Source organism: Brevibacterium casei CIP 102111 (genome assembly GCF_900169275.1).
Taxonomy (GTDB): Bacteria; Actinomycetota; Actinomycetes; order Actinomycetales; family Brevibacteriaceae; genus Brevibacterium; species Brevibacterium casei.
This window is the reverse complement of the sequence record NZ_FXZC01000002.1, coordinates 1-115,343: the sequence shown is the minus strand read 5'-3', so window position 1 is coordinate 115,343 and position 115,343 is coordinate 1. Positions and strand designations below refer to the sequence as shown.

100 protein-coding genes and 1 tRNA gene (1 of these 101 running past the window's edge) are annotated in these 115,343 nt (G+C 68.5%); 29 read left to right on the top strand and 72 right to left on the bottom strand.

Annotated elements, in window-relative coordinates:
- Positions 1-810 carry the 5' portion of a DUF4192 family protein gene (locus tag BC102111_RS04180; RefSeq protein WP_180960573.1) on the bottom strand. It extends 474 nt beyond the left edge of the window, so the window shows 810 of its 1,284 coding nt (coding positions 1-810); the start codon lies at positions 808-810; its stop codon lies off the left edge, out of view.
- Between the two features lie 164 nt (positions 811-974).
- Between BC102111_RS04180 and BC102111_RS04175 the strand changes: the two genes are divergently transcribed.
- Together BC102111_RS04175 and BC102111_RS04170 are read left to right on the top strand one after the other, a co-directional pair.
- Entirely contained in the window at positions 975-1,766 is a 792-nt protein-coding gene (locus BC102111_RS04175) for a spermidine synthase (protein WP_101623690.1), read from the top strand.
- 95 nt (positions 1,767-1,861) lie between these two features.
- A complete protein-coding gene (locus tag BC102111_RS04170) occupies positions 1,862-4,072 on the top strand; it encodes a HelD family protein (RefSeq protein ID WP_101623689.1) in 2,211 nt (736 codons plus the stop codon).
- 228 nt (positions 4,073-4,300) lie between these two features.
- Here the strand turns inward: BC102111_RS04170 and nrdR are convergent, their stop codons facing one another.
- From nrdR to mraZ, 22 genes are all read right to left on the bottom strand, one after another.
- A complete protein-coding gene (gene nrdR, locus BC102111_RS04165; protein ID WP_063250176.1) occupies positions 4,301-4,798 on the bottom strand; it encodes a transcriptional regulator NrdR in 498 nt (165 codons plus the stop codon).
- A gap of 1 nt (position 4,799) precedes the next feature.
- Positions 4,800-6,104 carry a histidinol dehydrogenase gene (hisD, locus tag BC102111_RS04160; protein ID WP_100227506.1) on the bottom strand — a complete coding sequence of 435 codons (1,305 nt, stop codon included), beginning with the start codon at positions 6,102-6,104 and terminating at the stop codon, positions 4,800-4,802.
- A gap of 39 nt (positions 6,105-6,143) precedes the next feature.
- Positions 6,144-9,653, bottom strand: coding sequence for a DNA polymerase III subunit alpha (gene dnaE, locus BC102111_RS04155; protein ID WP_232252811.1), 3,510 nt, complete (start codon positions 9,651-9,653; stop codon positions 6,144-6,146).
- A 169-nt stretch (positions 9,654-9,822) separates the two neighbouring features.
- Positions 9,823-10,746 (bottom strand): RluA family pseudouridine synthase, encoded by a 924-nt coding sequence (locus tag BC102111_RS04150; RefSeq protein WP_063250178.1) that lies wholly within the window; start codon positions 10,744-10,746, stop codon positions 9,823-9,825.
- Entirely contained in the window at positions 10,739-11,275 is a 537-nt protein-coding gene (locus BC102111_RS04145; protein WP_009379916.1) for a signal peptidase II, read from the bottom strand. The genes BC102111_RS04150 and BC102111_RS04145 overlap by 8 nt, the downstream gene beginning before the upstream one ends.
- 165 nt (positions 11,276-11,440) lie before the next feature.
- Positions 11,441-12,262 carry a DivIVA domain-containing protein gene (locus BC102111_RS04140; protein WP_101623687.1) on the bottom strand — a complete coding sequence of 274 codons (822 nt, stop codon included), beginning with the start codon at positions 12,260-12,262 and terminating at the stop codon, positions 11,441-11,443.
- A gap of 158 nt (positions 12,263-12,420) precedes the next feature.
- Entirely contained in the window at positions 12,421-12,720 is a 300-nt protein-coding gene (locus BC102111_RS04135; RefSeq protein ID WP_009379920.1) for a YggT family protein, read from the bottom strand.
- 82 nt (positions 12,721-12,802) lie between these two features.
- The gene (locus BC102111_RS04130) at positions 12,803-13,303 is read right to left on the bottom strand and encodes a cell division protein SepF (protein WP_063250181.1); all 501 of its coding nucleotides are present in this window, start codon (positions 13,301-13,303) and stop codon (positions 12,803-12,805) included.
- 128 nt (positions 13,304-13,431) lie between these two features.
- Positions 13,432-14,163, bottom strand: a complete 732-nt coding sequence (gene pgeF / locus BC102111_RS04125) for a peptidoglycan editing factor PgeF (RefSeq protein ID WP_095376565.1) — start codon at positions 14,161-14,163, stop codon at positions 13,432-13,434.
- Between the two features lie 11 nt (positions 14,164-14,174).
- Positions 14,175-15,362 carry a cell division protein FtsZ gene (gene ftsZ / locus BC102111_RS04120; RefSeq protein ID WP_101623686.1) on the bottom strand — a complete coding sequence of 396 codons (1,188 nt, stop codon included), beginning with the start codon at positions 15,360-15,362 and terminating at the stop codon, positions 14,175-14,177.
- Between the two features lie 181 nt (positions 15,363-15,543).
- Positions 15,544-16,290, bottom strand: a complete 747-nt coding sequence (locus BC102111_RS04115; protein ID WP_101623685.1) for a cell division protein FtsQ/DivIB — start codon at positions 16,288-16,290, stop codon at positions 15,544-15,546.
- Positions 16,291-16,295: 5 nt separating this feature from the next.
- Entirely contained in the window at positions 16,296-17,696 is a 1,401-nt protein-coding gene (gene murC / locus BC102111_RS04110; protein ID WP_101623684.1) for a UDP-N-acetylmuramate--L-alanine ligase, read from the bottom strand.
- 2 nt (positions 17,697-17,698) lie between these two features.
- Complete coding sequence (locus tag BC102111_RS04105; protein ID WP_101623683.1) at positions 17,699-18,799, bottom strand: UDP-N-acetylglucosamine--N-acetylmuramyl-(pentapeptide) pyrophosphoryl-undecaprenol N-acetylglucosamine transferase; 1,101 nt, start codon at positions 18,797-18,799, stop codon at positions 17,699-17,701.
- A gap of 1 nt (position 18,800) precedes the next feature.
- Positions 18,801-20,255 carry a putative lipid II flippase FtsW gene (gene ftsW / locus BC102111_RS04100; RefSeq protein ID WP_101623682.1) on the bottom strand — a complete coding sequence of 485 codons (1,455 nt, stop codon included), beginning with the start codon at positions 20,253-20,255 and terminating at the stop codon, positions 18,801-18,803.
- Between the two features lies 1 nt (position 20,256).
- Positions 20,257-21,804 carry a UDP-N-acetylmuramoyl-L-alanine--D-glutamate ligase gene (gene murD / locus BC102111_RS04095; protein ID WP_101623681.1) on the bottom strand — a complete coding sequence of 516 codons (1,548 nt, stop codon included), beginning with the start codon at positions 21,802-21,804 and terminating at the stop codon, positions 20,257-20,259.
- A complete protein-coding gene (gene mraY / locus BC102111_RS04090; protein WP_009379937.1) occupies positions 21,794-22,885 on the bottom strand; it encodes a phospho-N-acetylmuramoyl-pentapeptide-transferase in 1,092 nt (363 codons plus the stop codon). The genes murD and mraY overlap by 11 nt, the downstream gene beginning before the upstream one ends.
- Positions 22,882-24,348, bottom strand: coding sequence for a UDP-N-acetylmuramoyl-tripeptide--D-alanyl-D-alanine ligase (locus BC102111_RS04085; RefSeq protein ID WP_063250875.1), 1,467 nt, complete (start codon positions 24,346-24,348; stop codon positions 22,882-22,884). The genes mraY and BC102111_RS04085 overlap by 4 nt, the downstream gene beginning before the upstream one ends.
- A 1-nt stretch (position 24,349) precedes the next feature.
- Positions 24,350-25,891 carry a UDP-N-acetylmuramoyl-L-alanyl-D-glutamate--2,6-diaminopimelate ligase gene (locus BC102111_RS04080; protein ID WP_063250876.1) on the bottom strand — a complete coding sequence of 514 codons (1,542 nt, stop codon included), beginning with the start codon at positions 25,889-25,891 and terminating at the stop codon, positions 24,350-24,352.
- Positions 25,888-27,651 carry a peptidoglycan D,D-transpeptidase FtsI family protein gene (locus tag BC102111_RS04075; protein ID WP_101623680.1) on the bottom strand — a complete coding sequence of 588 codons (1,764 nt, stop codon included), beginning with the start codon at positions 27,649-27,651 and terminating at the stop codon, positions 25,888-25,890. The genes BC102111_RS04080 and BC102111_RS04075 overlap by 4 nt, the downstream gene beginning before the upstream one ends.
- Positions 27,652-27,733: 82 nt before the next feature.
- The gene (gene ftsL, locus BC102111_RS04070) at positions 27,734-28,279 is read right to left on the bottom strand and encodes a cell division protein FtsL (RefSeq protein ID WP_101623679.1); all 546 of its coding nucleotides are present in this window, start codon (positions 28,277-28,279) and stop codon (positions 27,734-27,736) included.
- Complete coding sequence (gene rsmH / locus BC102111_RS04065) at positions 28,276-29,238, bottom strand: 16S rRNA (cytosine(1402)-N(4))-methyltransferase RsmH (RefSeq protein WP_063250878.1); 963 nt, start codon at positions 29,236-29,238, stop codon at positions 28,276-28,278. Before rsmH ends, ftsL begins: the two co-directional genes overlap by 4 nt.
- A 171-nt stretch (positions 29,239-29,409) precedes the next feature.
- Positions 29,410-29,841, bottom strand: coding sequence for a division/cell wall cluster transcriptional repressor MraZ (gene mraZ, locus BC102111_RS04060; protein ID WP_040342214.1), 432 nt, complete (start codon positions 29,839-29,841; stop codon positions 29,410-29,412).
- A gap of 455 nt (positions 29,842-30,296) precedes the next feature.
- Here mraZ and BC102111_RS04055 point away from each other — a divergent pair, with 455 nt between their 5' ends.
- From BC102111_RS04055 to BC102111_RS04045, 3 genes are read left to right on the top strand one after another with little or no spacing between them, the layout of a single operon-like run.
- Positions 30,297-31,286 carry an AAA family ATPase gene (locus tag BC102111_RS04055; RefSeq protein WP_063250842.1) on the top strand — a complete coding sequence of 330 codons (990 nt, stop codon included), beginning with the start codon at positions 30,297-30,299 and terminating at the stop codon, positions 31,284-31,286.
- Between the two features lie 4 nt (positions 31,287-31,290).
- Positions 31,291-32,439, top strand: coding sequence for a DUF58 domain-containing protein (locus BC102111_RS04050; protein WP_101623678.1), 1,149 nt, complete (start codon positions 31,291-31,293; stop codon positions 32,437-32,439).
- Positions 32,403-34,838, top strand: a complete 2,436-nt coding sequence (locus BC102111_RS04045; RefSeq protein ID WP_232252590.1) for a transglutaminase TgpA family protein — start codon at positions 32,403-32,405, stop codon at positions 34,836-34,838. Before BC102111_RS04050 ends, BC102111_RS04045 begins: the two co-directional genes overlap by 37 nt.
- On the opposite strand, the gene BC102111_RS04040 is transcribed toward BC102111_RS04045, so the two are convergent.
- The 3 genes from BC102111_RS04040 to dinB form a co-directional block, all read right to left on the bottom strand.
- Positions 34,822-35,445: a YdcF family protein gene (locus BC102111_RS04040; RefSeq protein WP_009379964.1), complete on the bottom strand. Its 624-nt coding sequence runs from the start codon at positions 35,443-35,445 to the stop codon at positions 34,822-34,824. The two genes, BC102111_RS04045 and BC102111_RS04040, sit on opposite strands and share 17 nt — an antisense overlap.
- Positions 35,446-35,541: 96 nt before the next feature.
- Positions 35,542-35,955: a DUF3040 domain-containing protein gene (locus tag BC102111_RS04035; protein ID WP_009379965.1), complete on the bottom strand. Its 414-nt coding sequence runs from the start codon at positions 35,953-35,955 to the stop codon at positions 35,542-35,544.
- A 232-nt stretch (positions 35,956-36,187) separates the two neighbouring features.
- On the bottom strand, positions 36,188-37,426 hold the full coding sequence (gene dinB, locus BC102111_RS04030; protein ID WP_009379966.1) for a DNA polymerase IV: 1,239 nt from the start codon (positions 37,424-37,426) through the stop codon (positions 36,188-36,190).
- A gap of 75 nt (positions 37,427-37,501) precedes the next feature.
- On the opposite strand from dinB, the gene BC102111_RS04025 reads away from it, so the two are divergent.
- Positions 37,502-38,011, top strand: a complete 510-nt coding sequence (locus BC102111_RS04025; protein ID WP_081591034.1) for a hypothetical protein — start codon at positions 37,502-37,504, stop codon at positions 38,009-38,011.
- Positions 38,008-39,144 carry a polyprenyl synthetase family protein gene (locus BC102111_RS04020; protein ID WP_009379968.1) on the top strand — a complete coding sequence of 379 codons (1,137 nt, stop codon included), beginning with the start codon at positions 38,008-38,010 and terminating at the stop codon, positions 39,142-39,144. The genes BC102111_RS04025 and BC102111_RS04020 overlap by 4 nt, the downstream gene beginning before the upstream one ends.
- A 37-nt stretch (positions 39,145-39,181) precedes the next feature.
- Here BC102111_RS04020 and BC102111_RS04015 read toward each other — a convergent pair whose 3' ends face one another.
- Positions 39,182-39,532 carry an Rv2175c family DNA-binding protein gene (locus BC102111_RS04015; RefSeq protein WP_009379969.1) on the bottom strand — a complete coding sequence of 117 codons (351 nt, stop codon included), beginning with the start codon at positions 39,530-39,532 and terminating at the stop codon, positions 39,182-39,184.
- Positions 39,533-39,689: 157 nt separating this feature from the next.
- On the opposite strand from BC102111_RS04015, the gene BC102111_RS04010 reads away from it, so the two are divergent.
- Positions 39,690-40,763 (top strand): LysM peptidoglycan-binding domain-containing protein, encoded by a 1,074-nt coding sequence (locus BC102111_RS04010; protein ID WP_009379970.1) that lies wholly within the window; start codon positions 39,690-39,692, stop codon positions 40,761-40,763.
- A complete protein-coding gene (locus tag BC102111_RS04005) occupies positions 40,760-42,982 on the top strand; it encodes a protein kinase domain-containing protein (RefSeq protein ID WP_095376578.1) in 2,223 nt (740 codons plus the stop codon). The genes BC102111_RS04010 and BC102111_RS04005 overlap by 4 nt, the downstream gene beginning before the upstream one ends.
- Positions 42,983-43,056: 74 nt before the next feature.
- Here the strand turns inward: BC102111_RS04005 and BC102111_RS04000 are convergent, their stop codons facing one another.
- Genes BC102111_RS04000 through gcvH form a run of 4 tightly spaced genes read right to left on the bottom strand, consistent with a single transcriptional unit; the run spans position 43,057 to position 46,330 of the window.
- Positions 43,057-44,451 (bottom strand): class II 3-deoxy-7-phosphoheptulonate synthase, encoded by a 1,395-nt coding sequence (locus BC102111_RS04000; RefSeq protein ID WP_101623676.1) that lies wholly within the window; start codon positions 44,449-44,451, stop codon positions 43,057-43,059.
- A 13-nt stretch (positions 44,452-44,464) separates the two neighbouring features.
- Complete coding sequence (locus tag BC102111_RS03995; RefSeq protein WP_095376580.1) at positions 44,465-44,947, bottom strand: bifunctional nuclease family protein; 483 nt, start codon at positions 44,945-44,947, stop codon at positions 44,465-44,467.
- Positions 44,948-44,957: 10 nt separating this feature from the next.
- Positions 44,958-45,926, bottom strand: coding sequence for an FHA domain-containing protein (locus BC102111_RS03990; protein WP_095376581.1), 969 nt, complete (start codon positions 45,924-45,926; stop codon positions 44,958-44,960).
- A complete protein-coding gene (gene gcvH / locus BC102111_RS03985; protein WP_009379975.1) occupies positions 45,926-46,330 on the bottom strand; it encodes a glycine cleavage system protein GcvH in 405 nt (134 codons plus the stop codon). The genes BC102111_RS03990 and gcvH overlap by 1 nt, the downstream gene beginning before the upstream one ends.
- A 233-nt stretch (positions 46,331-46,563) precedes the next feature.
- Between gcvH and BC102111_RS03980 the strand changes: the two genes are divergently transcribed.
- Positions 46,564-46,640, top strand: a tRNA-Pro gene (locus BC102111_RS03980).
- Between the two features lie 113 nt (positions 46,641-46,753).
- On the opposite strand, the gene BC102111_RS03975 is transcribed toward BC102111_RS03980, so the two are convergent.
- The 3 genes from BC102111_RS03975 to BC102111_RS03965 all read right to left on the bottom strand — a co-directional run bounded on the left by BC102111_RS03975 (position 46,754) and on the right by BC102111_RS03965 (position 48,785).
- Positions 46,754-47,977: a tyrosine-type recombinase/integrase gene (locus tag BC102111_RS03975; RefSeq protein WP_180960572.1), complete on the bottom strand. Its 1,224-nt coding sequence runs from the start codon at positions 47,975-47,977 to the stop codon at positions 46,754-46,756.
- Between the two features lie 113 nt (positions 47,978-48,090).
- Positions 48,091-48,372: a hypothetical protein gene (locus BC102111_RS03970; RefSeq protein WP_101623674.1), complete on the bottom strand. Its 282-nt coding sequence runs from the start codon at positions 48,370-48,372 to the stop codon at positions 48,091-48,093.
- Between the two features lie 77 nt (positions 48,373-48,449).
- Positions 48,450-48,785, bottom strand: coding sequence for a hypothetical protein (locus tag BC102111_RS03965; RefSeq protein ID WP_101623673.1), 336 nt, complete (start codon positions 48,783-48,785; stop codon positions 48,450-48,452).
- Between the two features lie 335 nt (positions 48,786-49,120).
- Between BC102111_RS03965 and BC102111_RS03960 the strand changes: the two genes are divergently transcribed.
- From BC102111_RS03960 to BC102111_RS03930, 7 genes are all read left to right on the top strand, one after another.
- A complete protein-coding gene (locus BC102111_RS03960; protein ID WP_101623672.1) occupies positions 49,121-49,315 on the top strand; it encodes an excisionase family DNA-binding protein in 195 nt (64 codons plus the stop codon).
- 525 nt (positions 49,316-49,840) lie between these two features.
- Entirely contained in the window at positions 49,841-52,075 is a 2,235-nt protein-coding gene (locus tag BC102111_RS03955; protein ID WP_101623671.1) for a bifunctional DNA primase/polymerase, read from the top strand.
- A 975-nt stretch (positions 52,076-53,050) separates the two neighbouring features.
- On the top strand, positions 53,051-53,431 hold the full coding sequence (locus BC102111_RS03950) for a hypothetical protein (RefSeq protein WP_140954938.1): 381 nt from the start codon (positions 53,051-53,053) through the stop codon (positions 53,429-53,431).
- A 43-nt stretch (positions 53,432-53,474) separates the two neighbouring features.
- Positions 53,475-53,711, top strand: coding sequence for a WhiB family transcriptional regulator (locus tag BC102111_RS03945; RefSeq protein WP_146001393.1), 237 nt, complete (start codon positions 53,475-53,477; stop codon positions 53,709-53,711).
- A 122-nt stretch (positions 53,712-53,833) separates the two neighbouring features.
- Positions 53,834-54,796: a hypothetical protein gene (locus BC102111_RS03940; protein WP_140954936.1), complete on the top strand. Its 963-nt coding sequence runs from the start codon at positions 53,834-53,836 to the stop codon at positions 54,794-54,796.
- Positions 54,797-54,933: 137 nt separating this feature from the next.
- Entirely contained in the window at positions 54,934-55,404 is a 471-nt protein-coding gene (locus BC102111_RS03935) for a hypothetical protein (protein ID WP_146001392.1), read from the top strand.
- Between the two features lie 170 nt (positions 55,405-55,574).
- Complete coding sequence (locus BC102111_RS03930) at positions 55,575-56,945, top strand: terminase large subunit domain-containing protein (RefSeq protein ID WP_180960571.1); 1,371 nt, start codon at positions 55,575-55,577, stop codon at positions 56,943-56,945.
- On the opposite strand, the gene BC102111_RS03925 is transcribed toward BC102111_RS03930, so the two are convergent.
- Both BC102111_RS03925 and BC102111_RS03920 read right to left on the bottom strand, forming a co-directional pair.
- Positions 56,918-57,610 carry a hypothetical protein gene (locus tag BC102111_RS03925; protein WP_101623665.1) on the bottom strand — a complete coding sequence of 231 codons (693 nt, stop codon included), beginning with the start codon at positions 57,608-57,610 and terminating at the stop codon, positions 56,918-56,920. The two genes, BC102111_RS03930 and BC102111_RS03925, sit on opposite strands and share 28 nt — an antisense overlap.
- A gap of 12 nt (positions 57,611-57,622) precedes the next feature.
- Positions 57,623-58,474, bottom strand: coding sequence for a PASTA domain-containing protein (locus BC102111_RS03920; protein ID WP_101623664.1), 852 nt, complete (start codon positions 58,472-58,474; stop codon positions 57,623-57,625).
- A gap of 99 nt (positions 58,475-58,573) precedes the next feature.
- On the opposite strand from BC102111_RS03920, the gene BC102111_RS03915 reads away from it, so the two are divergent.
- Positions 58,574-58,801 (top strand): helix-turn-helix domain-containing protein, encoded by a 228-nt coding sequence (locus BC102111_RS03915; RefSeq protein WP_101623663.1) that lies wholly within the window; start codon positions 58,574-58,576, stop codon positions 58,799-58,801.
- An 83-nt stretch (positions 58,802-58,884) separates the two neighbouring features.
- On the opposite strand, the gene BC102111_RS03910 is transcribed toward BC102111_RS03915, so the two are convergent.
- Both BC102111_RS03910 and BC102111_RS03905 read right to left on the bottom strand, forming a co-directional pair.
- A complete protein-coding gene (locus BC102111_RS03910; protein WP_101623662.1) occupies positions 58,885-59,667 on the bottom strand; it encodes a hypothetical protein in 783 nt (260 codons plus the stop codon).
- Positions 59,668-59,959: 292 nt separating this feature from the next.
- Positions 59,960-61,174 (bottom strand): MFS transporter, encoded by a 1,215-nt coding sequence (locus BC102111_RS03905; protein ID WP_095376582.1) that lies wholly within the window; start codon positions 61,172-61,174, stop codon positions 59,960-59,962.
- Between the two features lie 288 nt (positions 61,175-61,462).
- Between BC102111_RS03905 and BC102111_RS03900 the strand changes: the two genes are divergently transcribed.
- On the top strand, positions 61,463-62,893 hold the full coding sequence (locus tag BC102111_RS03900) for a sugar porter family MFS transporter (protein ID WP_176472497.1): 1,431 nt from the start codon (positions 61,463-61,465) through the stop codon (positions 62,891-62,893).
- A 68-nt stretch (positions 62,894-62,961) separates the two neighbouring features.
- Here the strand turns inward: BC102111_RS03900 and BC102111_RS03895 are convergent, their stop codons facing one another.
- Positions 62,962-63,576, bottom strand: a complete 615-nt coding sequence (locus tag BC102111_RS03895) for a DedA family protein (protein WP_095376583.1) — start codon at positions 63,574-63,576, stop codon at positions 62,962-62,964.
- A 112-nt stretch (positions 63,577-63,688) separates the two neighbouring features.
- On the bottom strand, positions 63,689-64,903 hold the full coding sequence (locus tag BC102111_RS03890; protein WP_095376584.1) for a metal-dependent hydrolase family protein: 1,215 nt from the start codon (positions 64,901-64,903) through the stop codon (positions 63,689-63,691).
- A 159-nt stretch (positions 64,904-65,062) separates the two neighbouring features.
- Between BC102111_RS03890 and BC102111_RS03885 the strand changes: the two genes are divergently transcribed.
- Positions 65,063-69,004: a Pls/PosA family non-ribosomal peptide synthetase gene (locus BC102111_RS03885; RefSeq protein WP_101623661.1), complete on the top strand. Its 3,942-nt coding sequence runs from the start codon at positions 65,063-65,065 to the stop codon at positions 69,002-69,004.
- Positions 68,997-70,307: a M1 family metallopeptidase gene (locus tag BC102111_RS03880; RefSeq protein WP_101623660.1), complete on the top strand. Its 1,311-nt coding sequence runs from the start codon at positions 68,997-68,999 to the stop codon at positions 70,305-70,307. Before BC102111_RS03885 ends, BC102111_RS03880 begins: the two co-directional genes overlap by 8 nt.
- Here the strand turns inward: BC102111_RS03880 and BC102111_RS03875 are convergent.
- The 28 genes from BC102111_RS03875 to BC102111_RS03740 all read right to left on the bottom strand — a co-directional run bounded on the left by BC102111_RS03875 (position 70,278) and on the right by BC102111_RS03740 (position 100,122).
- Positions 70,278-71,039, bottom strand: a complete 762-nt coding sequence (locus BC102111_RS03875) for a GNAT family N-acetyltransferase (RefSeq protein WP_101623659.1) — start codon at positions 71,037-71,039, stop codon at positions 70,278-70,280. The two genes, BC102111_RS03880 and BC102111_RS03875, sit on opposite strands and share 30 nt — an antisense overlap.
- Positions 71,036-72,352, bottom strand: a complete 1,317-nt coding sequence (locus tag BC102111_RS03870) for an MATE family efflux transporter (RefSeq protein ID WP_101623658.1) — start codon at positions 72,350-72,352, stop codon at positions 71,036-71,038. Before BC102111_RS03870 ends, BC102111_RS03875 begins: the two co-directional genes overlap by 4 nt.
- A gap of 80 nt (positions 72,353-72,432) precedes the next feature.
- A complete protein-coding gene (locus BC102111_RS03865; protein ID WP_101623657.1) occupies positions 72,433-73,632 on the bottom strand; it encodes an acetyl-CoA C-acyltransferase in 1,200 nt (399 codons plus the stop codon).
- Positions 73,633-73,708: 76 nt separating this feature from the next.
- On the bottom strand, positions 73,709-74,452 hold the full coding sequence (locus BC102111_RS03860; RefSeq protein ID WP_101623656.1) for an SDR family oxidoreductase: 744 nt from the start codon (positions 74,450-74,452) through the stop codon (positions 73,709-73,711).
- A 278-nt stretch (positions 74,453-74,730) separates the two neighbouring features.
- Positions 74,731-75,357, bottom strand: a complete 627-nt coding sequence (locus BC102111_RS03855; RefSeq protein WP_009379991.1) for an L-threonylcarbamoyladenylate synthase — start codon at positions 75,355-75,357, stop codon at positions 74,731-74,733.
- Between the two features lie 315 nt (positions 75,358-75,672).
- Positions 75,673-76,764 (bottom strand): AI-2E family transporter, encoded by a 1,092-nt coding sequence (locus tag BC102111_RS03850; protein WP_009379992.1) that lies wholly within the window; start codon positions 76,762-76,764, stop codon positions 75,673-75,675.
- Positions 76,765-78,276: a ribosome biogenesis GTPase Der gene (gene der, locus BC102111_RS03845; protein WP_063248823.1), complete on the bottom strand. Its 1,512-nt coding sequence runs from the start codon at positions 78,274-78,276 to the stop codon at positions 76,765-76,767.
- Positions 78,273-78,932 carry a (d)CMP kinase gene (gene cmk, locus BC102111_RS03840; protein WP_009379994.1) on the bottom strand — a complete coding sequence of 220 codons (660 nt, stop codon included), beginning with the start codon at positions 78,930-78,932 and terminating at the stop codon, positions 78,273-78,275. Before cmk ends, der begins: the two co-directional genes overlap by 4 nt.
- Positions 78,929-80,110 (bottom strand): prephenate dehydrogenase, encoded by a 1,182-nt coding sequence (locus BC102111_RS03835; RefSeq protein ID WP_101623655.1) that lies wholly within the window; start codon positions 80,108-80,110, stop codon positions 78,929-78,931. The genes cmk and BC102111_RS03835 overlap by 4 nt, the downstream gene beginning before the upstream one ends.
- The gene (locus tag BC102111_RS03830; RefSeq protein WP_232252593.1) at positions 80,107-80,952 is read right to left on the bottom strand and encodes a pseudouridine synthase; all 846 of its coding nucleotides are present in this window, start codon (positions 80,950-80,952) and stop codon (positions 80,107-80,109) included. Before BC102111_RS03830 ends, BC102111_RS03835 begins: the two co-directional genes overlap by 4 nt.
- 18 nt (positions 80,953-80,970) lie before the next feature.
- A complete protein-coding gene (gene scpB / locus BC102111_RS03825; RefSeq protein ID WP_101623653.1) occupies positions 80,971-81,603 on the bottom strand; it encodes an SMC-Scp complex subunit ScpB in 633 nt (210 codons plus the stop codon).
- On the bottom strand, positions 81,600-82,451 hold the full coding sequence (locus BC102111_RS03820) for a segregation and condensation protein A (protein ID WP_257957706.1): 852 nt from the start codon (positions 82,449-82,451) through the stop codon (positions 81,600-81,602). The genes scpB and BC102111_RS03820 overlap by 4 nt, the downstream gene beginning before the upstream one ends.
- Before the next feature lie 119 nt (positions 82,452-82,570).
- Positions 82,571-83,440 (bottom strand): ParA family protein, encoded by an 870-nt coding sequence (locus tag BC102111_RS03815; RefSeq protein WP_009379999.1) that lies wholly within the window; start codon positions 83,438-83,440, stop codon positions 82,571-82,573.
- A gap of 40 nt (positions 83,441-83,480) precedes the next feature.
- Positions 83,481-84,428: a site-specific tyrosine recombinase XerD gene (gene xerD, locus BC102111_RS03810; protein ID WP_101623651.1), complete on the bottom strand. Its 948-nt coding sequence runs from the start codon at positions 84,426-84,428 to the stop codon at positions 83,481-83,483.
- Positions 84,429-84,434: 6 nt separating this feature from the next.
- Positions 84,435-85,097, bottom strand: coding sequence for an NUDIX domain-containing protein (locus BC102111_RS03805; protein ID WP_009380002.1), 663 nt, complete (start codon positions 85,095-85,097; stop codon positions 84,435-84,437).
- Between the two features lie 7 nt (positions 85,098-85,104).
- Positions 85,105-86,784, bottom strand: a complete 1,680-nt coding sequence (gene pyrG / locus BC102111_RS03800) for a CTP synthase (protein WP_095376830.1) — start codon at positions 86,782-86,784, stop codon at positions 85,105-85,107.
- Positions 86,781-87,929, bottom strand: coding sequence for a glycosyltransferase family protein (locus BC102111_RS03795; protein ID WP_009380006.1), 1,149 nt, complete (start codon positions 87,927-87,929; stop codon positions 86,781-86,783). Before BC102111_RS03795 ends, pyrG begins: the two co-directional genes overlap by 4 nt.
- Positions 87,930-88,078: 149 nt before the next feature.
- Positions 88,079-89,299: a glycosyltransferase gene (locus BC102111_RS03790; RefSeq protein ID WP_101623650.1), complete on the bottom strand. Its 1,221-nt coding sequence runs from the start codon at positions 89,297-89,299 to the stop codon at positions 88,079-88,081.
- Positions 89,296-91,080, bottom strand: a complete 1,785-nt coding sequence (murJ, locus tag BC102111_RS03785; RefSeq protein ID WP_101623649.1) for a murein biosynthesis integral membrane protein MurJ — start codon at positions 91,078-91,080, stop codon at positions 89,296-89,298. Before murJ ends, BC102111_RS03790 begins: the two co-directional genes overlap by 4 nt.
- On the bottom strand, positions 91,077-91,949 hold the full coding sequence (locus tag BC102111_RS03780; protein ID WP_101623648.1) for a hypothetical protein: 873 nt from the start codon (positions 91,947-91,949) through the stop codon (positions 91,077-91,079). Before BC102111_RS03780 ends, murJ begins: the two co-directional genes overlap by 4 nt.
- A gap of 1 nt (position 91,950) precedes the next feature.
- Positions 91,951-92,901, bottom strand: coding sequence for a copper transporter (locus BC102111_RS03775; protein WP_009380013.1), 951 nt, complete (start codon positions 92,899-92,901; stop codon positions 91,951-91,953).
- Positions 92,898-94,148, bottom strand: a complete 1,251-nt coding sequence (steA, locus tag BC102111_RS03770) for a putative cytokinetic ring protein SteA (protein WP_101623647.1) — start codon at positions 94,146-94,148, stop codon at positions 92,898-92,900. The genes BC102111_RS03775 and steA overlap by 4 nt, the downstream gene beginning before the upstream one ends.
- Positions 94,149-94,163: 15 nt before the next feature.
- Entirely contained in the window at positions 94,164-95,867 is a 1,704-nt protein-coding gene (recN, locus tag BC102111_RS03765; RefSeq protein ID WP_101623646.1) for a DNA repair protein RecN, read from the bottom strand.
- A complete protein-coding gene (locus BC102111_RS03760) occupies positions 95,868-96,809 on the bottom strand; it encodes an NAD kinase (RefSeq protein ID WP_009380021.1) in 942 nt (313 codons plus the stop codon).
- Entirely contained in the window at positions 96,806-97,660 is an 855-nt protein-coding gene (locus BC102111_RS03755) for a TlyA family RNA methyltransferase (RefSeq protein WP_101623645.1), read from the bottom strand. Before BC102111_RS03755 ends, BC102111_RS03760 begins: the two co-directional genes overlap by 4 nt.
- A complete protein-coding gene (locus BC102111_RS03750) occupies positions 97,657-97,899 on the bottom strand; it encodes a hypothetical protein (protein WP_101623644.1) in 243 nt (80 codons plus the stop codon). Before BC102111_RS03750 ends, BC102111_RS03755 begins: the two co-directional genes overlap by 4 nt.
- Positions 97,892-99,085, bottom strand: a complete 1,194-nt coding sequence (locus tag BC102111_RS03745) for an HAD-IIA family hydrolase (protein ID WP_101623643.1) — start codon at positions 99,083-99,085, stop codon at positions 97,892-97,894. Before BC102111_RS03745 ends, BC102111_RS03750 begins: the two co-directional genes overlap by 8 nt.
- Positions 99,082-100,122 (bottom strand): hypothetical protein, encoded by a 1,041-nt coding sequence (locus BC102111_RS03740; RefSeq protein WP_101623642.1) that lies wholly within the window; start codon positions 100,120-100,122, stop codon positions 99,082-99,084. Before BC102111_RS03740 ends, BC102111_RS03745 begins: the two co-directional genes overlap by 4 nt.
- A 12-nt stretch (positions 100,123-100,134) precedes the next feature.
- On the opposite strand from BC102111_RS03740, the gene BC102111_RS03735 reads away from it, so the two are divergent.
- The 3 genes from BC102111_RS03735 to BC102111_RS03725 all read left to right on the top strand — a co-directional run bounded on the left by BC102111_RS03735 (position 100,135) and on the right by BC102111_RS03725 (position 104,915).
- Positions 100,135-101,163: a hypothetical protein gene (locus tag BC102111_RS03735; RefSeq protein ID WP_101623641.1), complete on the top strand. Its 1,029-nt coding sequence runs from the start codon at positions 100,135-100,137 to the stop codon at positions 101,161-101,163.
- A gap of 675 nt (positions 101,164-101,838) precedes the next feature.
- Complete coding sequence (locus tag BC102111_RS03730) at positions 101,839-103,323, top strand: aldehyde dehydrogenase family protein (RefSeq protein ID WP_101623640.1); 1,485 nt, start codon at positions 101,839-101,841, stop codon at positions 103,321-103,323.
- A 29-nt stretch (positions 103,324-103,352) separates the two neighbouring features.
- Complete coding sequence (locus tag BC102111_RS03725; RefSeq protein WP_101623891.1) at positions 103,353-104,915, top strand: GMC family oxidoreductase; 1,563 nt, start codon at positions 103,353-103,355, stop codon at positions 104,913-104,915.
- Positions 104,916-105,056: 141 nt separating this feature from the next.
- Here BC102111_RS03725 and BC102111_RS03720 read toward each other — a convergent pair whose 3' ends face one another.
- On the bottom strand, positions 105,057-105,704 hold the full coding sequence (locus tag BC102111_RS03720) for a hypothetical protein (protein ID WP_146001391.1): 648 nt from the start codon (positions 105,702-105,704) through the stop codon (positions 105,057-105,059).
- Positions 105,705-106,069: 365 nt separating this feature from the next.
- Positions 106,070-107,851, bottom strand: coding sequence for a BCCT family transporter (locus tag BC102111_RS03715; RefSeq protein ID WP_101623638.1), 1,782 nt, complete (start codon positions 107,849-107,851; stop codon positions 106,070-106,072).
- 434 nt (positions 107,852-108,285) lie between these two features.
- Here BC102111_RS03715 and BC102111_RS03710 point away from each other — a divergent pair, with 434 nt between their 5' ends.
- The 5 genes from BC102111_RS03710 to BC102111_RS03690 all read left to right on the top strand — a co-directional run bounded on the left by BC102111_RS03710 (position 108,286) and on the right by BC102111_RS03690 (position 112,630).
- Entirely contained in the window at positions 108,286-109,209 is a 924-nt protein-coding gene (locus BC102111_RS03710) for a LysR family transcriptional regulator (RefSeq protein ID WP_101623637.1), read from the top strand.
- Positions 109,209-110,309 (top strand): mandelate racemase/muconate lactonizing enzyme family protein, encoded by a 1,101-nt coding sequence (locus tag BC102111_RS03705; RefSeq protein WP_101623636.1) that lies wholly within the window; start codon positions 109,209-109,211, stop codon positions 110,307-110,309. The genes BC102111_RS03710 and BC102111_RS03705 overlap by 1 nt, the downstream gene beginning before the upstream one ends.
- Positions 110,310-110,412: 103 nt before the next feature.
- Positions 110,413-110,688: a muconolactone Delta-isomerase gene (catC, locus tag BC102111_RS03700; protein ID WP_101623890.1), complete on the top strand. Its 276-nt coding sequence runs from the start codon at positions 110,413-110,415 to the stop codon at positions 110,686-110,688.
- A gap of 78 nt (positions 110,689-110,766) precedes the next feature.
- On the top strand, positions 110,767-111,636 hold the full coding sequence (gene catA / locus BC102111_RS03695) for a catechol 1,2-dioxygenase (RefSeq protein ID WP_101623635.1): 870 nt from the start codon (positions 110,767-110,769) through the stop codon (positions 111,634-111,636).
- Positions 111,637-111,784: 148 nt separating this feature from the next.
- Positions 111,785-112,630 (top strand): IclR family transcriptional regulator, encoded by an 846-nt coding sequence (locus BC102111_RS03690; protein ID WP_101623634.1) that lies wholly within the window; start codon positions 111,785-111,787, stop codon positions 112,628-112,630.
- On the opposite strand, the gene BC102111_RS03685 is transcribed toward BC102111_RS03690, so the two are convergent.
- Positions 112,524-113,651: an amidohydrolase family protein gene (locus BC102111_RS03685; RefSeq protein WP_101623633.1), complete on the bottom strand. Its 1,128-nt coding sequence runs from the start codon at positions 113,649-113,651 to the stop codon at positions 112,524-112,526. The two genes, BC102111_RS03690 and BC102111_RS03685, sit on opposite strands and share 107 nt — an antisense overlap.
- Positions 113,652-113,703: 52 nt before the next feature.
- Positions 113,704-115,005: an MFS transporter gene (locus BC102111_RS03680; RefSeq protein WP_101623632.1), complete on the bottom strand. Its 1,302-nt coding sequence runs from the start codon at positions 115,003-115,005 to the stop codon at positions 113,704-113,706.
- Positions 115,006-115,343 lie beyond the last annotated feature (338 nt).

Below are 115,343 nucleotides of genomic sequence, written 5' to 3'. Positions count from 1 at the left end.
CATGAGCGCCTCGAGTCGCTCCCGGTCGAAGGCCTCGGTCCCCGCCCGCATCTCGAGCAGGGTCGGATAGATCTCGCCGAGGCGGCCGAAGCTCTCCTCGACGCTCGGGCGGGGATCGGCGGCGCCGCTGCGGTACTCGGCAGCCGCCTCGGCGTCCACCGGTCGGACGACGAGGTCCGCGGGCCCGGCGGCCGGGGCAGATCCGGTCGAGACGAGCTCGGTCGCGCACGCCGAGGACTGGGCGAGGGCGATGTCGGTGCCGGGATCCTCGCCGTCGTCGATGCGACCGAAGCGTCCGCCGCTCACCCACCACGCGCTCAGGGTCGCGATGCCCGCATCGCCGAGCGCCGTCGCCATCTCATCGGTCGCGGCGCGCACGAGTCCGCGGTGCAGTCCCGCATAGTCCTCATCGAACCAGTCCTCGTCGGCATCGTCGTCGCAGACGCTGTCCCCGCCGGCACCGTCCCCGAACCCGACACGATCGCCGACCCCGTCCCCGTGCCCACGGGTCGGCCCGAAGCGCTCGGGGACGGCACCGGCGGGGATGTAGTCGTCGTCGTAGAGGATGAGGAAGACCCCGCTCGGCGCACACGCCCGGCACACGAGATCGCGCAACCACTCACCTCCCTCCGCGAGCGTCATCGCAGCCGTCTCGAGGTCGAAGTCGACGCGCATCGTCGTCCCGCACGACTGCACGCCGTCGCCGTCGGTGACGACGAGGATGGCGACGAGGCTGCTCGCCGGGGTGTATCCGAGGGTGTGCGGCACGATCCCGATGAGATCCTCGGCCGTCTTCGCTGGCGTGTCCATGCCCACAGTCGACTCCCCCGTCCCGGCCGTGCGCCAGAGCCGCGGTCCCGGCTGTGGACGGAGCCTGGCCGTGCACAGGCCGAGCGCACACGAGTCGGCGTCGCCGTCCACACGCGCCCGGGCGGCGAATTGCCCTCGGCGGCGAACTGGCATAGAAGTGAGGGGTGGCGAAGAGACGGATATTCACAGCCCCGAGCACACAGGTCGTTCCGATCGCAACCGGGGAGGCCCGGCTGGAGAAGGTCGACGGAGAACCCGACAGCTACGTCCTCCACGTCAACGGCGTGCCGTCGTCGTCGATCACGCTCAGCGATCCCGCCAGGCTCGACTTCGAATACCTCGACTGGATGTCACGGATCATCGAGGCCGCCCTTCCCGACGGCTCGCTGCGGGCGATCCACCTCGGTGCCGCAGGCTGCGCGCTGGCCCGCGCGCTCGATTCCCGCCGACCCGGCTCACGACAGACGGCGATCGACATCGACCCCGTGCTCATCGAGCATGTCCGGACCTGGTTCGCCCTTCCCCGCTCCCCCGCCCTGGCGCTGCGCGCCGGGGACGCCGCCGAGGAGATCGCGACCTTCCGCGACGACACCGCCGACGTCATCGTCCGTGACGCGTTCTCCCACGACTCCGTTCCCGAGAGCCTGCAGACCCCGGGGTTCTATGCCGAATGCGCTCGCGTCCTGCGCCCCGCAGGCCTCTTCCTCGCCAATGTTCCCGATTCCGGCGACCATCGGGTGCTGCGGGCCGAGCTCGACGCCGCCGGCTCGGCGTTCTCCCATGTCGCCGCCGCCTCCGAGTCCGGGGTCCTCAAAGGCAGGCGCCGCGGCAACGTCGTCGTCGCCGCGGCACAGGAGCCGTTGCCGGATTCGGCGCTCGACCGAACGCTGCGCACGGCGGCGACGATGGCGCGGTGGCTGAGCGCAGAGGAGCTGCGCGCCCGATTCGGCAGGTGAGCACCTCAGTGACGGCGAACACACCGTCCAGGTGACGGCCCGACTACTCCCGTCGCCCAAAGTTCGGCATAATTGAATGCCGATTGGAAGGTGAGATGAGCGAGACTTCAGAAATCCGCGTCGAACAGAGCAAGCTCGACGAACTCTACGCACGACTCGACGAGCTGCGCGATGAGACCACCGCCCGTCTGGGGACCGTCCGGATCTCCGAGGTCGGGGGAAACCACCAGCACCGCAGCGAACGCGACGCCTTCGCCACCCTGTACGAGGACCAGCTCATCCGCCTCAACAGCGCTGAGGACGGACTGTGCTTCGGTCGCCTCGACTTCAGGGACTCGGACGAACCGAGCTACATCGGGCGCATCGGACTCACCGACGCCGACCGCAAGCAGATCCTCATCGACTGGCGCGCTCCCGCATCCGAGCCCTTCTACCAGTCGACCGCGGCGAACCCGGAAGGCGTCGTGCGCCGCCGCCACCTCGTGACGAAGAACCGCCGGGTCACCGATGTCGAGGACGACGTCCTCGACATCGACGCCCTCGACGACTCCCAGCGCTCGGCGCTCCAGGGTGAGGGCGCCCTCATCGCCGCACTCACCACGCATCGGACGGGCCGGATGGGCGACATCGTCGCGACCATCCAGGCCGAGCAGGATGCGATCATCCGCCAGCCCCTCCAGGGCGTCCTCGTCGTCCAGGGAGGACCGGGCACCGGCAAGACCGCCGTCGCCCTCCACCGCGCCGCGTACCTCCTCTATCGGCACCGCGAGCGGATCGCGAAGTCCGGCGTCCTCCTCGTCGGCCCCTCTCCGGTGTTCCTCAAGTACATCGAGAAGGTCCTGCCCAGCCTCGGCGAGACCGGTGCGCTGCTGCTCACCCCCGGACAGCTCTACCCGGGTCTCGACACGGAGATCTCCGACGATCCCGTCGTCGCCGAGATCAAGGGACGCTCCGCGATGGCGAGAGTGCTCGCCCACCACATCGCCAACTACGAGCGGGTGCCCGAGCACGACGAACGGCTCCGGGTGGGAGCCCACACGGTGCTCCTGCGCCGCAAGGACGTGCGCTCGGCCAGGGAGCGCGCCCGCCGCAGCGGGGACCCCCACAACGCAGCGCGCACCGGCTTCGTCTCGGGCCTGCTCAAGACCCTCGCCGAGGACCTCGCCGTGCAGATGGGACTCGACGGCGCGGGCGAGCGGCTGCCGGAGCTCCTCGACGAGCTGCGCTCCGCCGTCGACGTCCGCCGCGCGCTCAATCTCGCGTGGTTCCCCATCAGCCCCGGCGATGCCCTCCGCGCGCTGCTGACCAAACCCCACAAACTCGAGGCTGCCGCGGCAGGCGTGCTCACCCCGGACGAGCAGGCAGAGCTCATCCGCCCGGTCGACGCGCCGCTGACGATCGAGGACGCTCCCCTCCTCGACGAGCTCGCGGAGCTGCTCGGCTCGACCCCGCAGCAGACCGCGGCCCGGGACGAATCCGCCCGGGAGTACGCCGAGGCCGTCGTCGACATGACCGAGACCTCGTCAATCGTCATCGCCGAGACCCTCGCCGCGCGGTGGGCCGAGGAGGGACCGGCGACGACGCTCGCCGAACGCGCGATCGAGGACCGGGAATGGACGTACGGCCACCTCGTCGTCGACGAGGCCCAGGAGCTCTCGCCGATGCAGTGGCGCGTCCTCTTCCGCCGCGTGCCCTCGAAGTCGGCGACCCTCGTCGGCGACCTCGCGCAGGCCTCGCACAGCGACAGCTCCCGGACCTGGGGATCGATCCTCTCCGAGTTCGTCGGCGACCGCTTCGCCCTCGAGGTCCTCACCGTCTCCTACCGCACCCCGCAGGCGGTGATGGATCTCGCCAACTCCTACCTCCACCGCCACTTCCCGCAGCTCGAGCTCGTCGAGTCCGTGCGTCAGGGCGGGCACCCGCCGAGGCTGGTGTCCTATCCCGACACCGCGGCCGTCATCGCGGGCCTCCCCGAGGCGACCGCGGAGGAGGTCGACGCCGTCGCGGGTGGGAAGATCGCCGTCATCGCCCCCGAGGTCCTTCTCGATTCCGTCGCCGAGGCGCTCGCGGGCTTCGACGTCGGGCGCTCGGCGGCCGGGCTCGACCATCAGATCGCGGTGATCACCCCGCAGCAGGCCAAGGGCCTCGAGTTCGATTCGGTGCTCATCGTCGAGCCGGGGCTCATCGCGCCCGTGGGCGGCGACGAGGGTGTCGGCGCGCTCTACGTCGCGCTCACCCGCACGACGGACCGCCTCGGCGTGCTCGCCGCCGCACCGACGGAGCTCGCCGAACTCGGTCTCGACTGACACGAAGTCCCCACGCGACGACCATGGGCGTCGCGTGGGGACTTCTTCTGCTCTCACCAGCACGAACGGCCGGAATCGCCGCTCACTGCCCGGGAACGTAGAAGGCCGCTTGACGGTTCGGCTTCCCCTCCGAACCGCAAGCGGCCACGCACCATAGGCGCGCACTGACAATGGTACACAACTATGGACGTGATCGCGGAATCCCGGGCGAGATTTTCCGAAGAAACTTCAGTCCTCGAAGTCCTCGGGCACCGCTTGACGTGAATCGCCGGAGCGCAGGGCCGCATCGGCGCGCAGCGAATCGATCGCCGCTTCGAAGTCCTCGAGCGAATCGAAGCCCTGATAGACGCTCGCGAAGCGCAGGTAGGCGACCTGGTCGAGTTCGCGCAGCGGTTCGAGGATGCTCAGCCCGACCTCGTCCGCGTCGATCTCCGCGATCCCCTTCGAGCGGATGTCCTCCTCGACCTTCTGGGCGAGCTTCGCGAGGTCGTCGTCGCCGACCGGGCGGCCCTGGCAGGCCTTGCGGACGCCGGACATGATCTTCTGGCGGGAGAACTCCTCGGTCACGCCGGAGCGCTTGATCACCGAGAGGCTCGTCGCCTCCATCGTCGTGAAGCGGCGTCCGCAGTGGCGGCACTGCCTCCGACGGCGGATCGCCGCCCCGTCCTCGCTCGTCCGCGAATCGACCACCCGGGAATCGGACTCCCGGCAGAATGGACAGCGCATATCACTCCTCGAAGCGGATGGCCACGGCACGTCCGTGGGCCGGAAGGTTCTCGGTCCGCGCGAGCGCCACGACATGGTCCCTGACCTCGCCGAGCGCCGGACGCGAATAGTCGATGACCTGGCTGACCTTGAGGAACGAATGGACGCCGAGACCCGAACCGTGGGCGGCGGTGCCCATGGTCGGGAGCACGTGGTTCGATCCTGCACAGTAGTCGCCGAGCGAGACCGGAGCGTACGGGCCGACGAAGACCGCTCCCCCGTTGACGATCCGTGCGGCCACGGCCCGGTCGTCGGCGGTGTGGATCTCGACGTGCTCACCGGCGTAGGCGTTGACGACGGTGATCGCGTCGTCGAGGTCGTCGACGAGGACGAGGGCGGACTGGCTGCCGGCCAGGGCCGTGCGGATCCGCTCGGCATGGGCGGCCTCCGGGACCTGCCGCTCGAGCTCGGCCTCCACCGCCTCGAGCAGGGGCTGCGAGTCGGTGACGAGCACGGAAGCGGCGAGTTCGTCGTGCTCGGCCTGGCTGATGAGGTCGGCTGCGACGAAGGCCGGATCGGCCGTGGCATCGGCGAGGACGATGATCTCGGTCGGCCCGGCCACGGCGTCGATGCCCACGTGCGAGCGCACGAGTGACTTCGCCGCGGCGACGTAGGCGTTGCCGGGGCCGGTGATGAGGTCGACCGGTTCGAGCACCTCGGCGTCGTCGAAGCCGTAGGCCAGCGCCCCGATCGCCTGCGCTCCGCCCATCGCCCACACCTCGTCGACGCCGAGCATGTGGGCGGTGGCGAGGACCACCGGGTGCGGGAGGCCGTCGGCCTGGGGAGGGCTGGCGATCGCCAGCGACTGGGCACCTGCGGCCTGCGCGGGGACGACGTTCATGACGACCGTCGACGGGTAGACAGCGAGTCCGCCGGGGACATAGAGGCCGACGCGTTCGATGGGCAGGCTGCGGGTGGTCACCTCGGCTCCGGGACCGAGTTCGGTCCGGACGTCGGTGGGCACCTGGTCGGCAGCGACGCGGCGGGTGCGCTCGATCGTCTCCTCAAGCGCGGCCCTGACCTCGGGGTCGAGGTCCGCCGCCGCCTGCGCGAGCGCCTCGGCGGGCACCCGCAGCGTCTCCGGACGGACTCCGTCGAAGCGTTCGGTGAGGTCGGCGACGACACTCGAGCCGCCGACTGCGACGGAGTCGAGGAGCTCGGCGACCCGCCGTTCGACGTCGGCATGGGTCTCCGCCGCCCGAGGCAGTCGCTGCCGGAGGAATCGTCGGCTCAGGGTCTCACCGCGGAAGTCGAGAATGTTCACCAGACCATTCTAGTCCCGCGGTCCCAGGCTCCCGACGCCACCTCAGGCGCTGAGGCAGCGGGAGCCGAGGAGTGCCTTGAGGTCGCCGTAGAGGCTCGGGTTCGGGTCGACGCGGATCGACCGGTCGAGACGCATGACGGTCTGACGGCCGGGCTGGGTGAGGACGAGGTGGACGTCCGTGTGGCCCTTGTTCGCTTCGAGGATGCGCCGCAGCTTCTCGGCCATCTCCTCGGTCGCCTTCTCCATCGGCACGATGAGGTTGAGCGGCCGGTCGCCGGGATCCGTGATGTCGGGGATCGTCATCGACATCGCCATGAGCGAGGTCGGCCGGTCGTCGGACTGACGGATCCGCCCGGTCAGGGAGATGACGAGGTCGGTGGCGAGCAGGCTCGCGACCGGTTCGTACGTGTCTCCGAAGAACATCACCTCGACCTCGGCGTCGAGGTCCTCGAGCGTGACGATAGCGTACGGCTTGCCGGAGTTCTTCGACACCTTCCTCGTGACCTGGGTGATCATCCCGCAGACCTTGATCTGCGAACCGTCGGGGCGGTGCGATTCGGGATCGACCACCTCGGCGATGGAGGCATCGGACTCCGCGGCGAGCACCCCTTCGAGGCCGTTGAGGGGATGGTCGGAGACGTAGAGGCCGATCATGTCGCGTTCGAACGCGAGCTTCTCCTTCTTCTCCCACTCGGGGCGGTCGGGGATCGCGACGGAGAAGCTCGGCCCGTCGTCGCCGCCGTCGAGGCCGGCGAAGAGGTCGAACTCGCCGATCGCCTCCTTGCGCTTGACGCCGATGACCGAGTCGACGGCCTCCTCATGGACCTCGACGAGGGAGCGGCGGGTGTGTCCGAGCGAATCGAAGCCTCCGGCCTTGATGAGCGATTCGATCGTGCGCTTGTTGCACACGTGGCTCGGGACCTTGTCGAGGAAGTCGGTGAACGAGGTGTACGAGCCCTTCTCCTCACGCGCGGCGACGATGCCGTCGACGACGTTGCCGCCGACGTTGCGCACCGCGCCCATGCCGAAGCGGATGTCCTCGCCGACCGGGGTGAAGTGGAGTGCGGACTCGTTGACATCGGGCGGGAGCACCGTGATCCCGAGGCGGCGGCACTCGTTGAGGTAGATCGCGAGCTTGTCCTTGTTGTCGCCCACCGAGGTGAGCAGGGCCGCCATGTATTCGGCCGTGTAGTGCGCCTTGAGGTAGGCCGTCCAGTAGGAGACGACGCCGTAGGCCGCGGAATGGGCCTTGTTGAACGCGTAGTCGGAGAAGGGCAGGAGGATGTCCCACAGCGCCTGCGCGGCGGCCTCGGAGTATCCGCGCTCCTTCATGCCCCCGAAGAAGCCGACCTGCTGCTTGTCGAGCTCGGCCTTCTTCTTCTTGCCCATCGCGCGCCGGAGGATGTCGGCCTGACCGAGCGAGTAGCCGGCGACCTTCTGCGCGATCGCCATCACCTGCTCCTGGTAGATGATGAGGCCGAAGGTCGTGTCGAGGATCTCCTTGAGCGGTTCGGCGAGCTCCGGATGGATCGGGGTGACCTCCTGGAGGCCGTTCTTGCGCAGGGCGTAGTTCGTGTGCGAGTCCGCACCCATCGGGCCCGGACGGTAGAGGGCCAGGGTCGCCGAGATGTCCTCGAAGTTGTCGGGCTTCATCATCCGCAGCAGCGCGCGCAGACCGCCGCCGTCGAGCTGGAAGACGCCGAGCGTGTCCCCGCGGGTGAGGAGTTCGTAGGCGCCCCGGTCGTCGAGCTCCAAGTGTTCGAGATCGAGGTCGAAGTCCCGGTTGGCTTTGATGTTCTCGACGGCGTCGGAGATGATCGTGAGGTTCCGCAGACCGAGGAAGTCCATCTTGATCAGCCCGAGGCCCTCTGAGGTCGGGTAGTCGAACTGGGTGATGACCTGGCCGTCCTGGAAGCGGCGCATGATCGGGATGACGTCGATGATCGGGTCCGAGGACATGATGACGCCGGCCGCGTGGACGCCCCACTGGCGCTTGAGTCCCTCGAGGCCCTTCGCCGTCTCGAACGTCTCCTTCGCCTCGGGGTCGGTGGCGACGAGTTCGCGGAACTCCCCGGCCTCCTTGTACCGCTTCGACTCGGGGTTCTCGATGTCGGCGAGCGGAATGTCCTTGGCCATCTCCGCCGGCGGCAGGGCCTTCGTCAGCCTCTCGCCGAGGGAGAACGGCTTGCCGAGCACCCGGGCGGAGTCCTTGAGCGCCTGCTTCGTCTTGATCGTGCCGTAGGTGACGATCATCGCCACCCTCTCGTCGCCGTACTTCCGGGTGACGTACTCGATGACCTCCCCGCGGCGACGATCGTCGAAGTCGACGTCGAAGTCGGGCATGGACACACGGTCCGGGTTGAGGAAGCGCTCGAAGAAGAGTCCGTGCTGGAGCGGGTCGAGATCGGTGATGCGCATCGCGTAGGCGACCATCGATCCGGCACCCGAGCCACGGCCTGGCCCGACCCGGATGCCGTTGTCCTTCGACCAGTTGATGAAGTCGGCGACGACGAGGAAGTAGCCGGGGAAGCCCATCGAGATGATGATGTCGAGCTCGTAGTCCGCCTGCTTGCGCACGTCGTCGGGGATGCCGTCGGGGTACCGGTATTCGAGGCCCTTCTCGACCTCCTTGATCAGCCACGACGTCTCGTCCTCGCCGGGAGGGCACGGGAACTTCGGCATGTAGTTCGCCGAGGTGTCGAAGGAGACCTCGCACTTCTCCGCGATCTCCAGGGTGTTGTCGCAGGCTTCGGGCATCTCGCGGAAGAGCGCCCGCATCTCCGCCGGCGTCTTGAGGTAGTAGCCGGAACCGGAGAAGGCGAAGCGGGACCCGCCCTGGTCGTAGGTGGGTTCGATGAGCTTCGAACCCGACTGGATGGCGAGCAGCGCCTCGTGCGCCTTCGCATCGGATTCGTGGGTGTAGTGGAGGTCGTTCGTGGCCACGAGCGGGATGTCCATCTCCCCGGCAAGGCGGAGCAGATCCTTGGTCACCCGCTTCTCGATCGAGAGCCCGTGGTCCATGAGTTCGCAGTAGTAGTTCTCGGCCCCGAAGATCTCCCGGTACTTGCCCGCCGCGGCCTTCGCCTCGTCGTACTGGCCCAGGCGCAGTCGGGTCTGGATCTCACCCGAGGGGCAGCCGGTGGTGGCGATGAGGCCCTGGGAGTAGTTCTGCAGGAGGTCGAGGTCGAGGCGGGGCCACTTCGCGGTCACGGAGTCGAGGGAGGCATGCGAGGAGGCCTTGAAGAGGTTGCGCATGCCCGTGTTGTCCTTCGACAGCAGGGTCATGTGCGTGTAGAGGCCGCCGCCGGAGAGGTCGTCGGACTTCTGCGATTCGTCGGTGCGCCACTTCACCCGGGTCTTGTCAGTCCGGTCGGTGCCGGGAGTGACGTAGGCTTCGACGCCGATGATCGGCTTGATGTCGGCCTTGGTCGCCTGTGACCAGAAGTCGAAGGCTCCGAAGAGGTAGCCGTGGTCGGTCGTCGCGATGGCCGACATCCCCGAGGCCTTCGTCGCCGCCATGAGGTCGCCGAGGCGGGCCGCCCCGTCGAGCATCGAGTACTCGGTGTGGACGTGGAGATGGACGAAATCGTCGTTCGGCACGGGCTGCCTTCCCTCGGATGCGGGCCTGTCTGCCCACCCAGCTTAGACCATGCCGGGGACACGGCTGAGGTGATCTCGGCGACCCCGAAGGACACCGTTCGGGGCCCCGTCCGGGCGTGTCTCAGCCCTGGCGGATCGTGTCGAGAGCGTGCTGGAGATCGTCGGGGTATTCGCTCTCGAATTCGACCCACTCCCCCGACTCCGGGTGGTGGAAGCCGAGGCCCACCGCGTGCAGCCACTGCCGCTGCAGCCCGAGGTCCTTCGCGAGCACGGGATCGGCCCCGTAGGGCAGGTCCCCGGCGCACGGGTGCTTGAGAGCGGAGAAGTGGACGCGGATCTGGTGCGTCCGCCCGGTCTCGAGGTGGATCTCGAGGAGTGCCGCCCGCCGGTGGGCTTCGATGACCTCGTAGTGGGTGATCGCGTGCTTGCCCTCGCTGTGGACCGCGTAGAGCCCGTCGTGGCGCGGATGTCGGGCGATGGGGGCGTCGATGGTTCCGAGCACGGGGTCGGGCAGGCCTTGGACGAGCGCGTGGTAGGTCTTCGACACGGTCCGATCCTTGAAGGCGCGTTTGAGCACGCTGTAGGCGTATTCGCTCTTCGCGACGACCATGAGTCCCGAGGTGCCGACGTCGAGGCGCTGGACGATGCCCTGTCTCTCCGATGCGCCGGAGGTCGCGATCCTGAAGCCGGCCGCCGCGAGGCCGCCGACGACCGTGGGCCCGGTCCACCCGATCGCGGGATGGGCGGCGACCCCGACCGGCTTGTCGACGACGACGAACGAGTCGTCGTCGTGGACGATGCGCATCCCCGGCACGGGGTCGGCGACGACCTCGAGCGGGCGCTTGGGTTCGGGCAGCGTGACGTCGAGGCGGGCGCCCGAGGTGACACGGTCGGACTTGCCGACGGGACTCCCGTCGAGTTCGACCCCGCCGTCGGCGCAGATGTCGGCGGCGGCCGTGCGGGAGAGTCCCAGCAGCTTCGACAGGGCCGAGTCGACCCGCTGCCCGTCGAGGCCCTCGGGGACGAGGATCGAGCGTTCAGTCATGGAGGTCCTCCTTGGTCCTCTCCTCGCTGCGCCGATGCGAGCCGTCGAGTTCGATCCCGCGGATGCTCGCGATGACGAGGGTGACCGCTGCCGCGGAGATCGCGATGTCGGCGAAGTTGCAGATGAAGAGCGAGAGGTCGATGTAGTCGACGACGGCGCCGCGGAGGAAGCCGGGCTGACGGAAGAGCCGGTCGACGAGGTTGCCGAAGAGTCCGCCGAGCAGCATCCCCAGACCGATCGCCCAGACGCGGGAGCCGAGCTTGCGCGACATCACGAGAATCGCAGCGAAGACGGCGATGGCGATGAGCGGGAAGATCCACGTCACTCCGGAGCCGAGTCCGAGTGCGGCGCCGGGATTGCGGTAGAAGGTGAATCCGGCGAGTGAGCCGATGACGGGGATCGGCGGCTGGCCCTCGAGGAAGGTCACAGCGAGGAATTTGAGCACCTGGTCGATGACGAGGATTCCCGCGGCCAGGCCGAAGAGGATGACGAGCAGCCGCCGTCGCGGCTCCGGGCGGTGATCGTTCATTCGGATCATTCTAGCCGACCCGACCGACCGGAACGTGCCGCCGCGGCACCAGACGAATGTGCACCGGCTGAGAGTTCCGCGGACTCCCTGGGACCGCGGTCTGCGCGGAGACGACGCTGGGGCCGGACGACATCGGTCGTCCGGCCCCAGCGAGGCGCTCGGAGATCAGAGCTTGTGGTTCGAGGAACCGAACGAGTTGCCGTCGAGGGTCTCGGGAGCGAGACTCGTCAAGTTCTCGAGGTCACGCAGCTGATCGTTGAGGTAGCTCTTCAGTCGCGTGCGGTACTGGCGCTCGAAGTTCGACAGCTGGTCGATCGAACGCTCGAGCTGGGACTTCTGCGTCTCGAGGCTCGACAGGATCTCGTCGCGCTTCGCCTCGGCCTTGCGGACGATGTCCTGTGCTTCCTTCTCCGCACCCTTGATGAGTTCGGCGCGCTTGCGCTCACCTTCGGCGACGTGCTCGTCGTGGACGCGCTGGGCCAGCGCGATGAGTCCGTGCGAGTCGTTGCCGCCCACTGCGGCGGCACCGGCACCGGCGCCCGCTGCACCAGCGGCGGCGGCCGGGGCCGCGGCGGAGACGGCGGGAGCGGAGTCGTTCGTCTTCGGAGCCGGGGCGGCTTCCTTGACGACCGGGGCCTTGGGTTCGTCGGCGGCGGGAGCAGACGGAGCCTCGGAAGCCTTCTCGGCCTTCGGGGCGGGAGCGTCCTTGGACGAGTCCGGCGCAGGAACGGCGGCGGGCATGGCCTGAGTGGCGTCGATGTCACCCGCGGGCGCGGCCTTGGCGGAGCCGCCACCGGCTTCGAGCTCCTTGACGCGCTGTTCGGCGGCCGAGAGCTTCTGACGCAGTTCGTCGTTCTCCTGGTAGAGACGGCGGAGCTCGACGACGACCTCGTCGAGGAAATCGTCGACCTCGTCCTGGTCGTATCCGTCGCGGAACTTCACATGCTGGAACCGCTTGTTTACTACGTCTTCAGGCGTGAGCGCCATGAGGTCACCTTTGGTCGATCTGCATTCATTTCACTGCCGCCCACATGGGACGGCTTCAACGTCACATTAGCGTAACACCTGCCGCTTTGTCGTGCAGAAATGCTCCGCCACGCCGAACTGGGCGAACTTCTCCGCCCGTCAGGTCCCCTGCCGCAGTCTCACACGCCCGAGCGCGAGAGCCCGAAGAGGAACGAGGCGATGATCTGGATGCCGATGAGGAGGACGATGAACCCGAGATCGAGCGAGATCTGCCCCAGGCGCAGCGGAGGGATGACCTTCCGCAGGAGCTTGAGCGGCGGATCCGTGAGCGTGTAGACGATCTCGGCGAGGACGAGGAAGAAGCCCTGCGGCTTCCAGTCGCGGGAGAAGACCTGCACAAGATCGAGCACGACTCGGGCGAGCAGCACGTACACGTAGAGGCTGAGTGCCGTGCCGAGGATGTAGAAGATGATGGCCACGTGGGATCCTCGTGCCTTTCGTCGGTGCGGATCTGTCGTCGACCAGACTATACGGTCGACCTGAGGATCTGCTCAGACCGGCTCAGCTCTGGTTGAAGAAGCTCGCCTGAGTGTCCGCGTCGGATTCGCTCTCTCCGCTGACCTCGATGTTCTCCGGGGTGAGGAGGAACACCTTGTTCGTCACCCTCTCGATCGAGCCGTGGAGGCCGAAGATGAGGCCGGCGGAGAAGTCGACGAGGCGCTTCGAGTTGTTCTCGTCCATCTCCGAGAGGTTCATGATCACCGGGGTGCCGTCGCGGAAGGCCGCGCCGATGACCATGGCGTCGTTGTAGCTGCGGGGATGGATGGTCTTGATGCGATTCATGGAGGTTCCTGGCGCCGGAGTGTCAACGGGACGAATCGGTGTCGGGTGGATCGGCGTCACCTGCGCGGGCGGACGCTCGTCGACCGGGGCGGGCTCCTTCGCACGCTCGGGCTCGTCGTAGCTCTCGACGACCTCGCGGTTCCGTCGCTCGGGAGTCTGGGTCTCGTCGTCCTCTTCAACGAATCCCAGGTACTCGAGAGTCTTCTTGATTGCTGACATACCTAACGCTCCTCTGGCCTCCGGCACTTCGACATCTGCGGCCAAACTATCGCACTCTCCGCTTCCGCGGGCGGTGCCGTCGCGGTGTGTCGTGCGGAAAAATCCTCACATCCCTCGAGGCGACGGGGTCACTGCAGCCAGACGACGCCGGCGAAGCGGCCCGTCCGCCGGCTGCGACGGTACGAGTAGAGGTCCTCGGACTCGCGCGAGCACGTGCGGGAGAAGTGGTCGATGACCGCACCCTCGCGGCGCAGCTGCTCGGCCACGGCACCGGCGACGTCGAGGGCGGGGGTGCCGGAGACCGAGACCGAGGCGGCGACGGGTTCGACCGCGGCGACCTCGTCGCGCAGGGACGCCGGGACCTCGTAGCAGCGCGGGCACACGGAAGGGCCGATGACGGCATGGATCTCACGGGCCCCGAGGTCGCGCATGGCCGCCAGGGTCTCGGGGACGATGCCTGCGGCCATTCCCGGCCGCCCGGCGTGGACGGCGCCGATGACTCCCGCCTCGGTGTCGGCGAGGAGGATCGGCGTGCAGTCGGCGACCATGATCACCAGGCCGACCCCGGCAAGCGCACTCACCTGGGCGTCGGCTTCGGCACCGGCACGGATGGCGGCGGTGTCGGTGACGTGGTGGACGGCCGTGCCGTGGACCTGGGAGACGAAGCTGAGACGCTCCGCGCTCAGCCCGAGGACCTGGGCGAGGGCGGAGCGGTTGGCGGCGACGAGCTCCTCATCGTCGCCGACGTGGCGGGCGAGGTTGAACGAGGAGAAGTCGCCGCTCGAGTATCCGCCGTGCCGGTCGGTGAACGCGACGTGCGCGGTCGACCTACCGGGGACGACGAATCTCGAGTGCAGCATGGTGCCGGATGCTACTTGAGGAAGTCGGGGATGTCGAGATCGTTGTCGAGGCTCGACGTGCTCCGCTCATTGGGCAGCGAGGTCGGGATCTGGTGCTCCTCACGGCGCGGCTCCTCGCGGCGCGGCTCCGGTTCGGAGGTCTCGGGCTCGGAGCTCTCATAGGTCTCGGCCTCCGATTCGACGACGGCGGGACCCGACGATGCGCCGACGCCAGCCGGCACGGCCTCGACGACGTTCGACTCCTGTCCGGCGACGGTGCTGTCGAATCCGGCGGCGATGACGGTGACCCGGCATTCGTCACCGATGTTGTCGTCGATGACGGCGCCGAAGATGATGTTCGCCTCGGGGTGGGCGGCCTCCTGGACGAGGCGGGCGGCTTCGTTGACCTCGAAGAGGCCGAGGTCGGCCCCGCCCTGGATGCAGAAGAGCACTCCGTGGGCGCCGTCGATGCTCGCTTCGAGCAGCGGGGAGGCGATCGCGGATTCCGCGGCCTCGACGGCGCGGTCGTCGCCGGTGGCCGCGCCGATGCCCATGAGCGCGGTGCCTGCGTCCTGCATGACGGACTTGACGTCGGCGAAGTCGAGGTTGATCAGGCCCGGCACGGAGATGAGGTCCGTGATGCCCTGGACGCCGGAGCGCAGCACCTCATCGGCCGAGCGGAACGCCTCGACGACGGAGACGCTGCGATCGGAGATCGAGAGCAGGCGGTCGTTGGGGATGACGATGAGGGTGTCGACCTCTTCGCGCAGCGCGGCGATGCCGGCTTCGGCCTGCGCCGAACGGCGGCGGCCCTCGAACGTGAAGGGGCGGGTGACGACGCCGATCGTCAGGGCGCCGAGCGACCGGGCGACGCGGGCGACGACGGGTGCCGCACCGGTGCCGGTGCCGCCGCCCTCGCCGGCGGTGACGAAGACCATGTCCGCGCCTTCGAGGGCGTCGCGGATGGCGTCCTCACTCGACTCGGCGGCCTTGCGGCCGATCTCCGGGTCGGCGCCGGCGCCGAGGCCGCGTGTCTGGTCGCGGCCGATCTCGAGCTTGACGTCGGCGTCGGAGAGCACGAGCGCCTGCGCGTCGGTGTTGATGGCGATGAACTCCACGCCCCGCAGGCCGACGTCGATCATCCTCTGCACAGCGTTGACACCACCGCCGCCGGTACCGGCAACCTTGATATCCGCTCCGGATTGTGGGAATTCAGCCAAGTCGGTTCCTCGTCTCACGTGCATCGTCCACGCTGTCTCAAGCGTGCATTGTTCGAAGTCTCTGCCCTGAGGCTATTGGCCTGGGCGATACCACTGCAACCATTCTCCCCGGAGTGTCGGACATCGGCCAGTCTCAGCCCCGGTGTGTCGGAGCCAATCGCGGCACGTCGTCCGGGTCGGGTCAGCCGGTGACGGGCACCGAGGGCACGGACACGTCGATCTCCGTGCGCCCGTCCGCGGCGAGCTGGAGTGCCGTCTGCATCTTCTGGCTCGCGTTCTCCGCGTCGCCGAAGACCACGGAGGCCGTCGTCTCCCCCGTCTCGATCGTGCCGGCCAGTCCCTCGCTGCCCTTCGCCTCGACCGTGCTCAGCTGAGAGCGCAGCTCGGGGCTGAGCGAGGACATGAAGCGGATGACCGCGGCGATCGTCTCCTCGTTCGGCGAGGCCGACTCGAGGACCGTGAGTCCCTGCGGCGCCTTGTCGACGGTGCCGAGGTCGACGGCCTCGGCGTCGTAGAGGGTGAAGCCGCCGCCGGCGGCGATCGCGATGACCGGGGTGCGGTCGGTGATGGCGATCGAGATCGAGCGCGGGCCCGAGTAGCGGACGTCGGCCGCCTCGGCGCGGGGGAACTTCTCAAGGACCTCGGCTTCGATCCGGGACATCCGCAGCTGCGGCAGCGGGGTGCCGCCGTGCTCCGCCTCGACGAAGTCGGCGACCTTGCCGCCGGCCACGAGCCGGGATCCGTCGACGGAGACCGACCCGAGGGCGAGCAGCGGGGAGAACCAGGCGACGGCCGCGAGCGCGAGGACGGCAGCGATGCTGCCGAGGACGGTCAGCCGCTTGGCCCAGATCTCGCGGCGGCGGGCCCGGATGATCCCAGTGAGGTCCGCCGTCGACTCGTCGCCGACACGTGGGGGCTGCAGGGGCACCGGTCTCACTTCTCCAGGGCGGCGAGGATCTCCGGACCGAGGATCGTCACGTCGCCGGCGCCGATGGTGAGGACGAGGTCGCCGGGGCGCACGCGCTCAGCGACGAACGGCACAGCATCGCCGAACGAGGAGAGGAACGTCACGTGGGAGTGCGGTACGCGTTCGGCGATGAGGTTGCCGGTGACCCCGGGAACGGGATCCTCGCGGGCCGGGAAGACGTCAAGGACGACGACCTCGTCGGCGAGTCCGAGGGCCTGACCGAACTCCGCCTTGAACTCCGCCGTCCGCGAGTAGAGGTGCGGCTGGAAGATCGCCCACACGCGGCCTTCGTCGGCGACGACGCCGCGGGCGGCGGAGAGAACGGCGCGGACCTCGGTGGGGTGGTGGGCGTAGTCGTCGATGACGCGCACGCCTGCGGCGAGACCGCGTTCCTCGAAGCGCCGCCGCGTCCCCCCGTAACCGGCGAGACCGGCAGCCGCCCGTTCGACGTCGGCGCCGAGGCTGTGGGCGACCGCGATCGCAGCCGTGGCGTTGCGGGCGTTGTGGGCTCCGGGCTGGCGCAGCGCCACCGGCAGCGGTGCGCTGCGTCCGGGCACGAGGAGAGAGAACTCCGAGCCGAGGCCGGAGACGAGGTCGACGATCCGGATGTCGGCGTCCTCGGCGGTGCCGTAGAGGAGGACTGTCGTCCCGGTCTCACGCGCATGCTCGGCGACGTCCCGGGAGCCGAGGTCGTCGGCGCAGGCGATGACCGTGCCGCCGCGCCGGCCGATCCCGTCGCAGAAGTCGATGAAGGCCTGCCGGACATTCTCCGCGGTCCCGTAGTGGTCGAGGTGGTCGGCTTCGACGTTAGTGAGGATGCCGATCGCGGGCTCGTAGAGGAGGAAGGAGCCGTCGGACTCGTCCGCCTCGGCGACGAAGACGTCCCCGGTGCCGAGGTGGGCGTTCGTTCCCCTCGTCGAGAGCACCCCGCCGATGACGAACGAGGGGTCGAGTCCGCAGGCCTGGAGCGCGACCGTCGTCATCGACGTCGTCGTCGTCTTCCCGTGGGTGCCCGCCACGGCGACGGCCCTCGAGTCGGCCATGAGCGAGGCGAGTGCCCCGGAGCGGTGGAGGATCCGCAGCCCCCTCGCGCGCGCGGCGACGAGTTCCGGGTTGTCCTCGCGGATCGCCGAGGAGACGACGAGGGTGTCGGCCTCGCCGAGGTGGTCGGCGGAGTGGCCGATCTCGACGCGGGCGCCGAGCGCCCGGAGGATGTCGACGACGGCGGACTCCTTCGCGTCCGATCCCGACACGCTCACCCCGTTCATCGCCATGATCCGGGCGATCCCGGACATGCCCGAGCCCCCGATGCCGATGAAGTGGACGGCTCCGAGTTCGGTGACGGGGACGATCTCAGCTGTGCTCATGGTCAACCTCTCAGAGCGGAAGTGGTGATCTGGGCCATCGTGGCCGCCGCATCGGTCGGGTAGTCGAGCGCGCGGGCGGCCCTGCTCATCCCCTGCAGGCGGTCGGGGTCCGCGAGCAGGGGCAGGACGACGTCGGTGACGGTCGCCTGAGTGAATGCCTGGTTGTCGATGATCTGCGATGCCCCGGCCTCGGCGCTGCCGGCGGCGTTGAGACGCTGCTCGCCGTTGCCGATCGGCAGAGGGACGTAGATCGCGGGCACCCCGGCGACGGTGGTCTCGGCGACGGTGGCGGCCCCGGATCTCGCGACGAGGAGGTCGGCGGCCGCGTAGACGCGGTCCATCCCGTCGACGTAGTCGACGACGTGGTAGTCGGGAAGCTCGGCGGTCGTCTGCCGCAGGGCCTCGCCCTTGCCGGCACCAGTGAGGTGGAGGACCTGGACGCCCGCGGCCTGGCACGCGGCGGCGGCGCCTTCGAAGGCCTCGTTGATCCGCTGCGCGCCGGAGGATCCGCCGGTGACGACGAGGGCGGGCCGGGAATCGGTGAGTCCGAGCGCGGCCCGGGCGGCCGCGCGCACGGACGGGTCGTCACGGTCGAGGTCGGTGATCGCGGCGGGCATCGGCATCCCGACGAGCTCAGCACCGCGCAGCTTCGTCCCCGGGAAGGTCACTCCGACCCGTCCGGGACGGGTGAGGGCCGCACCGAGGCGGTTGGCCATGCCCGGCTTCGCATTCGCCTCGTGGATGACGATGGGGATCTTCGCCTGCTTCGCGGCGAGGTAGGCGGGCGGGCAGACGTATCCCCCGACGCCGACGACGGCCGCGACGTCCCGGTCGGCGATGATCGCCCGGACCGCTGCGATGTTGTCGGAGAAGCGCTTCGGGAACCTCAGCAGCCCGGCCGAGAGCGACCGCGGCATGGGGAGCTTCTCGATCGTCAGCAGCTCGAAGCCGGCCGCCGGCACGACCCTGGTCTCGAGGCCGTCGTCGGTGCCGAGCGCGAAGACGTCGGCCTCGGGCAGGGACTCCCGCAGCTGCCGTCCGATCGCCAGCATCGGCGAGATGTGCCCGGTGGTGCCGCCACCGGCCAGGAGAATGCTCGTCACGTCATTTCCTCACTTTCTTCGCGAGTACGCCGAAGGAGGACCGCACACGGTCCTTGTGGGCACGGATCGCCTCGGCGGCTCCCTCTTCGGTGCGGGCGAAGGAGAGGAGGACGCCGACGGCGAGCAGGGAGGCGATGATCGACGATCCGCCGTAGGAGACGAAGGGCAGCGGGAGGCCGATGACGGGCAGGAGGCCGGCGACGACGCCGATGTTGATGGCCGCCTGGCCGATGAGCCATGCGAAGAGGCCCGCGGTGGTGATCGTGACGAACAGGCTCGTCGAGCGCACCATCACCCGGATGAGTCCGAAGGCGAGCATCGCGAAGACGAGGATGACGGCGAGCGTTCCGGCCAGACCGAGCTCCTCGCCGATGATGGCGAAGATGAAGTCGTTGTGTGCCTCGGGCAGCCACGACCACTTCTCGCGACTCGCTCCGAGCCCGACGCCGAACCATCCTCCCGAGGCCAGGGAGAAGAGTCCGTGGTTGGACTGCCAGGCCTGACCGGTGACGTCGATCGCCGACTGGTCGGAGTGACCGGTGATCACCGTGGTCAGCCGGTTGAGACGGTTCTCGCTGCTGAAGACGAAGAAGGCGGTGACGGCGCCGAGTCCAAGGGCGAGCAGGGCGAAGTACTTCCCGGGGAAGGCGCCGATGAAGAGGCAGGCCAGGGCCATCGCCATGAGGACGAGCGCGGTGCCCAGGTCGTTGCCCGCGACGACGAGGCCGACAGCGGCGGCGATGCCGGGCACGACGGGGATCATCGCATGGCTGAACGTCGTCATCTTCCCGAACTTGTTCGCGAGCACGCAGCCGAGCCACACCGCGAGGGCGATCTTGAGGAACTCCGAGGGCTGGAGCTGGAAGCCGCCGATCTGGATCCAGTTCGCATTGCCCTTCGTCGCCTTGCCGAGCCCGGGGACGAAGACGGCGGCCTGCATGAGAACACCGAGGCCCATCGCCCACCACGCCAGGCGCTTCCACATGGTCAGTGGGACGAAGGAGGCGGCGATGAGGAGCGCGAAGCCGACGCCGGCGAAGCCCGCCTGCTTGTTGAAGTAGGCGAACGAGGAGCCCTCTCCCCCGTCGTACGAGGTGATCGAGGACGCCGAGAGCACCATGACGAGGCCGAGGCAGGTGAGGGCGACGACGGAGATGAGGATGATGTAGTAGGTCGTGAGCGGGTGGGCCGACACCCGGGAGTACTCGGCGCCGATCGCCCGCAGCAGTCCGCGACCGGGGAAGGGCCTGCGAGTCCGGCCCGCCGTCGCTGTCGCCGAAGCGGTCCTCGCCGAGGCGGTCGCCGGCTTCGTGCGCTTCGGTTTCGCGGACTTCGGTTTCGCTGTCTTCGCTGTCTTCGCCGGCTTCGCTGTCTTCGCCGGCTTCGCCTTCGCGGGCGCTGCCGCGGAGCTCGTCGGTCGGCGTGCTCCCGGTTTCGCGGTGCTCTGCCGTCCCATGTCAGGCCTCCGTGCGGGCGTGGACGGCGCGGGCGAAGAGGTCGCCCCGGGTGGTGTAGTCGAGGAACTGGTCCATGCTCGCGGCGGCCGGGGCGAGGAGCACGGTGTCCCCGGCCGAGGCGATGTCGACTGCCGCGGCGACCGCGGCGTCCATGACCGCAGCTCCCCGCTCACGGGGGGCGACGGTGGGATCGTTCGGGTCGTCGGCGAGATTCGGGTCGATGCGCACGATCTCGAGGTCGGGGACCGCCGCGATCGCCGCCTGGCGCAGCGCGGTGTCGTCGGCGCCGATGAGGACGAGAGACTTGAGCCGCTGGCCGTGCCGGGAGAGCAGATCGGTGAAGTCGGCGCCCTTCGGCAGGCCGCCGGCGATCCAGACGATCGACTCGAGGCTGGACAGCGAGGCGTCGGCGGCGTGGGTGTTCGTCGCCTTCGAGTCGTCGACCCAGCTCACCCCGTCGGCCTCCGCGACGGTGACCATCCGGTGGGCGCCCGGGGCGTGATCGCGCAGCCCCTGCGCGATCGCCTGACCGGGCACGTCGATGCTGCGGGCAAGGGCCGCTGCGGCCAGGGCGTTGGCGATCTGGTGATCGGCGGGTCGTCTGCCCGGGGTGCCGGCGGCCTGCGCGACGTCGCTGAGCGAGGCGAGTTCGGCCGCGGCGGTGTAGCGCTGCGGGATGAAGGCCCGGTCGACGAGGCGCTCGTCGACGACGCCGAGCTCACCGGCGCGGGGGATCTCCGTGGTGAAGCCGATCGCCCGGGCCCCGGCGACGACGTCGGCGTCCTCGACCATGCGCAGGGTCGCCTCGTCGGCGACGTTGTAGACGCACGCGGTGGACACGTCGTGGTAGATCTTCGCCTTGTCGGCGGCGTACGCCTCGGCGCTGCCGTGCCAGTCGATGTGGTCGGGGGCGAGGTTGAGGACGACGGCGGAGGTCGCCGACATCGAGAACTCCCAGTGGAGCTGGAAGCTCGAGAGTTCGATCGCGAGCACCTCGAGTCCGGGTTCGAGGACGGCTTCGAGCAGCGGCGTGCCGATGTTGCCGCAGGCCCGGGCGCGCAGCCCGGCGGCGAGCAGCATCGATTCGAGCATCGTCGTCGTGGTCGTCTTGCCGTTCGTGCCGGTGATCGCGAGCCATTTCGCGTCGTTGGTCCCGCGGATGCGCCAGGCGAGCTCGACCTCACCGATGACGGGGATCCCTGCGGCGATCGCCGCGGCGAGCACGGGCTGCTCGGGCTTCCAGCCCGGTGAGGTGACGACGAGGTCGAACCGTCCCTCGGGCAGGTCCGCCACTGCCGCCGGTCCGCGTCGGATGTCGACGTCGAAGACCTCGAGGATCCCGGTCTTCTCGCTGAGGTCGCGGGTCGTGTCGCCGTCGATGACGACGACCTCGGCACCGCGTTCGCCGAGGTGGACGGCGGCGGGGAAGCCGGTGACGCCGAGTCCGGTGACGAGGATCCGCAGTCCGGCCAGGGACGAACTCGGTCCGGACAGGGCCGCGGGGACCCGGTCGGCGAGCGGATAGTTCAGGTCGGGGTCAGTGGCCAACGCGGGCGACCCATTCGGCGTAGAAGAGGCAGATGCCGGCGATGACGAAGAGTGCGGCGATGATCCAGAAGCGGACGACGATCGTCACCTCGGCCCAGCCCTTGAGTTCGAAGTGGTGCTGCAGCGGGGCCATCCGGAAGACGCGCTTGCCTGTCGTCTTGAACGAGGCGACCTGGATGATCACCGAGAGCGTGATGATGACGAAGAGTCCGCCGATGACGAGGAGGAGCAGCTCGGTGCGCGACATGATCGCCAGACCCGCGATCGCGCCGCCGATCGCCAGCGATCCGGTGTCGCCCATGAAGATCTTCGCCGGTGAGGTGTTCCACCACAGGAAGCCGAAGCACGCGGCGGCCATGGCGCCGGCGACCATCGCGAGGTCGCGGGGGTCGCGCATGTAGTAGCACGCGTTCGTCGCCTCGGACATGAGGTTGCAGTTCTGCGTCGACTGCCACGTGCCGATGACGACGTAGGCGGCGAAGACGACCGCCGAGGCGCCCGCGGCGAGACCGTCGAGTCCGTCGGTGAGGTTGACGGCGTTCGAGACGGCCGTGACGATGAGGTTCGCCCAGATGACGAAGAGGATGAGGCCGAGGACGCCGCCGGCGAAGGCGAGGTCGAGGTTGGTGTCGCGGATGAAGGAGATCTTCGTCGACGCCGGGGTCTCTTCGAAGGCGTTGGGGAACTGGAGGGCGAGGACGGCGAAGGAGATGCCGACGAAGGCCTGCCCGAGCAGCTTCGGCACCGGCCGCAGACCGAGCGAGCGCTGCTTCTTGATCTTGATGAAGTCGTCGAGGAAGCCGACGACGCCGAGGCCCGCGGCGAGCCAGAGGACGAGGAGTCCCGAGGCGGTGGGCACCGAGCCGGTGAGGAGGTGGCCGAGCAGGTAGGCGATGATCGCGGCGCCGATGATGACGACGCCGCCCATCGTCGGGGTGCCGCGCTTCGTCGCATGCGTGGTCGGACCGTCATCGCGGACGAACTGCCCGTAGCCGCGCTTGACGAGGACCCGGATGAACAGCGGGGTGCCGACGAGCGCGAGGAAGAGGCTGACACAGGCTGCGAGCAGAACCGCGATCATTGGGCCCCCGAGACGCCGGCGATGTCGTCCCCGAGGTACCGCAGACCGGCGTCGCGGGAGGACTTGAACAGGACGATGTCACCAGGGGCGAGTTCGGCGCCGAGCAGGTCCTTGGCCTCGGCGACGGTGGCGACCCAGGTCGCCTCGTTGCCCCACGAGCCTTCGAGGTTGGCGGCGTTGAAGATCGGCTTCGCCCCCTCGCCGACGACGATGGTGCGGGTGATGTTGAGCCGGACGACGAGTTCGCCGATGTCGGAGTGCGCGGACACGCTCTCGTCGCCGAGTTCGAGCATCTCGCCGAGCACGGCGAAGGTCCGGCGGGGGCGGCTGTCCTCGTCGCCGCGGCCCATCGCCGCGAGCGTCTTGAGCGAGGCGCGCATCGACTCCGGGTTGGCGTTGTAGGCGTCGTTGAGCACGGTCACGCCCGAAGGCGAGTCGATGAGCTCCATCCGCCAGCGGCTCGCCGCCGAGGAGGTCGCGAGCGTGGTGACGATCGACTTCACCCCGACTCCGCAGGCGAAGGCCACGGCGGCCGCGGCCAGGGCGTTGCCGACGTGGTGCTCGCCGACGAGCGCGAGACGCACCTCCTGCGGCTCCTCGCCGGGCAGATGGAGGGCGAACGAGGGGTGGCCGGAGGAGTCGGTGGAGATCCCGGTCGCGCGGACGATGCGGTCGTCGGCACCGACCCATTCGGGCAGGGATTCCCGCTGGGAGAACCACAGCGTTTCGACGTCTGCGGCGAGCACCTCGCGCATCGCCGCGACGCGGGAGTCGTCGGCGTTGAGCACCGCCGTCGAGCCCGCGACGAGCGATTCGACGAGTTCGGCCTTCGCCCGGGCCGTGTTGTCGATCGAGCCGAACACGCCCGAGTGGGCGGTGCCCACGGCGAGTTCGACGGCGATGTCGGGCCGGATGAGGCTCGTGAGGTAGGCGAGGTTGCCGATCGAGCGAGCGCCCATCTCGAGGACGAGGAACTGCGTCTCCTCGTCGGCGCGCAACGCGGTGAGCGGGACGCCGACCTCGTTGTTGTACGAGTTCGGGGGCCACACCGTCGGGCCGGCACCGGCGAGGAGATCGGCGGTGAGGTCCTTGACGGTGGTCTTGCCGACCGAGCCGGTGATGGCGATGACGCGCAGCTCCCCGGTCTCACGCAGCGCTTCGACGCTGCGGCGGGCGAGCTGCCCGAGCGCCTCGGTGGCGTCGGCGACGAGGACCGTCGGCAACGGGCTGTCGTCGACGGTGGGGACGGATTCGCCGATGACGAGCGCGGCACCGGCCTCCACGGCGGCGGCGGCGAACTCGATGCCGTCGAAGTTCTCTCCGCGGCGGGCGACGTAGATGTCACCGGGGCCGACTTCGCGGGAGTCGGTGACGACTCCGGCGCTCAACAGGGATTCGGGGTCGATGCCGTACAACTCGCCGTTGACGGCGGTTGCGATCTCGGCTGCACTCAGTCGCTTCATATCAACTGTGAACTTTACCTGTTTCGGGGCGCCCGAGTCGCGCGGTCAGCGCTGAGCGTGTCCTCGAGCGGTCGTCGAATTCGGTGACGACGCCGCCCGCCGACTGGCCCGTCTCATGGCCCTTGCCCGCGATGAGCACTGTGGTCGCGGGGCTCGCGGAGGCGATCGCCTTGTCGATGGCCTCGCCGCGATCGCCGATTTCGATGACCTTCTTCACACGCGCGCCTCCCGCAGCGATCTCGGCATCGATTCCCGCCCTGACGGCGGCCCGGATGGCCGCGGGGTCCTCGCTGCGCGGGTTGTCGTCGGTGAGAACGATCACATCGGCCCCGCGTGCCGCGGCCGCACCCATTCCGTGGCGCTTGCCGGGGTCGCGATCGCCGCCGGCGCCGACGACGATGACGAGCTCGTCGCTGTCGGCGTCGAGCGAGGCGAGGGCCTTCGCGATCGCATCGGGCGTGTGGGAGTAGTCGACGATCGCCCGCGGAAGCTCGTGCGCTGCGTCCTCGGCGATGCCGATGACCTCCATGCGTCCGGGGACGGCGGCGGTGAACGTCCGCCCGATCGCGCTCAGCTCGGTCGCCGGGATCCCGGATTCGACGAGCATCGCGGCCGCGAGTGCGGTGTTCGTGACGTTGAAGTCCCCCGGCAGCGGTGAGCGCAGCGGAATGGTCTCTCCCTCGCCGAGGCGGAGGCTGAAGTCGGATTCGCCGGGTGTGTGGTCGATCCGCAGCCGGCTGCGGTCGTCGCGGCCGAGGGTGGTCACGGGGATCTGCGCGGCCGCGGCCATCCGCTCGCCCCATTCGTCCTCGATGACGATGACGGCCCGGTCGGCGAAAGCGCGGGTGAAGAGCGCGGCCTTGGCCGCGAAGTACTCGTCCATCGAATGGTGGAAGTCGAGGTGGTCCTGGGAGAGGTTCGTGAACCCGGCGACGGCGAAGTGGGCGCCGTCGACGCGGTGCTGGCTCAGCGCGTGCGAGGAGACCTCCATCGCGCACGTGTCGACGTCGGCGGCGCGCATCTTCGCGAACAGGGCGTGGAGCTCAGGTGCCTCGGGAGTGGTGCGCACGGCCGGCACGGCGGTGCCGTCGATGAGGGTCGCCACGGTGCCGATGACGCCGGTGCGCCGCCCGAGGGCCTCGAGCATGCCCGCGAGCAGGTAGGTCGTCGTCGTCTTCCCGTTGGTCCCGGTGACGCCGAGGAGCTCGGGGCGGACGTCGGTGCCGTAGACGGCGGCGGAGACGAAGCCGAGCACGGCCCGGGGGTCGTCGACGACGAGGCCGGTGACCGCGGCGAGGGCGTCCGGGTCGACCGCCTCGGCGATGAGCCGCCAGCCGACCGGATCGGTGAGGATCGCGCTCACGCCTGCGGCGATGAGGTCGGGGGCGAAGCGGGCGCCGTGGACGTTCGACCCCGGCAGGGCGGCGTAGAGCTGCCCCGGGGCGACCGTGCGCGAGTCGTGGGAGACGCCCGAGACCTCACGGTCGGGGTCTCCGTGGATCGTGCCGGGGGCCGCGGGGAGCAGCTGGGAGATGCGCATCATTTCCATTCTCGAGCAGGCAGGTTCGGGTCCGTCGACGACGGGGGGATCTTGTAGTGCCGCATCACGAAGCCGGCGACATCGGAGAACACGGGCGCGGCGGCGGTACCACCGTAGTAGCCCTTCCGCGGGCGCTGCAACGTCACGGAGATCGCGAACTGGGGGTCCTCGGCGGGGATGACTCCGACGAAGGACGCGGTGTAGCCGTCGTAGCCGCCGCCTTCGGCGGACGGGGCCTGCGCGGTGCCCGTCTTGCCGGCGACGCGGTAGCCGGAGACCTGCGCGGACTGTCCGGTGCCCTCGGCGACGACGCCCTCGAGCATCGCCAGCGTCTGGTCGGCGGCCTTCTCACTGACCACCCGTCTCGGTTCGTCGGCGGGGAGAGGGATCGTCCTGCCCGATGGGGAGATCGTGCCGTCGACGAGGCGGGAGGGCACGTCGACTCCTCCGTTGGCGATCGTCGCGATGACGTCGGTGGTCTGGATCGCGTTCGCCGCCATGCCCTGTCCGAACATCACCGTGTACTTCGTCCGCCCGTCCCAGTCCTGATAGGGGTGGAGGATGCCGCCGGTCTCGGCGGGGAAGCCGATGCCCGACGCCGATCCGAAGCCGAAGCGCTTCATGTACTCGTACCGCTGCGCCTCGGTGAGCGCCTGACCGGCGAGGATCGTTCCGGTGTTCGAGGATTCGGCGAGGATGCCGGCGAACGTGAGCTTCTGGTCGGGGTGGGGTGAGGAGTCGCGGAACTCCTCGCCGTTGGGTGCCTTCCACGTGTCGGGGACCGTGAACTCCTGGTCGGGGGTGACGAGACCCTGGTCGAGCAGCGCTGCGGCGGTGACCATCTTCGCCGTCGACCCGGGCTCGAAGACGTCGGTGAAGATGCGCGACCCGCGGTCGGTGCCGTCGACCTTGCCCGGATTGTTCGGGTCGACGCTCGGGGCATCGGCGGCGGTGAGGATCTTGCCGGTCTTGATCTCCTTGATGACGACCGATCCCGACTCGGCCTTGTGCTTCTTCACCTGTTCGGCGATCGCCTGCTGCGCGTAGTACTGGACGGGCGGGTTGATCGTCGTGCGGATGCCGTCGCCGTCCTTGGCCGCGCGGATGTTGTTGTCGCCGAGCGGGATGATGTCCCCGCGCGCGCCGCGTTCGTACTGCTGCTGCCCGTCACGACCCGAGAGCTGCTCGTCGTAGGCGAGTTCGAGTCCGGCCTGGGCCTGGCCGTCGGAGCTGAGGAAGCCGACGAGGTTGCCGGCGACCCCGCCGGAGGGATAGGAGCGGACCGCGTACTCCTCGGCGGAGATGCCGAGGATGTCAAGGGCCTCGATCTCCCGCCAGGTCTCCGAGGTCAGGCCCTTGGCCACCGGGTTCCACCGCTTGTCGCCGACGAGTTCGGGGTAGAGCAGGCCCGGGTCGGTGTTGAGCGGTCCGGCGAGCGCCTCGGCGGCCCCCCACGCTCCGAGCAGCTTGCCGTCCCGTTTGTACTGGGCGACGTTCTTCTGGTCGACGACGAGCTGATAGCGGGAGACGCTGTCGGCGAGCACCGTGCCGTCGGCGGCGACGATCTGTCCCCGGTCGGCGGGCAGGGTGCGGGTGACGAGGCGGTTGGCCAGTGCCTTCTCCGCGAGCTTCATCGAGTCCATGCCCTGGATGGAGACGAGGCGGACGCCGGTGACGACGAGGACGATCACGGAGAGGATCGCGACGACGGCGATCCGACGGCGCAGGTTGGGTGCCTTCGCCTTGCGCGCTCGTGGGGCCATGCCTCGTCCTTACCTCGTGGCTCGTCTCTGTCTCCGGGCGCCGGCCCGGCTGCGGGGCTCCCCCGCCCCGAGCGGGCGAGGATCAGTTCGGGGACTTCTGTGCGGGGGGTGCGATGTCCTTGCCCGGGCTTCCGCCGACGACGGGAAGCTTCTCATCCGATCGTAGATTGGGTCGGAGGTCCTCCCTGGTATCGGCGCGCGGGCCGGGGACGACTGTCGGCTTCTTCTCACCGGACTCGTCGATCGGCGGGGCGTCGATGACCTTGCCCGTCTTCGCGTCGAGGAACTCCGGGGAGGTGTCGCGGACGAGGCCGAGCTCCTCGGCGGCCTTGGCGATGTTCTGCGGGGACTCGCGGTAGGAGTTGTCCTCGACGAGGCGGTCCTTCTCCTCGGCGAGTTTCTCCTTCTCCGCTCCCAGCCGCTCGATCTCATACGAGGTGTTCGAGATGAAGATGTTGAGGAGGAGGACGGCGACGAGGGTGGCGACGAGAATCCCGATGCAGAGCAGCGAGAAGGGCAGCTTCGACTTCGGCAGCTCGAACTTGAGCAGGCGCAGCCGCGGAGACGATGCGGGGGTCTCCTGCCTGCGGCGCTGAGGTGCTCCGGCGACGGCGTGTGCGTGGCTCACTGCTGGTCCTCCCTGATCTTGACAACGGCGCGCAGCCTCACGCTCTTCGCGCGAGGGTTGGTCTCGGCTTCCTCGTCGTCGGCGACTTCGGCTCCGCGCACGATCTCGCGCAGCCACGGCTGCAGGTGCTCGGGCACAACGGGCAGGTCCGGCGGCGCCTGGCTGACGGTGCCGGCTCGGAAGATCCGCTTGACGATCGTGTCCTCGAGCGACTGATAGGACTCGATGACGGCCACTCCCCCGACGTGGAGCGCTTCCAGCGCGGCCGGCAGGGCAGTGCGGAGCACGCCGAGTTCGTCATTGACCTCGATCCGCAGCGCCTGGAACGTCCGCTTCGCCGGGTGGGAGCGCTTCTTGCCCTCGGGCAGGACGCGGGCGAGCATCGCCGCGAGCTGATCGGAGGTCTCCCACGGGGTCGTCTCACGGTCGGTGACGATGATCTTCGCGATCTTCCCGGCCATCTTCTCCTCGCCGTACTCGCGCAGGATGCGCCGCAGTTCGGCTTCGGGATAGGTCGCGAGCACCTCGGCGGCGGTCCTCCCCCGGCTCTGGTCCATGCGCATGTCCAGCGGGGCGGGACGGGAGTAGGAGAAGCCGCGGTCGTCCTCGTCGAGCTGGAGGGAGGAGACGCCGAGGTCGAGGAGGATGCCGCTGATCGCCTCGATGCCGAGGTCGGCGAGGACGCGCGGCAGTTCGTCGTCGACGGCGTGGACGATGTCGGTGCGCTCGGCGAAGGGGGCCAGCCGCTTCGTCGCGATGGCGATGGCCTCGAGGTCGCGGTCGATGCCGACGAGGTGGACGTCGGGGAAGGCCCGGAGCACCGCCTCGGCGTGGCCGCCCATGCCCAGGGTGCCGTCGACGATGACGGGGGTGCGCCCCTGGTCGCGGGCGGCGGCGACGCCGACGCCGAGGAGCTCGACCACGCGCTCGAGGAGCACTGGCACATGCTGTGCGTTCATGGTGGAGTCCTTCGTGCGTGGTCGTCTCTGGTCTCGGTGCCCTGCTGGAGTCGGAACCTTGTCCGCCGCGGCCCTGGCACCGGGGAAGTGTGTCAGGACGGGTGAGCTTCGGAACCGGGGAAGTGCCCCGAATCTCAGCACACGGCGGGCAAGGATCGAACCCGAGCAGGATCAGATCACTCCGGGGATCACCTCGTTCTCGCGTTCGGCGAAGGCCTGCTGCGCTCCCACGAGGTACTCCTCCCACGTCGGTGCGTCCCAGATCTCGACTCGGTTGCCCATGCCGATCACTGCGACCTCCCGATCGAGCGATGCGTACTGCCGCAGTATGTGCGGGACGGTGATGCGCCCCTGCTTGTCCGGCTGATCCGCAAAGGCCGCCGACAGGAACACGCGCTGGTAGTCGCGTGCCTCCTTGTTCGTCTTCGGCGCGTTCTGGATCCGCTCGTGCTCGGCCTCGAACTCCGTGGTGGGGAACAGGGTGAGGCAGTTCTCCTGGCCACGGGTGAGAACGAGTCCTGGCGAGAGCTCGTCACGGAACTTTGCGGGCAGGATGAGGCGACCCTTGTCGTCGAGCTTCTGCATATGAGTGCCCAAGAACATGTCGTCTCACCCCTTTCGAAACCAATCGGCTCCGATAGCAACCACCCTACTCCACTTCCCTCCACATCATCCAGCAAATTCCCCCCACTTCCCCTCCAGAGCCAATGAAATCCCAGGTCAGACCGGTGGAGGAAAGTGGAGAAAATTTCCCATCGGCGCGTTCGACGGTGCTCGTCTCCCGGTGGGATGGGCCGCCTCGGCGGGGGTGTCAGGGTCCGTGATCCCCGGATTTCCGGGGTTGACCGCCGAGGTGGAGGGCAGTGGGGAGGAAAGTGGGGCGGTCGGTGGAGCGAAGTGGGGCGGGGGGTGGAGGAAGGTGGGGAGGGAAGTGGAGACCCGCCGGGAGGCGTGAGGGCAGGGCCGGGGAGCGGAGTGGGGCGAGGTCGACGGCGACCGCAGAGTTCCTGAGAGGCGCCCGAATGGATGCCGGGGGCGGGATAGGGAAGAATGGACGCATGTCGACCAGCCAGGAAGCCACGCAGACCAACTCCGTCATCGGCACCGAGCACATCGAATGGGTTCAGCAGCTGACGTCCCGCGCCCGCACGGCGATGAACTCCGTGCTCGAGGGCAAGGACGAGGCCGTCGGCCTCTCCCTCATCGCCCTCCTCGCCGGCGGCCATGTCCTCCTCGAGGACGTGCCCGGCGTCGGCAAGACGCTCCTGGCCCGTGCGATGGGCAAGGTCGTCGACGGTTCGGTCCGCCGTATCCAGTTCACGCCCGACCTTCTGCCCACCGACGTCGTCGGGGTCAACCTGTTCAATCAGGAGACCCGCCACTTCGAGTTCCGTCGCGGCCCGGTCTTCGCGAACATCGTCATCGCCGACGAGATCAACCGCGCTTCCCCCAAGACCCAGTCGGCGATGCTCGAGTGCATGGCCGAGGGTCAGGCGACGATCGACGGGGAGACGCACAGGATGCCGTCGCCGTTCATCGTCGTCGCCACGCAGAACCCCATCGACATGGAGGGCACTTACGCCCTGCCCGAGGCCCAGCGCGACCGCTTCATGACCCGACTCTCGCTCGGCTACCCGGCGACGGCCGACGAGGTCGATCTGCTCGACAATCAGATCGAGCACGACCCGCTCGCCGCGGCACAGGCGGTCACGAGCCTCGAACAGGTCGGACAGGCCCGCGACATCGTCCGTCACGTCGGTGCCAGCCGCGAGCTGCGCGAGTACATCGTCGCGATCCTCCAGGCCAGCCGCAACGACCAGGCGATCCTGCTCGGCTCCTCGCCGCGCGGCGGCGTCCACCTGCTCCGTGCGGCGAAGGCGCGCGCAGCGCTGTCGGGCCGCACCTTCGTCACCCCCGACGACATCCAGGCACTCGCGCCGTACATCCTCGCCCACCGCATCATCCCCCGCGACGGCGACGACTCCGAGCTCGCGGCCGAACTCATCGGCCGTGTCCTCCAGCGGGTCCCCGTCTCTGCGAATCAGTGACGGCATGCGACTGAGCACCTCGGGAATCATCTTCATCATCGCCGGTGCCGCGCTCATCGTCGGCGCCTACCGGTTCGCCCTGCCCGGTCTGCTCCCCGCCGGCCTGCTCCTCCTCGCCCTCGTGCTCCTCTCCGCGGCACTCATCGGGTGGAGCACCCGGCGGATCTCGGTGAGCCTGCGCACCCCCCTGCCCGAGGTCCGGCTCCGGCCCGGCGGCGACCGGTACCCCCTGGCGCCCGAAGGCAAGGAGGTCGAGCTCGACGCGGTGGTGACGAACACGGGCCATCTCGCGGTGCCGTCCTCGACGATCGACTTCATCGCCGCCGACGGATTCGGCGATTCCACCGTCGGGGAGGTCCCGCCGCTGGCCGGCGGTCGCTCGCAGACCGTGCTCACCTCCTTCACCCCCGGACGACGCGGGGTCAGCGGCATCGAGTCGGTGCTCATCACCGTCGCCGGGCCCTTCGGGCTCGTCACGGCGAAGAAGAAGGTCCTCGGGTCGTTCCCCATCGCCGTGGCTGTGCCGACGCTCGGCGCGCGCATCCCCCGCGAATCGGCGAACCGGCCGGCCCGCCTCGACGAGGGGAAGATCCGCTCCGGGCACACCACCCGCGACTTCCACACCCGGGAGTACGTGCCCGGCGACGACCTCCGGCACGTGCACTGGCCGACGACCGCGAAGTCCGGGGAGCTCATGGTCCGCCACGAGGCCGAGGAGGAGACGCTCCACGCGCTCATCGTCATCGACCTCGATCGTCCGGAGCAGGCACCCGACGAGCTCGAGACCGAGTTCCTCATCGCCGCAGCGGCAGCCGCCGGCGTCGCCTTCCTCCGCGCCGACTACGAGGTCTGCGTCGTCGCTCCGGGACACGAGATCAGGTTCCGCGGGCAGAAGGACGTCGACCGACTGCGCCTGCTCACCGCGCTCATCGAACCCGGGCGGGCCGAGCTGCCCGCCCATGACGATCCCAACCACGTCGTCATCTGCGCCGCCGACGACTCCCGCGCCGAGGCGATGGCCGCGCACTTCTCCCGGCGGATCCCCATCACGGTCCGCAGCCTCTCCGAGATCGACGACATGACGATGCTCGGCCTCAGCGAGGACCTTCCGGAATCGTGGACGACCTTCGAGACGAAACGGGTGATCCGATGACCGCCGACCTCGCCCAGACCACCGAGGCGAAGTCCTCGACCTGGTTCGAGTCCCTCGCCGTGTTCGTCGCCATGGTGCTCACGGCGATCGGTCTCTCCGCGGTCTTCTCCGACCTGGGCTGGCTGCCGCCGGTCCTCGTCGCCGTCGCCCTCATCGTCGCCGTCGGCGCGATCTTCCGCAGCATCGCCGGACTGCGGGCCACCGGCACCGCCGTCATCGCCCAGTGCGTCGTCGGCGTCTTCGCCGTCCTCATCCTCTGCGTGCCCGACACGATGCTCTTCGGAGTCATCCCCACCGGTGATTCGTTCGTCGCCGTCATCGACCTCCTCTCCTCCGGGGTGAGCGACCTCTACGCCTCGACGCCGCCGGCGGCGAGCACACCCGGCTTCACCGCGATGCTCACGATCGCCTTCACACTCATCACGATCCTCATCGACGGCCTCGTCTCCGACCTGCGCGCGCCCAAGGTCTCCGGTGTGCTCCTGCTCGTGCTGTGGATGATCCCCGTCTTCTTCGCCCCCGCCGAGGTCCGCTGGTGGCACATCGCCGCAGTGCTCGCGGCCTTCCTCCTCCTCATCCTCAGTCCGTACTTCCCGGCGGCGAAGTGGCAGGGCGGACTCACCGCGCTCGTCGCCGGAGCGGTCGCCGTCATCCTCGGCATCGGTCTGCCCACGATCCTGCCGACGGTCCCCACCCTGCCGGACCGGGCCTCGAACAACCAGGGCGACCTCACGGTGACGAATCCGTTCCTCGATCTGCGCTCCGACCTCGGTGACCGGGACGACTCGACGCTGTTCTCCTACACGACGACGGCGGAGGAGCCGGAGCCGATCCGGCTGACCTCGGTCAACTCGTTCGACGGACAGACGTGGGCCCCGACGCCGTTCGGCCTCGACCAGTTCGCGATCGCCTCGGAAGGGCTGCCGTGGCCGGAGGGGCTGCCGCGCAACAACGGCTACACCGAAGAGCGCATCGACGTCACGATCGGCGACTACGACCAGCAGTACCTGCCGACTCCCTATGCGCCGCAGCAGCCCCAGGGACTCAACCGCCGGTGGATCTACGACGAGGAGTCGCTGACGATCGTCGGCAACGGTGAGCGCTCAGCAGGTCAGCAGTACTCGATGGAGTACCTCTCGATCACCCCCAACGTCGAGGATCTGAGGACGGCGACTCCGGTGAACTCGAGCCAGTTCGAGACCGAGCTCGAAGTGCCCGCGAGCCTGCCCCCGAGCGTGCAGCAGACCGCGGAGGACGTCACAGCCGGGGCGAGCAACCAGTGGGAGGCGGCTGTGCTCCTCCAGGCGTACTTCCGCAGCGGTGAGTTCGAGTACTCGCTCGACGCTCCCGAACAGGCCAGCGGCGATGCGATCTCCGACTTCCTCACCGAGAAGAAGGGCTACTGCGTCCAGTTCTCCTCGGCGATGACGATCATGGCGCGGACCATGGGGATCCCCGCCCGGATCGGCGTCGGCTTCGCCGGAGGCACCGAATCCGGCGACGGGTACGACGTGTCCATGCAGGATTCGCACGCGTGGCCCGAGCTCTACTTCGAGGGCGCCGGCTGGGTCCGCTTCGAACCGACGCCCGGCGGACCGGCCGGCGCCCCGCCGGCGTGGACGCTCGCCGACGGCAGCAGTGAGAGCACCGACGAGGAGACCGAGGAGTCGGCCTCGCCGACAGAGGAGCCGACGGAGTCGGCTGCCGAGACGGCTCCGGCCGAGACCGAGGAGCCGACGACCGAGGAGACCGACGCGGCCGCCCAGCCGGCGTCGGCGGACTACTCGACGATCGTCTGGGCCCTGGTCATCGCCGCGCTCGTCCTCCTCCTGCTCGCGATCCCCGCGATCTGGCGGATGCTTCTGCGCAGCCGCCGCACCGGCTCACCCGTCGACGTCGAACGGGTGTGGACGGAGATCAGGGCACTGGCCACCGACTACGGGCAGAGCCTCGACCCGAGCCGCACCCTGCGCCACGACGAGCTCGTCCTCGCCGGAGGTCCGGCAGTCGCCGGCGCCGCTCCGGGGGATGCCGGGCCAACCGCCGGGGACCCGGCGACGGGCGGGCCTGGGCCCGGCCCCGGACCCGACGGTGCGACTGCCGGACCCGACAGCGCGACCGCGCGCCCCGACGGCAGACTCGCCCCTGCGGGCGGACTCGACGCCCTGCGTCGACCGGTGCCCTCGGGCCCTGACGGAGGCCGCCGCGACACCGCGCTGGCCGGGTTCATCGACGCCCTCGAGGCCAAGCGCTACGGTGCGCAGCCGGTCGACGTCTCTGACGCCGAGGCCCGTGCGGTCGTCGACGAGGTGCAGACCGACCTGTCCGAGCATGCGACGCCGGGCGCACGGATCCGGGCGAAGATCTGGCCGGCGAGCATCTTCAGCCCGCCGAAGTGAGCCTCCGGAGGCTCCGGCGTCCGAGGACCGCTTCGACGGGTTTGACCCACCACAGCTCCCCGAGGCGGTAGTCGCCGCCGCGGACGAGGCGCTCGGCGAGGTCGGGGCGCAGCCGCCGCAGGCAGATCCGTGCCTTGAGGGCATGGTGGGACGTCGAGACGACGGCGATGCTCGTCGCCTCCTCGAGGAGCGGGATCGCCTGCTCGATGTTCTCCTTCGTGCTCGTGCTTGCCGTCTCGAGGCGGATGGCACCGGTGAAGCCGAGCTCGTCGCGGGCGTACCGGCGCATGAGTTCGGCTTCGGGGAGCGCTCCTGCGACCGCGCCGCCGGAGAGCACGAGCGCGGACTCCGCGGCTTCCGGATCGACCGAGCGCACGCCTGCGCGCACCCGGAAGCGGTTGATCGCGTTCGCCCGTGGACCCGGGTTGCGGTACCCGAGGACGAGGACGGCGTGCGACGCCGACGGATCGGTGGCGCCTTCCGACGTCTCCGACCCGCTCCGCGGGAACCCTCGCCGGCTGGCGGCCCAGCTGGAGAGCTCACCGAAGGCGACGACGCCGATCGCGGCGATCACCCCGGCCGAGGTCAGTGCTGCGGCTGTGCGCACGAGTCGTTCCTCCCCCGGGAGGATCCGGCAGGGACAGCAGAAATGCGCCCCCGGCTGGGAGCGCATTCGGTTGGCATTCGGTGTCTCAGCGGTCGGTCATTCGCCGCGCTGGCGCTTCTCCCACCGGTCCTCGATCCGGCTCATGAAGCCGCCGGAGGAGCCCTTCGCGTTCGACTTCGGCGCCGCCGCACCCGTGGAGCCCTTCGCCCCGCCTCCGATGCGACCGGGACGGCTGAACGCCCAGTACATGCCGGCGACCATGAGGCCGAAGCCGACCACGCCGAGGGCGATCCAGGCGACGGCCTGGTTGACCATCGAGATCGCGAAGATCGTTGCGGCGAGACCGAGGAGCGCGACGAGGATGCCCACGACGAAGCGCTTCGCCGAGAACCCGGGACCGCTGACAGCGGCCTGGGTCTCCGAGATGTTGCGTGCGAACCGGGGGTCTTCGCTGCGCAGCTGCTTCTCCAACTGATCGAGAAGCTGCTGTTCGTGATCGGAGAGTGGCATGTCGAACCCCCGTTTCCTTACTCTGGCCTGTGCCTCAATCATAGTCTCTGAACACTGAAAAAACATCTCGGGAACGGGGGCGACGGCGGTATTCCCATCCCGTCCACAGACTCGTCCGCACGCCCGTCTCCGCAGGGCTGCAGACCGGCGCTGCGGCCCCGGTGCCGCGGCCGGGTCGAGGGGCCTCGACGTTCTCCCAGGCCAGCCGCCGTACTCGGTTCCCGCCCCGTCCTCAGCGCGGCCTGGGGTGCCTACGCAGCAGTGAGGCCTGGGAGATCGCATCGGTCCCGAAGCGCCGGCGCACGTCGTCGAGCGCCATCTCCGCCTCCCTCCCCGCATGCTCGGGTTCGTCCAAGCGGGCTTGTCGTCCGCTGACCGCGAAGTCCATGAGCCCGGCGGCCCTGACCCCGAGCAGCCTAACCCCCCGCTGACGCTGCTCGCGCAGCCCGGTGAGCGCCGGCCGCAGCGCCTCGTACATCTCCCGGGCGAGGTCCGTGGGCGCCTCGAGCGTGATCGACCGCGACAGGGTCGTGAAGTCGTCGAGACGGTATTTGAGCCCGAGGGTCGTCGCGACCTTCTCCTCGGCCCGCACCCGGTGGGCGACCTTGTCGCAGAGGCGCAGGAGCTCGTGCTCGAGTTCGGAGACGTCCCAGATGTCGGCGCCGAAGGTGTGCTCGGCGCTGATCGAGCGGTCCTTGACCTGCCGGTCCATGCCGTGCGAGTCGAGTCCGTGGGCGCTGCGCCACAGGTGGTGTCCGTGCGCCCCGAACACCCGCCCGACCCAGGCCTCGTCCATGGCCGCGAGGTCGCCGATGAGCCGGATCCCGTATTTTGCGAACCCGATGCGGGTCTTCTCCCCCACCCCCGGCAGCGCTTCGATCGGCATCGGGTCGAGGAACGTCTGCGTCGCGGCGAGCGGGACGAGGAGCTGGCCGTGCGGCTTCGCCCGCGCCGAGGCGAGCTTCGCGACCACCCGGGAGCCGGCGATGCCGACGGAGGCGCTCAGGCCCGTGCGCGCTTCGATCTCCGCGCGCAGCGCCGAGGTGATCGCCACCGGGGAGCCGAGGCGCCGCACCGCCCCGGAGACGTCGATGTAGGCCTCGTCGACGCTGACCTGGTGGCAGTCGGGGGTGACCTGGGCGACGAGCTCGAAGACCTGCTTCGAGTACGCGGAGTAGAGGCCGTGGGAGGGCGGGATCACCTCGGCGACGGGGCACAGGCCCATCGCCCGGGACATCGGCATTGCGGCGTGGACGCCGAACTCCCTGGCCTCGTAGCTCGCGGAGACGACGACGCCGCGGCCGGCCCGCCCGCCGACGATGACGGGACGGCCGACGAGTTCGGGACGGGTGAGGAGTTCGACGGAGACGAAGAACGAGTCCATGTCGAGGTGGAGCATCGTCGCACCGGTGTCGTCCGTGCCGAGATGCTCGAGGTCACCGCCGGAGCGGGCCAGCTGTTTGCGGCTCATGTCCCACCCATGGCTCGATCGCGGTCCGAACCGGCGGGTTCGGCTCCTGCGGGGTCTGCGGGTAATCTGTCAGACATGGTATCGCGCAGGACTGTCACGACGCTGACTCTCGCCTTGGGCCTCGCTCTCACCGGCTGCACCGGCCAGTCCGGGTCGACGCCGGACGCCTCGCCGAGCGAGGCATCGACCACCCCGGCGGGCACGCAGTCCGCCGACCCCACCGGGTCTCCGGCCCCGACGGAGACGGCTGCGGAGGAGGAGGTCGAGCTCCCCGACTTCATGGAGCCCTACCCCGACGCCGAGGTGATCTCGAGCTCGCGCGCGGCCGCCGAATCGGGCGAACTCGACGCCGTGAGCCTCGTCATGCGCGCGCAGGCCGAACCGAAGGACATCATCTCCTTCTACACCGACCGGCTCGAGAAGGCCGGCTTCGAGACCTTCGGCAAGGAGTCGATGACGAAGTCCGCGCAGGTCGTCAACTTCCGGCACAAGGACAACGACGGCGTCCTCGTCATCACCGTCAGCGACGACCCGGACGATCCCAAGGCCTCGATCGTCTCCCTCGGCGGGAACATCGCTCCGTGATCTCAGCCGACCGCGTCGAGTCCCTCGACGCTCCCGCTGACATCGCCGCCGAGGCGGCCGCCGGAATCGAAGGCTTCCTCCGAGCGAAGGCCGCCGAGTTCGCGGCCATCTCCCCGGACACCGCCGAGATCGGCGACTCGCTCATCGCCTACACCCGCGGCGGCAAGCGGATCCGACCCGTCCTCCTGTGGTGGGGCTTCCAGCTGGCCGCCGGCAGCGAGCTGACCCCGGGGTCCCAGGCGCGCACCGGGCTCGCCGAGGCAGCCGCTTCCCTCGAGCTTCTCCACGCCGCGGCCCTCATCCACGACGACGTCATCGATCATTCGGACACCCGCCGCGGGGCTCCGGCCCTGCACCGGCAGTTCGAGTCCCTCCATGCCTCGCTCGGCTACGAGGGCGACGGCGAGGCCTTCGGGGTCTCGGCCGCGATCGTCATCGGCGACATCTGCCTGGCCCTGAGCGAGGAGCTCTTCGAGTCCGCGCAGGACCGCCTCGGCGCCTCCGTCCCCGCGCAGCGTCTGCGCGCGCAGATGCGCCGGGACGTCATGGTCGGGCAGTTCCTCGACGTCCGCGCCGAGGTTATCCCCCTCGACGACGCCCGCATCGGCGAGCGGGCGTGGGAGGTGCTCAGCTTCAAATCGGCGAAGTACTCCGTCGAGCAGCCGCTGCTCCTCGGGGCCGCGCTCGGCGGGGCCGACGACGCGCAGCTCGCCGCGCTCTCCCGCTTCGGCCTGCCGCTCGGGCAGGCGTTCCAGCTGCGCGACGACGTCCTCGGCGTCGTCGGCGACCCGAGCGCGACAGGCAAACCCGCAGGCGACGACATCCGCGAGGGCAAGCGGACGGTCCTCATCGCAGAGAGCCTGCGCCGGATGGACAGGGAGCAGGCGGACCTGCTCGCCTCCCGCCTCGGCGATCCGACGCTGAGCGCGGAGACGGTGGCGGAGACAGTCGCGATGCTCCGGGAGGTCGGCGGACTCGACGCCCTCGAGGAGATCATCGCCGACCGGCACGCTGCGGCGCTGAGCGAGCTCAGCGCCTGGTCAGGCGGCAACGGGGCGGCGTTCGACCTCGGCGAGGGGGCACGGACGCGGCTGACGTCCTTCGCGGAGACGCTGAGCTACCGGCAGCGCTGAGCCGCTGAGAGCTCTGCGCCGAGGCGCAGGCGGGGGCTCAGAAGGCCAAGGCCTGGGCCCGCCGGCGGACCTCCTTGCGGTTGCCGGCGCGCAGCAGGTCGATGGGACGACCCGGCAGGGAGTCGTCGGGGGTGAAGAGCCACCTGATCGACTCCTCGTCGTCGAATCCGGCGTCCTTGAGCGTGCTCAGCGTCCCCTTGAGCGGGGTGAGGACCTCGCCGTCGACGAAGAAGGCCGTCGGCACGCGCAGCACCTTGGGGTCTCCGTGCTTGTATCCGCAGATGGCGCCGTCCTCGAGGAGTCGGCGCACCTGTGTGATGCCCAGTCCGGTGGTCTCCGCGATGTCGGGAAGGGTGGCCCAGTCCTCGACGAGTTCTTCGGTGTTCACGCCCCCAGCGTAGCAATTCCTCGGAAGAAACACGCCGCCATGCCCGCCGCAATCCCGGGCTCGGAGCGGCCCAGTCGATACGCTGGTGGGTGGAACTTCCCCACACGATATGCAGCCGAACAGGTGACAGATGACACGCTCGCGACGGACTTCTCCGATGCCGATCACCGCCGCCCCTGACATCCGTGCGGCCTCCCGGGTGAACTCGACCGGTCCCGTCCCCCGTCCCGAGGGGTCCGGCGATGCCCCCGCCGAGGCGGCTCCCGAGTCGACCCCTGCCGCCGACACCGCGCCGTCGTCTGCGGCCCCTGACCGTGCCGCGACCCCGCAGTGGCTGACGGGCACGAAGAGCGAGACCGTCCCCGTCACGCACGGTGGCCGGACGTACAAGGTCAAGCAGGGCGACACCCTCTACGCCGTCGCCAGCCGCCACGGCGTCTCCGTGCCCGCGCTCGCCGAGCTCAACCGGATCTCGCCGCGCCAGAACCTCGTCCAGGGCCAGGTGCTCTCCCTGCCGGAGAAGAACGACCTGCCCGAGACCGATCCCTCGCACATCGTCGCCCCCGGAGAGACGCTCTTCGGCATCGCCGCCTCCCACGGGGTCTCCCCCGGCACGCTGCGGCGGGCGAACGGGATGGGCGAGGACTCCCACATCCGCGTCGGAGAACTGCTCATGCTCCGCGACACCGGCACCCGCCCCCGCCGGCAGGCCCCCGAACCTCCGGCCCCGCTGCCCCAGGTCGCCGCCGGCGGCTGGGGTGAGGAGCTGCGGGAGAGCGTCGTCCAGGCGGCCCGCCTGAACAAGGCCACGCTGCTCGGCCGCTCGCACCCGAACCCGGAGCAGGCGCGGCTCCTCGTCGCCTCGATCGCCGAGGAGCTCGGCGCCGAGCCCGCGCTCATGCAGGCTGTCGCCGCCCAGGAGTCCGGCTTCCAGCACGCGACCGTCTCGGCGGGCAACGCGATCGGCATCATGCAGGTCACCCCCCGCTCGGCCAGATGGGCCAGCGACATCGTCGGACGCGGACTCGACGTCCTCGACATCGCCGACAACATCGTCGCCGGCACCGTCATCCTCGGGTGGCTCATCGAGTCCACCGACTCCGAGGACGAGGCGCTGGCCGGCTACTACCAGGATCTGCGCTCGGTCCGCGCCGACGGACCGCTCCCGGAGACGAAGGCCTTCGTCCGCGGCGTGCAGCTCCAGCGGAAGCGGCTGGAGGAGGCCCGATGAACTCGCTGCCCGACCCGCTCATCGGGGTCGTCCTCAACGACCGGTATCGGATCGACGCGAAGATCGCCCGCGGCGGCATGGCGATGGTCTACCGGGGCACCGACCTGCGTCTCGACCGCGAGATCGCGATCAAGGTCATGCACGAGCACCTCATCTCCGATGACACCTTCGTCGAGCGCTTCCGCCGTGAGGCCATCAACGCCGGTCGCCTCACCCACCCCAACCTCGTCGCCATCCATGACCAGGCGCGTGACGGAGACGTCGTCTACCTCGTCATGGAGCACCTGCCGTCGGTGACCCTGCGCCGCGAACTCAAGCACCGCGGCACCTTCACCCCCCGGCAGGCGATCGTCGTCCTCGACGCGATCCTCGCCGCGCTCGAGGCCGTCCACTCGACGGGCATCATCCACCGCGACCTCAAGCCCGACAACGTCCTGCTCGGCACCGACGGTCAGGTCAAGCTCGCCGACTTCGGGCTCGCCCGCGCCGTCACCTCGGCGACGACGACGAAGACGCTCATCGGCACCGTCGGCTACGTCGCCCCCGAGCTCGTCACCCGGGCCGGCGCGGATGCCCGCACGGACCTCTACACGGTCGGCATCATGTTCTACGAGATGCTCACCGGCTCGCAGCCCTACACCGACGACGTCCCCATCCAGGTCGCCTACCGGCACGTCCACGACACGGTCCCCCCGCCCTCCGAGCGCACCGACGGCATCAGCCCGCTCCTCGACGCGCTCGTCCTCTGGGCGACATCGAAGGATCCCGAGGACCGGCCTGAGGATGCCGGGGAGTTCCGCCGGGCCCTCGCCGAGGCGCGGGCGCAGATGTCCGATGCCGAACTCGACTACGGCGATCCCGACGCCGTGGCCGGTGAGCACTCTCCCGCACTCACCGCGAGCATCGACCTCGGCGAGGAGGTCCCGAAGGAGCGGAAGTCCCGCACCGACGAGATCCCCTACCTCGCCGAGGAGGATGCCGACGGCGACGGCGCCGCTGCCGCCGATGATGCGGCCGACGGGGATGAGGACTCGGCGTCCGTCCCTCTCGCCGGCACCGCTGCCGCGGTGGCCGCCGGTGGCACGGCCGCGGCGATCGCCACGGCTCCCCGAGCGGAACCCGCCGAGGACACGGACGATCCTCAGGACGCGAGCGACGACGATGCCGCAGCCGACGGCGCGACCGCCTCGGCGGGCGACGTTGACACGGCCGACGATGCCACCGCCTCGGCGGATGCCGCCGACACAGGGAAGGACAGCGAATCCCCGGCGGCGGGCAAGCGCACCCGCACGAAGACGGCGATGTCCGCAGCGACCGCCGCCGGCTCCGGCAGCGGAGGCTCCGGCTCCGCTGGCTCAGGCACCGGGGGCTCAGGCACCGGCGGCGGGAGCCGCGGGTCGGGCGCAGACGACCCAGCCCCGGTGGCGGCCGGTTCCGCGCACACCCGACGGCGCAGGCGTCGGCGCCTGGCGACGACGGTCGGCGCAGGACTCGTCGTCCTCGCGCTCCTCGCGTGGCTGATCATCGCCAACCTGCCTGCCCCCACCTCCATCGTCCCCGGTCAGCTGGCCGGGAAGGAGTTCTCCGAGGCGACCGAGGTCGTCGAGAGCAGCGGTCTCAACCCGGAGAAGCAGGAGGTCTTCGACGATTCGATCCCCGCAGGCACCGTCATCGGCTCGGAACCGGTCGGCGGCACGGAGCTCTCCCCCGATTCGACGGTGACGCTCGTCGTCTCGAAGGGGGTCGAGACGTTCGCCGTGCCCGAACTCGAAGGACTGAGCGCCGAGAAGGCGAAGGCCGCGCTCGACGACGCGGGCCTCGGGGTGGGCAAGGTCGACGAGAAGTACGACGAGAACGTCGCCAAGGGCATCGTCATCAGCGCCTCGGAGAAGGAAGGCGAGGAACTCGTCCACGATGCGAAGGTCGACCTCGTCGTCTCCAAGGGCGACGCCCCGGTCGAGGTCCCGGACGTCGAGGGCCTCACCTACGACGCGGCGTTCGCCACCCTGACGAAGCGCGGCTTCCGCGTCGGCAAGGAGGAGGTCTTCTCCGACACGGTGCCCAAGGGCAAGGTCGTCTTCCAGTGGCCCAAGAGCACCGAGGCGAAGCCGTACAACTCCCTCGTCATCGTCCGGGTCTCCAAGGGCAAAGAGGAGAAGAAGGACGACAAGCCCAAGGACGAGAAGCCGAAGGATGAGAAGAAGGACGAGGGCAAGTAGGACGCCCCTGGATCCTGAGACGATCGAAGCGCCGGCGGATCACCGCCGGCGCTTCGATCGTCTCAGGTCTGTTCTCAGCCCCTCCGGGTGAGGTACTCGGCGACCTGGAAGGCCATCTCGAGCGACTGGTCGTGGTTGAGGCGGGGGTCGACGAGGGTCTCGTAGCGACGGCGCAGCCCCTCGTCGTCGATCTCGGTGGCGCCTCCCATGATCTCGGTGACGTCGTCGCCGGTGAGTTCGATGTGGAGGCCGCCGGGGATCGTTCCGGCCTCCTGGTGGGCTGCGAAGAAGCCCTCGACCTCGGCCATGACGTCTTCGAAGCGGCGGGTCTTGTAGCCCGTGCTCGAGGTGATCGTGTTGCCGTGCATGGGGTCGCTCATCCACGTCACCTGCGGGAGTCGGTCTCCGATGCCGGCGAGCAGCTTCGGCAGGACGTCGTTGATCTTCCCCGCACCCATCCGGGTGACGAAGGTCAGGCGCCCGGGTTCGGCGTTCGGGTCGAGCTTCTCGGCCAGCGCCAGGGCGTCCTCGGCGGTCGCGGTGGGACCGAGCTTGACGCCGATGGGGTTCTGGACCTTCGAGAGGAAGTCGACGTGGGCGCCGTCGATCTCGCGGGTGCGCTCCCCGATCCACAGGAAGTGGCCGGAGACGTCGTAGGGCAGGCCGGTGCGGGAGTCGATGCGGGTGAGCGCCCGCTCGTACTCGAGCAGCAGCGCCTCGTGGGCGGAGTAGAACTCCGTCGTCCGCAGGGCGTCGAAGTCGGCGCCGCAGGCGTCCATGAAGCGGATCGCGCGGTCGATCTCCCGGGCGGTCTGCTCGTAGCGCTGGTATCCGGGGTTCGAGGCGAGGAAGCCGCGGTTCCATTCGTGGACGAGGCGCAGGTCCGCGAAGCCGCCCTGGGTGAAGGCGCGGATGAGGTTGAGCGTCGACGACGACACGTGGTAGCCCTGGAGCAGCCGCGCGGGGTCGTGGCGGCGGGACTCCTCGGTGAATTCGTAGCCGTTGACGATGTCCCCGCGGAACGAGGGCAGGGTCACTCCGTCGCGGGTCTCCATGTCCGCCGAGCGGGGCTTGGCGAACTGCCCTGCCATGCGCCCGATCTTCACCACCGGCATCGAACCGCCGTAGGTGAGGACCGCTGCCATCTGGAGGACCGTCTGGACCCGGGCGCGGATCTTGTCCGCCTGGGCACCGGCGAAGGACTCGGCGCAGTCGCCGCCGGCGAGGACGAACGCCTCACCGCGGGAGGCCGCCGCGATCCGCTGCTTGAGCACGTCGGCTTCCCCGGCGAAGATGAGCGGCGGGAGGCTGCGCAGCTTCGTCAGGGAGTCCTCGAGCGCCTCGGCGTCGAGATACGTCGGCTGCTGTTTGGCGTCCATCGACCTCCAGTCGTCGAGACCGGAGAGGTCGTCGGTGCCGGCTGCGGTGATGTCGGTCTGAGCGAAGACCGGATCGATGTGGAGGCTCACGCTTGTTCTTTCTTCATTGCTCGTCGCCGGTCTCGAAGTCCTCGGCGGAGACGTTGTCGAGGAAGTCGCGGAACTGGGCGACCTCCTCCTCGTCTGCTTCGGGAGCTTCGATGCCGGCGTCTTTGAGGAGGTCGGAATCGACGTAGACCGGGCACTCGGCTGTCAGCGCCAGGGTCACGGCGTCCGAGGGCCGGGCGGAGATCGTCCTGCCGTCCTCGGTGTGGAGTTCGGCGAGGAAGATCTGACCGTCGCGGCCGGTGATCGTGACGTCGGCGAGCTCGTCGTCATGGGCGGCGAGGACGTCGAGCAGGAGGGCATGTGTCATCGGCCGCGGCGGGGTGAGACCGCGCTGCGCGATCGAGAGCGCGTTCGCTTCGATCGCCCCCACCCAGATCGGCAGGTAGTAGGCGGGCTCGCTGGCCTTGAGCAGGAGGATCGGCTGATTGGCGGGCATCTCGATGCGCACCCCGACGACCTCGACTTCGACGTTTGGCATTATCCCCTTCTCAGGAGCGCGGACGCTGCTGGAAGATCATCCGGAACTTCCCGATCTGCACGTCCGCGCCGTTCTGCAGTTCGATGGAGTCGATGAGCTGACGGCCGACATAGGTGCCGTTGAGCGATCCGGTGTCGCGCAGCGTGAACCCGCTCGGCGTGCGGATGAACTCCGCGTGCTTCCGCGAGACGGTGACATCGTCGAGGAAGATGTCGGCGTTGGGGCTGCGGCCGACGGTGACGACGTCGGTGTCGAGCAGGATCTGCGAACCGGAGTCCGGTCCGGAGACGACGACGAGGAGCGCATCGGTGTCCTGGAGACCGTCGAGGTCGGGCACCGGGTGGATCTCACCGGTGTGCGGATCGAGGATGCCCTGGAACGGCTGCCGACCGGAGTCGGTCATGCTCTGTCCACCGGGAACCGGGTACTGCTGCTGGTTGGTCTCGCCGCCCGAGCTCGGCTGCTGGGCGTACTGCTGCTCGCGGGGATCGTGACCCTGCTGGCCCGCCTGCTGCGGATAGCCGCCGTCCTGCTGGTACCCGCTCTGCTGGTACCCGCCCTGCTGCTGGTATCCGTCCTGCTGGTACTGGGCATGACGGCCCTGCTGGTCGTCCTGTCCCTGGTATCGGCCCTCGTCGTACCGGCCTCCGGGCGCCTGTTCACCGGTCGGGTGATCGGCGTGCCGGCCGTGGCCCTGCCCGCCGTCCTGCTGGTGCTGGGGCGGCTGGTACTGCTGCTCGTCCCGCCGAGGCTGCTCCTGGCGGTACTGCCCCTGATCGCCGCCGTAGTTCGGCGCCTGGGGTGCATCGTCGACGGAGGGCTGGCCGTAGGCCGGCGTGTTCGGCCGGGCGTCTCCGCCCTGGTCCTGCGGGGCGCCGTCACCGGGGCCGAAGGGGAACTTCTTCGACTGCGGGACTTCGCCGTTGTCGTACCACGGCTGCGAGGGATTCCGGCGACCTTGGTCATTGTTCTGCGACATCATGCCTCCTCGCTCTGCACGAGCTTGTGGTACTGCTCCTCATCCATCAGACCGGTGACCTGCTCAGGATCGCTCGCCTCGACGAGGTACATCCATCCGTCCTCGTAGGGCGAGGAATTCACGGTCTCCGGTCTGCCTTCGAGGGCATCGTTGACGTGGGTGATCGTTCCCGACAGCGGTGCGATGAGGTCGGACACGCTCTTCGTGCTCTCCACCTCGCCACAGGACTCCCCCATGGTGATCGCATCTCCGACGGCAGGCAGGTCGACATAGACGACGTCGCCCAGCTGAGACTGGGCGAAGTCCGTGATGCCCACGCGGTAGACGGCGTTGTCCTCCGTGGTGTGGACCCACTCGTGGTCCTTCGAGTACAGGTAAGACACTGGAAAATCCAGTTCCGCCATGTCGACTCCTCTTAGCTTGTCGGTGTTCCAAGCATAGCCGCCTGGGGTGCTTGCATAACAATCGCGAAACAGAAATGTTACTGACCCCCTGAAAGGGAGTCCGCAGACACCTGTTTCTCCGGTGATTACCTGGGATGATACTAGTTTGTCGAAGGTCACGATCGGCAATTTTGGCAGTTGGACGACGATCGTTATAGGCTAGTTCTCGTTGCTTCGGCCCAGGTGCTGGACAACGGGCTATGGCGCAGCTTGGTAGCGCGCTTCACTGGGGGTGAAGAGGTCGTGGGTTCAAATCCCGCTAGCCCGACCAAATCCGCCGCTCATCATCCTTGAATTTAAGCGGAAGAATGCCCCGCCACACGTACAGTGTGACGGGGCATTTCGTTTACCTCTCACAAGGCCTCTCACAAAGCGCGAGAGTCCTCAAGCGGCATGAGTACGTGACCCGAGGGCCTGCGCCGCCGCTGTGATGCCTGAGTCTCCAGCGTCCGGAAGGTACGTGCTGAGGTGGACCTCGACAGTGTGCCCGAGGAGGGCGGCGGCATCGCCGGGCACTACTCCGAGTCGATGGAGCAAGAACGCGAGAGTGTGCCTCACTGAATGCAGGCGGATCACAGGGACACCCGAGCGTCGGCATAGCGCCCTGAACCAATCTGAGTACAGCTCAGGACGGAGAGGACACCCCACCTCGTCGACGACGACATAGCCGCTGTCGTGGTAGGCCGCTCCCGCCTCCAACTTCTCACTTACCTGCCTTATCTTGAGCTGTCGCAGGAGGTCGAGAGTACCCGCCTCGATGACATCGACCGGCACCGAGCGGCGACGCTGTTCTGACTTCGTATCGTCGACAACATCGCCCCCACCCTTGTCGGCAATGACTCGACCTTGCCGGACTGTGACGGTGCCCGCGCCGAAGTCGATGTCCGACCATCGCAGGCCCATTACATCCGCCCTGGTGAGTCCGCACAAGGTGAGCCGCCATGCCCCAGCGAGGCGATCCAAGTCTGACTTGGCACGGAACTTGTCGAGGTCAGTGCATACGGCCTCGGCCCCATGGCCTTCAGTGGGCCAGTGTTCCAGCTCAGTGCCCCTGGTCTTGCGAGCGCGTGGCATCCTCACCAAATCGGCGACATTCTTCTCGACCAGACCGTCGCGGACCGCGAAGTCGAGCGCCTGGCTGAGGCGGTTCACTGCCGAACGCACAGTGCCAGGAGCGAACGGCCGACCATCTCGGCGCGTCCGCTCCCCCGCCACCGTCTCGGCGATGAACTTCTCTATCTCGCCCGCTGTCAACTCCCGCACGGGTCTATCCCCGAGCGCGTCGACGACAGGTTTCGCCCGGTAGGCGTAGTTGTCGGCTGTGGTCTTACGGATGTCGACGCGAGACGCGACATAGCGGTCAACGAGCTGAGCAACCGTGAGCGTCCGCGCAGACAGTCCCCCACGCTCGGAAACCTCGGCGCGCACCTCGGCGACGAACTGCCGCGCCTCATCGAGAGTGTCGAGCGTCTTCGTCGCTTGCTTGCGCTTAGCCGCACCTCTGGGCGTGGCATCGACGACGACGCGGAAGCGAACGCCGCGCGCCGTCTCGATACGGCGGATCGGCTCATCCCACATCGGACAGTTGGGGCACGTGTAGCCGATCACCTCGTCGCCCTTGTGGATCGGCCCCCAGCCTTGTCGGCGATTGCCTCGGGACTCTCCACACGAGGGGCACGTCTTGAGAGCATCGGCTGGGACAGCTCGACGGTTTCCCGTGCTCATGCCGCCACCTCCTCGGAGGTCAGACGAACTACTCCACCCCGTATGGGTAGAACGCCCTCAGCGATGAACTTGGCTGTTATACGCCGAATCTCGTCATCGTCGCTATGCTGACCGCAGCCGAGACGGTAGACGACGGCACTGTCGGCGATCCTGGTCAGCATGAGGCCCGTGGTGGTATCGACCCCACCGAGGCGGTCGACAGGAGCCTCCTCGCTGTAGATCACGCTCAGGTGTGGCTCTATGGCCTCGGCGAGAGTGAGATGGGTAGTCTGGTGCATGGCTGTTTCTCCGTTCTCAAATATGAGTTTCAGTCAGGCGGTCCCGGGGGTTCTTGGCGGAAGTCCGGGGCCGCTTTCTATTTCTCCGACCTGTCAAGGCCGGAAGCTCGTTTATTGCGCTGGATGGCGCTTTCTTCAAGGTGCCCCTCGTCCCGAAGGAAGCGCACCCATTTGTCGACGGTGTACTCAGTCACGCCGTAATGCTCTGAAAGGGCTTGGCGGCGAGGCGTGCGGGCGATCGTGCCGTCTGGTCGCCGTCTCGGACCGGCGTCACGATAGGCCTGCAAGAACTCGACGACAGGCGTCCTGCCGTCGGGCATGAGGTCGGGCTGCTCCGCCTCGTCGAGAGCATCATCGAGCCGGAAACCCTCATCTAAATGTTGTTCGACCTGCCTCATGTAGGAATAGGCCACTGCTCGGATTTCGGTAAGGGGCACTCCTCGAAGATGAGACTGCTTTACGTTATCGGCATGCACCGTGAGTGAGGTGATCCTCTCGCCGTCTCCGAGCGTGACCGTCCATCGGCCTCCTCTGCCGTCCTCGACTTCAACCCAAGTTTCTCGGTGTGAGTGATTATCTTGCCTTTCGTTGGCGGGGCGGTCTGGACCGCTTCTCGCTCTCCAAGTTGGATTGCGTTTCGTCATGTCTACAAGATTATAGGTTGGTGTCTGCAATTACAACCTTCTAGAGTGAAAGTCGTCGGCAGACATCAGATGAAACAAGCAAAAACTGGAAATTGGAGGAAGACATGACCGCAGTTGTCGAGTCCCCAACATTGGAGAGAGTAATGAAAGTGTCCGAGGTAGCCGCTCATCTTGAGTGCACCAATGACACCGTGTATCGCGTCATAGCCGAGGGTGCGCTCCGGGCCATCCGAGTGGGGCGACTCCTACGCGTGCCCGAGTCCGCCCTCGCAGAGTTCATCGCCGGGGCCGCACGATGATGAGTCAGGATGAGCACCGTCGCAGACTTCGTCGTGCGGACATGATCGCCGCCGCCGAAGCTCGACAGCGGGAGCGGCAACAGGTCGAAGCCCAACGACGACAAGCTGAGGAGCAAGCCCGGCATGTCGAGAAAGCTCGACGGGACGAGAAAGAGCGTCGACCGGCCACCCCGACACACTCGACCGACGAGATCGCGGCGGCATTCGCCGACTGGGAGCGACGCGTGTCGAGAGGCGGGTCGCTTGCCTCTCAACACTTCTGAGCGATCAAGATCCAGATCGCACATGCCGCTGGCGCGAGGGCCGGGCAGTCCTACGAGGGCCGCTCGGCCCTCCGCATTTCAGAAAGGACTCACATGATGATTCGAAAAAGCGAAGTGCCCCCGACTACACCGAGGGCACTTCTCACATGGGCATCGAGATCGCACTCGACGGAACCAAGGGCGAAACTGCCGGTAACTGCTGTACCGAGAGTGAAGCCTGATCTTGGCTCAATTTTTCTCCCCACCGCTGATCGGAGGGGCGATGCCAACGCTACCTCGCGCTGAAAACTCCGCAAGTTTCATAACGCTCGACGACCTGGTCGGCGAGCTTGATGAAAGCCTGACCTCATCGGCGGCACTCAACGCGGCGACGGCGGTAGAGGCAGGCGTGCCAGTAGTGGCCCTGGTGCCTAGTGGCAAGCAACCCACCCACGCTCTCGGGTTGGGATCAAGGTCCCAACCGTTCAGCCGCGCCGAGCAGGTGCTCGACCATGAGGTAGAGGTCCTGCGGACGATGGGGCAACGACCGAACTGGGGCCTCCTCTGTGGTCGTGGCCTGGCAGTGCTCGATTTCGACGGCCCCGAGGGTCGAGCGTGGCTCGACGAGTTGGCCGCAAGGCATGCCGAGGTCTCTGTCTGGGCACGCTCGACCCTCAAGGTAACGACCGGACGCCCCGACGGAGGCGTGCACCTATACGGATCCGTGCCCGAGGGCGTGGACCTGCTCACGGCTTCTGGTGCGGTCGCCCCGCATGTCGATGTCCGAGGCGCTGGCTTCTACGTCGTTGGCCCAGGGTGTCGTCATGCCTCGGGAGCCTTCTACCGCATTACTACCGACCTTGGCTATCACCGCGCCGCCGCAGAGAAGGACGCGGGCGCTGTGCGTGACCTTTTCCCTGTAGTGGAGGACGAGGGTGTGACGATGCTCAGTGCGCTCACAGTGCCGGAGGTGCTTCTCGACCTCATGCGCCGCCCCGAGGACACTTCTCAGGGACCGAGAGATGGGCGGCATACCTTGAGTGCGACAACAGCCGACTTCAGGCCCGGAACGACTGTTCCGAGCGCCTACGTCGGGAGGGCCGTCGAGGGCGTGCTCGCCGAGCTGCACGAGCTTGGCAAGCTCGGCAAAGATCAACGCAATGATCGCGGGCACGGCTGGGACACCGGCGCATTCGCGGCGGCAGTGCGCCTGGTCGAGCTGAGCAATGCCGACCCTGAAGGGCACCCGCTCGACGACATGCGCGAGCAGTATCTCGCGACATGCCCTCGGGATCGACGGTTCGGTTCTAGGCAAGTCGAGCACAAGTGGGCGAGCGCCATCGAGAGGGTCGGCGAGCGCCCCGCCGAGATCACAGGAACAGGCACTGAGGAGATCGAGAGCGTGACGACCACGGCTGAGGCGGAGATCGTTCCCGAGGTCGCCGAGGCGACGGCGCGCGAGCCTGTCAATTGCTCTGCGGAAGCTGGACGCGCGAGCACTCCAGCCGAGGAAGTGCGAAAGGCTTATCCTCTGGCGAACTTGGCTGCGCTTGTTGACCCTGACCGCCCCGAGCGTGCATGGGCGTGGCATGGAGTGGTCCCCGAAGGCGAGCAGGTCTCGATCATCGCCCCTGCGGGCGAAGGAAAGAGCTTGCTGGTGCAAGCGCTCGCAGTGGCGCTGGCCATGGAGCGGCCCGATTTCATCGGTCGGCAGCTCACGTTCGCTCGGTCTGCTCGCGTGCTCATCGTCGACATGGAGAACAGCGATGACGACCACGCCGAGAGGCTTACCGACCTTGGCGTGACACCAGAGAATGTCGAGAGAGTCTCTGAACGCCTGCTATTGCTCTCAATGCCTCGTCTGCGCGGTTTGGACACCGACAAGGGAGCTGAGCAACTGCGAGCGATCCTCGACGCATACGGCATCGGACGCGGCGACCTTCTCATCCTGGACTCGACTCAGCGTGTGACCGAGGGCGAGGAAAACAGTTCTGACACGATGAGGCGGCTGTACAACCTCACCAGTGCTGAGCTGAAGCGGCGCGGGCTGACAGTGATCCGCACCGACAATACTGGCTGGGCTGGCGACCGTGCACGCGGATCAAGCGGCAAGCGTGACGACGTGGGTGGGAGCTGGACCCTCAAGAGAGATGAGCGTGAGCGCGAGATGTTCTCTCTCGTCAATACCAAGCAGCGCTCCAAAGGCGACGGGTCCACCCTCACCTTTCGGCGGTCGCTCGACGAGACGGGCCGTCTGGCGTTCGTTCCCGAGCGCACCACATTCGGAGTCGTCACCCAAGACATCCGCGACTTGCTCGACCGACTCGACGTACCAACCGACGCAGGTGCTCGCCATGCCCGCGATGTCGTCATGCGCGAGAAGAAACGTGCCGAGGAGATGGGCGAGGAATTCCCCTCGGGCGTGACAGGTCGCCTCGTCGAGAAGGTACAGCGCGAGCGCGGCCTCATCATCGAAACAGTCGAAGCGGGGGAAGCCGAGGAGGTCGAAGGGTGGTAACACAAGTAGGAATAGAACACGTGTTCCCCGCGCATGAGAGTGCAAATATTGACCCGATTCAGACCAGGCATGCGCGGGGCATTTTTGCCGCGCGCCGATATGCGCGGGTTTGCGCGGGTCACTGCATTAGGCACCTTCTGCCGCTATTTCTAGCGGATCGCAGCCGCGCAAGGGTCTGCGCGGGTTCTGAGCGGCCTCGGCACGGAGGCATCATCCCGGGGGTGCCCGCGCACCCGCGCGCACCCTTTAGGGTGCGCGGGTGCGCGGCCCCCTGGAGCCTGAGCGCGAGCGGGGTGATTGAACAGATGAAAACACCCGCTCATTGGCCTGATACGCGAAGCCAACTGAAGAGCTTCAGCCCACCGCCCGGGGCAGGGAACTCCACCCCTGCTCAGAGCGCCACACCACCATTACTGTCCTCGCGCGTGCGAGAGCCCATCATTTCGAGGAGATCACAATGAGCGCCAAGACACCTGAATCAGTTGTGAGCATCGCACCGACCGCTCCCCCACCAATGACGCGAGACCACGGCGTGAGCGAAAGGTCGACATCTGTCCTTGCCAACCTTGCCCGCAGGGCGACCGAGTTCGCCTCGACAGTGGCGCGGCCTGCTCCACACACCTGCGGTCGCGTGCACAGATTGCACAGGGCGCTCGCACGGTGCCGGTGGCCGCGCGCCGAGTGGGTGATGGGCGACGGACCGCACGCCGTCCTGAGCCACTGCGGACGCGGCCTCACGGTCGCTCTGTACGCCACCGAGGCGGAAGCGGAAAAGGCGAGGGCGTGGCTGGACTCATCCCGCTGCGGGCATGCCTGCAACGGGACTGGCTGGCATGAGCTGGTGAGTCTACCTGCTCGACCTGCCGAGGCAGGCGCGAGGAGGTGCGAGACATGAGCACCAAGTACCGCAAGAGTGCCCCACTTCCCGAGTGGAGAAGTGGGTCTAACGACTCGCCTGCCCTCTCAACTGGAGCGATGCTCGGATCACCTTTGGGCTTCTCACAGGAGTACTCACAGGGTCGCGGGAATGAGGCCGAAGCGGCCCCGTCGATCCACGTCCCGAAGCGCTCGAAGCTGTTCGATCTCGTCGACACGGCGAAGAACACGCCCTGCCCGATCTGCCGGTCGAAGCGAGGTAGCTGGTGCCGAGGCAACCTCGGCTATCCCACTCGCATCTTCGACGACTGCTACCTCCACGTCATGAGGCTTGAGGCGGCGATCCTGGCCGATGACAGCCGGAGGTCGGGACAGTCGACCGTCGTGTCGGCAGTGGCCTCGGCAGGCGCTCCACCGACAGCACAGGAGCACACGACCGACCGTGACGACGAGCAGAGCGGAGACGACCGCGATGGATAACCGCAGACGCGCCCATGCCGCCCTCGCGCCTCTCCTCGTGGCGATGGAGACCGACCGGCCCGCCTGCGAGGGTGACGAGCGGTTCATCGACGACCGCATCAGGCAGGGCGGCGGCCTCCGGGACCGCATCGACATGAGGCAGACCTGCCGATCCTGCCCACTGCTGGAGCTGTGCCAGGAGTTCGCCACCACGGCCAGACCTGAGGCGGGCTTCTGGGCGGGCAAGTGGCGCGGTGGCGAGCCTCGACCGCTGAGCCGCAACGGCGGTGATCCGCTGTGACCCCGCGCTCTCGGTCATCGCCCTCGTCGCCACCCCCGGCGCTCCACCCCCACATCGACACCATCTCGACCGTGCCACCCCTGACCAAGTGGTGGCGAAGAATCACAACGAAAGGCCCGAATATGTATTACGAAACCAACCCCTACGCTCCCGAATTCACCCCAACCGTCGAGCTGGCGGACGGCTGGCTCGCCTGCCGCGTCTGCGGGGTAGCGACCGCGCCGACCGTCCAGCACGGGCAGGACACCATCACCTCGCTCGGTCGGGAGTATCGAGGCGGGTCGCCGTCACTGCGAAGGAAAGCGGCACAGGAGTTCGAGACCACCATGACAAGATGCTCGGCCTGCGAGGAGCGCCGTGAGCGTGCTGTGGCGGTCAACATCGAGCACCCGGCAGGGCGAGGGCAGTACGTCGCTGACGTGATAGCGAACACCGCCGTCGAGCGTGCCCTCGCTGTCGCCGCCGTGGCGGAGACCGACCTCAAGCTGACTTCGGCGCGACGGGTCCGCATGGCGATTCGCTATCTCACGACCGAGGCCCTGGGCCTGGTGTGGGAGAGCAGATTCGCTCCCGTCGCCGAGGCCGAGGCCCACCCGAGCACCGGAGCGGCCCTGCCATGGTCACACGTGCCCGAGGAGGGACGTGCTCGCGCACGGCAAGCGGTGGCCGCGTTCCTCCGCGCCCTGACCGAGCGCCCCCAGCCAACCCCAGCGCCCACTGGTGGCGGTTGCTACCTCTGCGGGGTCGCCTCGGTCGAGGTCGTCCCCTCACGGGCATCGTCGGCATGGACCGAGGCGCGAGTCTCACCGTCCTCGCTCGGCGGCACCTCGACCGCCCACCGGCGCGTGTCGGTGTGCCGGACGTGCGCCGATGCCGCCGAGGCATTCGGGGCCTACGGACAGTCGGCTATGGCACGCCTCGTGCTGGAGGCGGCAGGCATCTCGCGCAAGCTCGGCATCGAGAACGTGCGCCTCGACCCTCCAGCCTGGGGCGTGATGGACATCGAACCGAACCCGACCCCATGGGCACATATCGACCTCGCCGACCTGCGAGAGAAGTTCGAGACCGGGAGGGTCGGGCGATGAGCAGGAAGATGAAGAAGGGCCTGACCGCTGCCGAGGTCGCCAAGCTCCCACCTGACCAATGGCCGTCATGGTATCGCCCCGCGAAGGGCGCAGGACGCGGCTCACCGAAGCACTCGGACTTCTCCGAGAACAACACCGTGAACCTTCAGAGCGGCTACAGATCACCGAGGGTCTACAGCGCCGTGAGCGCCGCCCTCGTGGCGGGCATCGTCGACGACCGACCGGACTTGAGGAAGTATCCCGAGGCCCTGGCAGCATGGGCGGATGCCGAGGCCCGAGCTGCGCTCCTGCGTCGTCACCTGGACGAGATCGGCATCATTGACGACGACGGACAGCCTCGCACCTCGCTGGTGAACATGCTCCGTTGGTTCGAGAACAGTGCCACCTCTGCCCGTGACCGCCTCGGCTTGGACCCCCGATCTGAGGCGGAGTTGTCTCTACTCAGGGCAAAGGCCGTCCGCGAGGGCACCAGCTCTGCTGTCGACCTCGACGCGCTGGTCGAGAAGGGTCGAGAGGTACTCGACGCTGGACCCGACCCCGTGATCGCGGCACTCGACCGAGTGAAGGCCGAAGGCGCACAGACCACCCCTGAGGAGGACGACCGATGAACAGGACAAAGACCACCGCTACGCTCGCCGCGCTCGACCTCCTCGCCGCTTTGCCTCTGGAGAACGGCGCGAGGTGGGGCGAAATGGCCCACCCGTTTCAATTGGCCGACGCTCGGGCAATATTCGACCCCGAGGGACCTCGACGGCATTTCCTCCTCCGAGGACGCGGCATGTCCAAGACGACCGACATCGCTGGTATTACTTTGTCGCTACTCCTCACCGAGGCCCCAGCGAACTCGACCTCACTGGTCTACGCGTCAGACGCGGATCAGGCCGAGCTGACCATGGAGGCGCTGAGTGGCTTCGTCGACCGTTCCGGTCTCCGGTCGAGCGCGAAGGTGCTGGGCAGGACGGTCGAGAACACGGCGACGGGTGCCACGCTGACCGTCGAGACTTCCGACGGGGCCTCAGCCTTCGGCAAGCGGCCATGGCTCCAGATCGTTGACGAGCTGGCAGTCTGGCCGAACACGCCGAACCACCGAACACTGTGGTCGGCCATCTCCTCGGCGGTGCCGAAGGTGCCAGGGTCGCGGCTCATCATCATCACGACGGCGGGGTCGCCGACGGGCATCGGTGCCAAGAGGTGGCAGAAGGCCCTGACCTCGCCCGCCTGGCACACCTCGCTCCATCCTGGCCCCTCGCCCTGGTGGACTGAGGAGGACATCGCCGAGGTGAAAGACGATCTCACCCCCTCGGAATGGCGGCGGCTTATCCTCTGCGAGTGGTCCGAGGCTGACGACGCTCTGACCTCGCCTGCCGACATCGAGGCAGTCATCCGCCCAGGCGACCCGGTGCTCGCCCCTGATCCTCGCCGTGAGTATGTCGCCGCGCTCGACGTGGGCACCCGGCGAGACCTCACGGCGCTCGCGGTCGGTCACGCCGAGGAGCGTGCAGCGGGCCGCGTGTTCATCATCGACAAGGTGATGAGCTGGAGACCATCGGACAGTGGGGGCAGAGTCGACCTCGCCGAGGTCGAGGCTGCCTCGCTGCGCGTCTGTCGTGAGTACGGAGCCAAGCTCCGCTTCGACCGGATGCAGGCGGAGCAATTGACGACGAACCTCCAACGGCAAGGCGTACGCACCGAGGAGTTCGTGTTCTCCTCGGCCGGCGCGAATCGCCTCGCACGGTCGCTATGGGGCGCACTCCGCGACCGCTCGCTGAGCCTGCCTGACGATGACGAGACTCGGGAGGAGTTCATGAGTGCTCGCATGGTCGAAACTGGCCCCTCGACAGTGAAGCTCCAGAACCCTCCAGGAACTCACGACGACCTCGTGGTCGCTGTCGGCATGATCGTCGCTGACCTCTCTCAGCGGCCCGCCGCGCTCATGGGCGGGATCAGCATCCCCGGCAGAAGCGTCGCTCCCTCCGACGAACGCCGACTCCCGACCCCACATCGCTCGGGAGAGGCTCGACGAGCCGTCACTCCGACCGGAGGGATACCACCACAGGCCAAGAGGCTGACAAGCGCACCGAGACGGGTCTATGCGGTGGCCGGAAAGGCTCGCCCGTATGGCTACGAAACTGGGCGGCGGCGGTCGTAGGGGTCGGCTCCTGGCACGGTCCATAGTGGAGTGGCGACCTCTTCGTCGGCGAAGGTGCCGTGAACGGCGGTTTCGTCGTTTGATGCGTCCGGGCGGCACATCCCGGCATATGCCGTGACCGACTCATCGTCGGGCAGCTCGGTAATCGACATACCGTTATCGAGTTTCTTCCCCTGCCAGTCGTCAAAGACGTTCGGGGCATCGACGAGCACTGGATCGTAGGAGCCACGAACCCCGTCTTTGTAGTAGACGCCTGAGATGTCGAGACTATCGCTTGGATTGACAGTCGAGCCGGAGTTGTTGGCAATAGTCAGTTTGAACACGGCGACCGGATCGCCTGCGGTGCAGTTGCTCGCGGTCCCGTGCTCGCTGAACTTCGTCTCTCCGAGGTAGTCGACGGTCAGCTCCATGCCGGACGGGAAAATTGCTGTCTTGCCAAAGTCGAAATAGCCGGTGCCATCGTCCTTATAGGAGGTGGCACCTGATGCGGTAGCAGGCGGGTCGGCCTCAGTCTGCACGTAGTCGCCGTCGGAATCTTGAGTCTCGTGAGCCTGCGGACTCGCCTCGGCGACTTGTGACTCCGTGTGTGAGTCGTCCGTCGCCGATGTGCACGCCGAGAGGGTTAGAAGTCCCAGAGCGGTAGCAGTGGCTGTGATTCGCTTCATGGAGTCTCCGTCCTATTTGTCGAGGTCCGGGTTGACCATGCCCGCGTCCCTAAGGTCCCAAATATCAATCAATGCGCTGTTGTCGAAATCGATCTTCTCGACAGTGTCTCGTGTGTATCGAACGCTGAACAGGTAGGAGTTGTCCTTGTTGCCGTACTTGTCGACGGTCGGGCCGCTACCCATCACAACGATGCTCTTGTAGTCGGGGTACTTCGCCTTTGCGGCCTGGAGCGCCGCGATGGTGTCTTGTTTCGCGCCGGTGGCCACCAGTCCGGTAGTGAAATTGTCGTCAATCTCGAACTGGACTGTGACCTCGCCTTGGTAGTAGTCGAAGTCGAATTTGTCATCGTCTGTCGACTTCGACTCGGACTCCGACTCCTTCTCTTTGGAGCTTTCGTCCTTGGCCTTCTCCTCCGCTTTGGCCTTCTCAGCCTTCTTTTCCTCTGCTGACTCCTGGTCGTCGTCGATCTTGGATACTGTGAGGGTGACGGCATCACCCGGCTCGACTTCTGCACCGGCATTGGGGGACGTGCTCTCAACCTTCCAGTTGGAATTCAGAATCACCGAACGATCCTCATCGCTCTCGTCGACAAAGTCCGCTTTCAGATCGAGGTCGTCGAGCGCGTCTTTGGCTTCGTCTCCAGCCTTTCCGACGAGATCGGGCACCGTTATCGGCTCTGCCTCCTCGGTAGAGCTGGCCTCGACAGTTTCCGGCGCGTCCTCGGTCTGGCCGAACACCCCGGTAGCGGAGAGCACGACCAGCGCAGCCAGCGTCCAGACCCACCACCTCTTATAGAACGGTTTCGAGGCTCGACGCTGCCTCGGGCGCGCCTGTGGTGCTTCTCCAGTGGGGCGGTCAGTCATTCGGGCTCCATCGCTTCTGTAGTTCACTACATCTATACCACCATTGTGCTACTTATAAGTCTGTAGACCAAAAAGTAGCACCGGTAGACGCTTGGTCGAGTGGAAGGTGAGTTGCAGCGCGTCGTGGGTGAGAACCTCCGACGCCATCGGTTACGGCTCGGGCTGAGTCAAGAGGCATTTGCTGAGCGCCTCGGAGTGCATCGCACCTACATGGGTGGCGTTGAACGCGGCGAGCGCAACCTCACGCTTAAGACCGTCGAGCGGCTGGCAGAGACGATAGGGGTGCAGCCTCTCTCGCTACTCACCGGGCCTGCCGACTGCCACTAATTGCCGCCAGGTCGCTGCGCCCATACCCGATAGCATCATTCGCAATTTGAGACACATCTTCAAACGCCAAGGGCTTGAAGTGGTTAGTTTGAATTCTCCAAGGGATAGCTTTGGGGCGCAACGTTGACTTCTGGGAGCTTACCGTTATAAACCTGTGCAGTGTATTGCGCGATGTGCCATTGAACGGATTGGTCGGAACACTTGAAGCCTCTGCTCTCAAGTTCCTGTTGCAGACTTACATGTATCTCTGCGGGATTTTTGCCGTCTCGACGTTGGTAGACCAACTTAATCGCCTTTTCTAGCGTCACCTGTTTTGCGAAAGCGGCTATCTCATCCAAGAACATAACGTACTCGTATGGTCCGACGGTCTCGAATGTGGCACGAGAGCCGTCGAGAGACTGGTCGAGGCAAACGTCGCGAGTGTAGGCAGGGCTTTTCGGCTCCTCGCCTTTGAAATACCAACTATCGCCATGGGCGGCGGCGTTTCTGAAATGCCGTGCGAACTGAGTGAGCGGCCTTTCTGATCTGTTTAGGTCATGTCGAATTAGTAGGTTGCCGATTTTGGTCGCTCCGAGGAGCATCGGCCCGGCGAGTAGGTCCTTTTGTACGTCTGCGCTCGGTAGCTCTCGCACGTACTCGAAAGCTTGCAGAGCTGAGAAGCGGACTCCCTCATCTGTATCCCGCTTCATCAGGTCCACAGGTATATCAGCGTCGCGAGGAGCGCCCGTCAATTCGCGATGCCACTCCAAGATCGGCGCGCCAGGGTGGAGCATCGCCACGAGGGAAAGATTCTGAGTGATGAAAAGCGTCTTCAGTGAGTTTGCCGCCTCAGCAATGTCCATATCGCGCTTGGGTTTCTGAGCCATTCGCTCAGTCTATGTCGACCTCTCACAATCCTCTCACAGAAGGCACGGAATGAGGCAGGAAGAGACACAACAAGAAAGGTCAGCAGTCCGAGAGAACCGCATGAAATAAGGGCAGACGGCACAAGCCACTGCGCCTAGTCTTCACTGGGGGTGAAGAGGTCGTGGGTTCAAATCCCGCTAGCCCGACTCACTGATCGTTCGATCACGAACGCCCCGAACCTTTCGGGGCGTTTCTGCTTTGCCGGAGGTCATCGACGAGTCGCCGGCCCGATCCTTGTCACACATTCGCGGCTCACCCGTGATCGGCTGCCGCTCCCCGGCTCCCGGGACCGTCGAGGCTGGGTGCGAAGACCGCCGTGACCACCCCGATGAGGACGAGCAGCCCGAGCCCCCAGCGCAGGCTCGCCGCCGTCGCGATGATCCCGACGAGCGGACTGGTGGCGAGGAAGCCCGCCCGCATCATCCAGTTGACGAGCGTGACCCCGCCCGCACCGCCGACGCCCGGGATCCGTGAGGCCGCCGTGATCGCGTTCGGCACGAGGGTCGCCGCCCCATAGCCGAGTGCTGCGAGCGAGACGAGCAGCTGCACGGTCCCGGTGGACGTCGCCAGTCCGAGACCGCCGAGGGCGATGAGGATCCCGCCGAGGCGGCCGATCCGTCCCGCGCCGAAGCGCTGGACGAGGACGTCCCCGGAGAACCGTCCCAGGCAGTGGGCGCCGATGACGGTGCTGAAAGCGATGCCCGCCTCGGCCGCAGGCATCCCGCCGAGCTCGACGGCGGCGAGCGCCGACCAGTTGTTGGCGATGTCCTCGACCGCGATCCCGCACACCGCGACGACCGCCAGCGGCAGGGCGATGCGCATGATGGCGCGACGCCGACCGGGCATCGCCGTCGGGGTCCCGTCCGCAGAGTCGTTCACGAGGCGCCTGCCCCACTGCCGTCCCTCCGCACCGAGAAGCAGTCGGCCGATGACGACGAGGACGATGCAGCCGAGCGCGACGACGACGAGGTGGAGGCGCATGTCGACCCCCGCGGCCGAGGCGGCCGTGGCCAGGGCTCCGCTGAGCAGACCGCCCAGGCTCCACACTGCGTGCATCGAGGAGAGGATGACGCGGTTCCGGTTCTCCTGCACCCCGATCCCGACGACGTTCTGGGCGACGTCGACGACGGCGTCGCAGACACCGGCGACGAAGAGGCACGCTGCCATCATCCACCCGTTGACCGACCACGGAGTGAGCGCGGCTGCGGCGACGAGGGCGATGGTGCCGCCGAGGACGATGGGATTGGGACCGAAGCGCGCGATGAGGCGGGCGGGCAGCACGGAGGAGAGGACGGCGCCGAGGGCGAAGCAGGAGACGACGAGCCCGAACTCGATTGAGTTCAGACCCAGCCTCTCGACGAGCTGGGGATACCACGGGAGGAGACCGGCGAAGGCGGCGCCGTTCGACCCGAAGTAGATCCCGGCACCCGCGATGCCGGAGAATCCCGGCTTCCGCTGTCCGTCCACGCCCGCCTCCCTCCCGTCCCCTGCCTGGGGATTGCCGTCTCCGAGCACACTGCCGCCCACTCTACCCACGCCCCCGGACCCACCCGTTCACGTGCGCACGCCGCCCCGGGACCGCCTCGGCGAGGGACCCCAGCGGGAAATCCCCGCCGAGGATGTCGTCCATCACCTCCGACCTGGCGTAGCCTGGGGGACGATCTGCAGTCGGGACGCCCGTCCCGGCGACCACATGAGCCAAGGAGACCTCCCGTGTCCACGTCACCGAAACCAGCCGACGACCGGCTGCACGGAATGGAGCGGGTGTCCTCCCGCATCATCGGCATCTCGATCGCCGCAGCCCTCGGCGGGTTCCTCTTCGGCTTCGACACCGCCGTCATCAACGGTGCCGTCGACGCCCTCGCCGAGGACTTCTCCCTCGGCGCAGCCCTCAAGGGCTTCGCCGTCTCCTCGGCCCTCATCGCGTGCGCGCTCGGAGCGTGGTTCGCCGGCAGCCTCGCCAACCGCTTCGGACGCCTGCCGGTCATGGTCGTCGCCGCGATCCTCTTCTTCGCCTCGGCGATCGGCTCAGGACTCGCCTTCGGCGTCACCGACCTCATCATCTGGCGCATGGTCGGCGGCCTCGGTGTCGGTGCGGCCTCGGTCATCGCCCCCGCCTACATCGCCGAGGTCTCCCCCGCCCGCGTGCGCGGCCGCCTCGGATCGCTCCAGCAGCTCGCGATCGTCACCGGCATCTTCGCCGCCCTCCTCTCCAACGCACTCCTCGCCTCGGTCTCCGGCGGGGCGGCCGCACCGTTCTGGTTCGGCATCGACACGTGGCGGTGGATGTTCATGGTCGAGGCGGTCCCCGCCCTCGTCTACGGTCTCGCCGCCCTCGGCCTGCCCGAGTCCCCGCGGTTCCTCGTCGCCCGCGGACGCGAGGAGGAGGCCGCGAAGGTCCTGCGCGACTTCACCGGCGTCGTCGACACCGATGCCCTCATCGCGCGCATCCGCGATTCGCTCAAGCGGGAGGAGCGCGAGTCCTTCCGCGACCTCCTCGGCAGGGCGTTCGGGCTCAAGCCGATCGTGTGGATCGGCATCCTCCTCTCCGTCTTCCAGCAGTTCGTCGGGATCAACGTGATCTTCTACTACTCGACGACGCTGTGGAAGTCCGTCGGCTTCGACGAGTCGAGCGCCCTGCTCACCTCCGTCATCACCTCGGTGACGAACATCCTCGTCACCATCGTCGCGATCCTCCTCGTCGACCGGGTGGGACGCCGGAAGATGCTGCTCGCCGGCTCCGCCCTCATGGGGCTGTCGCTGGCGACGATGGCGCTGTCCTTCTCCTTCGCCGAGCTCGTCACCGCCGCCGACGGCACGCAGAGCGCGGAACTCGGCGCACCGTGGTCGATCATCGCGCTCGTGGCCGCGAACCTCTTCGTCGTCGGCTTCGGCGCGACGTGGGGGCCGCTCGTGTGGGTGCTCCTCGGCGAGATGTTCCCCAACCGGATCCGCGCCGCCGCTCTCGCCGTGGCCGCGGCCGCGCAGTGGGTGGCGAACTTCGCGATCTCGACGACGTTCCCCGTCTTCGCCGACATCAGCCTCACCTTCGCCTACGGCTTCTACGCGTTCTTCGCCGTCCTCTCCTTCTTCTTCGTGTGGTGGAAGGTCCCGGAGACGAAGGGCATCGAACTCGAGGACATGACCGAGGACGCCGCCCCCGTCCACCACGGGCGCGAAGGCTGAGCCCCGTTCCCCTGCGTCAGGGGTGTCCCCTTCCTCAGGGGTGCCGTCCCTCAGGGGCGTTACCCCTTTCAGGGGGTGTCGTCGCCGGACCGCGCCGAGGCGGGGCCGGCCGCGGTCCCGCCCGTGCCCTCGGGTGCCGCGCCCGTCTTGCCGGGCGCCGTGTCCATGCCGCCGGGCGTCTCGTCCGGATCCTCCCCGTCCCCGCTCTTCGGTGACCCGTCCCCGCGCCTGAGGCCGATGACGAGGCCTGCGATCGCGAGGACGAAGAAGACGCCGAGGCCCACGGTCAGACCCGGAGCGGCGGCATAGGCCATCGCGAGGGCACGGAACCCGATGAGGCCGACGGTCGAGTAGATGAGCGCCCACAGCGAACCGCCGAGGATGAGGGCGGGGACATAGCGGCGCGCGCTCATCCCCGTCGTCCCCGCGGCGAGGTTGACGACGGTCTGAAGTCCGACGGTGAGGAAGGAGACGGCGACGACCGGGGCGCCGAAGCGTTCGATCATCGCCTCGGCCCTGCGGTATCGGGGTCCGGACATGATCCTCTCGACGCGGTCGATGCGCTGCATGCCCTTCCGGGCGAGGCGCCCGAGGAGGTAGGTGCCGCCGGCGCGGGCGAGGATGATGCCGAAGAGGATGAGCCAGGTGACGGCGATCGGCAGCGACCAGTCGAGGGGATTCATCGGTGCTGCGTGCCTCCGTGCCGGGTGCGGTGTGCTCACACCGATTCTACGCCGATGTTAGCCTCACCTCACACCGCCCGGGAGCCGGCCTCGCCCGGTCGGCCTCGCGTGCTCAGACGCGGGTGCCGTCGAGCCAGACCTCGCTCACCCGGTCTTCGATGCCGCGGACGTCGTCGCTGCTCAGGTCCCCGTCGACGAGGACGAGGTCGGCGAGCGCGTCCGGGGCGATGCGCCCGCGGTCGTCGTGGCCGAGGAGGTCGGCGGCGACCGAGGTGCCTGCGGCGAGCGCCTCGGCGCTGCTCAGACCGGCCCCGGCGAGCAGGCTGATCTCCTCGAGGTTCTTCCCGTGGGGTCCGACCCCGGCGTCGGTGCCCATGGCGATGCGGATGCCCGCCTCGTGCGCCCTGACGATCGACTCGTGATGGGTCTCGATGACGGCGTGCGCCTTGTCGATGACGGACTGGGGCAGGCTCGCCCCCGCCTCGGCGGCCTTGATGACTGCCCGCGGCGCCTGGAGGGTGGGGACGAGGAAGGTCCCGTGCTCGAGCATGAGGTCGATGGCCTCGTCGTCGAGGTAGATCCCGTGTTCGATCGAGCGGACCCCGGCCCGGACGGCGTTCTTGATCCCCGGCGCCCCCTGGGCGTGGGACATGACGTGCGCTCCCTGGGCGGCCGCCTCGGCGACGATGACGGCGATCTCCTCCTCGGTGAACTGGGAGTGCCGGGGATCGTCGCGCGGGGAGAGCACTCCCCCGGTCGAGCAGATCTTGATGTGGTCGGCTCCCGCCCGGAGCAGCTCCCGGGTCTTGCGCCGGACCCCGTCGACGCCGTCGGCGACGCCGGAGGGCCGTCCCGGGTGCGGGGCGAGGAACGGGGAGTCGGAGCCGGAGACGAGGTGGAAGTCCCCGTGCCCGCCGGTCTGGGACATGATCGTCACGGCGATCGTCATCCGCGGTCCCCGGACGACGCCGGTGTCGACGGCGACCTTGGCGCCGAGGTCGGTCCCGCCTGCGTCGCGCACGGTCGTCACCCCGCCCGCGAGCGTCTCCTCCATGTGACGGACGGAGGAGTAGAACGGCAGCGAGAAGGGGTCGTGGAAGGCCGAGGTGCTGGCCGCGCCGGCGCTCATGAGGTGGACGTGGCAGTCGATGATCCCGGGGACGAGGGTGCGCTCAGAGCAGTCGACGAAGGTGTCCGAGGCGTTGTGGGAGCCCTGCCCCGCCTCGGTGATCGCCGTGATCCGCCCACCGTCGACGACGACGTCACGACGGCCCGGGATGAACCGGGTCCCGTCGAAGACCTGCGCATTCGTGAACACTGTGACCATCGGCAATCTCCTCATCATCGGTGTCGGCTTCCTCACATCTATCACGTCCGGCGGGGCCGCGTCATGTTCACCGGTTCGACACCTTGACGCAGTATGATCAGGGCCGATACGGGTCGTCTGCCTCGGCACCGGCCCCTGGTCGCTCGATCCGGAAGAACTGTGACTGACTACGCCGCGCAATTCCCTGCTCAGCCTCGCCCGCGCGAGGACCGCACCCTCATCGACGTCCTCCTCGAGACGGCGGGTGCCCACGGTGATCAGCCGGCGATCGACGACGGGCACACCGTGCTCAGCTACTCGGAGCTCATCGTCGAGATCAGGGATCTCGCGCTCTCCCTCGCCGAGGCGGGCATCGGTCCCGGGGACAAGGTCGGCATCCGCATGCCCTCGGGGTCGGTCGACCTCTACGTCGCGATCCTCGGCACGATGATGCTCGGGGCCGCGTACGTGCCCGTCGACGTCGATGACCCGGAGGAACGGGCGCGCACGGTCTTCTCCGAGGCGGCCGTGACCGGGGTGATCACCGCGGGACGGGTGATCGAGGCCCGCACCGACCGGGGACCCCTCGACCGTGCCGAGCTGCGCAGCCCCACCCCGGACGACGACTGCTGGGTGATCTTCACCTCCGGCTCGACGGGCACCCCCAAGGGTGTGGCGGTGAGCCACCGTTCGGCCGCCGCCTTCGTCGACGCCGAGGCGGCGCTGTTCTGTCAGGCCGATCCGCTCGGTCCCGGCGACCGGGTGCTCGCCGGACTCTCCGTGGCCTTCGACGCCAGCTGCGAGGAGATGTGGCTGGCGTGGCGCCACGGTGCGTGCCTCGTGCCGGCACCCCGCTCCCTCGTCAAGTCCGGAATGGACCTGGGCCCCTGGCTGTCCTCGCGCGGCATCACCGTCGTCTCGACCGTGCCCACCCTCGCCGCACTCTGGCCCGCCGAGGCGCTCGACGCCGTGCGGCTGCTCATCTTCGGCGGCGAGGCCGCCCCACCCGAGCTCGGGCGACGACTGAGCGAGGAGGGGCGCGAGGTGTGGAACACCTACGGTCCCACCGAGGCGACCGTCGTCGCATGCGGGGCGATCCTCGACGGCACGGAGCCCGTGCGCATCGGCCTCCCGCTCGACGGCTGGGCGCTCGCCGTCGTCGACGCCGCGGGCGTGCCCGTCGCCGAGGGCGAGACCGGTGAGCTCATCATCGGCGGCATCGGGCTCGCCCGCTACCTCGACCCGGCCAAGGACGCCGAGAAGTACGCCCCGATGCCCACACTCGGCTGGGACCGCGCGTACCGGTCCGGCGATCTCGTCGTCAACGACCCACGGGGACTCATCTTCGTCGGTCGCGCCGACGAGCAGATCAAGCTCGGGGGTCGGCGCATCGAACTCGGAGAGATCGACGCGGCCCTCCAGGCTCTGCCCGGTGTCGAGGGTGCGGCGGCCGCGGTGAAGACGACCCCGGCGGGAACGGACATCCTCGTCGGCTACCTCGCGACCACCTCGGCGGGGGCCGAGGAGAGGATCGACGGCTGGGAGGAGACGCTGCGGGCGGAGCTGCCGGCCGCGCTCGTCCCCCGGCTCGCCCTCGTCGACGAACTCCCGACGAAGACCTCGGGCAAGGTCGACCGCAACGCCCTGCCCTGGCCGATGGGCGAGACGGCCGAGGCCGAGGACTCCGCGGAGACCTTCGGCCCCGACGTCGAGTGGATCGCCGAACAGTGGACGGCGGTGCTCGGCACCCGGCCGGGATCGGACACGGACTTCTTCACCGTCGGCGGCGGCAGCCTCGCCGCCGCCCAGCTCGTCTCGCGTCTGCGCCTCGAGCACCCGAGCGTGACCGTCGGCGACATCTACGCCCACCCGCGGTTCGGGGCGCTCGCGACCCTGTGCCTCGGGGACGAGGGCGCCGCCGTCGCCGCAGGACCGCAGCGCGACATCGCACGGACCTCGAAGGGGATGCAGGCGTTCCAGACGCTGCTGGCCGTCCCCGTCCACATCCTCGCCGGAGTCCGCTGGGTCGTCATCGCCATGGTGCTCGCGAACCTCGCCGCCGGACTCGGCGCCGCGGTCCCGTTCACCCCGTGGCCGGTCGTCATCACCCTTTTCCTCGTCTTCGTCACCGCGTGGGGGCGGATGCTCATCTCCGCCGCCGCAGCGAGGCTCCTCCTCTTCGGGCTGCGGCCCGGGGTCTACCCGCGCTCGGGCTGGGTGCACAAGCGCCTGTGGCTGGCCGAGCACATCGCCGACATCGCCGCCGCCGTCTCCGTCGCGAGCGCCCCCTGGGTGACGTGGTACGCGCGCCTGCTCGGGAATCGGGTCGGCTCGGACGCCGACCTCCACTCCGCCCCGCCCGTCACCGGCTTCCTCACCCTCGAGGCGGGAGCGGCGATCGAACCCGAGGTCGACCTCAAGGGCTGGTGGGTCGACGGGGACCTGCTGCGCATCGGGACGATCGAGGTCGGGGAGAACGCGACCGTCGGGGCGCGCTCGACGCTCATGCCCGGCACCCGCATCGGATCCGGGGCGCTCATCGAGGCCGGGTCCGCGGTGACCGGCAAGGTGCGCCGCAACCAGATCTACTCCGGTTCGCCGGCCGTGCGCATCGGCAAGGCGAAGAAGACGTGGCCGGCACCACCGGACCGGCGACGGCTGCCGTTCCTCTTCTACGCCGCCGGATCCCAGGTCAACGCCGCCCTGCCCTACCTCGCCGCGATTCCGGGGCTCTGGCTCATGGTCGCCGTCTCCGGCATCGACGTCGTGACGAACCCGTGGCTCGTCCTCGCGTGGTCACCGCTCATCGCATGCCTGTGGTTCCTCACCACGGCCCTCCTCATCCTCCTCTCGGTGCGGCTGCTCGCGATCGGGATGGAGGAGGGGGAATTCCCCGTCCGCTCGGCCCGCGGCTACCGGGTGTGGGCGACGGAGAGGCTGCTCGATCTCGCCCGCGACCTCCTCTTCCCCCTCTACGCCTCGATGCTCACCCCGTGGTGGCTGCGCGCGCTCGGAGCGAAGGTCGGTCCCGGCACCGAGATCTCCACCGTCGTCTTCGTTCCGAAGATGACGACGATCGCCGCCGGCGCCTTCCTCGCCGACGACACCATGGTCGCCAGCTACGAGCTCGGCCACGGGTGGATGCGCGCGGGCCGGGCGAAGGTCGGCAAGCGGGCGTTCCTCGGCAACTCGGGCATCGCCTCCCCGGGTCGCCGGGTGCCGAAGAACGCGCTCGTCGCCGTGCTCTCTGCGGCCCCGGCGAAGGCGAAGAAGGGCTCGTCGTGGCTCGGGTCTCCCCCGGTGCAGCTGCGCCGGGCCGCCGTCGACGCCGACGAGACGCTCACGTACGCCCCGAAGTTCGGGGTCAAGGCCGCCCGCGCTCTCTTCGAGACGATGCGGATCACCTCGGTGATGGTCGGCGGCGCCCTCGTCGCCGCCGTCATCCTCACGATCATCGCCCTGCTCGACCTGCCCGGCGGGATCGGCATCTCCGGGGAGCGGGGGAACTTCTTCGCCTCCGTCGGCCTCGCCCTCGTCACCTCCGGGCTGGTGATGTTGGCGGCCGGCGCGGTCGCGGCGGGACTCGCCGTCATCGCGAAGTGGGTCTTCGTCGGCCGCATCTCCCCTGGCGACCACCCGCTGTGGTCGTCGTTCATCTGGCGCGGCGAGGTCGCCGACTGCTTCGTCGAACTCGTCGCCGCCCCCTGGTTCACCCGCAACGCCGTGGGCACGCCCGCGATCGTGTGGTACTTACGCGCGATGGGCGCGAAGATCGGCCACGGTGTGTGGTGCGAGAGCTACTGGCTGCCCGAGGCCGACCTCGTCCGCCTCGGCGACAACTCCACGGTCAACCGCGGCTGCGTCGTCCAGACCCACCTCTTCCACGACCGGGTGATGAGCCTCGACGTCGTCGAACTCGGGGCCGGTGCCACGCTCGGCCCCAACAGCGTCATCCTGCCGGCTGCCACCCTCGGGGAGAACTCGACGGTCGGGGCGACTTCGCTCGTCATGCGCGGGGAGTTCGTGCCCCCGCATGCGTACTTCAGCGGCAATCCTGTCATACCCTGGGTGGATGCCCCAGAACTTCCCCGCGCCGAGGCGGTCGACACGATCCATGCCTGACAGCTACACCCCCGGGGTCGGCACCCCCGACCTCCACATCGACCACTACGACATCGACCTCGACTACCGGATCGGACCCAACCGGCTCTCCGGCCGCGCCCGGCTGACCGGGCGGGTGCTCACGGAGACGACGGCGATCCTCCTCGACCTCACGGGCATGCGGGTGACGAAGGCGAGCGTCAACGGGCGCAAGGTCCGCTTCGCCGCCCGCGCCGGGAAGCTGCGCCTGACCACGGAGCCGCTTGCCCGCAACCAGCCGGTGCGCATCGACATCGCCTACACCGGCAACCCGCAGCCGGCGATCGGGACCTGGGGAGACATCGGCTGGGAGGAACTCGAGGACGGCGTCCTCGTCGCCGGGCAGCCCATCGGGGCCTCGACGTGGTTCCCGTGCAACGACCACCCCTCGAACAAGGCGACGTTCCGGATCACGGTCCTCACCGAATCCGAGTACACCGTCGTCTCCAACGGCGACCTCGTCGAGAAGGTCCGCAGGGCCGGGCGCACCGCGTGGACGTTCCAGTCGGGCACGCCGCTGGCGACGTATCTTGCGACCGTGCAGATCGGCCGCTACCGGCAGGGCCCGATCGCCGTGCCCCTGAACTCTGCGCCGAGCCCCGTGCCCCTCGGGCTCTTCGCTGCCGAGCACTGGAACCGGGCGGCCCTGCGCCTGCCCGTCCAGCACGACATGATGAACGCGTTCATCGAACTCTTCGGGCCCTACCCGTTCGACCGCTACGACGTCGTCGTGACGAACGAGGAGCTCGAGATCCCCCTCGAGTCGCAGCCGCTGTCCGTGCTCGGACCCAACCACCTCGGACCCGAGTGGGAGTCCGAGCGCCTCATCGCCCACGAGCTCGCCCACCAGTGGTTCGGCAATTCGCTCACGCCGAGGCAGTGGTCGGACATCTGGCTCAACGAGGGCTTCGCATGCTACGCGGAGTGGCTGTGGTCGGAGGCCTCAGGTCGGATGAGCGCCGACGAGTGGGCGCTGCGCTGGTACGAGTCGCTCGCCGTCTCCCCGCAGGACATCGTCCTCGCCGATCCCGGGGGGCCGGGGATGTTCGACGACCGCGTCTACAAGCGCGGAGCACTGTTCCTCCATGCTCTGCGCGTCAACCTCGGCGACGCCGTGTTCTTCGACGGCGTCCGCGAGTGGACGACCCGATACCGGCACGGCAGCGTCGACACGGCCGAGTTCATCGCGCACTTCACCCGCATCGCCGGGCGCAGCATCGCCGAGGTCGTCGATCCGTGGCTCTTTCGCACCTCCCTACCGCAGCTGCCGCACCATGAGGTCTGAGTCCCCGTTGCGTCCGACCGTGGCGAATCCCCGGTCGACGTAGAGGTTCTTCGCCCCGTTGCCGTCCTCGACGGCGAGGCTGACGGCCTCGACCCCGCTCATCCTCGCCAGTGAGAGGAGGACGTCGAGGAGCGCCGTGCCGATCCCCTCCCCCTGGTGGTCGGGGAGGACGGTGATCGAGAGCTCGGGGATGTCCGCTGCCACCCAGCCGTAGCCGGCGAAGGGCTCGGCAGTGTCCTCGGCGTCGTCGGTCGCGGTCTCAGGCCCCGCCTTCGCAGTCCCGGCATCCGCCTCGGCGGGGGCACTCTCACCGGAGGATCGGGACCGGTTCCCGGTGTCCTCGGCATCCGCCTCGGCGAGCACCTCGGATTCCACGGTCCGGCCCGCCTCGGCGGGATCCTCACTCAGCCCTGTCGCGAACGCGGCATCGGCAGGACCCTCATCGGGGGTCTCGACCCCGCCGCCCTCAGCCAGGCGCAGCCATGCGAGCCCGAGGATCTCCTCTCCGGACTCGTCGAAGCAGGCCACGGCCAGGTCGCCGGTCCGCCCCCAGTCGGCGAAGTAGTGCCGGGCGTCGGGACGGGTGACCAGCTCCTCGCGCGGGATCGTCGGGGCGTCCATCGACCAGTTGAAGCAGAGGTCGACGAACGGGAGGAAGGTCTCCTCGGGGGTGTCGGCCGGCAGCGGTCGGATCCGGGATCGGAGGTCGGCGGGTGTGTCGGAGCTGGTCATGTCAGTCCCTTCTTCACGGCGGTGCGGATCCACTGGTGGTTGCGGACTCGCCAGCCCAGCGTGATCGCGCGGAGGCCGATGAAGCCGAGGCAGAACGCCGCCCACAGGCCCTGTGCGCCCGGCCAGAGTCCGGTGACCGGAACGAGCAGGAGGGCGTAGCCGATCACCGCGACCAATTGTGCCAGAGCGAGGTAGCGAGCGTCCTCGGCACCCATGAGGACGCCGTCGAGGACGAAGACGTACCCGGCCACGGGCATGCCGAGGGCGAGGATGGGCAGGAGTCCGGTGAGGGTGGCGATGACGGCCGGGTCGGAGGAGAAGACGAAGGGGATGATCCCGGAGCCGGCGACGAGGACGAGGCCGACGAGGATCCCGAACCCGATGCCCCAGACGATGAGGCGGCGGTTGATCGCGGCGACGACGTCGACCCGCTGCGCCCCGAGCTGGAGGCCGATGAGGGCCTGACCGGCGATCGCGAGCGAGTCGAGGGCGAGCGCGAGGGCGAAGAAGAGGCTCTGGGCGACCTGGATCGCCGCGAGGTCCGTGGCGCTGAGCGCGGTGGCGAGGACGACGAGGATGATGAGGGAGGCGCGCAGGCTCGCGTTGCGCACGAGCAGCCAGCCCGAGGTCTTCGCCGAGGAGATCACCCCGGCCCAGTCGGGGCGGAAGCTCGCGTGGTGGCGGCGGGCGGCGCGCAGGGCGATGAGGATGTAGACGGCGCACATGCCGGCCTGGGTGAGGACGGTGCCGAGTGCGGATCCGGCCACGCCCATGCCGAGTCCGTAGATGAAGAGGGCGTTGAGTCCGATGTTCGCGACACAGCCTCCGGCGGCGACGACGAGAGGGGTGCGGGTGTCCTGGAGGCCGCGCAGCAGCCCGGTCGCGGCGATGACGACGAGCATGAACGGCAGTCCCCACCACGAGATCGCGAGATAGGCGTGGGCGCCGCTCGCGATCTCGGGTGTCGGTCCGAAAGCGCCGATGGCGGTGCCGAGCAGCGGCAGTCCGAGGGCGAGGAGGACGACCGAGGTGAGGAGGGCGAGCCATATACCGTCGAAGCCGGCGCCCACGGCCCCGCGGGTGTCCCCGGCACCCATCCGCTTGGCCACCCGCGGGGTCGTCGCATAGGCGAGGAAGACCATGAGCCCGAGGACGGTCTGGAGGATCGTCGAGGCGATCGCGAGCGATCCGAGGGCGCCCGCACCGAGATGGCCGACCATGGCCGTGTCGGTGAGGAGGAAGATCGGTTCGGCGATGAGCGCGCCGAGGGCCGGCAGCGCCAGCCGGAGTATGTCCCTGTCGATCGCTGCCACGCCTGGCAGTCTATCGAATCGCCGGCGAGGCGCGCGCCCTAGCCTCGGGCGCAGCGCGCGCCTCGGCGGAGGGGCAGGCGTCAGGCGACTTCGAAGAGTCCCGCGGCTCCCTGCCCGCCGCCGATGCACATCGTCACGACGACGTACTTGACGCCTCGGCGCTTGCCTTCGATAAGGGCATGGCCGACGAGGCGGGCCCCGGTCATCCCGTAGGGGTGGCCGACCGAGATGCCGCCGCCGTCGACGTTGTAGCGTTCGGGGTCGATGCCCAGCCGGTCCCGGCAGTAGAGCGCCTGGACGGCGAAGGCCTCGTTGAGCTCCCACAGACCGATGTCGTCGATCTTCAGCCCGTGGGCGTCGAGGAGCTTGGGGACGGCGAAGACGGGGCCGATGCCCATCTCGTCGGGGGCGACTCCGGCGACGGCCATGCCCCGGTAGATCCCGAGCGGGGTCAGTCCCCGCCGGGACGCCTCGGCGTCGGACATGAGGACGGAGGCCGAGGCGCCGTCGGAGAGCTGGGAGGCGTTGCCCGCGGTGATGCTCGGCTCCTTCGAGGCGACCCCCGGCTCGAGGACGGGTGTGAGCTTCGCGAGCCCCTCGAGCGTCGTCTCGGGGCGGTTGCCCTCGTCCTTGGTGAGCGTGACCTCCTGCGTGGAGGTCTCCCCGGTCTCCTTGTCGAGAACGACCTTCGTCGAGGTCAGAGGGACGATCTCGTCGTCGAAGCGCCCTGCCTCCTGCGCGGCGGCGGTGCGCTTCTGCGATTCGAGGGAGTAGGCGTCCTGGTCCTCGCGGCTGACCCCGTAGCGCTCGGCGACGACCTCAGCGGTCGCGAGCATCGGGTAGTAGATCCCGGGAACGTTCTCCTCGAGCCACGGGTCCTTCGCCCGGTAGGTGTTCATGTGCTCGTTCTGGACGAGGGAGACGGATTCGACGCCGCCGCCGACAGCGATCTTCTGCCCGTCGACGATGATCTGCTTCGCCGCGGTGGCGATCGCCATGAGGCCCGAGGCGCACTGGCGGTCGACGGACATGCCGGCGACCGAGACGGGCAGTCCCGCCCGCAGACCCGCCTGACGGCCGATGTTCGTCGACTGGCTGCCCTGCTGGAGGGCGGAGCCGATGATGACGTCATCGACCTCGGCGCCTTCGACACCGGCGCGTTCGACGGCGTGGGCGATCGCGTGTCCGGCGAGCTCCTGGGCCTGGGTGTCGTTGAACGCACCGCGGTAGGCCCGCCCGATCGGGGTCCTGGCGGTGGAGACGATGACGGCATCGACCATGGTGTGGCTCCTTCGAAAGCAGTGCGGTGGGGTGGGGTGGTGGCGCGGATGGCGCGGGCGGCGCGGCGCGGGCGGATCAGTCCTTGGGTCCGCCGGCGACGTAGACGACCTGGCCGGAGACGAAGCCTGCGCCCTCGGAGACGAGGAACGAGGCGGTGTTGGCGATGTCCTCGGGCTTTCCTGCGCGACCGACGGGGATCTGGCTGATCGCGGCCTTCTTGAAGTCCTCGAAGTCGACGCCGACGCGTTCGGCCGTCGACTTCGTCATGTCGGTCTCGATGAAGCCCGGGGCGATCGCGTTGGCGGTGACCCCGAACTTGCCGAGCTCGATCGCCCACGTCTTCGTCATCCCCTGGATCCCAGCCTTCGCCGCCGAGTAGTTCGTCTGCCCGCGGTTGCCGAGCGCCGAAGTCGACGACATCGAGACGATGCGCCCGAACTTCTCGGCCACCATGTGCGACTGCACAGCCTTGGCCATGAGGAACGCCCCGCCGAGGTGGACGGAGAGGACCTTCTCGAACTCCTCGTAGGTCATCTTGAACAGGAGGTTGTCGCGGAGGATGCCGGCGTTGTTGATGAGGACGGTGGGCGGACCGAGACGATCGGCCACCTCGGCGACGGCGGCGGTGACGGAGGACTCGTCGGAGACGTCGGCGTTCAGTCCGATCGCCTCTCCCCCGGCTGCGGTGATCGCCGAGACGGTGTCCTCGGTCGGTCCCATGTCGAGGACGGCGACCTTGAGGCCGTCGGCGGCGAGCCTGGTCGCGATCGCGGCGCCGATGCCGCGTCCGCCTCCGGTGACGATTGCTGTGCGTGCCATGCGTGATCCTCCGGGGTAGGTGGTGTGCGACGCAGCGTGACTCCCGTCTCACTGCGGTCAGGTCTCACTCTAACCGAGAATCGCTCCTGAACGAATGATTGCTCACTGGGCGAGAACGCGCCTTCGCCAGCGCGGTGATCCGACACTCACGCGGTGATCCTACGCCCGGCACGCCACCAACGCGGTGATCCGACAAAAACGCGGTCTGCAGACCGCGTTTTTGTCGGATCACCGCGTCGAAGCGGAGCAAGGCCGCGGGTCGAAGCGGAGGGGGCCGCCTACTCCTCGTCGAAGCGGGAGACGTCACCGGCGCCGACGCGCGCGACCTCCGGGTACCTGCCGGTGAAGTCGATGACCGAGGTCGGGACGACGCCGGGCGTTCCGGACTCGATGACGACGTCGACGTCGTGGCCGATCTGGTCCATGACGTCGTCGGCCTCGGTGAGCGGGTCCTCGTCTCCGGGCAGGAGGAGCGTCGAAGAGAGGATCGGCTCCCCCATCGCCTCGACGAGGGCGAGAGCGGTCGTGTTCTGCGGGATGCGCGCGCCGACCGAGTGCTTCTTCGGGTGCATCATCCGGCGCGGCACCTCCTTCGTCGCCTTCATGATGAACGTGTACGGGCCGGGTGTCATCGACTTGATCGCGCGGAAGTCCGAGTTGTCGACGATGACGAACTGTCCGAGCTGCGCGAAGTCGTGGCACATGAGCGTGAAGTGGTGCTTGGAATCGAGGTGGCGGATGCGCGTGATCCGCTCGATGCCCGCCTTGTTCTCGAGCGCACAGCCGAGCGCGTAGCACGAGTCGGTGGGATAGGCGATGAGTCCGCCGTCACGGAGCACCTCGGCGGCCTTCGTGATGAGTCGGGGCTGGGGGTTCTCGGGATGGATCTTCAGTAGTGTCGCCATAGTCCATGGTAATCACGGGTGCGCTCCGTTGGGAACGAGCAGCCGGCACCCGCGATCCGGTTCCGTGCCGATCCACGCCAAGCAGGGAAATCGACGCTCCCACGATCCGCCGCAGCGCCGATCCACGCGAGGCACGAAATCCGCGCCGCCCGCGACGCGGAAACCCGGCTCTGCGTTGATCGACGGAATTTCGCCGAGGTGGCCGACCGGAGTGCGTGCCCGTGCCGTCGTGGCGTGCCGGCGGCCGCGGACCCTCGCCGAGGCGGTCCGCCCGGCTCAGCGTTGATCGACGGATCCTCGCCGAGGCGGTCGGGGTCAGTGGACGGGGGTGTGGGCGGTGCGCGGGTCGGAGGCGATGAGGATGTTCACCCACCTCGCCTTCGGGTCGGCGTCGACGAGGAGGGCCTTGAGGAGCAGGGTCGCGGGCAGTGCGAGGAGGGCGCCCAGCCATCCGAGGACCCACACCCAGAAGAGCAGGGAGAGGAAGGAGACGAGCGGGGTCACCCCGACCGACTCGCCGGTGAACTTCGGCTGGATGATGGCCTGGATGACGAAGTTGAGCACGCTGTAGGCGACGATCACCCACACGGCCGACTGCCACCCGCTGTCGACGAGGGCGAGCAGGGCGGGTGGGATGAGCCCGATGACGAAGCCGATGTTGGGGATGTAGTTCGTGAGGAACGCGAGCACACCCCACACCCAGACGAGCGGGACGTCGATGATCGCCAGCGCCACGACGTCGAGGATCGCGACGATGAGGCCGAAGATCGTCGCGACCACCCAGTAGCGGCGCACACCGGACGCGAACCCGCCCAGCGACTGCGCGAGCGCAGGCTTGGCGTCCTTGAGCATCCCCATCCGCGACGACATCCCCATCGAGTCCATGGCGACGAAGAAGACCGCCATGATCACCGTCGTGAGCAGACCCGCCCCGAGCGAGACGTTGGTGAGCAGCGGGCTGACAGCGTCGAAGATCGAACGGACGTTGAACTGCCGCAGCTGCGCTTCGAGGACGTTCGAGGTCACGCCGAGCTCCCCGAGCATCGACATGAGGCTGTGATAGGTCGCCACGAGCTGATTGCCGTAGCTGGGGATGAGCATGACGAGCTCGGCGATCGCCCACGCGGTGAGCCCGAAGAACCCGAAGAGCATGACGAGGACGAGGACGACGGAGACGCACGCGCCGAGCGCCCCCGGCACGCGATGCCTCGTCAGCCAGCGCTGCAGCGGGTAGACGACGATGTAGAAGTTGAGCGCGAGGAAGACCGGAGCGACGATCTCCTGGAGTCCGCGGAAGAACGTCAGGGCGTAGGCGAGCCCGGCGATCGTGAGGACGACGACGAGTGCTCTCGCCGGCGGCCTGGCGTGCCACGGAGTGACTGCCTGGGGCTCAGTGCCTGCGCTCAACTACCGACCTCGTCTCTTCTCCCTGATCCGCATCGAGACCTCGATCGGCGTCCCTTCGAAGCCGAACGTCTCGCGGAGTCGTCTGATGATGAAACGACGATACCCCGGTTCAAGGAATCCTGTGGTGAAGAGGACGAATTTCGGTGGCCGTGACTGCACCTGGGTGCCGAAGAGGATGCGCGGCTGCTTGCCTCCGCGCACCGGGTGCGGGTTCGCTGCGACGAGTTCGCCGAGGAACGCGTTGAGGCGTCCGGTCGGGATCCGCTTGTCCCAGTTCTCCAGAGCGGTCTCCATCGCCGGTACGAGCTTCTCGGCGTGTCGGCCGGTCTTCGCGGAGATGTTGACCCGCGGGGCCCATGCGACGTGGGCGAGGTCGCGTTCGATCTCGCGTTCGAGGTAGTAGCGGCGCTCCTCGTCGAGGAGGTCCCACTTGTTGAACGCGAGCACGATGGCCCGTCCCGCCTCGGCGGCGGTGGTGACGATCCGCACGTCCTGCTCGCTCAGCGGTTCCTGGGCTTCGAGGAGGACGACGGCGACCTCGGCGCGCTCGAGCGCGGTCTGCGTGCGCAGGGCCGCATAGAAGTCCGCGCCGCTGGCCTGGTGGGCGCGGCGGCGGATGCCCGCGGTGTCGACGAAGCGCCACTGCCTGCCGCCGAGTTCGATGAGCTCGTCGACGGGGTCGCGGGTGGTGCCGGCGACGTTGTCGACGAGCACGCGTTCGGACCCGACGAGCTTGTTGAGCAGGGAGGACTTGCCGACGTTGGGTCGACCGACGAGGGCGACCCGACGCGGACCGCCCTCCTCGATGCGGGTATCGACGGCGGAGACCTCGGGGAGGACGGAGACCGCCTCGTCGAGGAGGTCGGCGACGCCGCGACCGTGGAGGGCCGAGACCGACCACGGCTGGCCGAGGCCGAGCCCCCAGAGTTCGGCGGCCATGAGCTCGCCGCGTTCGTCGTCGACCTTGTTCGCGGCGAGGATGACCGGCTTCTTCTTCTTCCGCAGCATCTTCACGACCATCTCGTCGGTCGCGGTCGGTCCGGTCGTGGCATCGACGACGAGGACGACGGCGTCGGCCATGTCGACGGCGACCTCGGACTGGATCGCGATCCGCGAGGCCATGCCCTTCGAGTCGGAGTCCCAGCCGCCGGTGTCGACGAGGGTGAAGTCCTTGCCGTTCCACTCCGCCTGGTAGCTCACGCGGTCGCGGGTGACACCGGGGACGTCCTCGACGACGGCCTCACGGCGGCCGAGGATGCGGTTGACGAGCGTCGACTTGCCGACGTTGGGGCGGCCGACGATCGCGAGCACCGGGTTGGCGCCGATCGCCTCTTCGTCCTCGATCTCGAAGCCGAGGGAGTCGAGCAGCGCCCGGTCCTCGTCCTCGAGCTCGTAGCTCTCGAGTCCGGCCTCGAGCGCGGTGGCCCGCTGCTCAGCCTCTTCGTCGCTGATCCGCTCGAGACGCTCGGCGAGCGCCTCATCGGGGGTCTCGTGGAATTCCTCGTCGGTCATTCTGCGTCCTTCACCAGGTCGAGCACGGTCCCCACGACCTGCTCGAAGTCGAGATCGCTCGTGTCGAGGGTGTACACGCCCTCGGCGGCGGTGAGGAAGCTCGTCGTGGCCGAGTCCTTGGCGTCACGGCCGGTGACGAGCGACGCGGTGGCGGCGACCGCCTCGGCGTCGGCACTGCCGTGGACCTCCTTGGCCCGGCGGGCCACGCGGACGTCGTCGCGGGCGGTCATGAGGATGCGGACCTCGGCGTCGGGGGCGACGACGGTCGTGATGTCACGGCCTTCGACGACGATGCCGGGGGACGCTGCGGCGATGATCTCCCGCTGCCGTTCGATGAGTTCGGTGCGGGCGTCGGGGACCGCGGAGACGGTCTGGACGTTCTCGGAGACCTCGGCGCTGCGGATCTCCTCGGCGACGTCGATGCCGTCGACGGACACCGCGAAGTCGTCGGGGTCGGTGGAGATCTCGAGGTCGGCCCCGCGGACCTGCTCGAGGACGTCGACGGGATCGGTGACCCCGCGGCTGAGCGCCAGCCACGCCATCGCGCGGTACATCGCACCCGTGTCGAGGTAGGCGAAGCCGAGGCGGCGGGCGACCTCCTTCGCAGTGCTCGACTTGCCGACCCCGCTGGGTCCGTCGATGGCGACGACGCTCATGTGGTTCCTTCCTTCTCGATGGCGGATTCGGGGATCCGCCATCCCAGTGCTTGCAGTCCGGTCTCGAGTTCGTTCGCGTTCGCGGGCATCACGGAGACGTCGACGATGCCGAGCCGGCGCCCCGGGGCATGGTCCATCCGGAAGTCCTCGACGTTGATGCCGAGGTCCCCGATGTCCTTGAACAGGGAGGCCAGGGTCCCCGGGGTGTCGGGGATGAGGACCGTGACGACAGCATATGCGGTCGGGGCCTGTCCGTGCTTGCCGGGGATCCGGTCGTGTCCCTCGTTGCCGTGGGCGATGGCCCTGGCGATCGCCCCGGTCGACCCGGGTCCGAGGCTGAGCGCCTCGATGACGGAGTCGAGCTCCCCGCGCAGGGCGAGCAGCACCGTCCGGACCTCCTCGGCGTTGCCGGAGAGGATCTGCGTCCACAGTCCGGGGTCGGAGGCGGCGATGCGGGTGACATCCCGCAGTCCCTGCCCGGCGAGCGCCACCTCATCGAGCGGGGCGTGGCGCAGCTGGGAGGCGACGAGGGAGGAGACGACCTGCGGGACGTGGGAGACCTTCGCGACCGCGGCGTCGTGGATGCGCGGGTCGAGGTGGGTGACCGAGGCGCCGGTGGCCTCGGCCATCTCGACGACCTCCCGCAGCCGGGAGGCCGGCGTGTCGTCGTCGGAGCAGATCACCCACGGTCGGGCGGTGAAGAGGTCGGGGCGGGCGGAGATCGCCCCAGACTTCTCCCGTCCGGCCATCGGATGGCAGCCGATGTAGCGGTCGAGCTGGTCGGCGGTGACGAGACCGCGCACGGTCTCGAGCAGGCGGGTCTTGATGCTCGCGACATCGGTCACCGTCGCGCGCGGGTAGTTCCGAAGTGCTGCGGCGATGACGTGGGCTGCGACGTCGGGCGGGGTGGCGACGACGACGATGTCCGGGTCGATGCCCTCCCCCGCCGAGGTGGTCGCCCCCGGTGAGTCCCCCGCCGTTCCCGGCACGGCCGTTCCCGACCCGGGCGAGGCCGGCCCGGGCGAGGCCGGGGCCACCGGCTCACCGGCGCCGAGGTCGGAGGCGAGCTGCTGAGCGGTCGGCGAGGTGTCCTCGAGGGTGACCGTGTGCCCGCGCCCGGACAGGGCGAGGCCGAGGCTCGCACCGAGCAGCCCGGTGCCGATGATGTGGACTCTCACAGGTCGACGGCCTCGAAGAGCTCGCCGATCTCATCCGAGCGCAGGGGTCGGATCTTGCCCTGCCGCTGCTCGGCGAGCGAGATCGGTCCGAACTGGGTGCGCACGAGGCGTTCGACGGGGTTGCCGATCGCCGCGAGGAGACGGCGCACGACCCGGTTGCGGCCCGAGTGGAGGGTGAGTTCGACGACGGAGCGGCCAGGCGTCGAGTCGACGAGCTTGAACTCGTCGACCGTGACGATCCCGTCGTCGAGTTCGATGCCGGCCTTGAGCCGGGCGCTCGCATCCTTGGCGATCTGCCCCTTGACCTGCGCGAGGTAGGTCTTGGGGATCTCGTAGCGGGGATGGGCGAGGCGGTTGGAGAGCTCCCCGTCGTTGGTGAGCAGGATGAGGCCCTCGGTGTCGGTGTCGAGGCGTCCGACGTGGAAGATCCGCTCGGCGCGGTTGCCGACGTAGTCGCTGAGGTTCTTGCGCCCCTCGGGGTCCTTCATCGTCGAGACGACCCCGGCGGGCTTGTTGAGCGCGAGGTAGACCTTCTGCGGGCTCGTCGAGATCCGCAGGGTGTCGACGTAGACGGCCTGGGTCTCCGGATCGATGCGGGTGCCGAGTTCGGTGACGATGTTCCCGTCGACCTCGACCCGGCCGTCGAGGATGAGCTGCTCGCACGCGCGACGGGACCCCAGCCCCGCCTCGGCGAGGACCTTCTGCAGGCGCACTCCCCCGCTGACGTGGGCGTCCGAGGTCTCGCCCGTGCCGGTGGGGGCCTTCTTCGCGTTCGCGCGCTGTTTGCGGCTCGGACGGTTGCTGCGCCCGCCGGGCGCCCTGGGATCGCGGTAGGGACTCATGGGGACCATTGTCTCAAATCAATCGTCCTCTGGTGACATTCCGTCCTCGACTGTGGCGAGGACCTCGGTCTCATCGGCGCCGAACTCCTCGAGGTCGGCGTCCTCGGGCAGGTACGGGGCGATGTCGGGCAGTTCGTCGAGGCTGACCATGCCGAGGGCGTCGAGGAACTGGTGGGTCGTGGCATAGAGGAGCGCCGAGGTCGTCGCCTCCTTCCCCGCTTCGACGATGAGACCCCGCAGGAGCAGGGTGCGGATGACGCCGTCGACACTCACCCCGCGGATCGCGGCAATGCGGGGCCGGGAGATCGGCTGTCGGTAGGCGATGACGGCGAGCGTCTCGAGCGCTGCCTGGGAGAGCTTCGCGCTCTGCCCGGCGGTGAGGAAGTCCTTGACGACGTCGTGGTAGTCCCCGCGGGAGTGGAGGCGGAAGCCGCCGGCGACCGCGCGGATCTCGAAGCCCCGCTGCCGCGTGGCGCCCTGCCCGTCGGGGCCGGCGGGGGCACCGTCGTAGTCACGGGCCAGTTCCGCGATCGCCTCGGTCACGGTGTCCTCGTCGATGCCGAGGGCCGCCGCGAACTCCTCGATGGACACCGCGGAGTCGCTGACCATGAGCACGGCTTCGATGCCGGAGAGGATCTCATCGTCGATCATGCCCGGCCTTCCGTCGTGTCGTCCCCGTTCGTCTCCCCCGCCGAGGCGGTGCCGTCGTCCGTCTCTCCCGCCGAGGCGGTGCCGTCGTCCGCAGAGTCCCCACCGTCCCCGTCCTCCTCGGCGCTCCACGCACCTTCGGTGCGCAGATCGACGCCGTCCTCGGGGGTCTCGGTCCGCGTGATGACGAGCGGGCCGAGCGGTTCGGCCTGGTCGAAGTCGCAGAGGCCGACCTTGAAGAGTTCGAGGAGGGCCAAGAACCGGGCGACGACGACGAGCGTGTTCTCGGAGGTGTCGAGGAGGTCCTGGAAGTCGACGTCGCCCGAGCGCAGCAGCCCGAGGATGTGCCCGCGCTGTTCGGAGACGCTGACGAGGGGGAGGTGGATGTGGTCGACGGCGACCGTCGGCGGGGTGTGGTCGCGTTGGAGGACGGTCGCGAAGAGGGAGGCGAGCTCACCTGGGCCGATGCTCAGCTCGAGCGGGGGCAGGACGTCCTGGAACTCCTCCTCGAGGCCGACCGAGCGGGGCACGCGGATGGAGCCTGCGGTCATCGCCTCGGAGAGGAAGCCGCTCACGGCTTTGTACGCCTTGTACTGGAGCAGGCGGGCGAAGAGGAGGTCACGGGCTTCGAGGAGTTCGAGGTCGAGTTCCTCCTCCCCCTCCTCGTGCGGGAGCAGGCGCGCAGTCTTGAGGTCGAGGAGGGTGGCGGCGACGAGGAGGAACTCGGAGATCTCGGCGAGGTTGGACCCGCTGCCCCCGTCCTTCTCCGACAGCTGCGTCGTGTACGCGATGAACTCGTCGGTCACTTCGGCGAGCGCGATCTCCGTGATGTCGAGGCGACGTTTCGAGATGAGGCCGAGGAGCAGATCGAAGGGGCCGGAGAAGTTCTCCAGCTCGACCTGGAACCCGTGCTCGGCGCCGTCGTCGGCGACGGCATCGTCGTCGGCGACGGTCTCGACGGCGGTCTCGCTCAGGGTGCGCCTCCGCGGGCGATGAGCTCCCGGGCCAGGCGCCGGTAGGCCTCGGAGCCGGGGTGCTTGGGCGCGAACGAGGTGATCGGCTCGGCGGCGACGGAGGCGTCGGGGAACTTCACGGTGCGGTTGATGACGGTGTCGAAGACCTTGTCGTCGAAGGCCTCGGAGACCCTGGTCATCACCTCTTTCGAGTGCAGGGTCCGCGAGTCGAACATCGTCGCGAGGATCCCGTCGATCTCGAGCGAGGGGTTGAGCCGGTCCTGGACCTTCTCGATCGTCTCGACGAGGAGGGCGACGCCGCGCAGGGCGAAGAACTCGGTCTCAAGCGGGATGATCACGCCGTGGGAGGCGGTGAGCGCGTTGACGGTGAGCAGGCCGAGCGAGGGCTGGCAGTCGATGAGGATGACGTCGTATTCGCCGGCGACCTTGGCGAGCGCCCGGGAGAGGACCTGTTCGCGGGCGACCTCGCCGACGAGCTGGACCTCGGCGGCGGAGAGGTCGATGTTCGCCGGCAGGACGTCGATGTTCTCGAAGTCGGTTTCGACGATGACCTCGTGCGGGTCGAGGCGCGGGTTCATGAGCAGGTTGTAGACGCTGATGTCGAGGTCGTACGGGTTGATGCCGAGCCCGACCGACAGGGCGCCCTGCGGGTCGAAGTCGACGAGGAGCATCTTGCGTCCGTAGGCGGCCAGGGAGGCGCCGAGGTTGATCGACGACGTCGTCTTCCCCACCCCGCCCTTCTGGTTGACCATAGCGATGATCCGGGCGGGCCCGTGCGAATCCAGGGGTGCGGGTTCGGCGAAGTCCTCGGCTCCCGCCGTCGGGGTCGTCGCTGTGGGGAGATCCAACGCCTGCTGCGGATTCATCACTCGGTCGGCCACCTTTCGTTGCGTGCTGGAACCAACCCTACCGCGCCCTGGGGTGCGAGGTGGCGTAGACCTCGCGCAATGTTTCCTCCGACACCTTCGTGTAGATCTGCGTCGTCGTCACCGAGGCGTGGCCGAGCAGCTCCTGGACGACGCGGATGTCCGCCCCGCCCTCGAGGAGGTGCGTGGCGAACGAGTGGCGGAACGTGTGCGGGGAGACCTCGGTCTCCAGTCCGGCGAGGCTGCCGGCACGTCCGACGATCTTCCACGCCGTCTGCCGCGACATCCGCGTGCCCCGCGCGTTGAGGAACAGGGCGCCTGCCGGAGTCCCGGACCTCGCCTTCTCGGCCATCGTCGGGCGCACCCGGGTCACCCACGCCCCGAGGGCGGCGGCCGCATGGGAGCCGAAGGGGACGATCCGCTCCTTGCCGCCTTTGCCGTAGAGGCGCACGAGCCGGGTCTCGAGGTCGAGGTCGTCGAGGTCGGCGCCGACGGCCTCGGAGATCCGGGCCCCGGTCGCGTAGAGGAGTTCGAGGAGGGCCGCCGCCCTGATCTGGGCCGGCTCCTCCCCCGCCGACGTCGCGAGCATCGCCTCGATCGCGGAGAGCGAGAGCGCCTTCGGCAGCCGCAGACCCTCCCTGGGCGGACTGACCTCGGAGGCGGGATCGGTGTCGGTGAGACCGTCGGCGAGGGCGAAGGCATGGAACCGGCGCACCGCGACGAGGGCGCGGGCCCGGGTCCGCGGGGCGAGCCCAGAATCCTGGAGGTGGAGCGCGAAGTCCTCGACGTGAGTGCGGGTCACCCCGCCGAGGCGGTCGATCCCGGCCTCGGCCAGCCAGGTCCCGTACCTGCCGAGGTCACGGGCGTAGGCGTCGATGGAGTTGAGCGAGAGTCCGCGTTCGAAGCGCAGAGCCGAGAGGTAGGAGCCGATCGCGCGGGCGATCTCGGCGGGAAGGTCGGGAAGGAGTTCGGCGCCGTGACGGGCCATGGGGTCTCAGGCGTCCGTATCGTCGGCTGGGTTGCGGCCGTCGACGAGGAGCCGGGGCGCATCGACAGGACGGGTGCGCACGGGTCGGCCGGCCGCCTCGGCGGCAAGGACGTTGCTCACCTGGAGGATCGCGAGCTGGGCGACGGAGTTGGTGATCCGCCCCGCGGCGATCGCGTCGAGGGCCTCGGGCACGCTCACCCACCGGTAGACGAACCCGGCCTCCTCGTCGCTGCGGGCATGCTGGTCGGCAGCGGGCACCTCGGCGAGGTCACGGGCGAGGTAGAGCCGGATCGTCTCGCTGCTGCCGCCCGGTGAGAGCGCGGAGTCGGAGAGGACCTCCCAGCGGGCAGCGGTGAGGTCGGCCTCCTCGGCGAGTTCGCGCTTCGCAGCGGTGAGCGGATCCTCACCGGGGATGTCGAGGAGCCCGGCCGGAACCTCCCACAGGCGGGCGCGGACGGGGTGGCGGTACTGCTGGACGAGGAGGATCTCGCCTGCCTCGTTGAGGCAGGCCACCGCCACGGCCCCGGTGTGGGCCATGAGGTCGCGGACGAGGCCGGTCGCCTCGGGCAGGTCGAAGGTCTCCCGCCGGATCGTCCACACGGCGCCCCGATACACCTCGTCGGAGGCAGTGATCTCCGGGGTGAACGGGACGTCGTGCAGATCGCTCACGGTCAGCTCACTGGCGCTCGAGTGCCGCGGCGACGAGGCCCGCGAAGAGCGGGTGGGGCTTCGTCGGGCGCGACTTGAGCTCGGGGTGGGCCTGGGTGGAGACGTAGTACGGGTGTTCGCTGCGCGGGAGTTCGACGAACTCGACGAGCTCGCCGTTGGGCGAGGTGCCGGAGAAGACGAGTCCCGCCTCGGCGAGGTCGTCGCGGTAGGCGTTGTTGACCTCGTAGCGGTGACGGTGGCGTTCGCTGATGTCCGTCGACCCATAAGCCTCGGCGACGACGCTGCCCTCGTCGAGCTTCGCCCGGTAGGTGCCCAGGCGCATCGTCCCGCCGAGGTCGCCCTCACCGTCGACGATCGACATCTGCTCGGCCATCGTCGCGACGACCGGGAACTTCGTGTCGGGGTCGAACTCGGAGGACGAGGCGCCCTCGATGCCGGCCTTGTGGCGGGCGTACTCGATGACCATGCACTGCAGGCCGAGGCACAGGCCCAGCGTCGGGATGCCGTTCTCGCGGGCGAACCTCAGCGCTCCGACCTTGCCTTCGATGCCGCGGATGCCGAAGCCGCCGGGAATGCAGATCGCGTCGAGACCCGACAGTGCCGCGGCGGCGTCCGCATCGGACTCGCAGACATCGGACTGGATCCATTCGATGCGCACCTTGGCGTCGTTGGCGAAACCACCGTGGCGCAGCGCCTCGGTGACGGAGAGGTAGGCGTCGGGCAGATCGATGTACTTGCCGACGACCCCGATGGTCACCTCGTGGGCGGGCTGGTGCACGCGCTCGAGCACCCAGTCCCACTTCGTCCAGTCGACGTCGCGGAAGGGCAGGTTGAGGCGGCGGATGACGTAGACGTCGAGGCCGCCGTCGTGGAGGACCTTGGGGATGTCGTAGATGCTCGGCGCATCGACGCACGAGACGACCGCTTCCATGTCGACGTCGCACGAGGAGGCGATCTTGCCGCGGATCGAATCGGGCAGCTCCCGATCGGAGCGGAGCACGATCGAGTCCGGCTGGATGCCGATCGAGCGCAGTGCGGCCACCGAATGCTGGGTCGGCTTCGTCTTCAGCTCGCCCGACGGTCCGAGGTAGGGCACGAGGGAGACGTGGATGAAGAAGACGTTGTCGCGGCCGACGTCGTGGCGGACCTGGCGGGCCGCCTCGAGGAACGGCTGCGACTCGATGTCGCCGACGGTGCCGCCGATCTCGGTGATGATGACATCGGGACGGTCCTCGGCGGGACGCTCGGCCTGCGCCCGCATCCGGGCCTTGATCTCGTCGGTGATGTGCGGGATGACCTGGACGGTGTCGCCGAGGTAGGCCCCGCGGCGCTCCTTGGCGATGACCGAGGAGTAGACCTGACCGGTGGTGACGTTGGCCGCCCCGTCGAGGTCGATGTCGAGGAAGCGCTCGTAATGGCCGATGTCGAGATCGGTCTCCGCACCGTCCTCGGTGACGAAGACCTCACCGTGCTGGAACGGATTCATCGTGCCCGGATCCACGTTGAGGTAGGGATCGAGCTTCTGCATCGCGACCTTGATGCCGCGCTGGGTGAGCAGGTGTCCGAGGCTCGATGCCGTGAGACCCTTGCCGAGAGAGGAGGCGACGCCGCCTGTAACGAAGATGTGCTTGACTGTGTTCGGCTCGTGAGCCCCGATTCGATTCACCACGGAATTTGATTCTATCAAACCCGGCTTGCCGACTTCGACAGGGCCTCGACCTCGGCGTAGAGACCGAGGAGGCTCGCGGCGATCTCACCGGGGTTGTCGACGTCGATGACCCGCTTCTTCGCGGCGATCGCCTGCGCACCGCGGGCTGCCGGATCGTCGAGGAGATGATTGATCTCACGCAGCAGCGCGTCGGTGTCGTCGGCGGGGACGATGTCGGCGGCCTCCCCCCAGATGCCGGCGCGGCGTTCGGCGCCGATGAAGACGGTCGGCTTCGCCAGCTGCATGAGGTCCTCGTGGCTGAGTCCGGTCATCTGCTCGCTGGCGATGACGACGTCGGAGGCGGCGGCGACATCGACGAGGTCACCGGCAGGGGCGACGATGACGCCGCGGTCGGCGAAGGCGGAGGCGATGGTGCGGCGGTCGCGGCCGGTGCCGGTGAGGACGAAGACGACCTTGCGGTCGGGCCGGCGCCTGTTGATCTGGTCGGCGGCGTCGAGGACGGTGGCCAGGGCCGTGTGGTCCTTCAGGGCGATCGGGCTCGCGACCATCCACGTGCCCTCCCCGATGCCGAGTTCACGGCGCACCTGCGCCCGGGAGGCGGTGACGGTGAGGTCGGTGTCGATGTCGGGGGTGACGAGTTCGGCGCGTTCGACGAGCGGAACGGAGCCTGCGAACCATTCGACGACGGGTTCGGTCGTGCCGAGCACTCCGCGGGCGGTGCGGGCGACGATCTCCGCACCGGTCTTCTCGATGACGTCGGCGGGGGCGAAGTTCTCGACGGTGGCGACCGCGGTCGGGCTCAGGCGGGCGGGCAGGCCGGTGAAGCCGAGGCCGGTCAGCGTCGCGGCATGGAGGCCGTGACCGTGGACGATGTCGACGTGGGGGTAGATCTTGTGGAGCGTGAAGGCCGAGGCGGGATCCGAGGGTGAGAGCCGGCGCTTGGCGCTGAGCTCGATCTCGCGGTAGTTCCCGATGAGGTCCTCGGGGACGTCGAGGCGGTCGAGGATCGACCGGTGGGCGGCGAGACCGACCTGGTGACCGGCCCGGAGGTGACCGATGACGGCGAGCTTGGCCACCTCGGCGACGGGGTCCGTCGTGTCGGCGAGCACGTGAAGGATCCGTGCGTCGGTGCTCAGCGGCTGGATCTCGGCGGTCTCGGTCATTCCTCATCCCTCTCAGTCGTGTGTCTCTAGCCTACCGGTCTCCCCCGGCCTCTTCGGCAGCGGCCGGGGCCGTGTTCGGCACGGTGTCCGCCCTGGTCGTCGCCGGGGTCGTCGGGGTCGTGCGGACCCCGGTTCGCCGAGGCGGGAGTTCAGTCCCGCGGTGACGGCTGGGTCTCCGCGTAGACGGCGAGCAGCTCGGCGGCGACGTCGCGCTCGTCGGGCAGCTCCCGTCCTCGGGCCCTGGCCCGCTCCCCGAGTTCGGCACGCAGCGCGGGGTTCTCAGCGAGCGTGCCGATCGCATCGGCGAGCGACTCGTCGTCGTCGGAGTCGATGAGGACGCCTGAGTCCCCGACGAGCTCCGGGGTGCCCCCGGTGGCCGTGGCGACGATCGCCTGCCCGGTCATCAGCGCCTCCTGGAGGACGAGGGCGCGGGCCTCCCAGACGCTCGTGAGGACGTAGACGTCCGCTGCGGCCAGGAGTGCGGCGACGTCGTCGCGGGCTCCGAGGAAATGGAGGGCCGGAAGCGCCGAGGCGGTCGCGGCCTCTGCATACTGCGCGCGGATGTCGGCGAGCACCGCCTCATCGGCGGCCCCGGCGACGAGGACGACGATCTCGCGGGGTGCGGCGGCGTCGGCCGGTGCGGCGGCGTCGGCCGGTGCGGCGGCGTCGGCCGGGTCGGCTGTGTCGGTCGGTGCGTCCGGGTGACCGAGGCGGGCCAGGACACGGACGAGCATGCCGTAGTTCTTCTGCGGGGCGACGCGGCCGACGGCGAGCACGATGACGGCGTCCTCGCTGAAGTCGTACTCGGCGGCAAGCGCCGCCCTCGTCGCGCGGGCCTCGGCGGCGCCGACCTCCCGGATCGCGGGGGCCGCTGCCGGAGAGAAGCGGGCGTCGCGGGCACCGAGGTCGTGGGCGCGGACGACGAGGTCGGTGCTCGCGGCCAGCGTGAGATCGGCCCCGCGAGCAAGCAGCCGTTCGATGCCGGTCTCGACGCTCCCGCGGATGCCGGTGCCCGAAGCCTGGTTGTGGAGGCTTTCGATGAAGGTCGGCCGCGGGCGCAGCAGACGGGTCGCGAGATGGGCGATGAGTCCGGCGCGGAAGCCGTGGGCGTGGACGATGTCAGGGCCGAAGCCGCGCAGAATGCGTCGCAGCCGGGCGACGAGGACGGTGTCGCGCAGATCGACGCCGGTGCCGACATCGAGGGCGGCGAAGCGGACCCCGGGGAGGGCGGAGAACCCGAAGTGCTCGTCGGTCTGGGCCGGGCCGATGACGCCGACCTCGTGGCCGGCGGCGGCGACGTCGCGGGCGAGTGCCCGCACGTGCGTGCCGACTCCGCCGGTCGACGTGCCGATGACGTAGACGATCCTCATGGTCTCTCCTCCTCGTTCTGCGGTGCGGGGCCGGGTCGCTGGGGTGCGGCACCGGGGGTCGAGGGTGGGATGCCCGGACCGTCGTGGTCGGGACCCGGCTCCGGGGCGGTGGGCACGGTGGGGTCGGCGGGTCCCTGGGTCTGTCGGCGGGAGGCGAGCATGCCGCGCACCTCGGCGACGTAGCCGCGGTCGAGGACGAGGATGCCGGCGAAGACGAGGCAGCCGACGAGGGCTCCGAGGATCCCGACGATGACCGAGGGCACCGCGCCGGTGCCGATGAGACCCGCGAGCCACCAGGCGGCCAGCGCGCCTGCGGCGGATCCGAACGCTGCGGCGAGGAGCGAGTGGAGTCCGCGGCGAAGGATGCCGCGCAGTGCGTCCGGGCCGAGGACCCGGCGGATGGAGACGAGGAGCGCGGCCGCCGCGGCGCTCATCCCGAGCACATAGCCCGCGCAGATGGCCACGAGCGTGCGCTCGGGGCTGCCGTTCGCCTCGGTGAGGGCGATCGCCGCGACCATGCCGACGATGACGAGGATCCACCCGGTCGTCGTCGCCGCCGCCGCGTGGCGGGAACGTTCGAGGGCGTAGAAGATCCGTGAGCCCCACGCGATGAACGACCAGCCGGGCACGGCCAGGGCCATGACCATGATCGCGGTGCGCATCGCCGAGAACGGGGCGGCGTCACGACCGCCGACGGCATCGATGGAGGTGAAGAACGATTCCAGCGGTCCGGCGGCGCTGAAGAGGATGACGGTGCCGAGCAGTCCGATGGTGACGATGACCGCCGAGGTCGTCGCCGTCATCGCGCGCAGCCGCACTCCCGCCGCCTCACGGTCGGCCGCCTCGGCGTCGTCGTCCTTCGTCCGGCCCACCCACGTCGACAGGGTCGGGAACATCACGGTGACGACGGGGATCGCGAGGACCGCGTAGGGCAGGAGGTAGACGGCGTTGATGTAGTTGAAGAGGACGAACGTGCCGGTGCCGCCGGAGCGGTTGGAGAGGACGAGGGTGACGAGCACGGCTCCCTGCTGGGCGAGCAGTGCGGCCATGCCGGCCCCGGCGAGGCGCAGCGCCCGGTGGGCGACGCCGGGTGGGAACGACCAGGTGGGACGGATGCGCAGCCCGGTCGAGCGCATCGGCAGTGCCAGCGGCAGGGCGAGGGCGGCGACACCGGCGGTCGTGCCCCAGCCGAGCCATCCGATGTGGGTCTCCCATGTCGCGTCGGTGCCGCCGACACCGCGGTAGGTGATGTAGGAGCCGATGACGACGAGGCTCGAGAGCAGCGGGGCGAACGCCGGCCAGAGGAACTTCCGGTGCGCCTGGAGGACGCCGGTGAGGACGGCGCCGATGCCGTAGAGGACGAGCTGCGGGGAGAACATGAGGAGGAAGGAGGCAGTGGCGACCTGTTCGTCCCCGGCGGTGTCGACGAGGAGGGTCGCGATCGGCTCGGCGAACACGGCGAGGACGATCGTCAGGGGCAGCGTCACGGACACCGCCCAGGTGAGCAGCGCCGAGGCGATCCGTCCGGCCGTGTCCCGGTCGGCGCGGGCGAGCGGGATCGCGAGCAGGGGAATGACCGCTCCCGCCAGTGCGCCTCCGGCGACGACCTCGAAGAGGATGTTCGGCACCTGGTTGGCGCTCTGGTAGGCGGTGCCGACGGTGCCGGCCCCGACCGTGCTGGAGAAGACGAGCCACCGGAGGAATCCGACGAGTCGGGTGATCAGGGTGATGATCGAGACGAGCAGCGCCGCGGAGGCGAAGACCCGGAGGAGCCGGTTCACTTCACCGTGCGCCCGAAGGCGTCGATCTCACGCAGTCCGGGGGTGGATTCGATGACGGATGTGAATGAGACCTTCTCCGAGGCCAGGGTGAGGCCGGCGAGGACGGCAAGGATGACCGCGCGCGTTCCGGCGCTCGTGTTCGCCGCCAGGGTCGTGCCGATGGCAGCCCCGAGGGCGTTGGCTCCGGTGTCGCCGAGCATGACGGACCCGTCGAGGTCGTCGGGCCACGCGGCGAGGCTCGTGCCGGTGACGACGGCGGTCGGCACCCAGGTGAGCTGCCGCTGATGCGGCATGAGGCCGAGGACGAGGAGACCGGCCTTGAGTGCGCGTCCGGGGCGAAGGTCGAGGAGGTTGAAGAGGTTCGCGGTGCCGGCGATGACCCCGCCGGTGACGACGGTGTCGATGCCCGCCTTCCACCACGGTGCCGTCTCGGCGGGGCGGAAGGCGTCGAGGAGACCGTGGCGGCGCGACTCGTCGGGGCCGAGGATCGCGGCGGCGATGATCGCGGCGACGGGGATGCCGGTGACCTTGATCGCCCCGGTCGTGACCTGCCCGTGGGCGAGGGCGCTGAGATGACCGCGCAGGCCCTTCGACGACCCGGACTCGAGGAAGTCGTCGACGGCGCCGAGGACGCCGGAGACCGAGGTCGCGAGCAGGGTGGCCGCCCGCTGCCGCGGATCTTCGATGAGGGCGCTGCCGGCGAGCAGTCCTGCGGTCACGGCCGGGCCCTCGACGAGGGAGACGTCGCGTCCGGCATGGTTCGTCCGCACCGCGCGCTCATGGCGACGCAGCGGGGAGTTCAGCACGGCCTTCGTCACGCCGTATCCGACGAGACCGGCGACGGCGGAGCTCACGAGGGTTCGGATCATGTCATTCCCTTCCGGGCAGGATCGATTCGGCGTCCGAGGCGAAGCCGAAGTGGCCGTGGGTGCCGGCTCGGCCGGCGGCGATCGCGCGGACCGTGATGATCGCCCCGGCGCCGAGGCCGAGACCGTCGACGGTGGAAGCCCGGGACTTCCCGGTGCGGAGGACGGAGACGAGGCCGTTGGCCGCCGAGGCGGCGTCGCCGGCGACGACGACGGACGTCGCCTCGTTGGTGAGCGCGTTGACGAACTCGGTGACGGCGTCGCGGGAGGCCATGTCGCCGGTGGCCTCAGGGCTCGGTTCGGTCTCCTCGGCGAGCTGGGAGTTCTCGTCGTCGATGATGACGAAGAGGTCCGTCGTCTTGTGGTCGGTGTCCGTGCGCAGGCGTCCGGCGTCGACGAACGCGTTGAAAATCTCCTCGGCCTTCGCCTCGGCGTCGTCGCGGTCCTTGCCCTCGGCGAGCATCGAGGCCTTGCCGGTGAGCGCGATGACGAGGGCTGCGCGCAGCGCGGTCGCATCATCGGCAGGCAGGGCGGGGACGAGTCCGCGCAGGGTGGTCATGAACTCTCCGGCGCCGCTGACGCTGAGCGCATCGTCGACGAAGGAGACGTCGCTGGCGATCGTTCCGCCGGCCTCCTTGATCCGGTTCGTCACCTCTTCGACCTGCTGGGGGTCGGCCTCGGGGGCGGAGATGACGGTGACCGTCGCATCCTTGAGGGTGTCGCCGATGAGCTCGGGGGCGGCGGCGGTGACGAACTCGTTCTGCTTCTCGATGTTGCCGTTGGCGGCGTCGAGCTTCGTGCGCAGGTCGTCGCGGTCGGCGCGCAGGGCGTCGACCTGGCTCTGCAGGGACTCGCCGATCGGCTCCTTGAGGGGGCCGGCGCCGAGGACGATGCCGACGGCCAGGGCGAGGAACACCGAGACGAGGGAGACGAGGTGGTAGCGGAAGTCGATCACGAGAGAGTCCTTGAGTCGAGTCCGGCCCAGATCGTGCCGGCGGATTCTGAGGTCGCGGCGGGATCCCCGCCGAACAGGGAGCCGATCCAGCCGAAGACGCCGTCGAGCTGGGCTCCGATGAGTCCGAGGAACGTCTGCCCGGCGGCGGTCGCCGCCATGGCGACGCCGAGCGCGACGAGTCCGGCGATGATGAGCACCGCGAGCTGCAGGCTGGAGATCCGCTGCCGGTAGAGCAGGGAGACGCCCTTGGCGTCGATGAGCTTCGACCCCACCCGCAGACGGGTGAGGAACGTCGAGGCCATGCCCTTGCGTCCCTTGTCGAGGAATTCCATGAGCGTGTCATGGGTGCCGACGGCGACGATGAGGTCGGCGCCCTTGTCGTCGGCAAGGAGCATCGCGATGTCCTCGCTCGTGCCCGAGGCGGCGAAAGCCACACAGTCGACACCGAGGGCCTTGACCCTCTCCGTGCCCGGCGCGTGTCCGTCGCGGTAGGCGTGGACGACGATCTCCGCGCCCGAGGCGAGCGCGGAGTCGGACACGGAGTCCATGTCGCCGACGATCATGTCCGGCTTGTAGCCGGCTTCGAGGATCGCATCGGCGCCGCCGTCGACGCCGATGAGCAGCGGCCGGTACTCGCGGATGTAGGAGGCGAGGATCGCGAGGTCCTCTTTGTAGTGGTAGCCGCGGACGACGATGAGCGCGTGCCGGCCGGCGAAGTCGGTGCGGACCTCGGGGACGACGAGTTCGGCCGAGAGCAGGTCGGAGTCCTTGCGGATGTACTCGATCGTGTTGTCGACGAAGTCGACGAGCACGGAGTTCATTCCTGCCTCGGCCTCGTTCATGTCCTCGGCGATGGTCTCCGAGGTCTGGAAGACGCCCGAGGCGACCTCGGTGCCGTTCCGGTAGATGGTGCCGCCGTCGATGCTGATCTCGTCGCCTTCGCTCACCGTGTCGAAGATCTCAGGTCCGGTCGCGTCGATGAGCGGGATTCCGGCGTCGACGATGATGCCGGGGCCGAGGTTCGGGTACCGGCCGGAGATCGACTTGTCCGCGTTGATCACGGCGACGGGGCGGCACGCGACGAGCGCCTCGGCGGAGACGCGGTCGATGTCGGAGTGCTTGATGATCGCGATATCACCGGCGGCCAAGCGCTTCGTGAGGTCCTTCGTCCGTCGGTCGAGCTTGGCCGGGGCCGCATCGGACCGGGTCGTGACAGGGGGGTTCTCCCGTAGTCTGCGCGCTTTCATGGTTCGCCTATTCTCTCATGTTGCCGCAGCGGCACCGGCCTTGACCTGCCGCGCGGAGTCGAGGAGTTCGGCTGCGTGGGCCTTCGCCGAGGCGGAGTCCTCCATCCCGGCGAGCATGCGGGAGAGCTCGACGACCCGGTCGTCCTCGCTCAGCTCCCGCACGCCCGAGCGCACGGTCTCCGCGTCGTCGTCCTTGACGATCGTCACGTGCGTGTCGGCCCAGGCCGCGACCTGCGGCAGGTGGGTGACGACGATGACCTGGGCATGGCGGGCGAGCTTGGCCAGGCGTCTGCCGATCTCGACGGCGGCGCGACCGCCGACGCCGGCGTCGACCTCGTCGAAGACGTAGGTGGGCACACCGTCCTCGGCGGCGCGGACGACCTCGATGGCGAGCATGACGCGGGAGAGCTCACCGCCGGAGGCGACCTTGGCGATGTCGTCGCCGGTCGAGGAGTCGTGCGGGGCGAAGGTGAGGCGGATGTCGTCGAGGCCGTGGACGGCGGGTTCGCGTTCGGTGATCTCGAAGCGCACCTGTGCCTTGGGCATCGACAGGGCGGTGAGCTCCTCGCTCACGGCGGCCGAGAACGACTCCGCGGTCGACCGGCGCAGCGCGCTCAGGGCGGCGCCGGCCTCGCGCATGGCAGCCTCGGCGGCCTCGAGTTCGCCGTCGAGCTGGTCGAGGTCGCGGTCCTCGGCTTCGAGCTCGGTGAGTTCGGCGGCCGCGCGGGTCTCGAAGGCAAGGACCTCCTCGACGGTCTCACCGTAGGGGGCCAGTGAGCCGAGTTCGGCGCGTCTGGCTTCGGTCTCCTCGAGCGAGGTCTCCCCCAGCTCGTCGAAGCCCGAGAGGTAGGAGCTCAGCTCCGCGGCGGCGTCGGAGAGGCGCAGCACGGTGTCGGAGAGGCCCTCGCGGATCCGGACGAGTTCGGGGTCGGAGGACTCGACGTCGCTGAGTGCGCTGATCGCCTCGTGGACCCGGTCGACGGCGGCCCCGGTCTCGTCGATGTCCGAGCCGAGCAGGAGGTCATGGGCACCGCCGACGGCGCGGGTGATGTCGGCGGCGGCGCCGAGCTTCGCGGCGAGTGCGCTCAGCGCCTCGTCCTCGCCGGGGACGGGGCGGACGGCGTCGATCGCGTCGAGGCAGCCCTGCAGCCAGAGGATGCGCTCGCGGCGGGCGGCGGTCGAATCCTTGATCCGCTGGACGCGGGCTTCGGTCTCGCGCCAGTTCTCGAAGGCCCGCGAGTACTGTGCGGCCGCCTCGGCGAGGTCGGGTCCCCCGGCGGCGTCGAGGAGCCGGCGCTGGGAGGCCTGGCCCTTGAGTTTGAGCTGTTCGGACTGGCCGTGGAGGGTGATGAGGTCATCGGCGATCTCGGAGAGCACCCCGATCGGCACGGTCCGGCCGCCCGCTGTCGCCCGGGCGCGGCCCTTGGCGGCGACGGTGCGGGAGATGATCGCCTCGTCGTCGGCACTGCCTCCGGCCTCCTCGATGCGGGTCTGCACGGTGCCCGGCACCTCGGTGAAGATGCCTTCGACCTCGGCCTTCTCCGCGCCTTTGCGGACGACCCCGGCTCCGACCTTCTCCCCCATGAGGAGGCTGAGGGCGGAGACGAACATCGTCTTGCCGGCGCCGGTCTCACCGGTGACGACGGTGAAGCCGGGGGCGAGTTCGACCTCTGCCTCGGCGATGACGCCGAGGTGGGAGATGCGCAGTTCGGAGATCATTCAGCCTCCTTCGATCGGTCCCCGCCATCCGGAGACGGGCAGGCGGAACTTCGCGACCAGCCGGTCCGTGAACGGACCGGTGTGGAGGCGGGCGAGCTTGATCGGCGATTCCGAGCGCTTCGCCTCGACGCGTGCCCCGGCGGGCAGTTCGAGGGCGCGGCGGCCGTCGCACCAGAGGACCGCGGCGAAGTCGGGATTCGACGGGGAGATCTCCACGCCGAGGCGGGAGTTCGGGTTGACGACGAGCGGTTCGGTGAAGAGCGCGTGGGCGGAGATGGGGACGAGGAGGAGGGCCTCGACCTCGGGCCAGACGATCGGTCCGCCGGCGGAGAACGAGTACGCGGTCGACCCGGTCGGGGTGGCGAGGATGACGCCGTCGCAGCCGAACGCGGAGACCGGGCGGGAGTCGACGCCGAGGACGACGTCGATCATCCGCGCCTTCGAGGTCTTCTCCACGGTCGCCTCGTTGAGCGCCCAGGCCGAGTAGATCTGCTCTCCCTCATGCCACACGGTGACGTCGAGGGCGAGCCGCTCCTCGACGAGGTAGTCGCGGGCCGAGGCACGGTGGACCGCCTCGGCGAGGTCCTCCCTCTCGCTCTCGGCGAGGAATCCGACGTGACCCAAGTTGATGCCCATGAGGGGGACGCCGGAGCCGTGGAAGCGTTCGGCGGCGCGGAGGATCGTGCCGTCGCCGCCGAGGACGATGACGAGTTCGCACTTGGACTTCCAGGTCGCGAGCTGGCTGGCGCTGATGATCACGCAGCGGGAGAGGAGGTCCTGGTGGACGTCGGGGTACGAGCTGCGGGAGGAGATGTCGAGGATCTCCTCATCGAGGACGACCGGAGTGATGCCGTCGTCGAGGAGCGCCCTCCACACCTGCACGGCCGCCACCGCGGAATCCTCGCGGTTCGGGTGGAGCAGCACCATGATGTACCGGCTCACGACTCTCCTTCCAAACTCTGGGCTTCCATGTTCTGGGCCTGCATGATCGCGTCGAGGCGGTCGGGGATCTCCGCCGTGACGAGCCTATCGGACGCACCCGGGTTGGATTCGGGTCGAACACGCAGGAAGTACTCGCGGTTTCCGCTCGGGCCCGGCAGCGATGAGGCGGCGATGTCGCTCACGCGGGCGCCGTTGTGGGTGATCGCCTCGAGGACGGATTCGACGGCGCGCCGGCGGTCGGCGGGCCTGGTGACGACGCCGTGCTTGTCGAGGACGGAGCGGGCGAGTTCGAACTGCGGTTTGACCATGAGGAGGAGTTCGCCGCTGGGGCGGACGACGCCGAGCAGTGGTGCGACGAGCAGGCGCAGGGAGATGAACGAGACGTCGGCGACGACGAGGTCGACCCTGTGGGCGGGGACGTCGGAGTCTGCGAGATCGCGGAGGTTGAGGCCTTCGCGGACGTGGACGCGCGGGTCGTCGCGCAGGGTCGCGGCGAGCTGGTCGTGGCCGACGTCGACGGCCCACACCTCATCGACACCGCGGCTGAGGAGGACCTGGGTGAACCCGCCGGTCGAGGCTCCGGCGTCGAGGGCGGTGAGCCCGTCGAGGCGGTCGATGCCGAAGTCGTCGAGCGCGCCGAGGAGTTTGTGGGCGCTGCGCGCGACCCAGGGGTCGGGATCGCTCACGGTGATCTCGTCGGTGTCGGCGACCTCAGTGGACGGTTTGGTCGCTGGAGTGCCGTTGACGCTCACGCGCCCGGCGGCGATCTCGCGGGCGGCGCGGGAGCGGGAGGGCAGCAGACCGCGGTCGACGAGGGCCCGGTCGAGTCGGGTCCCGCCCGGTCGGCTCACAGGGAGCCCACCTGCGTCTCGAGGTCGTCGAGGAGGGCGGAGAGTGCCGTGTGGCGTTCGGCGGCCGGGGCCTCGGCCGTCTCGGCGAGGCCGCGCTTCCACGCTTCGGCGGGAATCTCCTTGTTGACACTGCCCGGGGTAGGGGTGTTGCCCGGGGTGGGGGCTCCGGGGGTCGGCTGGTTGCCTGGGGTGGGGGCTCCGGGGGTCGGCCGGTTGCCTGGGGTGGGCGTGTCAGTCATCGATCCTCCTCGGCAGGTTTCCCGGCTCTATGCTCTCACCTGCGTCGATCGCCTTCCAGGCCAGCCGCAGCGCCGCTTCGATCGCCGCCGGGTCGCTCAGCTCAGCCTCGGCGAGATCGATCTCTCGGCCACCACCAGTCCCCCGCGATTTGCTGGTGGCTGCACCGAGGTCCGCGGACGATTTCGGCGCATTCTCCTCGGCAGAGTGACCAGGGAATCGCATCGTCGCGGCCTGCACGCTTCCACCGTCCCCGTTTGCGGTCGGAGAATGGTGGTCGACGGGCCGATTCTGCGTTTTCGCCTCGGTTTTGCGACCACTGTCGGGCGCGGTGGAACCGACCGGCCGACTCGCCGCGGCCTCGAGGACGCGCGGAAGGTCGGCGAGTGTCGGGAGGATGAAGGTCGGGCGGTGGATCGGGTCGGCGGTGAGCGCATCGTGGAGGTCGTGAACGCCGGTGAGGACGAGCGCGGTGTCGAAACCGGCGCGGTTGCCGCCCTCGATGTCGGTGTCGAGGCGGTCGCCGACCATGAGCGGTCGCCGAGCGCCGAGCCGCTGCCCCGCATGCGTCATGACATCCGGGGAGGGTTTGCCGACGATCCGCGGCTGCCGGTCGGTGAGGCGGGCGAGCATGTCGACGAAGGCGCCGTTGCCGGGGACTCGGCTGGCGCGGCCGACCATCGAGTAGTCGGGGTTCGTCGCCCACCAGTCGAGACCGGTCGCGATCGCCTCGGCGGCGCGGACGATGCCCGCGTAGTCGATGTGCGGGTCGAGGCCCTGCGCGAGTGCGACCGGTTCGTCGGCGAGCGAGTCGACGATCGTCAGTCCGGCCTCGGTCAGTGCTGTCGAGAGTCCCGTCGTGCCGATGAGGAGGATCTTCGCCCCTGTGCCGTACTCCTCGCCGAGGCGGGCCGCGAGCACCTGCGAGGAGGTGATGACCTCGTTCGGCTCGGTCCGGATGCCGAGGTCGGAGATGTGGTCGGCGACCACCTCGGCGGTGCGGGTCGCGTTGTTCGTCACATAGCCGACGGGGATGCCGCGGTCGTGGAGACCAGCGATCCCCTCGACGGCGCCGGGGATGGCGTCGGGGCCGTGGTAAACGACGCCGTCGAGGTCGAAGAGGACGCCGTCGATCGGCGTCCCCGCGGGGACGCCGAGGTCGCGGGCCCGCTCAGCGCCCGGTGTCACCGATCTCCGTTCGCCTGGTCCGATCCCTTCGGGTCGTCGGCAGCATCGGCGGTGTCAGCGTCAGCGGCGTCGGCCGCGTCAGCGGCGTCGGCCGCGTCAGCGTCGGCGGTTTCAGCGTCGTCGTCCGAGCCGGCGTCGGCCTCGGCGAGGATCTCGTCGAGTTCGGCCTCGATCTCGTCCTCGGAGACCTTGACCTTCTTCAGTTCCTTCTCGGAGACGTGCGTCTTCGCGGACTTCGCCGGCGCGGCTGCCGAATCCTCGGCTGCGGCCTGGTCAGCGGCGGCTTCGTCAGAACCCGCATCGGTCGCACTGCCGTCGGCCGGGGCGTTCGAGTCGTCCTCTGCGCCGGAGGTGGCAGAGGCAGCAGATTCGTCAGAGTCATCGGAGTCGACGGAAGAAGCCGAGTCGACGGAGTCGACAGAGGATGCAAAGTCGTCAGCACGCTCCGCGTCGTCGGCCCCAGCGGTGTCGTCACCCTGACCACCGGTCTCCGCAGGTGCCTCGCCCTCAAGTTCCTCGTCGGGGATCTCTTCGATGGTCTCGATCTCGACGCCGAAGTTCGGGTCGGGCTCCTCATCGCCGAACAGGGTTCCCGTGGCCTTCGCCGTGCGGCGGGAGAGCTCTTCGTACTTGTCGGCGAGTTCGGTCTCACCGTGGAGGCGCAGCACCTCGGCGTAGGCGGCCATCAGGCGCACGAGGGCGCCGCTGGGCCGCTGGGTGAAGTCCTCGGCTTCGATGAGCCTGCGCGCGGCGTCGATGTCGCCGAGGTCGGACTTGGCTCCGGCCGCAACGATGACGAGTTCGGTGCGGGTGTCGTTGTCGAGCTCGGCTTCCTTCGACCATTCGAGGAGTTCGAGGGCCTTCTCCGGTTTGCCGCGACCGCGTTCGGCGTCGGCGATGAGCGCGATGTTCTCATTCGAGCCGGAGATGCGACGGTGGGTGCGCAGTTCGCGGACGGCTTCGTCGTACTTCTCGACGTGGTAGGCGGCGATGCCGAGTGCTTCACGGACGAGGCCGACGCGACCGGCGCGGGCCATCGCGGTCTTCGCGTGCTCATAGGCGCGTTCGGGATCGACGTCGAGGAAGCCGCCGGTCGCGACGAGGTGCTTCGCGACGGTCTCGGCGTTCTCCTTGTCGAGCGAACGCAGCTGGCCGCGGATCTCCTTGTCGAGTTCCTTGCCGGTGATGTCCTCGGGGATCTCGGGTTCCTGGAGGCGAGGGCGGCGAGAGCGCTGTTCCCGCGCGTAGTCACCGGTGTCGGTCGCGCGGGAGGCGCGACGGTCGTTGTTGTTCCGACCGTAGCCGCCGCGGTCGCCTTGGTATCCGCCGCGACGGTCGTCGTCGCCTCGGCGGTCCCCGCGGTATTTCCCGCGGTTGTCGTCTCGGCGGTTGCCGCCGCGGTAACCGCCCTGACGGTCATCGTCACGGCGATTGCCCTGGTAGCCACCTCGACGCTCACCGTCGTTACGGCGATTGCCCTGGTAGCCGCCTCGGTTGTCATCGCGACCTTCTCCGCCGCGGTAACCACCCTGACGGTCGTCGTCCCGGCGGCCCTGGAATCCTCCACGACGATCGCCGTCACGGCGATTGCCCTGGTAGCCGCCTCGGCGCTCACCGTCATTGCGACGGTCCCCGCGGTAACCACCCCGGTTGTCATCGCGGCGATCTCCACCGCGGTAGCCGCCCTGGCGGTCGTCGTCCCGCCGGCCCTGGAATCCTCCACGACGATCGTCGTCACGGCGATTGCCCTGGTAGCCGCCTCGACGCTCACCGTCGTTTCGGCGGTCTCCGCCGCGGTAACCGCCCTGGCGGTCGTCATCGCGTCGGCCCTGGAATCCTCCACGACGATCGTCGTCGCGGCGATTGCCCTGGTAGCCGCCTCGGCGCTCACCGTCATTGCGACGGTCCCCGCGGTATCCACCCCGGTTGTCATCACGGCGATCTCCGCCGCGGTACCCGCCCTGACGGTCGTCGTCCCGACGGCCCTGGTAACCGCCCCGACGGTCATCGTCGCGGCGATTGCCCTGGTAGCCGCCTCGGCGGTCGGAGTTTCGCGGCCCGCGCTCACCACGCGATGACGGAGAGTCCTGTCGACGATTGCGACTGCCTCCGCGATTGTCGTCGCCCGAGCGGCGGTTGTGCTGGCTGTCTCGCGAATCCCCTTGGGCCACGATTCTCCCTATAAAGACTTTTCAATGATTCTGCCCCATTCTAGTCCACGACCGCCTCAGACTCCCTGTGGGCGCGGACACGTCGGACCAGTCATCTTGCCGTGCAGCCCCGCGATTTCGGGGCTTCCCACCTCGGAGTCCGCAGGAAGTGCTCTGTTAGACTCGTCGCGAACCGATCAGTGAGCCCCGAGCATGGGGCGACCACCCATTCGCACGCAGTCAGTGGGGTACTCATGGCCGCAGAGACGACAGATGTCGTGAAACTGCACCTGCGTCGGAATCCTCGCGGCCACCGCTGTGTCGGATCAAGCCGCCTCCGTGTCGGACCAGACGGCATCACCCCCGCCTTCGCGAACTCGTCGGGTGTGCAGGCCTGCCTCGTCCGGTCACCCGCCTCGGCGCCCTCGCCCACGACGACCGCCTCGGCGAGCATCGCTGTCCACCCCGGTGACGGTTCACCGGACGGACCGCTCCTGCGCACCCCGCTGAGGACTGCCCCCGCCATCGGCACAGACCGCTGGCGGCTATGATCGCTGTCCGCACGACCGCACTCGAACGATCGCATCAGGAATAGGAGACATCGTGCCCAACACACTCTTCATCGATGGCAAGTGGGTCTCTGCCCAGGACGGCAGGACCCGCGAGATCCACAACCCTGCCGACGACACGCTCGTCGCCGTCGTCGACGAGGCGAGCCCGGCCGACACCGAACTCGCGATCGCCGCCGCGCGCCGCGCCTTCGACTCCGGCGTGTGGTCGAGCAGGCCCGCGAGCGAACGCGGTGACTTCCTGCTCCGCTTCGCCGCGGTGCTGCGTGAGCGCAAGGAGGAGTTCGCCGTCGCCGAGTCCCTCGACACCGGCAAGCGCATCGTCGAGTCGCGCATCGATATGGACGACATCGCCAACTGCTTCGACTACTTCGGCAAGCTCGCCGCCAACGATGCCGGACGCATCGTCGACGCCGGCTCGGACTCCGTCGTCAGCCGCATCTCCTACGAGCCCGTCGGCGTGTGTGCGCTCATCACGCCGTGGAACTACCCGCTGCTCCAGGCCGCGTGGAAGATCGCCCCGTGTCTGGCCGCCGGCAACACGTTCGTCCTCAAGCCCGCCGAGCTCACCCCGCACACCGCGATCATGACGATGCAGGTCATGGAGGAGCTCGGGCTGCCCGCGGGAGTCGGCAACCTTATCCTCGGCGCCGGTGCCGACGCTGGTGCCCCGCTGTCGACGAGCGAGGACGTCGACATGGTCTCCTTCACCGGCGGGCTCGTCACCGGTCGCCTGCTCGCGGCCAATGCCGCGGCGACGGTGAAGAAGGTCGCCCTCGAACTCGGCGGCAAGAACCCCAACGTCGTCTTCGCCGACGCCGACCTCGACGCAGCCCTCGACAACGCCCTCAACGGCGCGTTCGTCCACTCCGGCCAGGTCTGCTCGGCCGGTGCCCGGCTCATCGTCGAGGACTCGATCGCCGAGGAGTTCGTCGACAAGCTCGTCGAGCGCGCCTCGCAGATCCGCCTCGGCGGGCCCTTCGATCCCGATGCCGAGACCGGACCGCTCATCTCCGCCGCCCACCGCGACAAGGTGACGAAGTACGTCGAGAAGGGCATCGCCGAGGGCGCGCGCGTGCGCTGCGGCGGCAAGTGGGGCGAGGGCGAACTCGAGAACGGCTACTACTACCTGCCGACCGTCCTCGACAACGTCGAACGCGGCATGTCCGTCGTCTCCGACGAGGCCTTCGGTCCCGTCGTCACCGTCGAGACGTTCTCGACCGTCGACGAGGCGGTCGCGACTGCCAATGACACGATCTACGGTCTCGCGGGCGCCGTGTGGACCCAGGACGCGGGCAAGTGCCAGGAGGTCGCGGCGAAGCTGCGCCACGGCACGATCTGGATCAACGACTTCCACCCGTACCTGCCGCAGGCCGAATGGGGCGGCTTCAAGCAGTCCGGCTTCGGCCGTGAGCTCGGACCCACCGGCATGGCCGAGTACCAGGAGGCCAAGCACATCTACCACAACCTCGAACCCGCCGTGACCGGTTGGTTCCCCGTGCACACCGAGAGCGAATGATCGCAGCGAGAGCGAAGAAGGAGATTCCCGTGGACACCACCCACAGCTTTGACTACGTCGTCGTCGGAGGCGGATCGGCCGGAGCCGCCGTCGCCGCTCGCCTGAGCGAGGATCCCACCGTCACCGTCGGTCTCCTCGAGGCCGGCCCCACCGACGTCGACGAGGACGTCATCCTCCGCCTCAACCGATGGATGGAACTCCTCGAGTCCGGGTTCGACTGGGACTACCCGATCGAGAAGCAGGAGCACGGCAACTCGTTCATGCGCCATGCGCGGGCGAAGGTCCTCGGCGGCTGCTCCTCCCACAACTCGTGCATCGCCTTCTGGGCGCCCAAGGAGGATCTCGACGAGTGGGAGACGAAGTACGGCGCGACCGGCTGGGGTTCGAAGGACACCTTCGGCCTGTACAAGAAGCTTGAGAACAACGAGCTCCCCGGCGACCACCACGGCCATGACGGTCCGGTGCGCCTGATGAACGTGCCTCCGGTCGATCCCTGCGGCATCGCGCTCCTCGAGGCGTGCGAGCAGGCGGGCATCCCCACGGTGCAGTTCAACGAGGGCGAGACCGTCATCAACGGTGCGAACTTCTTCCAGGTCAACCGCAAGGACGACGGCACCCGGTCGTCCTCCTCGGTGAGCTACCTCCACCCGATCCTCGATCGGGAGAACCTCACGATCCTCACCGACACCCAGGCCAAGGAGATCGAGTTCGACGACGAGAACAACGCCACCGGCGTCCTCGTCGTCAACAACGCCTTCGGCAAGACGCACCGCATCGAGGCGAAGAAGGAGGTCATCGTCTCCGCGGGTGCGATCAACACCCCGCAGCTGCTCATGCTCTCGGGCATCGGACCGAAGGACCACCTCGCCGAGGTGGGGATCGAGTCCCGTGTCGACGCTCCCGGAGTCGGGGAGAACCTCCAGGACCACCCCGAGGGCGTCATCTCGTGGGAGGCGAAGAAGCCGATGGTCGAGGACTCGACGCAGTGGTGGGAGATCGGCATCTTCTCCCCCACCGAGGACGGGCTCGACCGCCCCGACCTCATGATGCACTACGGGTCGGTGCCCTTCGACATGCACACTGTGCGCCAGGGGTACCCGACTTCCGAGAACACGTTCTGCCTCACTCCGAACGTCACGCATGCTCGCTCGCGCGGCACGGTGCGTCTGCGCTCGTGCGACTTCCGCGACAAGCCGCTCGTCGATCCGCGCTACTTCACGGATCCCGAGGGCCACGACATGCGCGTGATGATCGCCGGCATCCGCAAGGCCCGTGAGATCGTCTCGCAGGATGCGATGTCCGAGTGGGCCGGCCGCGAACTGTTCCCCGGCACCGACGCCCAGACCGACGAGGATCTCGAGGACTACATCGTCCGCACCCACAACACCGTCTACCACCCGGTGGGCACGGCGAAGATGGGCGCTCCCGACGACGACTCGGCTCCGCTCGATCCGCAGCTGCGCGTCAAGGGCGTGAACCGTCTGCGCGTCGTCGACGCCTCGGCGATGCCGGAGATCACCACCGTCAACCCCAACATCACGGTGATGATGATGGGCGAGAAGTGCGCGGAGATGATCAAGAACGGTCAGTGAGCCTGTTGGTGGTCTGAGGCGCATTTAGGTCCCCTGCCTAAAACTGATCATCAGGAGTCAATACTGACGCCGACATACGTCAGGGCTGGTCACGAGCTAAGAACGACTCGTGACCAGCCCTGCTTGTCATTCCCCGAGGAATCAAACGGCCCCAGGAGTTGCTTTGTCAATCTCGCGCATGAAGCGGCGAAGCCCGGTTCGAGCCGATTCGCTCAGCCCAAACTGGTATAGGCGACGAAATCGATACGGCTCAACCGCACCCTCCGCGACAGGCCTGAAACATGCTCGGAGCGCGGCAAAACTCTCAAGTGCCTTATCGCCTTCAAGGTCGTCGTATTCCCGGAATCCGTCTGCTAGCGAGCGACGGACGCTCAAGGCCGCAAGCCACGTGACGACTCCCAGTGCGATTGTTGCCAAGCCGCACAATACGTACACGCCTATCCCAGCGAACATGACAGCGTACTCAAAGGTATTTTCTGGATCGACCGAGTAGTAGACGACGATCGCGAAGAGGAATGCTGACATCGACATCAAGAGAAGAACTGCAAGTTGCAGATCACGACCAGGCACCAATCGACTGACCATTGCAGCCTCTATAGCCGCACGACTGACCGCATAGCCGGCCTTTCCCAAACCAGTTCCGTCATCGATCTCCTTCAAAGCCTCCAATTCGCCTTTGAAGGCGCTAACCCTGTCACTTACCCGACTGGGACGGAACCAGTGGAAGACCTGCGCTACCACTCCAGCAATCACTGAAGAACCAAGAACAATTCCTGCGATCTCAAACATGCGGAGAACGTACCAATCGGCACCGACATGAAGAGAACGATCGGTCCACGCGAGCATGCCAGTCGCTCCAGATGTTGTCCCGACTGTAGTGAGAGCTCGTGGTGAAAATAGAGCATGGGATTCGTTCCGTGCGCTGCTTGTTGAGAGACCCCAGTTCGACTTACTTCCGATGCCTGTTGGGACCACAGCAGAGGGCCGGGCGCACACCACATTCGGTGAGCGACCGGCCCTCTTGCGCGACTGATTCACTTTTCGCCGGATCGGTCGGTTCGAAACCCGACCATCTCGGCGGAAAGTGACTCACAACGGCGCGGCTGGCCTGCCGCCCCGCTGCCCGGCGCAACCTCCCCCGCCGGAGGCGCCCCCTACTCCCGCTGGGGCCGGGTCTTGCTGCCGGTGCGACTGGCGAGCGTGCTCTGCCGCTTGGGCTTCGCCTTCGGGGCGTCGACGTAGGGGTCGCGGAACTCCGGCGCCGGCTCGTCGGCCTCGGGAGCGACGACGGTCTCCTCCGATGCGTCGTACTCGTCGTTGAAGGCATCGTCGTCATCGGCCCTCCGCTCGGCCTCCTCCGGCGGCAGCACCTTCTTCCACCGGCGCATGCGCACCCGCGGCGGCTCGCCCGCGTCCTCGCGCAGCGCACGCATGAGCGCGTAGATCTGGAAGTAGGCGATGACGAAGAACGGCAGCCCGACGAGGATGATCGTCGACTGCAGCGCCTCGAGGCCACCCGTCCCCGAGAACACGAGGAGGGTCGCGGTGACGACGGCGATGGCAAGCGCCCAGAAGATCCGCTGCGCCAAGGGGTTGAAATCCTCGTGCCCGTTGTTCATCGTGTCGACGACGAGCGCCGCCGAGTCGACGGAGGTGACGAAGAAGATGACGACGAGCATGATCGCGATGACCGAGATCGGACCGGCCAGCGGGTAGTTCTCGAGGAACGCGAAGAGCGCGCCCGGAATGTCGCCCTGATTGACGACGCGGTCGACGAGACCGCCGCCCTTGTTGAACTCGATGTCGAACGAGGCGTAGCCGAAGACGCCGAACCAGATGATCGAGAACGCCGAGGGGATCGCGAGGACGCCGATGACGAACTGCCGGATCGTCCGTCCGCGCGAGATGCGGGCGATGAAGATGCCGACGAACGGCGACCACGTGATCGTCCACGCCCAATAGAAGACCGTCCAGCTGCTCTGCCACCCGGTGTCGGCGAACGTGTCATTCCACAGCGCCAGCTGCGGCAGCTGCTGGATGTACGTGCCGAGGGACTCGAAGATCCCCCGCGCCATGAACAGCGTCGGCCCGACCACGATGATGAAGATGAGCAGGAGCACGGCGACGACGATGTTGATGTTCGAGAGCACCTTGATGCCCTTGTCGAGACCGAGCGAGACCGAGATCGTCGCCAGCCCGCAGACGACCCCGATGATGATGAGCTGCCACAGCGCGTTCTCCGGGATCCCGAAGAGCTGCGCGAGTCCCCCGTTGATCTGCAGGGTGCCCAGTCCGATCGAGACGGCGACGCCGAAGACGGTGCCGATGATCGCGACGACGTCGATCGTCTTCCCGATCGGCCCGTGGATCCTCTCACCGAGGATGGGCTGGAAGATCGAACTCACCCGCGGCGGCAGGTTGCGCTTGTGGATGAAGTACGCGAAGCACAGCGCCGGCAGCGTGAAGATCGTCCATGTGTGCAGGGTGAAGTGGTAGTACGTGAAGTTCATCGCGTCAGCCGCGGCCTCGACCGTGCCCGGTTCGATCCCGGTGCTCGCCCGGGGCGGATCGCCGAGGTGGCTGACCGGTTCCGCGACACCCCAGAACATGAGGATCGACCCGATGCCCGCGGCGAAGAGCATCGCGAACCACGCACCGTTGGAATGCTCGGGCGGTTCGTCGTCGGGTCCCAGCTTCGCCCGTCCGTAGCGGGATGCGGCGATGTAGATGAGGAAGACGAGGAAGACGGTGACGCCGAGGATGTAGAACCATCCGAGGTTGCGCAGCAGCCAGTCGGAGGCGGCGGAGACCCCGGTGTCGAGGGCGTCGGTGAAGAGGATCGTTCCGAGGACGAAGAGAATGATCACAGCGGCTGAGGAGAAGAAGATGACCGGGTTCGTCCTCAGCCTGAGAGCATCGTGCAGACGGTTGAGCATGCGCTGTACCTTCCATTGATGTGTGCTCACCACGCTATCGAAGTTCGCAGATATGACAACAACGCCGATTGCGGCCATGGCACGCCCAGCGCCCACCACGACCGCCGAGAATGCCCAGATCACGGGCTCAGCGCGCCCCGTAGCACCCTGCAGGATCGCCACCCGACTGCAGTGATCGCAGGCGGTGTACGCGCGCCGGGAGTACACACTGCGCGCCGCTCGCGTGCCCCGCGATTGATAACATCAGCGTCTCAATCGAGACGTAATCGGCTCTTTAAGTCATCCGTGATCGGGCCTACTGTGACTACTGACAGCACCGGCCGGCGTGGCGTCGAACCAACGGCCCCGAACCACAAGCCTCGAACCACCGGCCCGACAGCGCAGCCTCGACGGAGAGGGAGACCGATGACGATCGCACCGATGAGCGTGGTCCCATGATGATCGAGACCCGCCAGCTGCAGTACTTCGCCACCGTCGCCGAGGAACGCCACTTCGGCCGTGCCGCGGAGCGGCTCAACCTCGCCCAGCCCTACCTCTCGCAGCAGATCAGGAAGCTCGAACGCCAGCTCGACACCACCCTCCTCAACCGCACCACCCGCTCGGTGTCTCTGACGGAGGCGGGCAAGCACCTCCTCGACGAGGCCCGCCGCGTCCTCGCCGACCTCGAAGCCCTCGGCACCGAGGTCCGGCTCATCGGCGACGGTCTCCAGGGTCCGCTGCGGCTCGGCTTCACCGGGTCGACGACGTACGGGATCATGCCGCAGGTCGTCCGGCGGACCGCCTCGGCGGCACCGGCACTGCGGCTGACCGTCAGCGGCGAGATGATCACCCCGCGCCTCATCACCCGGCTCCTCGACCACACGATTGACATCGCACTCCTGCGGTCGAACTCGCGGATCCCGGGGCTGACCTACGCTTCGCTCGGCTTTGAATCCTGTGTCCTCGCCGTCCCCTCCGACTCCCCACTGGCCGACCATGAGACCGTCCCCGCCGCCGAGGTGGGAGCGCACGCCCTCGTCGGCTACCCCGAGAACTCGGTCATGGCGGCCGCGACCCAGCGGCACCTCTCAGCGCACTCCGCCCAGCCCGAGTACACGGTGCGCGCCTCGGAGACCTCGACCCTGATGTCGCTCGTCGCCGCCGGACTCGGCGCCGCCGTCATCCCGCGCACCGCCACCGCCCTCGGCCTGCCCGGGGTCCTCTTCCGCGAGCTCAGTGACGCCCCGCGCACCGAACTCGCCCTGGCCTGGCGCAAGGACGAGGACACCGCCGCCATCGTCCGGATGTCCGACATCATCGCCGAGGTGGTCGCCGACGTCATCGACGACCCGGCCTCCGCCGAGGAGGCGAGCGCCTGATGCGCATCACCGCCGTCGAGACGATCCCCTACCGGATCCCCATGCGCAAACCCCTGCGCTTCGCCAGCGGCGAGGTCGACCACATCGAGCACGTGCTCGTGCGCCTGCGCACCGACGACGGGCTCGTCGGCACCGCCGACATCCCGCCCCGCCCCTACACGTACGGGGAGACGACCGACTCCGTGACCGCGATCATCGGTGGTGTCTTCGCCGAGGCGCTGCTCGGCGCCGATCCCCTCGACCGTGCGCTCATCCACGCCCGCCTCCACCGCACGGTCGGCAACCAGACAGCGAAGGGCGGCATCGACATCGCCCTGTGGGACCTCATCGGCCAGGCCCTCGAGACCCCGGTCCACCGCCTCCTCGGCGGGTTCGCCCCCTCCCTCGAGGTCTCCCATATGCTCGGCTTCTCCCCCGCCGAGGCGGTCGTCGACGAAGCCCTCGCCTGCGTCGAGTCGTACGGGGTGCGGGCGTTCAAGATCAAGGTCGGCCGCCGTCCGATCTCCCTCGACGTCGACGTCGCGATCGCGCTGCGCGAGGCCCTCGGACCCGAGGTGCTCCTCTACCTCGATGCGAATCGCGGGTGGACGGCGAGCGAGGCCCGCCGCGTCCTCGAGGCCACCGCCGACCTCGACCTGCGGTTCTTCGAGGAGCCCGATGATGCCGCCGAGGTGCTCGCCCGCAGGTCTCTCGTCTCCGCCTCACCGATACCGATCGTCGCCGACGAATCGGCGTCCACCCTCGGCGAGGCGGCCCGGGAGATCCATACGGGAGGGGCGAGCGCGCTGTCGATCAAAACGGCGCGGACCGGGTTCACGGAGTCAGCGAAGATCCTCGCATTCGCCGAGGCGCTCGGCATCGACGTGCTCATGGGCAATCAGATCGACACGCAGCTGGGCAGTGCGGCGACGGTGACGTTCGGGGCGGCGTTCGAGCATTCCTCGCGGTATCCGGCGGAGCTGTCGAACTTCCTCGACATGGGCGATGACCTCATCGCCGAGCCGCTGACGATCGTCGACGGTCGCCTCCCGGCCCCGACGGTGCCCGGCGTCGGGACTGCGGTCGATGAGGACAAGCTCGCCCGCTACCGCCTCGACTGACCCTGCAGCTGCGCCCGCTGGCGTCCGATCCGACGACTGCGACCCTGACCACCGACCCAACCCCCGACCACCGACCGACGACGAACCGCAATTGGAGGCGATGATGCTCTACCTCGTGAGGATGGATGTGACCCTGCCAGAGGGTCTGAACCCGGAGGAGAGAGCCGAGCTGCTCGACCGGGAGAAGGCCTATTCGCAGGACCTGCAGCGCGACGGCAGGTGGAAGGAGATCTGGCGGGTCGTCGGCGAGTACGCAAACTACTCGGTCTTCGACGTCGCCGATCACGACGAACTCCACGGCCTCCTTGCCGGGCTGCCGCTCTTCCCGCACATGCGGATCAGCGTCACGCCGCTGGCCACGCATCCCTCCCACATCTGACCACTATCCCACCACCCGACCACGCACCCACCACCCGAACCGCCGGCAGAGCCGGCTCGTCACAGAAGAGGAACAGCAATGTCTGAGAACAGTTTCACCGAAGAGGTCACCGCCAGGGCCGCGGATTCCGGGGCGAACGCCTCGGCGCGGTTCCAGGAGCGTCAGGCCAGGGCGGCGGGCGGAGTCGTCGACCACGAGCGGGTCGCTCTGCTCGCCGGGAAGGCGGTCAAGGCGCTCAACGACCTCGTTCTCGAGGAGCAGGTGACCTATGAGGAGTACAACGCGTTCAAGGCGTGGCTGATCAAGGTCGGCGAGGAAGGCGAATGGCCGCTGTTCCTCGACGTGTGGCTCGAGCACTCCGTCGAGGAGGTCGCCAACCAGGACCGCGAAGGATCGAAGGGCACGATTGAGGGCCCGTACTACCTCGAGGGCTCACCGGAGCTGCCATGGAACGGAACCATCCCGATGCGCCCGGACGAACCGGGCACACCGTTCGTCTTCAAGGGCCAGGTGACCTCGACCGACGGCGCTCCCCTGCCGGGGGCGAAGCTCGAGCTCTGGCATGCCGACAATCTCGGCTTCTACTCGCAGTTCGCGCCGGGGCTGCCCGAATGGAATCTGCGCGGCACCTTCGTCGCCGACGACGAGGGTCGGTATGAGATCCACACGATCCGGCCTGCGCCCTACCAGATCCCCACCGAGGGAGCGTGCGGCCAGCTCATCGAGGCGGCCGGATGGCACGCGTGGCGTCCCGCGCACATGCACTTCAAGGTCCATGCGCCGGAGCATCAGCTCATCACCTCGCAGCTCTACTTCCCCGGCGATCCGCACAACGAGGACGACATCGCCTCGGCGGTCAAGCCCGAGCTCATGCTCGATCCCCAGCCGAACCCGGACGAGGAAGGCGAGATCACCGTCTACGACTTCGTCCTCGACCCGGCCCGCTGAGAAGGCCCGTCGCTGAGGAGGCGTCCACGACCGCGGCCGCGGCAGCAGCTCACCGAGCTGCTGCCGCTCAGCCATGTCACCGCCTCGGCGATGCACCACCTCGGCGAGTGACCACCCCACGATTCCGACGTCTGATGGGAACTGAACGATGATGGAGAACCTCGACCTGCGGGCGGTGCCGAGCACGTTCATCCAATCGATCGATCGTGCGCTGATCATCCAGAAGATCCTCCGGGACTCCGTGCCGCTGCACCTGCAGGAGATCTGTGCGCGCACGTCCCTGTCGCCGTCGACGTGCCATCGCATCCTGCAGATGCTCGTCTACCGGGACTTCGCGACCCAGCTCGATGACCGACGGTACACGGTCGGGCCGGCGGTCACGGCTCCGCTGCCGGTCTCCGATGATCTCGACGCACTGCAGGAGAGTGCTCGGCCGCGGATGGATCGCCTCGCGGAGGAGGTCGGCGAGACCTGCCACCTCATGGTGCGCACGGGCAGCACGGTGCGTGTCCTCGTCTCGAGCCCGGGCAGCCTTGAACCCCGCGTGGGCAGTCGGGAGAACGCCGTCCTGCCGGCGGCGACGACCTCGGGCGGTCTCGCGCTGCTCGCGCAGATGCCCGACGAGTGGCTCATCCGGGTCTTCTACCTCCAGCAGGCGGGGCGTTCGTCACCGGTGAACGAGCACTTCCCGACGGCCGCGGACTTCCAGCGGACCATGGAGCGCATCCGTCGCGACGGCTTCGCCCAGGTGTCCGGGCTGACCGAACGCGGCGTCGATGCGTTCGGGATCGCACTGCGGGGCGCCGAGGCGGTCGCGCCGGTCGCACTGAGTGTGGCCGCCCCGACGGTCAGGGCGGCCACACTTTCGTCCTCGGTGACGCGGGAGGCTATCCTCCGATGCGCTGCGGAGATCGAGGAGCAGGCTCCGCAGACGCAGGGTCAGGCGCAGGCCGGGACTCAGGCTGGGATTCGGACCGAGCCGCAGCCTCGGTGACGGTGCGGATGGGGGCGGTCGGCGAGGTGCCGTCGGCACCGCTGCCCGACTCCAGACCGAACAGTCGTGCCGCGTTGCCCGAAGCGATCTTCTCCTTGTCCCGGTCGTTGAGCTCGACCGCGTCGAACCACCGTGCCGCCTCCTCCATCGACTCGAACGGGTAGTCGGCGGAGAACATGATCCGGTCGGCGCCGACCTCCTGGATCGCGTTGAGCAGTGCGGGCGTGCGGAAGTTGCCGCTCGTGGTGAGGTAGAAGTTCGTCCGCAGGTAGTGGCCGAACGAGTGCTCGACGTCGAGTCCGCGCGGTGCCACTGCGAGCCGGTGATCGGTGCGCCAGATGTTGAAGGGCAGCAGTTCGCCGAGGTGGCCGAGGATGATCCTCACCCCTGGGTGCCGGTCGAAGAGGCCGGAGCCCATGAGCCGCAGCGCGTGCGTGCCGGTCTCGACGGAGAACGCCCACGAGGAACCGTAGAGCCAGGGATGCCCGTCGTACTGGGGGCTCTTCGAGACGAGCGGATCGCGGGGGTGGAGGTAGACGGGAACGTCGAGTTCGGCGACGGTGGCCCAGAAGTCCTCGTAGCGTGGGTCGTCGAGGTAGACGACCGTGTTCTCGTCATCGACCTGGGAGAAGCCGTTGATGAGCGCCCCGAGGAGACCGAGTTCCTTGACCGATCGTCGCAGCTCCTCCGTGGCAGCATCCGGGTCCTGCATGGGGAGGGCAGCGAAGGAGGCGAAGCGGGCGGGGTTCACCGCGACCTGGTCGGCGGCGTAGTCGTTGAGGCGGTGGGCCCAATCGACGGCGTGAGCCCGATCGTGGAGCGACTGGATTCCCGGCGCGAGGAGGGAGAGGATGACCTTCTCGATCTCGAGGTCGTCCATCTGCTGCAGGCGGGCCTCGTGGATGTCGAGCAGCGCTGCTCGCCGGGCCGGCCACGCGTCGGGGGTGAAGTGCTCGGCGGACTGCTCGACGATGTTCGGGTCGGAGGCGCCGAAGTGCTCTTCGAGGGCGATCTTCTTCATGGTGTTCTCTGCTCCTTGCTGGTGGTGGTGCGGGTCGTGGGGCGTCGTCGCCTCAGGGCTGGGAAGCGGCGGGTGCGGCGGAGGTCCGGTCATCGGCGTTCGCGGCGACGGTGGGCAGCGCGGCTCGGCGGATGACGACGATGAGGATGACCATGACACAGGCGGCGAAGAGCGCTCCCCCGGCGAAGGCCGAATAGACCGCAGCGACACCGGCGGCAGTGCCGATGAGCAGACCTCCGGTCTGCGGGGCGAGAACGGCGCCGAGGCGGCCCACCCCGAGTGCCCATCCGAGGGCGGTTCCGCGGATCGCCGCGGGGTAGGTGTTGTTGATCGCGCCGATGATGAGGCAGAGCGACCCGTGGGTGCCGATGCCGGCGACGACGAGCAGCAGGTAGGTGACGAGGGTGGGCAGTTGGTCGGAGATCATGATGACCATGGCGATCCCGGTCAGGGCTGTGGCCACCGAGGCGGCGGCGAGGGCTCCGAAACGCGTGCCGGCCCAGGCGGTGAGGATCGACCCGATGACCGCGCCGAGGTTGAGCGAGAGAGTGAAGGTGAGCGCGGATCCGAGGTCGTAGCCCTGGGTTTCGAGGAGACGGGGAAGCCAGGTGCCGAGCCCGAACCACACGAAGAGCACGGCGAGGGCGGAGACGGCGAAGAGGGCGGAGATCATGGCGTAGCCGCCTGTGAAGAGGGTGCTCGTCTCCTTGCGTGCGGATTCGAGGCGTCCTTCCTCCTGCCCGCGTGTTGGCAGATACTTCAGGGCGAAGGGGATGATGAGCAGGGAGACGAGGGTGAGGAAGAACATCCAGCGCCAGCCGAGGGTGGGGATGACGATGAGGCCGGTGAGGGCTGCGAGGACGCCGCCGACGGGCACGCCGGACATCATGATCGTCGCGACTGTGGCGCGCCACCGGGGTGCGACGAGGCCGGCGACGAGCGCGTTCGAGCTCGGCAGCAGTCCGCCGAGGCCGACTCCGGCGAGGAAGCGGAGGATGCCGAAGAGGATGGGGCTGTCGACGGCTCCACAGAGGGCGTTGAGGCAGGTGAAGAGGATCGTGCAGACGATGACGGTGCGCTTCTGGCCGAAGCGGTCGCCGAGGCGGCCGCCGGCAAGAGCGCCGATCATCATTCCGACGAATGCCAGGGAGCCCAGCGTCCCGATCGACGCGTTCGTCAGTCCCCACCCGGTGGTTTCGATGAGCGAGGTCTGGACGGTGCCGAAGACGATGAGGTCGTAGCCGTCGGAGACCACGAGCAGCCAGGCCACGAGGATGGCCATCGTGGGCACGACTTTCGCCGTGGTGGTGGATGTGGGTGCGTCGGGTCGGCTGTGACCGGTCGGGTTGCTCATGTCCGTCTCTTCTCGATTCCTCACCGTTGAGGTGTGCGGCAGTATCTCTGCGACGAGTTGGACGTTACGGAGGAAGCGACGGATGGCCACGCGGATCTGCGTCCAATTCCATATCGTGAAAAACCACGGTCACGGCAGTGGTCGTGAATGCAGAAAAGGGGGACCCTCACCAGGTCCCCCCACTCCCCCACAGGCTCCTACCCGTGAATGTAAAAAGTGGGGGCACCCCTTCGAAAAGGAGTGCCCCCACCAACAATTATTGCGGCAGTCACTTACTCTCCCACAACCACCAAGTTGCAGTACCATCAGCATGACATGGGCTTAGCTACCGGGATCGG

Bases quoted from the DNA above. Each gene is read 5' to 3' on its own strand.
- BC102111_RS04170 (WP_101623689.1), top strand. From the start codon at position 1,862: ATGAGCGAGACTTCAGAAATCCGCGTCGAACAGAGCAAGCTCGACGAA.
- nrdR (WP_063250176.1), bottom strand. From the start codon at position 4,798: ATGCGCTGTCCATTCTGCCGGGAGTCCGATTCCCGGGTGGTCGATTCG.
- dnaE (WP_232252811.1), bottom strand. From the start codon at position 9,653: ATGCTCGACGGGGCGGCCCGCCTCGGCGACCTCATGGCGGCGACGAAG.
- BC102111_RS04150 (WP_063250178.1), bottom strand. From the start codon at position 10,746: ATGACTGAACGCTCGATCCTCGTCCCCGAGGGCCTCGACGGGCAGCGG.
- BC102111_RS04145 (WP_009379916.1), bottom strand. From the start codon at position 11,275: ATGAACGATCACCGCCCGGAGCCGCGACGGCGGCTGCTCGTCATCCTC.
- BC102111_RS04140 (WP_101623687.1), bottom strand. From the start codon at position 12,262: ATGGCGCTCACGCCTGAAGACGTAGTAAACAAGCGGTTCCAGCATGTG.
- BC102111_RS04130 (WP_063250181.1), bottom strand. From the start codon at position 13,303: ATGTCAGCAATCAAGAAGACTCTCGAGTACCTGGGATTCGTTGAAGAG.
- pgeF (WP_095376565.1), bottom strand. From the start codon at position 14,163: ATGCTGCACTCGAGATTCGTCGTCCCCGGTAGGTCGACCGCGCACGTC.
- murC (WP_101623684.1), bottom strand. From the start codon at position 17,696: ATGAGCACAGCTGAGATCGTCCCCGTCACCGAACTCGGAGCCGTCCAC.
- ftsW (WP_101623682.1), bottom strand. From the start codon at position 20,255: ATGGGACGGCAGAGCACCGCGAAACCGGGAGCACGCCGACCGACGAGC.
- mraY (WP_009379937.1), bottom strand. From the start codon at position 22,885: ATGATCGCGGTTCTGCTCGCAGCCTGTGTCAGCCTCTTCCTCGCGCTC.
- BC102111_RS04085 (WP_063250875.1), bottom strand. From the start codon at position 24,348: ATGAAGCGACTGAGTGCAGCCGAGATCGCAACCGCCGTCAACGGCGAG.
- BC102111_RS04080 (WP_063250876.1), bottom strand. From the start codon at position 25,891: ATGATGCGCATCTCCCAGCTGCTCCCCGCGGCCCCCGGCACGATCCAC.
- BC102111_RS04075 (WP_101623680.1), bottom strand. From the start codon at position 27,651: ATGGCCCCACGAGCGCGCAAGGCGAAGGCACCCAACCTGCGCCGTCGG.
- rsmH (WP_063250878.1), bottom strand. From the start codon at position 29,238: ATGAACGCACAGCATGTGCCAGTGCTCCTCGAGCGCGTGGTCGAGCTC.
- mraZ (WP_040342214.1), bottom strand. From the start codon at position 29,841: ATGTTCTTGGGCACTCATATGCAGAAGCTCGACGACAAGGGTCGCCTC.
- BC102111_RS04055 (WP_063250842.1), top strand. From the start codon at position 30,297: ATGTCGACCAGCCAGGAAGCCACGCAGACCAACTCCGTCATCGGCACC.
- BC102111_RS04050 (WP_101623678.1), top strand. From the start codon at position 31,291: ATGCGACTGAGCACCTCGGGAATCATCTTCATCATCGCCGGTGCCGCG.
- BC102111_RS04035 (WP_009379965.1), bottom strand. From the start codon at position 35,955: ATGCCACTCTCCGATCACGAACAGCAGCTTCTCGATCAGTTGGAGAAG.
- dinB (WP_009379966.1), bottom strand. From the start codon at position 37,426: ATGAGCCGCAAACAGCTGGCCCGCTCCGGCGGTGACCTCGAGCATCTC.
- BC102111_RS04025 (WP_081591034.1), top strand. From the start codon at position 37,502: ATGGTATCGCGCAGGACTGTCACGACGCTGACTCTCGCCTTGGGCCTC.
- BC102111_RS04010 (WP_009379970.1), top strand. From the start codon at position 39,690: ATGCCGATCACCGCCGCCCCTGACATCCGTGCGGCCTCCCGGGTGAAC.
- BC102111_RS04005 (WP_095376578.1), top strand. From the start codon at position 40,760: ATGAACTCGCTGCCCGACCCGCTCATCGGGGTCGTCCTCAACGACCGG.
- BC102111_RS03995 (WP_095376580.1), bottom strand. From the start codon at position 44,947: ATGCCAAACGTCGAAGTCGAGGTCGTCGGGGTGCGCATCGAGATGCCC.
- BC102111_RS03990 (WP_095376581.1), bottom strand. From the start codon at position 45,926: ATGTCGCAGAACAATGACCAAGGTCGCCGGAATCCCTCGCAGCCGTGG.
- gcvH (WP_009379975.1), bottom strand. From the start codon at position 46,330: ATGGCGGAACTGGATTTTCCAGTGTCTTACCTGTACTCGAAGGACCAC.
- BC102111_RS03970 (WP_101623674.1), bottom strand. From the start codon at position 48,372: ATGCACCAGACTACCCATCTCACTCTCGCCGAGGCCATAGAGCCACAC.
- BC102111_RS03960 (WP_101623672.1), top strand. From the start codon at position 49,121: ATGACCGCAGTTGTCGAGTCCCCAACATTGGAGAGAGTAATGAAAGTG.
- BC102111_RS03955 (WP_101623671.1), top strand. From the start codon at position 49,841: ATGCCAACGCTACCTCGCGCTGAAAACTCCGCAAGTTTCATAACGCTC.
- BC102111_RS03950 (WP_140954938.1), top strand. From the start codon at position 53,051: ATGCTCGGATCACCTTTGGGCTTCTCACAGGAGTACTCACAGGGTCGC.
- BC102111_RS03945 (WP_146001393.1), top strand. From the start codon at position 53,475: ATGGAGACCGACCGGCCCGCCTGCGAGGGTGACGAGCGGTTCATCGAC.
- BC102111_RS03940 (WP_140954936.1), top strand. From the start codon at position 53,834: ATGTATTACGAAACCAACCCCTACGCTCCCGAATTCACCCCAACCGTC.
- BC102111_RS03930 (WP_180960571.1), top strand. From the start codon at position 55,575: ATGTCCAAGACGACCGACATCGCTGGTATTACTTTGTCGCTACTCCTC.
- BC102111_RS03925 (WP_101623665.1), bottom strand. From the start codon at position 57,610: ATGAAGCGAATCACAGCCACTGCTACCGCTCTGGGACTTCTAACCCTC.
- BC102111_RS03920 (WP_101623664.1), bottom strand. From the start codon at position 58,474: ATGACTGACCGCCCCACTGGAGAAGCACCACAGGCGCGCCCGAGGCAG.
- BC102111_RS03910 (WP_101623662.1), bottom strand. From the start codon at position 59,667: ATGGCTCAGAAACCCAAGCGCGATATGGACATTGCTGAGGCGGCAAAC.
- BC102111_RS03900 (WP_176472497.1), top strand. From the start codon at position 61,463: ATGGAGCGGGTGTCCTCCCGCATCATCGGCATCTCGATCGCCGCAGCC.
- BC102111_RS03895 (WP_095376583.1), bottom strand. From the start codon at position 63,576: ATGAATCCCCTCGACTGGTCGCTGCCGATCGCCGTCACCTGGCTCATC.
- BC102111_RS03890 (WP_095376584.1), bottom strand. From the start codon at position 64,903: ATGGTCACAGTGTTCACGAATGCGCAGGTCTTCGACGGGACCCGGTTC.
- BC102111_RS03880 (WP_101623660.1), top strand. From the start codon at position 68,997: ATGCCTGACAGCTACACCCCCGGGGTCGGCACCCCCGACCTCCACATC.
- BC102111_RS03875 (WP_101623659.1), bottom strand. From the start codon at position 71,039: ATGACCAGCTCCGACACACCCGCCGACCTCCGATCCCGGATCCGACCG.
- BC102111_RS03865 (WP_101623657.1), bottom strand. From the start codon at position 73,632: ATGGTCGATGCCGTCATCGTCTCCACCGCCAGGACCCCGATCGGGCGG.
- BC102111_RS03860 (WP_101623656.1), bottom strand. From the start codon at position 74,452: ATGGCACGCACAGCAATCGTCACCGGAGGCGGACGCGGCATCGGCGCC.
- BC102111_RS03855 (WP_009379991.1), bottom strand. From the start codon at position 75,357: ATGGCGACACTACTGAAGATCCATCCCGAGAACCCCCAGCCCCGACTC.
- der (WP_063248823.1), bottom strand. From the start codon at position 78,276: ATGACCGACGAGGAATTCCACGAGACCCCCGATGAGGCGCTCGCCGAG.
- cmk (WP_009379994.1), bottom strand. From the start codon at position 78,932: ATGAGCGTCGTCGCCATCGACGGACCCAGCGGGGTCGGCAAGTCGAGC.
- BC102111_RS03830 (WP_232252593.1), bottom strand. From the start codon at position 80,952: ATGAGTCCCTACCGCGATCCCAGGGCGCCCGGCGGGCGCAGCAACCGT.
- scpB (WP_101623653.1), bottom strand. From the start codon at position 81,603: ATGATCGACGATGAGATCCTCTCCGGCATCGAAGCCGTGCTCATGGTC.
- BC102111_RS03815 (WP_009379999.1), bottom strand. From the start codon at position 83,440: ATGAATCCGCAGCAGGCGTTGGATCTCCCCACAGCGACGACCCCGACG.
- xerD (WP_101623651.1), bottom strand. From the start codon at position 84,428: ATGGCCCGTCACGGCGCCGAACTCCTTCCCGACCTTCCCGCCGAGATC.
- BC102111_RS03795 (WP_009380006.1), bottom strand. From the start codon at position 87,929: ATGACCGAGACCGCCGAGATCCAGCCGCTGAGCACCGACGCACGGATC.
- BC102111_RS03790 (WP_101623650.1), bottom strand. From the start codon at position 89,299: ATGAGGATCGTCTACGTCATCGGCACGTCGACCGGCGGAGTCGGCACG.
- BC102111_RS03780 (WP_101623648.1), bottom strand. From the start codon at position 91,949: ATGATCCGAACCCTCGTGAGCTCCGCCGTCGCCGGTCTCGTCGGATAC.
- steA (WP_101623647.1), bottom strand. From the start codon at position 94,148: ATGAAAGCGCGCAGACTACGGGAGAACCCCCCTGTCACGACCCGGTCC.
- recN (WP_101623646.1), bottom strand. From the start codon at position 95,867: ATGATCTCCGAACTGCGCATCTCCCACCTCGGCGTCATCGCCGAGGCA.
- BC102111_RS03750 (WP_101623644.1), bottom strand. From the start codon at position 97,899: ATGACTGACACGCCCACCCCAGGCAACCGGCCGACCCCCGGAGCCCCC.
- BC102111_RS03740 (WP_101623642.1), bottom strand. From the start codon at position 100,122: ATGGCCCGCGCCGGTCGCGTCGGCCTCGTCCGTGAAGCACTCGGCATC.
- BC102111_RS03720 (WP_146001391.1), bottom strand. From the start codon at position 105,704: ATGTTTGAGATCGCAGGAATTGTTCTTGGTTCTTCAGTGATTGCTGGA.
- BC102111_RS03715 (WP_101623638.1), bottom strand. From the start codon at position 107,851: ATGCTCAACCGTCTGCACGATGCTCTCAGGCTGAGGACGAACCCGGTC.
- BC102111_RS03710 (WP_101623637.1), top strand. From the start codon at position 108,286: ATGATGATCGAGACCCGCCAGCTGCAGTACTTCGCCACCGTCGCCGAG.
- BC102111_RS03705 (WP_101623636.1), top strand. From the start codon at position 109,209: ATGCGCATCACCGCCGTCGAGACGATCCCCTACCGGATCCCCATGCGC.
- catC (WP_101623890.1), top strand. From the start codon at position 110,413: ATGCTCTACCTCGTGAGGATGGATGTGACCCTGCCAGAGGGTCTGAAC.
- catA (WP_101623635.1), top strand. From the start codon at position 110,767: ATGTCTGAGAACAGTTTCACCGAAGAGGTCACCGCCAGGGCCGCGGAT.
- BC102111_RS03690 (WP_101623634.1), top strand. From the start codon at position 111,785: ATGATGGAGAACCTCGACCTGCGGGCGGTGCCGAGCACGTTCATCCAA.
- BC102111_RS03685 (WP_101623633.1), bottom strand. From the start codon at position 113,651: ATGAAGAAGATCGCCCTCGAAGAGCACTTCGGCGCCTCCGACCCGAAC.
- BC102111_RS03680 (WP_101623632.1), bottom strand. From the start codon at position 115,005: ATGAGCAACCCGACCGGTCACAGCCGACCCGACGCACCCACATCCACC.